This is a genomic window from Rhodoferax saidenbachensis, assembly GCF_001955715.1.
Classification (GTDB): domain Bacteria; phylum Pseudomonadota; class Gammaproteobacteria; order Burkholderiales; family Burkholderiaceae_C; genus Allorhodoferax; species Allorhodoferax saidenbachensis.
Window position 1 is genome coordinate 1,813,371 of record NZ_CP019239.1, and the last position, 113,361, is coordinate 1,926,731.

109 protein-coding genes, 1 tRNA gene and 4 riboswitches (2 of these 114 running past the window's edge) are annotated in these 113,361 nt (G+C 61.1%); of the genes, 68 read left to right on the forward strand and 42 right to left on the reverse strand.

From position 1 onward, the window contains the following. The 5 genes from RS694_RS08655 to moaD all read left to right on the forward strand — a co-directional run. Positions 1-627 carry the 3' portion of a pyridoxal phosphate-dependent aminotransferase gene (locus RS694_RS08655; protein WP_029708825.1) on the forward strand. Its footprint begins 600 nt before the window's first position, so only the last 627 of its 1,227 coding nucleotides appear in the window; its start codon lies off the left edge, out of view; the stop codon is at positions 625-627. Positions 628-698: 71 nt separating this feature from the next. Continuing rightward, positions 699-2,021 (forward strand): homoserine dehydrogenase, encoded by a 1,323-nt coding sequence (locus tag RS694_RS08660; protein ID WP_029708826.1) that lies wholly within the window; start codon positions 699-701, stop codon positions 2,019-2,021. After that, positions 2,021-3,451, forward strand: a complete 1,431-nt coding sequence (thrC, locus tag RS694_RS08665; RefSeq protein ID WP_029708827.1) for a threonine synthase — start codon at positions 2,021-2,023, stop codon at positions 3,449-3,451. Before RS694_RS08660 ends, thrC begins: the two co-directional genes overlap by 1 nt. A gap of 83 nt (positions 3,452-3,534) precedes the next feature. Beyond that, complete coding sequence (locus RS694_RS08670; protein ID WP_029708828.1) at positions 3,535-4,785, forward strand: molybdopterin molybdotransferase MoeA; 1,251 nt, start codon at positions 3,535-3,537, stop codon at positions 4,783-4,785. 22 nt (positions 4,786-4,807) lie between these two features. Further along, a complete protein-coding gene (gene moaD, locus RS694_RS08675) occupies positions 4,808-5,059 on the forward strand; it encodes a molybdopterin converting factor subunit 1 (protein ID WP_029708829.1) in 252 nt (83 codons plus the stop codon). A gap of 97 nt (positions 5,060-5,156) precedes the next feature. On the opposite strand, the gene dapA is transcribed toward moaD, so the two are convergent. After that, positions 5,157-6,038: a 4-hydroxy-tetrahydrodipicolinate synthase gene (dapA, locus tag RS694_RS08680; RefSeq protein WP_029708830.1), complete on the reverse strand. Its 882-nt coding sequence runs from the start codon at positions 6,036-6,038 to the stop codon at positions 5,157-5,159. Between the two features lie 268 nt (positions 6,039-6,306). Here dapA and RS694_RS08685 point away from each other — a divergent pair, with 268 nt between their 5' ends. Next, positions 6,307-6,807 carry a molybdenum cofactor biosynthesis protein MoaE gene (locus tag RS694_RS08685; RefSeq protein WP_029708831.1) on the forward strand — a complete coding sequence of 167 codons (501 nt, stop codon included), beginning with the start codon at positions 6,307-6,309 and terminating at the stop codon, positions 6,805-6,807. Between the two features lie 194 nt (positions 6,808-7,001). Next, positions 7,002-9,602: an ATP-dependent chaperone ClpB gene (gene clpB, locus RS694_RS08690; RefSeq protein ID WP_029708832.1), complete on the forward strand. Its 2,601-nt coding sequence runs from the start codon at positions 7,002-7,004 to the stop codon at positions 9,600-9,602. A gap of 64 nt (positions 9,603-9,666) precedes the next feature. On the opposite strand, the gene RS694_RS08695 is transcribed toward clpB, so the two are convergent. Further along, complete coding sequence (locus RS694_RS08695) at positions 9,667-9,960, reverse strand: DUF1294 domain-containing protein (RefSeq protein WP_029708833.1); 294 nt, start codon at positions 9,958-9,960, stop codon at positions 9,667-9,669. A gap of 11 nt (positions 9,961-9,971) precedes the next feature. Next, positions 9,972-10,274, reverse strand: a complete 303-nt coding sequence (locus RS694_RS08700; RefSeq protein WP_029708834.1) for a hypothetical protein — start codon at positions 10,272-10,274, stop codon at positions 9,972-9,974. 133 nt (positions 10,275-10,407) lie between these two features. Here RS694_RS08700 and RS694_RS08705 point away from each other — a divergent pair, with 133 nt between their 5' ends. Further along, positions 10,408-11,028 carry a flavin reductase family protein gene (locus RS694_RS08705; protein ID WP_029708836.1) on the forward strand — a complete coding sequence of 207 codons (621 nt, stop codon included), beginning with the start codon at positions 10,408-10,410 and terminating at the stop codon, positions 11,026-11,028. 158 nt (positions 11,029-11,186) lie between these two features. Further along, the gene (locus RS694_RS08710) at positions 11,187-11,636 is read left to right on the forward strand and encodes a glycine zipper 2TM domain-containing protein (protein ID WP_037247845.1); all 450 of its coding nucleotides are present in this window, start codon (positions 11,187-11,189) and stop codon (positions 11,634-11,636) included. A 12-nt stretch (positions 11,637-11,648) separates the two neighbouring features. On the opposite strand, the gene RS694_RS08715 is transcribed toward RS694_RS08710, so the two are convergent. Beyond that, positions 11,649-12,575 carry a pyridoxal-phosphate dependent enzyme gene (locus RS694_RS08715; protein WP_029708838.1) on the reverse strand — a complete coding sequence of 309 codons (927 nt, stop codon included), beginning with the start codon at positions 12,573-12,575 and terminating at the stop codon, positions 11,649-11,651. A gap of 140 nt (positions 12,576-12,715) precedes the next feature. Between RS694_RS08715 and RS694_RS08720 the strand changes: the two genes are divergently transcribed. After that, positions 12,716-12,976 (forward strand): hypothetical protein, encoded by a 261-nt coding sequence (locus RS694_RS08720; protein WP_029708839.1) that lies wholly within the window; start codon positions 12,716-12,718, stop codon positions 12,974-12,976. Further along, complete coding sequence (locus RS694_RS08725) at positions 12,966-14,021, forward strand: LPO_1073/Vpar_1526 family protein (RefSeq protein ID WP_029708840.1); 1,056 nt, start codon at positions 12,966-12,968, stop codon at positions 14,019-14,021. Before RS694_RS08720 ends, RS694_RS08725 begins: the two co-directional genes overlap by 11 nt. 80 nt (positions 14,022-14,101) lie before the next feature. Here the strand turns inward: RS694_RS08725 and RS694_RS08730 are convergent, their stop codons facing one another. The 6 genes from RS694_RS08730 to ygiD form a co-directional block, all read right to left on the reverse strand. Next, positions 14,102-15,514: an amidohydrolase family protein gene (locus RS694_RS08730; protein WP_029708841.1), complete on the reverse strand. Its 1,413-nt coding sequence runs from the start codon at positions 15,512-15,514 to the stop codon at positions 14,102-14,104. A gap of 13 nt (positions 15,515-15,527) precedes the next feature. After that, positions 15,528-16,325: an ABC transporter permease gene (locus RS694_RS08735; RefSeq protein WP_037247849.1), complete on the reverse strand. Its 798-nt coding sequence runs from the start codon at positions 16,323-16,325 to the stop codon at positions 15,528-15,530. Between the two features lie 22 nt (positions 16,326-16,347). Continuing rightward, positions 16,348-17,166 carry an ABC transporter ATP-binding protein gene (locus RS694_RS08740; RefSeq protein WP_206538112.1) on the reverse strand — a complete coding sequence of 273 codons (819 nt, stop codon included), beginning with the start codon at positions 17,164-17,166 and terminating at the stop codon, positions 16,348-16,350. 32 nt (positions 17,167-17,198) lie between these two features. After that, a complete protein-coding gene (locus RS694_RS08745) occupies positions 17,199-18,266 on the reverse strand; it encodes an aromatic ring-hydroxylating dioxygenase subunit alpha (RefSeq protein ID WP_029708844.1) in 1,068 nt (355 codons plus the stop codon). Positions 18,267-18,501: 235 nt separating this feature from the next. Beyond that, complete coding sequence (locus RS694_RS08750; RefSeq protein ID WP_051392010.1) at positions 18,502-19,488, reverse strand: ABC transporter substrate-binding protein; 987 nt, start codon at positions 19,486-19,488, stop codon at positions 18,502-18,504. A gap of 265 nt (positions 19,489-19,753) precedes the next feature. Further along, positions 19,754-20,665 (reverse strand): 4,5-DOPA-extradiol-dioxygenase, encoded by a 912-nt coding sequence (gene ygiD, locus RS694_RS08755; protein WP_029708846.1) that lies wholly within the window; start codon positions 20,663-20,665, stop codon positions 19,754-19,756. Positions 20,666-20,762: 97 nt separating this feature from the next. Between ygiD and RS694_RS08760 the strand changes: the two genes are divergently transcribed. The 6 genes from RS694_RS08760 (at position 20,763) to RS694_RS08785 (ending at position 23,712) form a co-directional block, all read left to right on the forward strand. Next, on the forward strand, positions 20,763-21,038 hold the full coding sequence (locus tag RS694_RS08760) for a DUF2277 domain-containing protein (protein ID WP_029708847.1): 276 nt from the start codon (positions 20,763-20,765) through the stop codon (positions 21,036-21,038). 75 nt (positions 21,039-21,113) lie between these two features. Then, the gene (locus RS694_RS08765) at positions 21,114-21,548 is read left to right on the forward strand and encodes a PACE efflux transporter (RefSeq protein ID WP_029708848.1); all 435 of its coding nucleotides are present in this window, start codon (positions 21,114-21,116) and stop codon (positions 21,546-21,548) included. Positions 21,549-21,559: 11 nt separating this feature from the next. Beyond that, positions 21,560-21,928, forward strand: a complete 369-nt coding sequence (locus tag RS694_RS08770; protein WP_029708849.1) for a glyoxalase superfamily protein — start codon at positions 21,560-21,562, stop codon at positions 21,926-21,928. A 25-nt stretch (positions 21,929-21,953) separates the two neighbouring features. After that, a complete protein-coding gene (locus RS694_RS08775; RefSeq protein ID WP_029708850.1) occupies positions 21,954-22,361 on the forward strand; it encodes a hypothetical protein in 408 nt (135 codons plus the stop codon). A gap of 72 nt (positions 22,362-22,433) precedes the next feature. Next, entirely contained in the window at positions 22,434-23,249 is an 816-nt protein-coding gene (locus tag RS694_RS08780; protein WP_037247852.1) for a mechanosensitive ion channel family protein, read from the forward strand. 61 nt (positions 23,250-23,310) lie between these two features. Beyond that, positions 23,311-23,712 carry a hypothetical protein gene (locus RS694_RS08785; RefSeq protein WP_051392011.1) on the forward strand — a complete coding sequence of 134 codons (402 nt, stop codon included), beginning with the start codon at positions 23,311-23,313 and terminating at the stop codon, positions 23,710-23,712. A 261-nt stretch (positions 23,713-23,973) separates the two neighbouring features. On the opposite strand, the gene RS694_RS08790 is transcribed toward RS694_RS08785, so the two are convergent. Then, on the reverse strand, positions 23,974-24,873 hold the full coding sequence (locus RS694_RS08790; RefSeq protein ID WP_029708853.1) for a LysR family transcriptional regulator: 900 nt from the start codon (positions 24,871-24,873) through the stop codon (positions 23,974-23,976). A gap of 110 nt (positions 24,874-24,983) precedes the next feature. On the opposite strand from RS694_RS08790, the gene RS694_RS08795 reads away from it, so the two are divergent. Continuing rightward, a complete protein-coding gene (locus tag RS694_RS08795) occupies positions 24,984-26,141 on the forward strand; it encodes an iron-containing alcohol dehydrogenase (RefSeq protein ID WP_029708854.1) in 1,158 nt (385 codons plus the stop codon). A 102-nt stretch (positions 26,142-26,243) separates the two neighbouring features. Here RS694_RS08795 and RS694_RS08800 read toward each other — a convergent pair whose 3' ends face one another. The 3 genes from RS694_RS08800 to RS694_RS08810 form a co-directional block, all read right to left on the reverse strand. Further along, complete coding sequence (locus RS694_RS08800) at positions 26,244-26,900, reverse strand: LysE family translocator (RefSeq protein WP_029708855.1); 657 nt, start codon at positions 26,898-26,900, stop codon at positions 26,244-26,246. 43 nt (positions 26,901-26,943) lie between these two features. Then, positions 26,944-27,408, reverse strand: a complete 465-nt coding sequence (locus RS694_RS08805; RefSeq protein ID WP_076069522.1) for a 6,7-dimethyl-8-ribityllumazine synthase — start codon at positions 27,406-27,408, stop codon at positions 26,944-26,946. An 86-nt stretch (positions 27,409-27,494) separates the two neighbouring features. Beyond that, a riboswitch (FMN riboswitch) is annotated at positions 27,495-27,652 on the reverse strand. Positions 27,653-27,772: 120 nt separating this feature from the next. After that, complete coding sequence (locus tag RS694_RS08810) at positions 27,773-28,591, reverse strand: AraC family transcriptional regulator (protein ID WP_029709831.1); 819 nt, start codon at positions 28,589-28,591, stop codon at positions 27,773-27,775. Positions 28,592-28,688: 97 nt separating this feature from the next. Between RS694_RS08810 and RS694_RS08815 the strand changes: the two genes are divergently transcribed. After that, the gene (locus RS694_RS08815; RefSeq protein ID WP_029709833.1) at positions 28,689-29,906 is read left to right on the forward strand and encodes an MFS transporter; all 1,218 of its coding nucleotides are present in this window, start codon (positions 28,689-28,691) and stop codon (positions 29,904-29,906) included. 12 nt (positions 29,907-29,918) lie between these two features. Here the strand turns inward: RS694_RS08815 and RS694_RS08820 are convergent, their stop codons facing one another. Both RS694_RS08820 and RS694_RS08825 read right to left on the reverse strand, forming a co-directional pair. Continuing rightward, entirely contained in the window at positions 29,919-31,229 is a 1,311-nt protein-coding gene (locus RS694_RS08820) for a PQQ-dependent sugar dehydrogenase (RefSeq protein WP_076069524.1), read from the reverse strand. A 25-nt stretch (positions 31,230-31,254) separates the two neighbouring features. Next, positions 31,255-31,794, reverse strand: a complete 540-nt coding sequence (locus RS694_RS08825; protein WP_029707705.1) for an Lrp/AsnC family transcriptional regulator — start codon at positions 31,792-31,794, stop codon at positions 31,255-31,257. A gap of 108 nt (positions 31,795-31,902) precedes the next feature. On the opposite strand from RS694_RS08825, the gene hppD reads away from it, so the two are divergent. The 7 genes from hppD (at position 31,903) to RS694_RS08860 (ending at position 39,425) form a co-directional block, all read left to right on the forward strand. Further along, positions 31,903-33,000, forward strand: coding sequence for a 4-hydroxyphenylpyruvate dioxygenase (gene hppD / locus RS694_RS08830; protein ID WP_029707704.1), 1,098 nt, complete (start codon positions 31,903-31,905; stop codon positions 32,998-33,000). Between the two features lie 26 nt (positions 33,001-33,026). Continuing rightward, positions 33,027-33,569, forward strand: coding sequence for a VOC family protein (locus tag RS694_RS08835; RefSeq protein WP_029707703.1), 543 nt, complete (start codon positions 33,027-33,029; stop codon positions 33,567-33,569). Then, positions 33,569-34,828, forward strand: a complete 1,260-nt coding sequence (gene fahA, locus RS694_RS08840; RefSeq protein ID WP_029707702.1) for a fumarylacetoacetase — start codon at positions 33,569-33,571, stop codon at positions 34,826-34,828. Before RS694_RS08835 ends, fahA begins: the two co-directional genes overlap by 1 nt. An 11-nt stretch (positions 34,829-34,839) precedes the next feature. Continuing rightward, on the forward strand, positions 34,840-35,658 hold the full coding sequence (phhA, locus tag RS694_RS08845) for a phenylalanine 4-monooxygenase (RefSeq protein WP_081708621.1): 819 nt from the start codon (positions 34,840-34,842) through the stop codon (positions 35,656-35,658). Continuing rightward, positions 35,636-37,405: a thiamine pyrophosphate-binding protein gene (locus RS694_RS08850; protein ID WP_051391875.1), complete on the forward strand. Its 1,770-nt coding sequence runs from the start codon at positions 35,636-35,638 to the stop codon at positions 37,403-37,405. The genes phhA and RS694_RS08850 overlap by 23 nt, the downstream gene beginning before the upstream one ends. Positions 37,406-37,416: 11 nt before the next feature. After that, positions 37,417-37,923, forward strand: a complete 507-nt coding sequence (locus RS694_RS08855; protein ID WP_029707698.1) for a GNAT family N-acetyltransferase — start codon at positions 37,417-37,419, stop codon at positions 37,921-37,923. Between the two features lie 66 nt (positions 37,924-37,989). Continuing rightward, positions 37,990-38,098, forward strand: a riboswitch (TPP riboswitch). 46 nt (positions 38,099-38,144) lie between these two features. After that, complete coding sequence (locus RS694_RS08860; RefSeq protein ID WP_029707697.1) at positions 38,145-39,425, forward strand: purine-cytosine permease family protein; 1,281 nt, start codon at positions 38,145-38,147, stop codon at positions 39,423-39,425. Between the two features lie 253 nt (positions 39,426-39,678). Here RS694_RS08860 and thiD read toward each other — a convergent pair whose 3' ends face one another. The 9 genes from thiD to RS694_RS08905 all read right to left on the reverse strand — a co-directional run bounded on the left by thiD (position 39,679) and on the right by RS694_RS08905 (position 48,465). Further along, entirely contained in the window at positions 39,679-40,539 is an 861-nt protein-coding gene (thiD, locus tag RS694_RS08865) for a bifunctional hydroxymethylpyrimidine kinase/phosphomethylpyrimidine kinase (protein ID WP_029707696.1), read from the reverse strand. Further along, positions 40,529-41,170 carry a thiamine phosphate synthase gene (thiE, locus tag RS694_RS08870; protein ID WP_029707695.1) on the reverse strand — a complete coding sequence of 214 codons (642 nt, stop codon included), beginning with the start codon at positions 41,168-41,170 and terminating at the stop codon, positions 40,529-40,531. Before thiE ends, thiD begins: the two co-directional genes overlap by 11 nt. Then, a complete protein-coding gene (gene thiM, locus RS694_RS08875) occupies positions 41,167-42,000 on the reverse strand; it encodes a hydroxyethylthiazole kinase (RefSeq protein WP_029707694.1) in 834 nt (277 codons plus the stop codon). The genes thiE and thiM overlap by 4 nt, the downstream gene beginning before the upstream one ends. Positions 42,001-42,047: 47 nt before the next feature. Then, positions 42,048-42,152: riboswitch (TPP riboswitch) on the reverse strand. 158 nt (positions 42,153-42,310) lie between these two features. Then, positions 42,311-43,930 (reverse strand): ABC transporter substrate-binding protein, encoded by a 1,620-nt coding sequence (locus RS694_RS08880; protein ID WP_029707693.1) that lies wholly within the window; start codon positions 43,928-43,930, stop codon positions 42,311-42,313. 60 nt (positions 43,931-43,990) lie between these two features. Then, the gene (locus RS694_RS08885) at positions 43,991-45,007 is read right to left on the reverse strand and encodes a peptide ABC transporter ATP-binding protein (RefSeq protein WP_420805934.1); all 1,017 of its coding nucleotides are present in this window, start codon (positions 45,005-45,007) and stop codon (positions 43,991-43,993) included. Next, positions 45,004-46,002 (reverse strand): ABC transporter ATP-binding protein, encoded by a 999-nt coding sequence (locus RS694_RS08890; protein ID WP_029707691.1) that lies wholly within the window; start codon positions 46,000-46,002, stop codon positions 45,004-45,006. The genes RS694_RS08885 and RS694_RS08890 overlap by 4 nt, the downstream gene beginning before the upstream one ends. Positions 46,003-46,016: 14 nt before the next feature. After that, entirely contained in the window at positions 46,017-46,919 is a 903-nt protein-coding gene (locus tag RS694_RS08895; RefSeq protein WP_051391873.1) for an ABC transporter permease subunit, read from the reverse strand. Next, positions 46,916-47,926, reverse strand: coding sequence for an ABC transporter permease subunit (locus RS694_RS08900; RefSeq protein ID WP_029707689.1), 1,011 nt, complete (start codon positions 47,924-47,926; stop codon positions 46,916-46,918). The genes RS694_RS08895 and RS694_RS08900 overlap by 4 nt, the downstream gene beginning before the upstream one ends. A 92-nt stretch (positions 47,927-48,018) precedes the next feature. Next, on the reverse strand, positions 48,019-48,465 hold the full coding sequence (locus RS694_RS08905) for an SWIB/MDM2 domain-containing protein (protein WP_029707688.1): 447 nt from the start codon (positions 48,463-48,465) through the stop codon (positions 48,019-48,021). Between the two features lie 177 nt (positions 48,466-48,642). Between RS694_RS08905 and rraA the strand changes: the two genes are divergently transcribed. Beyond that, on the forward strand, positions 48,643-49,164 hold the full coding sequence (gene rraA / locus RS694_RS08910) for a ribonuclease E activity regulator RraA (protein ID WP_029707687.1): 522 nt from the start codon (positions 48,643-48,645) through the stop codon (positions 49,162-49,164). 63 nt (positions 49,165-49,227) lie between these two features. Here rraA and RS694_RS08915 read toward each other — a convergent pair whose 3' ends face one another. Further along, positions 49,228-50,199 carry a DMT family transporter gene (locus tag RS694_RS08915; RefSeq protein ID WP_029707685.1) on the reverse strand — a complete coding sequence of 324 codons (972 nt, stop codon included), beginning with the start codon at positions 50,197-50,199 and terminating at the stop codon, positions 49,228-49,230. Positions 50,200-50,320: 121 nt separating this feature from the next. Between RS694_RS08915 and speB the strand changes: the two genes are divergently transcribed. Next, positions 50,321-51,241, forward strand: coding sequence for an agmatinase (speB, locus tag RS694_RS08920; protein WP_029707684.1), 921 nt, complete (start codon positions 50,321-50,323; stop codon positions 51,239-51,241). 12 nt (positions 51,242-51,253) lie between these two features. Continuing rightward, positions 51,254-52,555, forward strand: coding sequence for an NAD(P)/FAD-dependent oxidoreductase (locus tag RS694_RS08925; RefSeq protein ID WP_029707683.1), 1,302 nt, complete (start codon positions 51,254-51,256; stop codon positions 52,553-52,555). Positions 52,556-53,202: 647 nt separating this feature from the next. Here the strand turns inward: RS694_RS08925 and pdxR are convergent. Further along, on the reverse strand, positions 53,203-54,675 hold the full coding sequence (gene pdxR, locus RS694_RS08930) for a MocR-like pyridoxine biosynthesis transcription factor PdxR (protein ID WP_029707681.1): 1,473 nt from the start codon (positions 54,673-54,675) through the stop codon (positions 53,203-53,205). Positions 54,676-54,807: 132 nt separating this feature from the next. Between pdxR and RS694_RS08935 the strand changes: the two genes are divergently transcribed. The 11 genes from RS694_RS08935 (at position 54,808) to aceA (ending at position 68,555) form a co-directional block, all read left to right on the forward strand. Then, positions 54,808-55,590 (forward strand): gamma-glutamyl-gamma-aminobutyrate hydrolase family protein, encoded by a 783-nt coding sequence (locus RS694_RS08935; protein ID WP_029707680.1) that lies wholly within the window; start codon positions 54,808-54,810, stop codon positions 55,588-55,590. 26 nt (positions 55,591-55,616) lie between these two features. Then, on the forward strand, positions 55,617-56,984 hold the full coding sequence (locus RS694_RS08940; protein WP_029707679.1) for a glutamine synthetase family protein: 1,368 nt from the start codon (positions 55,617-55,619) through the stop codon (positions 56,982-56,984). Between the two features lie 31 nt (positions 56,985-57,015). After that, positions 57,016-58,410: an aspartate aminotransferase family protein gene (locus RS694_RS08945; RefSeq protein WP_029707678.1), complete on the forward strand. Its 1,395-nt coding sequence runs from the start codon at positions 57,016-57,018 to the stop codon at positions 58,408-58,410. Positions 58,411-58,501: 91 nt separating this feature from the next. Further along, on the forward strand, positions 58,502-59,656 hold the full coding sequence (locus tag RS694_RS08950; protein ID WP_029707676.1) for an extracellular solute-binding protein: 1,155 nt from the start codon (positions 58,502-58,504) through the stop codon (positions 59,654-59,656). Positions 59,657-59,744: 88 nt separating this feature from the next. Continuing rightward, positions 59,745-60,845 (forward strand): ABC transporter ATP-binding protein, encoded by a 1,101-nt coding sequence (locus tag RS694_RS08955; protein ID WP_029707675.1) that lies wholly within the window; start codon positions 59,745-59,747, stop codon positions 60,843-60,845. Between the two features lie 14 nt (positions 60,846-60,859). Further along, on the forward strand, positions 60,860-61,777 hold the full coding sequence (locus RS694_RS08960) for an ABC transporter permease (RefSeq protein ID WP_029707674.1): 918 nt from the start codon (positions 60,860-60,862) through the stop codon (positions 61,775-61,777). A gap of 9 nt (positions 61,778-61,786) precedes the next feature. Next, entirely contained in the window at positions 61,787-62,647 is an 861-nt protein-coding gene (locus RS694_RS08965) for an ABC transporter permease (RefSeq protein WP_029707673.1), read from the forward strand. 54 nt (positions 62,648-62,701) lie between these two features. Next, positions 62,702-64,171, forward strand: coding sequence for an aldehyde dehydrogenase (locus tag RS694_RS08970; protein WP_029707671.1), 1,470 nt, complete (start codon positions 62,702-62,704; stop codon positions 64,169-64,171). Between the two features lie 75 nt (positions 64,172-64,246). Beyond that, complete coding sequence (gabT, locus tag RS694_RS08975; RefSeq protein WP_051391872.1) at positions 64,247-65,551, forward strand: 4-aminobutyrate--2-oxoglutarate transaminase; 1,305 nt, start codon at positions 64,247-64,249, stop codon at positions 65,549-65,551. Positions 65,552-65,630: 79 nt separating this feature from the next. Further along, positions 65,631-66,962: a type III glutamate--ammonia ligase gene (glnT, locus tag RS694_RS08980; RefSeq protein ID WP_029707669.1), complete on the forward strand. Its 1,332-nt coding sequence runs from the start codon at positions 65,631-65,633 to the stop codon at positions 66,960-66,962. Positions 66,963-67,223: 261 nt separating this feature from the next. Next, entirely contained in the window at positions 67,224-68,555 is a 1,332-nt protein-coding gene (gene aceA / locus RS694_RS08985) for an isocitrate lyase (RefSeq protein WP_029707667.1), read from the forward strand. Between the two features lie 67 nt (positions 68,556-68,622). Here aceA and RS694_RS08990 read toward each other — a convergent pair whose 3' ends face one another. Continuing rightward, the gene (locus RS694_RS08990; RefSeq protein ID WP_211274981.1) at positions 68,623-70,260 is read right to left on the reverse strand and encodes a hypothetical protein; all 1,638 of its coding nucleotides are present in this window, start codon (positions 70,258-70,260) and stop codon (positions 68,623-68,625) included. A 319-nt stretch (positions 70,261-70,579) separates the two neighbouring features. Between RS694_RS08990 and thrS the strand changes: the two genes are divergently transcribed. The 9 genes from thrS (at position 70,580) to RS694_RS09035 (ending at position 78,615) form a co-directional block, all read left to right on the forward strand. After that, the gene (thrS, locus tag RS694_RS08995) at positions 70,580-72,493 is read left to right on the forward strand and encodes a threonine--tRNA ligase (protein ID WP_029707664.1); all 1,914 of its coding nucleotides are present in this window, start codon (positions 70,580-70,582) and stop codon (positions 72,491-72,493) included. Positions 72,494-72,581: 88 nt separating this feature from the next. Then, on the forward strand, positions 72,582-73,175 hold the full coding sequence (infC, locus tag RS694_RS09000; RefSeq protein ID WP_076069530.1) for a translation initiation factor IF-3: 594 nt from the start codon (positions 72,582-72,584) through the stop codon (positions 73,173-73,175). A 195-nt stretch (positions 73,176-73,370) separates the two neighbouring features. Continuing rightward, entirely contained in the window at positions 73,371-73,574 is a 204-nt protein-coding gene (rpmI, locus tag RS694_RS09005; RefSeq protein ID WP_029707661.1) for a 50S ribosomal protein L35, read from the forward strand. A gap of 25 nt (positions 73,575-73,599) precedes the next feature. Further along, positions 73,600-73,959 carry a 50S ribosomal protein L20 gene (gene rplT, locus RS694_RS09010; protein ID WP_029707659.1) on the forward strand — a complete coding sequence of 120 codons (360 nt, stop codon included), beginning with the start codon at positions 73,600-73,602 and terminating at the stop codon, positions 73,957-73,959. A gap of 110 nt (positions 73,960-74,069) precedes the next feature. Continuing rightward, positions 74,070-75,140 (forward strand): phenylalanine--tRNA ligase subunit alpha, encoded by a 1,071-nt coding sequence (gene pheS / locus RS694_RS09015; protein ID WP_029707657.1) that lies wholly within the window; start codon positions 74,070-74,072, stop codon positions 75,138-75,140. A 19-nt stretch (positions 75,141-75,159) separates the two neighbouring features. After that, positions 75,160-77,595 (forward strand): phenylalanine--tRNA ligase subunit beta, encoded by a 2,436-nt coding sequence (gene pheT, locus RS694_RS09020; protein WP_029707655.1) that lies wholly within the window; start codon positions 75,160-75,162, stop codon positions 77,593-77,595. Positions 77,596-77,612: 17 nt separating this feature from the next. Next, on the forward strand, positions 77,613-77,948 hold the full coding sequence (locus tag RS694_RS09025) for an integration host factor subunit alpha (protein ID WP_029707653.1): 336 nt from the start codon (positions 77,613-77,615) through the stop codon (positions 77,946-77,948). A gap of 101 nt (positions 77,949-78,049) precedes the next feature. After that, positions 78,050-78,499, forward strand: a complete 450-nt coding sequence (locus RS694_RS09030) for a MerR family transcriptional regulator (protein ID WP_029707652.1) — start codon at positions 78,050-78,052, stop codon at positions 78,497-78,499. Positions 78,500-78,538: 39 nt separating this feature from the next. Beyond that, a tRNA-Pro gene (locus tag RS694_RS09035) sits at positions 78,539-78,615 on the forward strand. A gap of 77 nt (positions 78,616-78,692) precedes the next feature. On the opposite strand, the gene RS694_RS09040 is transcribed toward RS694_RS09035, so the two are convergent. From RS694_RS09040 to RS694_RS09085, 10 genes are all read right to left on the reverse strand, one after another. Beyond that, on the reverse strand, positions 78,693-80,405 hold the full coding sequence (locus RS694_RS09040; protein WP_152528816.1) for a hypothetical protein: 1,713 nt from the start codon (positions 80,403-80,405) through the stop codon (positions 78,693-78,695). 137 nt (positions 80,406-80,542) lie between these two features. Continuing rightward, positions 80,543-81,418, reverse strand: coding sequence for a phosphatase PAP2 family protein (locus RS694_RS09045; protein WP_076069532.1), 876 nt, complete (start codon positions 81,416-81,418; stop codon positions 80,543-80,545). Positions 81,419-81,493: 75 nt separating this feature from the next. After that, positions 81,494-82,084, reverse strand: a complete 591-nt coding sequence (locus RS694_RS09050) for a hypothetical protein (RefSeq protein WP_029707649.1) — start codon at positions 82,082-82,084, stop codon at positions 81,494-81,496. Positions 82,085-82,087: 3 nt separating this feature from the next. Further along, on the reverse strand, positions 82,088-82,633 hold the full coding sequence (locus RS694_RS09055; RefSeq protein ID WP_174407690.1) for an NUDIX hydrolase: 546 nt from the start codon (positions 82,631-82,633) through the stop codon (positions 82,088-82,090). A gap of 11 nt (positions 82,634-82,644) precedes the next feature. Next, positions 82,645-83,724: a TRAP transporter substrate-binding protein gene (locus RS694_RS09060; protein ID WP_029707647.1), complete on the reverse strand. Its 1,080-nt coding sequence runs from the start codon at positions 83,722-83,724 to the stop codon at positions 82,645-82,647. Positions 83,725-83,852: 128 nt separating this feature from the next. Continuing rightward, entirely contained in the window at positions 83,853-84,458 is a 606-nt protein-coding gene (locus RS694_RS09065; RefSeq protein WP_029707646.1) for an outer membrane protein, read from the reverse strand. Between the two features lie 125 nt (positions 84,459-84,583). Continuing rightward, complete coding sequence (locus RS694_RS09070) at positions 84,584-85,903, reverse strand: TRAP transporter large permease (protein ID WP_029707645.1); 1,320 nt, start codon at positions 85,901-85,903, stop codon at positions 84,584-84,586. After that, entirely contained in the window at positions 85,900-86,373 is a 474-nt protein-coding gene (locus RS694_RS09075) for a TRAP transporter small permease (RefSeq protein ID WP_029707644.1), read from the reverse strand. The genes RS694_RS09070 and RS694_RS09075 overlap by 4 nt, the downstream gene beginning before the upstream one ends. 5 nt (positions 86,374-86,378) lie before the next feature. After that, on the reverse strand, positions 86,379-87,074 hold the full coding sequence (locus RS694_RS09080) for a fumarylacetoacetate hydrolase family protein (protein WP_029707643.1): 696 nt from the start codon (positions 87,072-87,074) through the stop codon (positions 86,379-86,381). 37 nt (positions 87,075-87,111) lie between these two features. Then, positions 87,112-87,414, reverse strand: a complete 303-nt coding sequence (locus tag RS694_RS09085) for an antibiotic biosynthesis monooxygenase family protein (protein ID WP_029707642.1) — start codon at positions 87,412-87,414, stop codon at positions 87,112-87,114. 67 nt (positions 87,415-87,481) lie between these two features. Here RS694_RS09085 and maiA point away from each other — a divergent pair, with 67 nt between their 5' ends. Both maiA and pgeF read left to right on the forward strand, forming a co-directional pair. After that, positions 87,482-88,138 carry a maleylacetoacetate isomerase gene (gene maiA, locus RS694_RS09090; RefSeq protein ID WP_029707640.1) on the forward strand — a complete coding sequence of 219 codons (657 nt, stop codon included), beginning with the start codon at positions 87,482-87,484 and terminating at the stop codon, positions 88,136-88,138. Between the two features lie 2 nt (positions 88,139-88,140). After that, positions 88,141-88,920: a peptidoglycan editing factor PgeF gene (gene pgeF, locus RS694_RS09095; protein WP_029707638.1), complete on the forward strand. Its 780-nt coding sequence runs from the start codon at positions 88,141-88,143 to the stop codon at positions 88,918-88,920. Here pgeF and RS694_RS09100 read toward each other — a convergent pair. Continuing rightward, positions 88,852-89,163, reverse strand: a complete 312-nt coding sequence (locus RS694_RS09100; RefSeq protein ID WP_029707637.1) for a hypothetical protein — start codon at positions 89,161-89,163, stop codon at positions 88,852-88,854. The two genes, pgeF and RS694_RS09100, sit on opposite strands and share 69 nt — an antisense overlap. 173 nt (positions 89,164-89,336) lie before the next feature. Between RS694_RS09100 and RS694_RS09105 the strand changes: the two genes are divergently transcribed. The 5 genes from RS694_RS09105 to RS694_RS09125 all read left to right on the forward strand — a co-directional run bounded on the left by RS694_RS09105 (position 89,337) and on the right by RS694_RS09125 (position 96,811). Next, positions 89,337-91,004: a PHA/PHB synthase family protein gene (locus RS694_RS09105; protein WP_051391870.1), complete on the forward strand. Its 1,668-nt coding sequence runs from the start codon at positions 89,337-89,339 to the stop codon at positions 91,002-91,004. Positions 91,005-91,061: 57 nt separating this feature from the next. Continuing rightward, positions 91,062-92,240, forward strand: coding sequence for an acetyl-CoA C-acetyltransferase (locus tag RS694_RS09110; protein WP_029707634.1), 1,179 nt, complete (start codon positions 91,062-91,064; stop codon positions 92,238-92,240). 92 nt (positions 92,241-92,332) lie between these two features. Next, a complete protein-coding gene (gene phbB, locus RS694_RS09115) occupies positions 92,333-93,070 on the forward strand; it encodes an acetoacetyl-CoA reductase (protein WP_029707633.1) in 738 nt (245 codons plus the stop codon). A gap of 382 nt (positions 93,071-93,452) precedes the next feature. Further along, positions 93,453-94,754, forward strand: coding sequence for a cyclic di-GMP phosphodiesterase (locus tag RS694_RS09120; protein WP_029707632.1), 1,302 nt, complete (start codon positions 93,453-93,455; stop codon positions 94,752-94,754). Then, a complete protein-coding gene (locus tag RS694_RS09125) occupies positions 94,751-96,811 on the forward strand; it encodes a putative bifunctional diguanylate cyclase/phosphodiesterase (RefSeq protein ID WP_029707631.1) in 2,061 nt (686 codons plus the stop codon). Before RS694_RS09120 ends, RS694_RS09125 begins: the two co-directional genes overlap by 4 nt. A 16-nt stretch (positions 96,812-96,827) precedes the next feature. Here the strand turns inward: RS694_RS09125 and RS694_RS09130 are convergent, their stop codons facing one another. The 3 genes from RS694_RS09130 to RS694_RS09140 form a co-directional block, all read right to left on the reverse strand. Next, positions 96,828-97,643 (reverse strand): sulfite exporter TauE/SafE family protein, encoded by an 816-nt coding sequence (locus RS694_RS09130; protein WP_029707630.1) that lies wholly within the window; start codon positions 97,641-97,643, stop codon positions 96,828-96,830. A gap of 316 nt (positions 97,644-97,959) precedes the next feature. Further along, on the reverse strand, positions 97,960-98,316 hold the full coding sequence (locus RS694_RS09135) for a cell division protein ZapA (protein ID WP_029707629.1): 357 nt from the start codon (positions 98,314-98,316) through the stop codon (positions 97,960-97,962). Beyond that, positions 98,313-98,537 (reverse strand): cell division protein ZapB, encoded by a 225-nt coding sequence (locus tag RS694_RS09140; protein ID WP_029707628.1) that lies wholly within the window; start codon positions 98,535-98,537, stop codon positions 98,313-98,315. Before RS694_RS09140 ends, RS694_RS09135 begins: the two co-directional genes overlap by 4 nt. Positions 98,538-98,575: 38 nt before the next feature. Then, positions 98,576-98,807, forward strand: a riboswitch (cobalamin riboswitch). A 120-nt stretch (positions 98,808-98,927) separates the two neighbouring features. Between RS694_RS09140 and RS694_RS09145 the strand changes: the two genes are divergently transcribed. From RS694_RS09145 to cobN, 12 genes are all read left to right on the forward strand, one after another. Beyond that, positions 98,928-100,718 carry a TonB-dependent receptor domain-containing protein gene (locus RS694_RS09145; protein WP_244898414.1) on the forward strand — a complete coding sequence of 597 codons (1,791 nt, stop codon included), beginning with the start codon at positions 98,928-98,930 and terminating at the stop codon, positions 100,716-100,718. A 10-nt stretch (positions 100,719-100,728) separates the two neighbouring features. Then, a complete protein-coding gene (locus RS694_RS09150; protein ID WP_029707626.1) occupies positions 100,729-102,150 on the forward strand; it encodes a cobyrinic acid a,c-diamide synthase CobB in 1,422 nt (473 codons plus the stop codon). Beyond that, the gene (locus RS694_RS09155; RefSeq protein ID WP_029707625.1) at positions 102,147-102,995 is read left to right on the forward strand and encodes an ABC transporter substrate-binding protein; all 849 of its coding nucleotides are present in this window, start codon (positions 102,147-102,149) and stop codon (positions 102,993-102,995) included. Before RS694_RS09150 ends, RS694_RS09155 begins: the two co-directional genes overlap by 4 nt. Beyond that, on the forward strand, positions 102,992-103,576 hold the full coding sequence (locus tag RS694_RS09160) for a bifunctional adenosylcobinamide kinase/adenosylcobinamide-phosphate guanylyltransferase (RefSeq protein ID WP_029707623.1): 585 nt from the start codon (positions 102,992-102,994) through the stop codon (positions 103,574-103,576). The genes RS694_RS09155 and RS694_RS09160 overlap by 4 nt, the downstream gene beginning before the upstream one ends. Continuing rightward, complete coding sequence (locus RS694_RS09165; protein WP_241463995.1) at positions 103,573-104,583, forward strand: ABC transporter substrate-binding protein; 1,011 nt, start codon at positions 103,573-103,575, stop codon at positions 104,581-104,583. Before RS694_RS09160 ends, RS694_RS09165 begins: the two co-directional genes overlap by 4 nt. Beyond that, the gene (locus tag RS694_RS09170; protein WP_029707620.1) at positions 104,580-105,659 is read left to right on the forward strand and encodes a FecCD family ABC transporter permease; all 1,080 of its coding nucleotides are present in this window, start codon (positions 104,580-104,582) and stop codon (positions 105,657-105,659) included. Before RS694_RS09165 ends, RS694_RS09170 begins: the two co-directional genes overlap by 4 nt. After that, on the forward strand, positions 105,656-106,465 hold the full coding sequence (locus RS694_RS09175; protein ID WP_037247234.1) for an ABC transporter ATP-binding protein: 810 nt from the start codon (positions 105,656-105,658) through the stop codon (positions 106,463-106,465). The genes RS694_RS09170 and RS694_RS09175 overlap by 4 nt, the downstream gene beginning before the upstream one ends. 60 nt (positions 106,466-106,525) lie before the next feature. After that, positions 106,526-107,203: an energy-coupling factor ABC transporter permease gene (locus RS694_RS09180; RefSeq protein WP_029707618.1), complete on the forward strand. Its 678-nt coding sequence runs from the start codon at positions 106,526-106,528 to the stop codon at positions 107,201-107,203. Positions 107,204-107,214: 11 nt separating this feature from the next. Continuing rightward, positions 107,215-107,784 (forward strand): cob(I)yrinic acid a,c-diamide adenosyltransferase, encoded by a 570-nt coding sequence (gene cobO, locus RS694_RS09185; RefSeq protein WP_029707617.1) that lies wholly within the window; start codon positions 107,215-107,217, stop codon positions 107,782-107,784. Between the two features lie 10 nt (positions 107,785-107,794). Beyond that, complete coding sequence (locus RS694_RS09190) at positions 107,795-108,658, forward strand: ABC transporter substrate-binding protein (RefSeq protein ID WP_037247231.1); 864 nt, start codon at positions 107,795-107,797, stop codon at positions 108,656-108,658. Positions 108,659-108,680: 22 nt separating this feature from the next. Further along, positions 108,681-109,751, forward strand: coding sequence for a cobalamin biosynthesis protein CobW (cobW, locus tag RS694_RS09195; protein WP_029707615.1), 1,071 nt, complete (start codon positions 108,681-108,683; stop codon positions 109,749-109,751). A 174-nt stretch (positions 109,752-109,925) separates the two neighbouring features. Beyond that, positions 109,926-113,361, forward strand: partial view of a cobaltochelatase subunit CobN gene (cobN, locus tag RS694_RS09200; protein WP_029707614.1) — the 5' portion only. 512 nt of this gene lie beyond the right edge of the window; 3,436 of the gene's 3,948 nt are visible here — the first part of the coding sequence; it begins with the start codon at positions 109,926-109,928; its stop codon lies off the right edge, out of view.

The window sequence follows — 113,361 nt, forward strand, 5'->3', positions numbered from 1 at the left end:
GAACTGGTGATTCTGGCCGACGAGGTGTATGACAAGGTGCTGTACGAAGGCGTGACGCACACCGCGATGGCCAGCCTGTCCACCGATGTTCTTACATTAACTTTCAATTCCCTGTCCAAGGCCTACCGCTCCTGCGGGTACCGCGCTGGCTGGATGATCGTTTCCGGCCCCAAGGAACACGCGAGCGACTTCATCGAAGGCCTGAATATGCTGGCCAACCTGAAGTTGGGCTCCAACGTGCCCGGCCAGTACGCCATCCAGACCGCCTTGGGCGGCTACCAGAGCATTCAGGATTTGGTGAAGGAGGGCGGTCGCCTGCGCCGCCAGCGCGACCTGGCCTATGAGCTGATTACCGCCATCCCCGGTGTGACCTGCGTGAAGCCACAAGCTGCGCTGTACATGTTCCCGCGCCTGGACCCGGTGATGTACCCGATTGCGGACGACCGCCAGTTCTTCCTGGAGTTGCTGCGCGAAACCCGTGTGATGCTGGTGCAGGGCACCGGTTTCAACTGGCGCGCACCGGACCATTTCCGTATTGTGTTTTTGCCCCACGAAGACGACTTGCGTGAGGCGATTGCCCGCATTGCGAAGTTTCTTGCGCACTACCGAACGCGGCACGGCACCTGAAACACTCCTGATTTAATAGCGGCTTGCGCACATTCTGCGCGGGCTGCAGGCACATTTAACCTAGAAACTGTATGAAACCGATTCAAGTAGGCCTGTTGGGCATTGGCGTAGTGGGCACCGGCACATTCAATGTGTTGCAACGCAACCAGGCGGAAATCCAGCGCCGCGCTGGCCGCGGCATCGAGATCACCATGGTGGCCGATCTGGACACCGCACGCGCGCAGGCTGCCGTGGGCCCCAACGTCAAGGTCGTCAACGACGCCCGCGCCGTGATTGCCAACCCCGACATCGACATCGTCATCGAACTGATCGGTGGCTACGGCATTGCCAAACAATTGGTGCTGGAAGCCATTGCGGCCGGCAAGCATGTAGTCACCGCCAACAAGGCGCTGCTGGCCGTGCACGGCACCGAGATTTTTGCGGCTGCATCCGCCAAGGGCGTGATGGTCGCGTTTGAAGCGGCCGTGGCCGGTGGCATACCGATCATCAAGGCACTGCGCGAAGGCCTCACCGCCAACCGCGTGCAATGGATCGCCGGCATCATCAACGGCACCACCAATTTCATCTTGAGCGAGATGCGCGACAAGGGCCTGGACTTTGACGTGGTGTTGAAAGAAGCGCAGCGCCTGGGTTATGCCGAAGCCGACCCGACGTTTGACATCGAAGGCGTGGACGCGGCCCACAAGGCCACCATCATGTCGGCCATTGCATTTGGTATTCCTGTGCAGTTCGACAAGGCCCATGTGGAGGGCATTACCAAGCTGGGTGCTGCGGATATCAAATACGCCGAGCAGTTGGGCTACCGCATCAAGTTGTTGGGTATCACCAAGCGCACTGCCGGTGGCATTGAGTTGCGCGTGCACCCCACGCTGATCCCGGCCAAACGCCTGATCGCCAATGTGGAAGGCGCGATGAACGCCGTGGTGGTGCAGGGCGATGCCGTGGGCACCACGCTGTACTACGGCAAGGGTGCGGGCTCCGAGCCCACCGCCAGCGCCGTGATTGCGGATCTGGTGGACATCACACGCCTGCACACTGCAGACGCGGCGCAACGCGTGCCGCATCTGGCCTTCCAGCCCGACGCGATGAGCGACACCCCCATCCTGCCGATGGACCAGGTGGTCACCAGCTACTACCTGCGCCTGCGCGTGGCCGACGAGGCCGGCGTGCTGGCCAAGGTCACCGGCATCCTGGCCGAAGCCGGTATCAGCATCGACGCGGTGCTGCAGCGCGAAGCCGATGAAGTGAGCGGTGAAGACGGCACGCAGACCGACGTCATCATCCTGACTCACGACTGCGTCGAAGCCAAGATGAATGCCGCCATGGCCCAGATGCAGGCCCTGCCCACGGTGCTGGCGCCGATCACTCGCATCCGCAAGGAAGAGCTCGCCTGATGCGTTACCTGTCTACCCGTGGCCACGCAGACCGCAAACGCTTCTGCGAAATCCTGCTCGAAGGCCTGGCGCCCGATGGCGGGCTGTACCTGCCTGAGTCGTATCCGCAGATCGACGATGCGACGTTGACCCGCCTGCGCAAGGTCTATCACGAACAGGGTTATGCCGATCTCGCGTTTGAGATCCTGTCGCTGTACATCGACGACATTCCTGCCGCCGACCTGCGCGCGCTGTGCGCCAAAACCTACACCGCCGAGGTGTTTGGCACGGGCGAAATCGTGCCTTTGCGCCACCTGGAAGATGGTGTCTGGATCGAAGCCCTGTCCAATGGCCCGACGCTGGCGTTCAAGGACATGGCGATGCAGTTGCTGGGCAACCTGTTCGAGTACGAACTGGGCCGCCGTGGCGAAGAGCTCAACATTCTGGGCGCCACCAGTGGCGACACCGGTAGCGCCGCCGAATACGCGATGCGTGGCAAGAAGGGTGTGCGTGTTTTCATGACCAGCCCGCACGGCCGCATGAGCCCGTTCCAGCAGGCGCAGATGTTCAGCCTGATGGACGCGAACATCTACAACATAGCCGTCAAGGGCGTGTTCGACGATTGCCAGGACATGGTCAAGGCCGTGTCCAACGACCTGGACTTCAAGCGCAAGTACAAGATCGGCACCGTCAATTCCATCAACTGGGCGCGTCTGTTGGCGCAGGTGGTGTACTACTTTGCGGGTTACATCCAGGCCACGACGAAGAATGCCGAACAGGTGAGCTTCGCCGTGCCGTCGGGTAACTTCGGCAACGTCTGCGCCGGCCATGTGGCGCGCATGATGGGCCTGCCCATCGCCAAGCTGGTGGTCGCCACCAACGAAAACGATGTGCTGGACGAGTTCTTCCGCACCGGCGTCTACCGCGTGCGCGGCACGGCCGATACGCATGAAACCTCCAGCCCGTCGATGGACATTTCCAAGGCGTCGAACTTCGAGCGTTTTGTGTTCGACCTGCTAGGCCGCGACGGTGCGCGCACCAAGGCGCTGTTTGCCGACGCGCTCAACCAGGGCGGCCAATTTGATCTGAGCAAAGACCCGGCGTTTGCCGACGCTGCCACACGCTACGGTTTCATCAGCGGCAAGAGCACCCACGCCAACCGCCTGGACACTATCCGCGACACCTGGGCGCGCCACGGCATGATGATCGACACCCACACCGCCGACGGCCTGAAGGTTGCGCTGGAACAGCGCAGCGCCGATGTGCCCATGGTGGTGCTAGAAACCGCGTTGCCCATCAAGTTTGCGCAAACCGTGCAAGAGGCGTTGGGCCGCGAGCCCGATCGCCCCGCCAAGTTCGAAGGCATCGAAGCGCTGCCCAAACGCGTGTTGGTGATGGACGCCGATGTGGCCGCCGTCAAGGCGCTGATCGCGCGTGAATGCGGGTATTGAGAGCCAAATTTCACACGAAATAGGCCTCTAGCCCGCATGGATGTTGCGCGAGCAGCTATATAAACCGTAGCAAAAAGAGAGCAATGAGCGCAACACCCCGTGCCCCCCTCAAACCGCTGAACGAGGCGCTGCAGCAGTTGCTGGCCAGCGCCCAGCCGCTCGGCACCACGGAGTCTGTGCCTACGATGCAGGCCGATGGCCGCGTGTTGGCGGTGGACGTGGTCTCTGCCCTGCACGTGCCGCCGCAGGACAACAGCGCCATGGACGGCTACGCGCTGCGGTTTGAAGACGCTGCGGCAGATGGCGCGGAGTTGCCTGTTTCCCAACGCATTCCCGCGGGCAGCACAGGCACCGTTTTGCAGCCGCACACCGCCGCGCGCATCTTCACTGGCGCCCCGATTCCCGAAGGCGCCGACGCCGTGCTCATGCAGGAAGACTGCACCGTGCTGCGCGAAGCCACCGCCACCGAACCTGCTGTCGTGCGGCTCAACCGCATGCCTTTGCCAGGCCAGAACATTCGCCGTGCGGGCGAGGACGTGGCGCGTGGTGACGTAGTACTGGCACGTGGCCAGCGCCTGGGTCCGGCCGAGCTGGGTCTGGCCGCCAGCATTGGTTTGGACCGCCTGGACGTGGTGCGCCGCCCGCGCGTGGCGCTGTTCTCCACGGGTGACGAACTGGTGATGCCGGGCGAGAAGGCCCCGCAGGACATGCCGCCCGGCGCCATCTACAACTCCAACCGATTTTTCCTGCACAGCCTGCTGCGCCGCTTGGGCTGCGAGGTGACCGACTTCGGCATCGTGCCCGACCAGCGTGCCGCCACCGAAGCCGCGCTGCAACAGGCCGCGCAGGCGCATGACCTCATCCTCACCAGCGGCGGTGTCTCTGTGGGTGAAGAAGACCACATCAAACCCGCCGTGCAGGCGCTGGGCACGCTGGACCTGTGGCAGATCGCCATCAAACCCGGCAAGCCCTTTGCACATGGTCGCGTGGATTCGGCCCACTTCATTGGCCTGCCGGGCAACCCGGTGTCCAGCTTTGTCACCTTCCTCGTGCTGGTGCGGCCGTTCCTATTGAAGCTGCAGGGTATCAACGAAGTTGCGATGAAAACCATTGCTGCTCGCGCAGACTTTGAATGGCCCAAGGCCGATAAACGCCAGGAATTTCTGCGTGTGCGGCGCAACGCCAATGGTGGGCTGGACCTGTTCCCCAACCAGAGCTCGGGCGTGCTGACATCGGCCGTCTGGGGCTATGGTCTGGTCAACAACCCGCCAAACGTTTCCATCGCCTACGGCGACACGGTGCAGTACGCCGCCTTCACCGAGCTGCTGGCCTGAAGGCCTGATGCCGCATCGCCCCATGCAAGTCACCGTCAAATACTTCGCCTCCATCCGCGAGCGACTGGGTACGGGCAGCGAGACACTGGACACCCACGCCACCACGCTGCAGGCCTTGCGCGACGAGCTGCTGGCACGTGGCGGTGCTTATGCCGAGAGCCTGGCGCGTGGAAAATCCGTGCGTTTGGCGCTCAACCAGGTGATGTGCGACGAGTCCGCCGCGCTGGTGGCGGGGGCCGAAGTGGCCTTCTTTCCCCCGGTCACCGGCGGCTAGGGCCGCGCTGATAAGTATCCCCCGCTCGGGCTGAGCTTGTCGAAGCCTGTCCTGCGCTTGTGAGTGCTGCGTTTCGACAAGCTCAACGCGAACGGTTCTATTCCTCAGTGTTTATGGCTGCATGAAAGGCGATCACGTGCTGCGCGTGCGCCGCCGTGGCTGCGGTCATGGGCGCACGCAGTTCGTTGTGAATCTGCCCCAGGTGCGCCAGCACCGCCTTCAGCGGCCCGGGGTTGGGTTCGGCGAATAGCGCAGCTATCAATTGCTGCAAAGGACGCCACAACGCACGCGCCTGCTCCAGATTTCCAGAGCCAATCCATTCCAGCACGCGCACAAACTGCTGTGTATGCAGATGCGCGCAGGCCGCAATGGCCCCCGCGCCGCCCAGCGCCACGGTGCTGAACACCTGCGCATCTTCCCCGGCCAGTACCTGCAGTTGGCCATCTGCAATCAGCGCCTGTGTCTTCGCAGCATCGCCACCGCAGTCCTTGATGGCCGCAATGCGCGGGTGGCGCGCCAGGTCCCTGAAGGTGGCCAGCGTGATGGACACACCGGTGCGGTAGGGAATGTCGTAAACGATCAGCGGCAGCGCGCTGGCATCGGCAATCGTGGTGAACCACTGCAACACACCTTCTTGCGACGGACGGATGTAGTGGGGCGGTGGCACCAGCAGCCCGACCAGCGGCTTCTCTGCCAGCGTTTGCACCCAGGCCACCGTATCGGGCAAGTGGTAGCCCGACAGGCCCATCACCACGGGCAGACCATCCGCCGCCTGCAGCACCGTGTCTAGCACGGCGAGCTGTTCGGTTTTATCCAGCGCTGCCGCCTCGCCGGTGGAGCCGCACACCACGAAGCCGGCAATGCCGGTGGGGCGCAGGTGTTGCACCAGGCGGGTGAGGGCGGCATGGTCTACCGCGCCGTTGGAAAAAGGGGTGATCAGGGGAATCCACAGCCCCGTGAAGTTGCTTGAAGTTGGCACGCGTTTGTCCTTTCGAGAACATGACCGATGAATGAACCATCGTCAGAGGCGCGCGTAACAGCAAAACAGGGGGAGGGGGTTTGGCAGTTCCATCGCTCATCCGAGGACGGAACCGCAGCTCCGGTCAGATGAGCTTGGGTTTTTTGGATTTGCTGGCGTTCAGCGCGCACACCATCGCACCAGAGAGGGCGAGGGTCAAGGCGATGGACGTTGCAGCAAACATGCAGCCATCTTACCGGGCCTACTCCGGGAGTGCCACAATTCCGGCATGAACCGTTCCGCATTTGCCACACCCCGCGTGACCATCCAGACCGCCGACTTTGACCTCAGCGCCGAAGTGGCGGCCCTGCGTGCGGGCCACAAGGGTGTGGGCGCGGTGTGCAGCTTTGTGGGCACCGTGCGTGACCGGACCAAGGGCTCCGCAGACACCATCAGCGCGATGGAGCTGGAGCACTATCCCGGCATGACCGAGAAGGCCATCGAGGCCATGATTGACGAGGCGTACAAGCGGTTTGACATCTTGGGCGCCCGCGTGATCCACCGCGTGGGCCTGTTGCAGCCGCTGGACCAGATCGTGCTGGTAGCGGTGACATCGGCGCACCGGGGTGAGAGTTTTCAGGCTTGCGAGTTTTTGATGGACTATTTGAAGACGCAGGCGCCGTTCTGGAAGAAGGAGCAGACGCCGCAAGGTGCGCAGTGGGTGGACGCGCGGGTGAGTGATGACGCGGCGTTGGCCAAGTGGGGCATTTCGGCTTCGAACGCAGGTTAAAAGCCTTTCGTTCTGACATTGTGCCTGCCGGGGGCCTCATGGTGCCAAATGCGCACAAATCAGCCCCCGGCATTCCCTTCCCCTGCTAACTTGATGTGTGTCAAGGTGGGGGTGAAAACTACCCTTGTGTGTGCTGTGCCACTTGAAAAGTACCGCCATTGCCCCCAAGCTGTGTAGCAATCAAGGAAATAGCCATGCGAATCGAAAAACTCACCACCAAATTCCAGGAAGCCCTGGCCGAGGCCCAAAGCCTGGCGCTGGGCAACGACAACCAATACATCGAGCCCGTGCACGTGCTGGCCGCGATGATCCGTACCGACGACGCACCCAAGGCGCTGATGAACCGCGCCGGTGTCAACGTCGCCGGCCTGTTGGCCTCTGCCGAAGCCGCCGTCAAAAAGTTGCCGCAAGTGCAGGGCCATGAGCAGGTGCAGGTCGGGCGCGACATGGTCACGCTCTTGCAAGCTTCGGAGAAAGAGGCCATCAAACGCGGTGACCAGTTTGTGGCGGGAGAGCTCTTCCTGCTGGCCGTGGCCGACAACAAGGGCGATGTGGGCAACATGGCCCGTGCCAATGGCCTGACCCGCAAGTCGCTGGAGGCCGCGATTGAAGCCGTGCGCGGTGGGCAAAACGTCAACAGTGCCGATGCCGAAGAACAACGCGAGTCGCTGCAAAAGTACTGCATCGATCTGACCGAACGCGCCCGCATGGGCAAGCTGGACCCGGTGATTGGCCGCGACGACGAAATCCGCCGTGCCATCCAGGTGCTGCAACGCCGCACCAAAAACAACCCCGTGCTGATCGGCGAACCCGGTGTCGGTAAGACCGCCATCGTCGAAGGCCTGGCCCAGCGCATCGTCGCTGGTGAAGTGCCTGATTCGCTCAAGGGCAAGCGCGTCTTGTCGCTCGATATGGCCTCGCTGTTGGCCGGTGCCAAGTTCCGCGGCGAGTTTGAAGAGCGCCTGAAAAATGTGCTGAAGGATCTGGCCAAAGACGAAGGCCAGACCATCGTTTTCATTGACGAACTGCACACCATGGTCGGCGCCGGCAAGGCCGAAGGCGCGATGGACGCGGGCAACATGCTCAAGCCCGCGCTGGCGCGTGGCGAGCTGCATTGCGTGGGCGCGACCACGCTGGACGAATACCGCAAGTACATCGAGAAGGACGCCGCGCTGGAGCGCCGCTTCCAGAAAATCCTGGTGGGTGAGCCAACGGTGGAAGCCACCATCGCCATCTTGCGTGGCCTGAAAGAACGCTACGAAGTGCACCACGGCGTGCAGATCACCGACCCCGCCATCGTGGCGGCTGCCGAGTTGAGCCACCGCTACATCACCGACCGCTTCTTGCCTGACAAGGCGATCGACCTGATCGACGAAGCGGCCAGCAAGATCAAGATCGAGCTGGATTCCAAGCCCGAGGTCATGGACAAGAAGGACCGTCGCCTGATCCAACTGCAGATCGAGCGCGAAGCCGTGAAGCGCGAGAAAGACGAAGCCTCGCAAAAGCGCCTGGAGCTGATCAACGAAGAGATCACCGCGCTGCAAAGAGAAATTGCTGATCTGGATGAACTCTGGAAGGCTGAGAAGGCCCAGGCCCAGGGCTCCAAGACCATCATGCAAGAGGTTGAAAAAGTGCGCCAGCAGATCAAGGAGTTGACCGACAAGGGTGACTTCAACAAGGCCGGTGAACTGCAATACGGCAAGCTGCCCGAGCTGGAAAAGCGCCTGACCGATGCGCAGGCCGCAGAAGCGGGCAAGACCAAAGACGCCAAACACGGCGGTCGTGCCCAACTGTTGCGCACCATGGTGGGCGCCGAAGAAATCGCCGAGGTGGTGAGTCGCGCCACCGGCATCCCCGTGTCCAAGATGATGCAGGGCGAAAAAGACAAGCTGCTGCAGATGGAAACCAAGCTGCACGACCGCGTGGTCGGCCAGGACGAAGCCATTGCCGCTGTAGCAAATGCCATCCGCCGCTCACGCTCGGGCCTGAGTGATCCGAACCGTCCCACCGGCTCTTTCCTGTTCCTCGGCCCCACGGGCGTGGGCAAGACCGAGCTGTGCAAGGCGCTGGCCGGCTTTTTGTTTGACAGTGAAGAGCACCTAGTGCGTATCGACATGAGCGAGTTCATGGAGAAACACTCCGTGGCCCGCCTGATCGGCGCGCCTCCGGGTTATGTGGGTTACGAAGAAGGCGGCTACCTGACCGAAGCCGTGCGCCGCAAACCCTACGCCGTGTTGCTGCTCGACGAGATTGAAAAGGCCCACCCCGATGTGTTTAACGTGCTGCTGCAAGTGCTGGACGATGGCCGCCTGACCGACGGCCAGGGCCGCACCGTGGACTTCAAGAACACCGTGATCGTGATGACCAGCAACATCGGCAGCCAGCTCATCCAGAGCATGGTGGGCCAGGACTACGAGGATGTGAAAGACGCGGTGACCGGCGAGCTGAAGAACCACTTCCGTCCCGAGTTCCTGAACCGCATTGACGAGACTGTGGTGTTCCATTCGCTGGACGCTGCCAACATCGCGTCGATTGCCAAGATCCAGTTGGCGACGCTGATGGCCCGCTTGGCCAAGATGGACCTGACGCTGAATGTGAGCGACGCCGCCGTGGCCGAGCTCGCCAAGGTGGGGTTCGATCCGGTGTTTGGCGCGCGCCCCCTGAAGCGCGCCATCCAGCAGCGCATCGAGAACCCGCTGTCCAGGCTGCTGCTGGAAGGCAAGTTCTTGCCCAAAGACACGATCAGTGTGGGCGTGGACCCGATCCGCGCGCCGGGCGAGTTCAGCTTTAGTTGATGGGGTTTACCTGCGGGTTAGTGGTCTTTTAGGCCGCTAGCCCTCGTGGAATATGCGCAAGCAGCTATTGTTTCAGTAGCAATTGACGCAACGGCGTGCACAGCGCCACGAAGCCCAGCACGTTCAGAACGACCGTGGCCCAGAACATGACCTGGAATTTCGCCTTGGAAGACTTGTGGCGCAGAAGCTGCTGCGCGCACAGGGCACCAAGCCAACCGCCCGCCAGCGCCAGCAGATGCAAGGTGCGCTCGGGGGTGCGCCATTGGCCTCTGGTTGCTGCAGACTTGTCCATCGCGTAGACCATGAAGGTGATCAGACTCATTGCTGCGTAGACAGCGGCAATCCAGATCGGCGGCATAGGTATTCCAACTACCCCGGCATCAACAAACCGCAGTTCCAGCACTGCTCGAAACCACCTTCAACCAGCTCGCCGCAAGCACATAACCACCTCCGCTGCGGAATGTGCTGCAGGTGGTGCAGCAGCTCCAGCGCCGCGGCTTCCTGCTCCGGGTGGCGAATCCACACCTCGGGCAGGCATTGGTCGGGCGGCAGTTCACCCACCGCACTGCCCAGGTATTGCCGCTGCACATTGGCATCAATCCCCTCGGCCTGGAGTGCGTCTGCCCACAGCGTTGCGATTTGCAGATTGGGGGCTTGGGTCAGGCGTGGCATGGGGCTATTGTGGCCGCCTGGCGGTGACATGCGGGTGGCCGCGGGTATCCGCAAGCCAGGGCAACACCGCGATTTTTGATACGCTCAACTGGCTGTAGCCTCTTGTTGCCACATTCACGCGAGAAACCTTCCCATGTCTGACACATTCCATTCGTACGAGCCGCGACTGGGCCATGGCTTGAAACACGACCCCTTCAATGCCATCGTGGGGCCGCGCCCTATCGGCTGGATTTCGAGTGCGGATGCACAGGGCCAGGTCAACCTCGCCCCGTATAGCTTTTTCAATGCGTTCAACTACGTGCCTCCCATCATCGGCTTCTCCAGCATTGGCTACAAAGACACGATTCGCAATGTGGAGCAAACCGGTGAATTTGTGTGGAACCTGGCGACCAAGCCCTTGGCCGAAGCGATGAACCAGACCTGCGCGCCGGTGCCGCCCAACGTCAACGAGTTTGAGCTGGCGCAGCTCACGCCGCTCGCCTCCCGCATCGTGAAGCCCCCGCGTGTCGGCGAGAGCCCGGTTTCGTTTGAATGCAAGGTCACCCAAATACTCCAGCTGCAGGGCACCGACGGGCAGAAAGTCTCCACCTGGTTGGTATTGGGCGAGGTTGTTTTTGTCCACATCGAAAAGTCGCACCTAGTGGCGGAGGTCTATGACACGGCCAATGCCCAACACATCCTGCGGGGCGGCGGCCCGGCGGACTACTTCACGGTCGGACCGGAGCAACTCTTCAAAATGACAAGGCCGCAATGAGTCAGAAAAGCATTGCCTTGCCAACTGTCGCCAAGCCGAAGGTGCCGTGCGCGTAGGAATATTCCTACGTCAAATCGGGATTCCGTCTTCTGGTGAAAGCCGCGTGCGTCAGCCAAACTGACGTTGTGGTTTTTTGAACCAACACAGAAGGAAACATCATGAACTCGTACCCCCTCACTACCGACAAATCTAGCGCGTTTCGCCTGCACCCCCTGATTGCAGTCGCTGCAGGCTCCGTGATTTTGGCGAGCCTGCTGGGCGCCGCTGCGATTACGGGAATTCTTCCCACCTCCAACGCCAAAGTCACTGAGAGTGTTGCCGTCACTGCGCCTGCAGCGCAAACCTCGGTGCAGAAGGCTGGAGGCCAGAAACAAGTGACGCAAAAATCCTCCACGCAAGTGGCAAGCAACTCCACTGCTCCTGCACAACCCGCTGCGGCTCCGGCCCAGAAAAACAGCGCAGTTGGTATCGGTGTGGGAGCTCTGGTGGGTGGTGCACTGGGTAGCCAGATTGGCAGTGGTGATGGCAAGACCCTTGCCACCATCGCCGGTGCAGTAGGCGGCGGCTACGTTGGCAATGAAATTGCCAAGAAGAACGCGGCCCCTTAAAGCTAGCCTCCGCTAGGCGGCTTGCCGCCATTGGCGGATTTGCGCCACCGTGGCGGTGGCGCCCCCGCACACGATGAACAACACGTTGCGGTAGGGCGCCAGCGCCGCGTTGGCTTCATAGGCCAGCGCCAGGCTGGCGCCGCAGGCCGGTTCCACCAGCACACGGTGGTCAGTCAAGAATCTCTCACACGCATCCAGCGCACTCGCGTCTGATACCAACACACTCTGCACCGGGCGCTGCTGCGTCCACTGAAAAGCCTGTTCGCACACGCGCTTGGCGCCCAGTGATCCAGCAATGCTGGTGATGGCGTCCAGCGCCACGGTTTGCCCGGCCTGCATGGCCGCGTGCAGCGACGCGGCGCCAGTTGTTTCCACCGCAATGATGGGCACATTGCTCCAGCCATTGCGCGCCATGCCCTCGGCCACGCCCGACAGCAGGCCACCACCACCCACCGACAACACCACCGCATCGGGCACCACGCCTGCGCGGGCCACTTCGTCCACCATGCTGGCGTGACCGGCCCACAGCAGCGGGTCGTCAAACGGGTGCAAAAACGCATCGTCTGGCCCCAAGAGCGATAGCGCCAGCTCATTCGCCTCTTGCCACGACGCGCCGTGCACGATCACGTCGGCATCCTCCAGGCGCAGCAGTTCTTGCGCCCGCGCTGTGGTGGTCTGCGGCACCACCACGGTCACGGGGATATCCAGCACCCGCCCTGCATAGGCCACCGCCATGCCCGCGTTGCCGCCAGACGACGACACAAAACGCTTGGCCCCGCGCTGCGCATGGATCTGGCAGGCATGGCCAATGCCACGGATCTTGAAACTGCCAGGCGGCTGCAGCGCCTCCATCTTGAGCCAGACGGCGCGCTGCGCGGCGAGGCTGAGGGCGCGGGATTCGAGGAGAGGGCTTTCCAGGTGGAGGGGTGTTTGTGACATGGTGAAGAGGTTAACGCACGGTCATATACTTCTGCGAAAGTAAATAGAAACTGTCACTTCGCTGCTGCAAGGGAGGCGCGCTCGATGAATATTCCTTCAGGTTGTTCGAACTTGTTGTGTTCCAAATCAGGTCGCATCGCATGCTGATCATTAAGGTTTTGTCTGGTCTCGCTTTCATGGGTTCAGTTGCTTGGTATGCCGCGCAACCGGGCTATGAGCCTGCCATTGCGATAGTTACTTCGTTATCCGCATTCATTGCGGTTTGGCTGAGTGACAGAAAAATGAAACGCCAAGCGGGGCAAAGTCAGACTGTCGCCGAGAACGGTGTTGGTATTCAAGCGGGTGGCGATGTAAGCGTCGGCAGTATTCATTCCATAGAAAAAACAAAAAATGCTGAATAGAGATCAGAATCAAGAGGTTGGAAATGGTGCTACAGCAATTCAAGCCACTGGCAATGTAACTGTCGTTAATGTCGGAGTGTCCTCCTCGGAGGCTCGGCAAATCGCTTTGGATGTTGCAAAGGCGACGTTCTATGAACTGACTGGCGTAGCAAAAGATATTGCTAGCGTTAGGGCAGAAGAGATTACAGATCAAGTAATAAGAAAACTTGAAAAGGACTTCCCTGCGGGACTTCAAAAAGCAAAGGATCCTGATTTTCAGTTTGCGCTAAATACTGTTCAAAAAGAATACGTCCGCAGCGGTGACAAAGACCTAGGTGATCTATTAGTCGACCTGCTCGTGGATCGAAGCAAGCAGGATCAACGCGATATTCTCCAGATTGTGCTGAACGAGTCGCTTGCTACGGCCCCAAAACTCACAGAGACTCATCTTGCGGCGTTGGCTGTGATATTTCTATTCAAGTACACACAGAACCAAAAAATTGGCAACCATGACATCTTAGGTGCTTACCTTGATGACCATCTGTTGCCATTCGTTTCAAAGATTTCTAAGAATTACGCTGGGTACCAACATTTGGAGTTTTCTGGGTGCGGATCGATAGGGGTGGGTGAACACTCGCTGGAAGCCATTTTCGGGAATATTTACCAAGGGCAATTTTGCAAGGGCTTCGACCAATCTGAGGTTGCAAACCGGGCTATCAGTGTAGGTATTGATCCGCGATTTTTTATTCACTGCATCAACGATAGGACCAAGTTACAGATCAATGCAAATAGCAAGGAAGACCTTGAGAAGCGCCTCGAAGCTCAAGTAGTTTCGGTCGAAGATAGAGCCCATATCTTGGCGCTATTCGATTTCGGAAAGATGAGTCACTTAGAGATCAAGGAAAAATTAGTCTCTATCCGCCCATATATGGCTGATGTCTTTGAAGTGTGGAAAGACTCACCAATGAAGAACTTCAAATTAACAAGTGTTGGCATGGCAATCGGTCATGCGAACATCAAGCGCTTGATCGGAGAGTTTGCAAGTCTTGCGATATGGATCAACTGACAGGAGGAGAAGGCCTTGCGGTCCGATTTATTCAGAGTTGGCAATATTTGGCTTAACTCTCTGAGCTAGAGCAGTGTGTCCTAACCGACCATCAACCTTCGCACCGCCCCCCGCGCCTCGCTCCTCAGCTCTCCCACATCAACCCCCCGTAACACATCGTCCTCAACGACCCGCTGCCCATTCACCCACAGCCCCTTGAGCCCAGGCCGCCCGCCGCTGGCTACCGGCCCTACAGCCACATCGTGCAGGCCAAAGTAGCGCGGGTCGTCCAGCGCGTAGAGGGCGATGTCGGCGGCCATGCTGGGGGCTAGCGTGCCAATGGCGTCCAGACCCAGCACTTTGGCGCCGCCGGATGTGCCCCAGGCCACTACGTCGTCGGCGCTGACTGCGGTGCTTTCACCTTCGCCCTGGCCACCGCGATAAACAGGTTGGTTACGTTCGCCGGCCGCAGCGCGCTGCATGAGCCAGGCGGCGTGCACTTCGGAGATCATGTCGGCGGCCTCATTCGATGCGGCGCCGTCCACGCCCATGGAGATGGGCACACCCGCAGCTTGCAGGGCCAGGATGGGGGCGATGCCGCTGCCCAGGCGACCGTTGCTTTGGGGGCAGTGGGCGATGCCAGTGCCGGTGCTGCCCAGCAGGGCTATTTCTTCCGCATCCAGCTTCACCAGATGCGCAAACCACACGTCGCTGCCCAGCCATTCGTGCTCGGCCACAAAGCGCACCGGGCTCATGCCGTGCATGCTGTGCACGGAGTCCTGGTAGCCCACGGTCTCCGACAAATGCGAGTGCAGGCGCAGCCCTAAGCTGCGCGCGGTGCGGGCGCACTCCACCAGCTCCGCCGGGGCCATGGAGTAGGGTGGTGTGGTGGGCGCCATGACCACGCGGCGCATGGCGTTGGGGGATGCATCGTGGTAAAGCTTGGTGAGGCGCTGCACGTCGCCCAAGAATGCGTCCAGCGATTCAGGGCGCAGGGCCTGGGGCAGTTCGGCTTCCAGTTGGCGCACCTTGGTGGCGCCACCGCGGCACAGCACCATGCGCAGGCCCATGCGTTCGGCCTCTTCAAACAGGATGGCCGAGCTGTCGAACGGCATGCCGGGGTAGTACAGGTAGTTGTGGTCGGCCACGGTGCCGCAGCCCGACAGCGCCAGCTCCAGAAGGCCAATGCGCACGGCAGTGCGGAACAGGCCTTCGTCAAACGCGGCGCGAAAACGGTAGGGCGTGGCGGCCAGCCAGGCGGTGAGCGGCAGGTCCAGCCCATGCGCGTCGCCCTTGATGAGGGACTGGAACAGGTGGTGGTGGGTGTTGACCCAAGCGGGGTAGACCACGCAGTCGGTGGCGTCCACCACGCGTTCGCCGGGCTCGGGTGTGAGCTGGCCTATCGCTTCAATGAAGTTGCCGCGAATGCGGATGTCGGGCCCGGCGCTGCGCGAGGCTGCGCCGCGCTGGCCGGTGACGATGGCGGCGGCGTTGCGGATAAGGGTAGTGGTCATAGAGAAGATTTGGTTATGCGCCTTGCGCGCTGTCGTGCCAGTGGCCCAGGGCTTTTTTGGAGAGCCAGTCCATGCTGACAAACAAAGCGATGCCGGTGAGAGAGATAAGGGCCAGTGCAGCAAACAGGCGTGGGATGTTGATCTGGAAACCGGCTTGCAGGATCTCGTAGGCCAAGCCCGCACCCGTGCCGCCCGTGCCGGCCACAAACTCGGCCACCACGGCGCCAATGAGTGCCAGCCCGCTGGAGATGCGCAGGCCGCCAAAGAAGAAGGGCAGCGCACTGGGTATGCGCAGGCGCACCAGCGTTTGCCAGCGGCTGGCGCGGTTGAGCTTGAACAGGTTGACCAGCCCGGGGTTCACGCTGCGCAGGCCCAGCACGGTGTTGGAGATGATGGGAAACAGCGTGACCAGCGTGGCACAGATGACCAACGCCAGCGTGGGCTGCTTGACCCAGATGATGATGAGCGGCGCCACCGCCACCACGGGCGTGACCTGCAGCAAGATGGCGTAGGGGAAGAGGCTGGCCTCGATCAGACGGCTCTGCACAAACAGAAAGGCGGCGATGACGCCCAACACCGTGGCCAGCACAAAGGCCAGCACGGTGATCTTGAGCGTAGTGCCCAGCGCCAGCAGCAGCGAGGGGCCGTCCGTCACCAGCGTCTGCGCAATGTCTGTGGGCTTGGGCACCAGGTAGACCGGCACCTGCCAGGCAGTGCAGATGCCCTGCCACAGCAGCAGGAAAAAGGCACCCACGACCAGCGGGGCCAGCCATTTGAGGGTGTTAGCATTTTTGAAAAATGAGGTTTGCATAGTGGGTATTCCTTGGTGCAACTCAGTGCAAATCGGCCGGGTCGCTGGCCGCCATCAGCATGGCGGACAGGTCACGGCAATGCTCGGCAAACGGGGGTGAGAGGCGGTAGGCCTCTGACCGGTCGGGCTCATCCAGCGGCACATCAGCCACGATGCGGCCCGGGCGCGCGGCCATCATCACCACGCGGCTGGACAGGAACACCGCCTCGTAAATGCTGTGCGTGACAAACACCACGGTCAGGCCCGTGGCCTGCCAGAGCGCGCGCAGGTCGGTGTCGAGCTTGTTGCGCGTGAACTCGTCCAGCGCGCCAAAGGGTTCGTCCATCAGCAGCACATCGGGCTTGGTCACCAGCGCACGTGCGATAGAGGCGCGCATCTGCATGCCGCCCGACAGCTCGCGCGGGTAGACGTGGCCAAAGGCGCCCAGGCCCACCTGGGCCAGGGCCTCGGCCACGCGGGCATCGGCCTCGGGCCGCGGCACCTTTTGCAGGTCCAGCGGCAGGCGCACATTGGCGGCCACGGTGGCCCAAGGCATGAGTGTCGCCTCCTGGAACACCATGGCCGATGTCAAGCCAGACTTGGCCGGCTGGTCGGCCCCGGCCCAGCGGATGTGGCCGTGGCTGGGGTCTTCCAGCCCGGCAAACATCTTGAGCAGCGTGCTCTTGCCGCAGCCCGAGGGGCCGAGCAAAGAGACAAAGTCCCCGCGCTGGATGCGCAGGCTCATGCGCGCCAGCGCGTGGGTGCCGTTGCCATAGGTCTTCTCCACCTTGTTGGCGTGCAGCACGGTCTGCGCATCGGGGGCATCTGGCAATTGCGAGGCTGGGGCTTCTTCGTCGGCCATGGCGGTGTCGGTGCTGGTTTTCATGAGCATGGTCACTCCTTCACAGATGGTTCGGGATGGATCGGCACCACGGTGCGGCGGTTGCCGGCGTGCATTTCCACTTCGCCGTGTTCGGCCAGCACATCCATCAGCATGCGGCGGATTAGCAGGCCGGGTTTGTCGGACGGCATGTGGAATTCCTGGCGGCGTTTGGTGTCGATGCAGGCATCGGGGTCGGTAGCCTCCAGGATGTCGCGGTCCTCGGCGGTGATGGCCGCGTCCCAGTCGATCAGCTCCTGCGTGCTGCACTGCTCTTCGGTGTCGTTGCGGTACAGCCATTGCACCAGCATGAGGCGGTCGTCGCTGATGGGGGTGGCGCAGTTGTAGATGATGTGGTCTATGCCACTGTCCGGGTAGTGGCAGCCAAAGCGGCGCGAGAAGGGCAGGTAGTACTTGTTGGCCAGGTGGCGCGTGGTGGTGGGCGTGGTGGCGCCGGTCACGCGGTGGCCGGCGGGTGGGTTGTTGATGGGGATGAGGGTTTCGCCCTCAAAACCAAAGTCGGTTTCCACCAACTCGTACTTCTGCGGCACGGGTTGGTTCAGGATGCCGAAGTTGGCCTTGTGCACAAAGCTGAAGTGCGAGTTGTCAAACGAGTTCTCCATCACGCGCACCGGGCTGGTCTTCCACTCCTCATAAAACTGGAAGATGCGGCGGTAGCCCGGTGCACCGTCTTCGGGAAAGTGGGGAATCGGGCGCAGCGGGTCTTCCAGCGCCACCCACACGTAGCCGTATTTCTCCTGGCAGTGGAAGGCGGGCACCTTGGCGCCGGCGGGGATGGCCGCGTCGGGGTTTTGCGGGATGCGCACGCAGCTGCCGCTGCAGTCATACGTCCAGCCGTGGTAGCCACAGACGATGTTGTCGCCCTCGACAAAACCCTTGGACAGCTTGGCGGTGCGGTGGCAGCAGCGGTCGCGCAGGGCGGCGGGTTCGCCATTCGCCTTCTTCCACAGCACCAGGTTTTCACCGAGCAGTGTGAAAGGTTTGGGGCCATCGTCCAACTGGCTGATGGGCAAAAGTGCGTACCAAAAACGGCGCAGCACGGGTTGTTGAGTTACCAGCATGGTTCTCTCTCCAGATTTGCCGCCCCCGTGTGTGTGGTGGGGGCAGCGCTGGCCGGCGCGCCAAGATGGTCGCCTTCGCCAGCGGGGCACAAGTCGCTAGGGGGCGGGCAGGTTCAGTGATTCGCTGAACAAACATTACCGTTCGGGCTGAGCTTGTCGAAGCCTTTAAAAGGTTCGTGATGTGTAGGGGCACGTTTCGACAGGCTCAACGCGAACGGACTAAATTAGCGTTGCCTTAGGGCATGACCTTGAGGTCTTTGACGAACTGCGTGGTGTAGGCTTTTTTCCAGTCGGTCTCTGCCTTGAGCAAACCGGCACCGACCATGAAGTCGTAGGTCTGCTTCCAGCGTGCATCGGTCATCACACCGGCGCCCAGCTTGGCGGCGTCGCCACCGTCAAATACCTTGAGTTCTTTCATGCGCTGGATGGCAAAGGTGATTTGCTCGTCATCCATCTTGGGGTTGTCCTGCTTGATGAGCACGTTGCCCGCCGCAGGGTTGGCCAGGTAGGCTTTCCAGCCCTCGATGCTGGCGCGCACAAAGCGCTGCACCACATCGGGCTTCTCGGCCACCAGCTTGGTGGTGGCGACGATGGTGGTGCCGTAGGGTGGGTAGCCCTCATCGGCAAACAGGAAGAACTTGGTTTTGACGCCGGCTTTGTTGGCCTGGAAGGGCTCGGACGAAGGGTAGGCCTGTTGCACGAGGTTGGTGTCGGCAAAGAAGGGCTGCAGGTTGAAGGTGTAGGGGCGGGCCTGGGCTTCGGTGTAGCCGTATTTGGCCTTGAGCCAGGGCCACCAGGTAGGACGTCCGGAGGTGGAGACCAGGATGGTTTTGGTTTTCAGGTCGGCCAGGCCACTCACGTTTTCGTGCGTCATCATGCCCTGCAGGTCTTTCTGGAAAGACGTGGCCACGGTGGTCACCGGCAAGCCTTGCTCCAGGGACTTGAGCACCTGCAGGTCGTAACCCATGATGAAGTCGGCCTGGCCTGCGGTGAGCAGTTGCATGCCGTTGACCTGCGGGCCGCCCATCTTGATGGTGACGTCCAGGCCGTGTTTTTTGTAGATGCCGCCAGCCAGTGCCTGGTAGAAGCCGCCGTGTTCGGCCTGCGCGTACCAGGAGGTGAGGAAGGTCACCTTGTCTTGGGCCCAGGTGGTGGTGCACATGGCGGCCAGCGCTGCAGCGCAGGCGAGGTGGGCGAAGGGGCGGGTCAGTTTGCGTTGCATTGTCAATCTCTCCAGAAGTTGATTGGAAAGACGACAGTGCCGAGGCTAGGCAGCAGCCCGTGGGCTGCCAGTCTCTGTTGGGTGCGAACCCAAATGCTGAAGGAGAACCCCAGCATGCGACGGCACTACCGTCACCAGAGCAATGACCGATAACTTGGGGCGGGTGCCCGGCGGTTACTGACAGCTTCTACTCTGATCTAGGTCAAGCAAATGGTGTGCCAGATTCAGTGCGCCACATTGGTGCGCACCCGCCGGTACCTTGCGATTAGCCCCAGATCACCGACCGCATGGAGATGGATGCGGACTGGTAGCCCGTGTTGAAAAACCGTGGCATCTCGTCCGCCCGCGCCGCACCTGCGGCGTAGAGCAGGGGCAGATAGTGCTCATGCGTAGGGTGCGCCTGCTGCGCCACGGCGCCCAGGCGCTGGAAGTTTTGCAGCGTGTCCAGTTGCCCCTTCTTGATCTGCTCTTGCACCACGCCATCAAACTCGCCAGCCCAGTCATACGCCTCGTTGGCGGCGGTGCCGCGGCGGCTGGCGCGCAGGTTGTGCACGATGTTGCCGCTGCCCACAATCAGCACGCCGCGCTCGCGCAGCTTTTGCAACTGCTGGCCGAGTGCGTAGTGTTCTGACGGGGCGCGGCTGTAGTCCATGCTGAGTTGCAGCACGGGGATATTCGCCTTGGGGAACATGGGCTTCAGGACCGACCAGGTGCCGTGGTCATAGCCCCATTCCTGCATGTCCAGGCCCAGCGCGGTGCCGGTGGCGGGGGACTTGAGCTCTTGCGCCAGGCTGCGCGCCACGGCGGGTGCGCCGGGGGCTGGGTACTGCTGGTCAAACAGCGCTTGCGGAAAGCCGCCGAAGTCGTGGATGGTCTTGGGGTTGGCCATGCCGGTGAGCTGCCAGCCGCCCTGGGTGAGCCAGTGGGCGGATATACACAGGATGAGCTGTGGCTGCGCGGCGCGTGCCAGCAGTTCCTTGCCCATGGCCTGCCAACTGCGGCGCCAGGCGTTGTCTTCAATCGCGTTCATGGGGCTGCCGTGGCCCAGAAACAGCACGGGCATGCGGGGCGAGGGCTTGAGCGCCTGCAGCGCGGGCAGGCTGGCGGCGCTGCTCAGGGAGGTGACAAAGGGGCTGGAGAGGGAGGCCAGTGCGGCCAGGGTGGTTCTGCGGTGCATTCGGACGGGTATCAATGGAGAGGACGCAGTGGTGGAGCCTACTCACCGCCCGGAAGTTCCCGGCGCAGGGAATAATCTGCTGTCGCAAGGAGCCGCCATGTGCAGAAACATCAAGACCCTGTTCAACTTCGAGCCGCCAGCCACCGAGCTGGAGATCCGCGATGCGTCGCTGCAATTTGTGCGCAAGCTCAGCGGCTTCAGCGTGCCGTCCAAGGCGAACGAAGCCGCGTTTGAGCGCGCGGTGGAAGAGGTGGCCGCCAGCGCCCGGGCCTTGATCGCCTCGCTGGTGACCAACGCAGAGCCGCGCAATCGCGAGGTGGAGGCTGAGCGCCTGCGCGCGCGGTCGGCTTTGCGCTTTGGCACAAGACCGTAAATGTGCCAATCAGTGGGGTCGTCCGTTCGGCAGTAAGCTCCACGGTTGTTTTGTTTTTCTTAGTCTGTTGTCCGCATGTCTCCTTTTGCCCGCCGTATTCTCCAAGCTGTTCTTTATGAAGGTATCGCCATCGCCGTGGTCACACCCACGCTGGTGCTGGCTTTCGACCACCCGCCGGGCTCGGCGTTTGTGCTGTCGGCAGTGATGTCCGGCATTGCGCTGACCTGGAACTACCTGTTCAACCTAGTGTTTGAGCGCTGGGAGTCGCGCCAGACCGTCAAGGGCCGTTCGCTGGCCCGGCGCATTGCGCATGGTGTGGGGTTTGAGGGTGGGCTGGCCATCATCCTCATGCCGGTCATGGCCTATTGGCTGGACATTTCGCTGTGGGCCGCGTTTGTGGCCGACATGGGCTTGCTGGCATTTTTCTTTGTGTACACCATTACCTTTACTTGGGCGTTTGACCGCATTTTTGGTTTGCCGTTGTCTGCTCAGGGTGCCAAAGAAGCCTGAAAGAGAGCCGTATGTCATTTGGACAAACCACACCTATCCTGCGCATCTTTGACGAGGCGAAGGCGCGGGAGTTTTACGTGGACTTCTTGGGCTTCAAGGTGGATTGGGAGCACCGCTTTGAGCCGGGGCTGCCGCTGTACCTGCAGATATCGCTGGACGGCTGTGTGCTGCACCTCTCCGAGCACCATGGCGACTGCAGCCCGGGCGCGGCCATGCGTATTGAGACAAACGAGCTGGACGCGTTTCAGCAGAAGTTGCTGGCCAAGCAGTACAAAAATGCCCGCCCCGCAGTGCAGGAAATGCCCTGGGGCAGCCGCGACATGTCCATCATGGACCCGTTTGGCAACCGCCTGACCTTTACCACCGCCATCAGCAGCTGACACTGCGACGCAACAGGAGCCGCCCATGCACTGGATCACCACCTACATCAAATGGATCATGCTGGCCAGTGGCGTGTTGACCTGCACCATGGTGTATGCCGCGATAGACCCGCAGGGTGCATTGCGCAACACTTTTGGCGCCACGCTGGAAGGGCCGTTGGCCAACATCGTGGTGCGCAACTGGGGCGCGCTGATCACACTGGTGGGGGCGCTGCTGATCTACGGCGCCTACCGGCCCGCCAGCCGCGCGCTGGTGTTGACGATTGCGGTGGTAAGCAAACTCATTTTTATTGTGCTGGTGCTGGTTTACGGCCAGGCGTATCTGGGCAAGGCCGGTGTGGCCGTGGTGTTTGACCTGCTGGTGGTGGCGCTGTTTGTCGTCCACTTAGGGCAACTGCGCAGCGGGCCCATTAGGCATGAAAATGGCCTCTAGCCCTTATGGAATGTGCGCAAGCAGCTATTAAATAAGTAGCAATCAGAGAGTTTTTTACCGACGGAGGACATCATGGACACTGGAAAACTGACGACCTGGGTGGATCAAGTGCAACCGATCTTGCTGGCCTTTGGCCTCAAGGTGCTGGGCGCGATTGTGGTGTTTGTGATTGGCCGCTGGCTGATCAGCATGGTGACCGGGCTGGTGGGCGCCGCCATGACACGCCAGAAGCTGGACCCGACGGTGCAGCGGTACCTGGTGAGCTTTATCACCGTGTCGCTGAACATCATTCTGGTGGTGGCGATCCTCGGCTATTTCGGCGTGGAGACCACCTCGTTTGCGGCCCTGGTGGCGGGCGCCGGTGTGGCGATTGGCGCGGCGTGGAGCGGCTTGCTGGGTAACTTTGCTGCGGGCATTTTCCTGCTGGTGCTGCGGCCCTACCAGGTGGGTGACTACGTGGGTGTGGGTGGTGTCGAGGGCACGGTGCTGGAGCTGGGCCTGTTTGGCACCACGCTGACCACGCCGGACAACGTGAAGACCATTGTCGGCAACGGCAAGATCATGGGCAGCGACATCAAGAACTTCTCGGCCAACCCGCACCGCCGTGTGGAGCTGGTGGCGCAACTGGCGGGTAGCGCCGATGCGCACAAGGCGATTGCCTTGCTCAAGGACGCGGTCTCCAAGGTGCCCAACATCGCCAAGTCACCTGTGGTGGACGTGGAGATTCTGGAGTTCAACGAGTTCGGCCCCAAGCTGGCCGTGCGCCCCTACTGCCACACCGACCACTACTGGCAGGTCTACTTCGACACCAACAAGGCGATTGCCGACACGCTGGGCGCAGCGGGCTTTCCGGTGGCAACCCGTCCGCTGAAGATTTACCCGGTTTAAAAATAAGTCACAGCAAGCACTCAACAGCTACAGAGGAGGCGCGCTTGATGAGCATTCAGCCATGTTGTTCCGGGCTTTTTCGGTCTATATCGAGTTAGTTATATCTATGTCGCGGTTCGAGATTTATGCAGATGGCCTGCACATTGGGTGGAGTGATTTCGAGCACGGAGATCCTCCAATGGGTGTAGCTTATGGGCGCTTTTTTCCAGTTGTTGGATACAGCGCAATTCAGATGAAAGTTATTGCTGAAACAGGGAGCGGAAAAACCAGCTATTACTTTCAAGTTAAAACGCCGAATCAATTGTGGATTGAAGCGATTGGCGTATCAATTAGTGACTATTCACAAGAGGTTGGTGCTGAAGGTATTGAAATATCTGTTGTCGGTATATCTAATCCACCGTACGACCTCTTGTTTCAAGGCCACGTGGAGGCGTATGAGCGTTCATTCCAACAAGGAGGCTAAAAATTGCATATGGACTCCCCCATAAGTGCAAAAGATAGTTTTGCTTTGTAGAACGCGCCTGCAGTTCCATATCCGGGATTTGTGGCGGATCATGTCTGTCCCGTGACGGCATAGCATCTACGTCACCGCTGCTTCTTGCAGGTAAATTTATTGTCAAAAGTGCCTCCAGCCCTTTCTCTAAAAACGCAACAAGCTCCTGTTTCAATAACCTTTGACCACCATCGCGTAGCGCATTTGGTAGCCGGCATCACGCCACTGTAATCAGCCGGCGCCCCGATATCGGATTGCATCGACAAACGCGATGAAGGCCGGTGAGGCCTGCCGCCGGTTGGGGTAATACAGGTGGTAGCCCTGGAAGTAGGGGCACCAGTCCGCCAGGACCTCCTTGAGTCGGCCGTCGGCTAGGTAGGGGGCTGCCAGGGCTTGCGGGACATAGGCTAGGCCAATGCCGTCCACGGCGGCATTGAGCACATGAACAATGCTGTTGAAGACGAGTTGCCCCTCACCCTTGACGGTGAAGGCCTTGCCATCCTTGGCAAACTCCCAGGCGTAGACGGCGCCTGACGGGTTGGGCCGGATGTTGACGCAGGCGTGTTGGGCCAGGGCATGCGGCGTCTCGGGCGGCGGGTTGCGTGCAAAGTAGTCCGGCGAGCCCACGACCGCCAAACGCCAGTCCGGGCTGATACGTACGGCGACCATGTCTTTGCTGATAGCTTCTCCCAGGCGTATGCCGGCGTCAAACCGCTCCTCCACCACATTGGTGAATCCGTAATCCACGCAGAGTTCCAGCGTGATGTCGGGGTAGCTGCGCAAAAAACCGGCTAGCACGGGCCGCAGGTACAACTCGATGGTGTCGTCTGTGCAGGTAATGCGGATGGTCCCCGCCGGCTTGTCCCGCAGCTCCCCCAATGCTTCCAGTTCCGCGCTGATTTGCGCGAACAAGGGGGCAATGGAGCGCATCAACCGTTCCCCGGCTTCCGTGGGGGCCACATTGCGCGTGGTGCGCGCCAGCAGGCGCACCCCCAGCCGTTCCTCCAGCGCCCGGATCGTGTGGCTCAGTGCGGAGGGCGAAACGCCCAGTTTGGCAGCTGCCCTAGTAAAGCTCTGGTCGCGTGCCACGGCCAGGAAGGCTTGCAGATCATTGACCTTGGTTTGCATCATTGCTGAGATTTTTTCATAACTACATCAAGATTATGGTGACTTATCAAGGAAAAACCTATCCGCAACAATGCCCGCACGCCAACACAACGCACCCACACCTAGGACACACCGTGAAGAATTTCAGCTACCGCAACGCCACCCAGATCCACTTCGGCCAAGGGCAGATTGCCAAACTCAGGGACGAGATTCCTGCCGATGCGCGCGTGCTGATTGCCTATGGGGGTGGCAGCATCAAGCGCAATGGGGTGCTGGCGCAGGTGCATGCCGCGCTGGAGGGCATTACCTCTTTTGAATTCGCTGGCATTGAGCCCAACCCCCACTTCGAAACCCTGATGGATGCCGTGGCGCTGACCCGCCGTGAAAAAATCACCTTCATCCTGGCGGTGGGCGGTGGCTCGGTCATCGACGGCGCCAAGTTCATTGCCGCTGCGGCGGTCTATCGCAATGACCCCTGGGAAATCATCCAGACCTATGGCGCCAAAGTGACGCAGGCACTGCCGCTGGGCAGCGTGTTGACCCTGGCTGCCACCGGCTCCGAGATGAACAACGGCTCCGTGATCACCCGCGCGGCCACGCAGGACAAGCTGTTTTTCCATTCGGACCACGTGTACCCGAAGTTCTCCATCCTGGACCCCAGCACCACCTATTCGCTGCCCGCGCGCCAGACCGGCAACGGCGTGGTGGACAGTTTTGTGCATGTGGTCGAGCAGTACGTGACCTACCCGGTCAACGCCAAGGTACAGGACCGTTTTGCCGAAGGCCTGCTGCTGAACCTGCTGGAAGACGGCCCCAAGGCGCTGGCCAAGCCAGAGGACTACGCGGTGCGCGCCAATCTCATGTGGACCGCCACCATGGCACTCAACGGCCTGCTTTCCACCGGCGTGCCGGCAGACTGGGCGACGCACATGATCGGCCAGGAGATCACTGGCCTGTACGGCCTGGATCACGCGCAAACCCTGGCCATCGTTCAGCCCGCCGTCTGGATGCACACGCGCGAAGCGAAAAAGGCCAAGCTGCTGCAGTACGCCGAGCGCGTGTGGGACCTGGTGGACGGCGACGACGACACCCGCATCACCACCGCGATTGAAAAGACGCGCCAGTTCTTCGAGGCCATGGGCGTGAAAACCCGGCTGAGCGACTACGGGCTGGACGCTGCTGTCATCCCCGCGGTGGTTGCCAAGCTGGAGCAGCACGGCCATGTGCGCCTGGGAGAGCACGCCAACATCACCCCTGCGGACGCTGCTTCCATCCTGGCATTGGCGCTCTGAGACACGTCAGTCTGCGGCGCGGCGCGGGTCTCTCATTTATATGCAAAAAGTGCCTGTAGCCCCCATGCATATTGCGCAAGCAGCTCCTGTTTTAATAGCAATTTAGACGGAGGCCTTGTTCTTCAGGCGCAGCAGGCTCAAACCCAGCAGCACGAACAGGCCACCCGAGATGCGGTTGAACAACCGTTGTTTCTGCGGGTTGGCCAGTTGGCCTTTGAACAGGCGCGCCACCAGCACATAAGATAGGTGCGAGAGCAGTGACATGGCCACAAAGGTGGATGTCAGCACGGCCACCTGTTCCAGCACCGGCGCATCGGCTGTGATGAACTGGGGAAACAGGGCAGAGAAGAACAGGATGGCCTTGGGGTTGGTGAGCGCCACGCCCATGCCTTGCCCGTAGAGCCGGCGGGTGATGGCCTTGTCCGCTTGGGCGTCCACCACCTGCGTGGCGGACTCTGCCGCGGCGAACGACACCGCCTGACTGCGCCACTGCCGGATACCCAGATAAATCAGGTACAGCGCACCGGCCACTTTGAGCACGGTGAACGCCAGGGCCGACACCGCCAGGATGGCGCCCATACCGGCCATGGCCACGCCCGAGATGATGAACAGGCCCGTGGCATTGCCCAGCGAACTCGCCACCCAGTCCCGTTTGCCATGCGCCATGGCGTTGGAGATCGCCAGCAGCACACCGGGGCCGGGGCTGAAGCACACCAGAAAGGCGACGCCACAGAAAACAAGCCAGTTGGAGAGGTGCATGGTGGATGTTCGGGTGGGGAGGGCGGGCGGGAAGGCTTCCAGTTTAGGCGATGGCCGGTAAAGCCTGCAGTGCGCGCAAGGTCTCCAGACAGGCGCGGGCGACCTCGGTGCCTTTTTTCACAAAGTGCTCGCGGAAGAAGTTTAGATGCTCTTCATGCTCATGAAAATCGCGCGGTGTGAGCACGGCGCTGAAGACCGGCACATCGGTGTCCAACTGCACACGCATGAGCCCGTCGATGACGGCGGTGGTCACGAATTCGTGGCGGTAGATGCCGCCGTTGACGATGAGGCCACAGGCAATGATGGCGTCGTAGCGGCCGCTGCGTGCCAGGCGCTGGGCATGCAGCGGGATTTCAAAGGCGCCGGGCACTTCGAAGTGGTCGATCTGTTCGGGGGGAATGTTTTGCCGTTGCAGCTCGGCCTGGGTGGCCTCGGTGCTGCTGGTAACGATGTCGCGGTGCCACGAGGAACTGATGATGGCAATGCGCGGCGAGGAGGTCTGATTCATGGTGGTCTCAAAAGAGGGTTAACAAGAATCAGGGCGCACGCAAACGCAGAAACAGGCCAGCGCAAAGGCGTGCCTGTTTCAGGTGTGCGCGATCTCTTTCATCCGGACTGTGACCGTCGGCTCTGGCATCTCACCAGATCTGCTGACCCCACGCCAACAAAGGCTGGCGTGGGCGCTCGCGGGCTGCTGTGGTCAAGCCACAGATACCGCCGGTGGGGAATTTCGCCCCGCCCTGAGAACGCGGCAACCCTTGCGGGTCGCGGGCCGGATTCTAGCCGCAGTGCCAAAACCCTGTGCCAAACTGGCCTGTAGCCCCCGTGTTATTTGCGCAAGCAGCTATTGTTTTGATAGCTATGCGCGCAGCTCAGGCGCTGTTTCTGGCCAAAAAGTGGCTGGGCGCCTTGCCCATGGCTTGCTTGAACATGGCGGAAAACGCGCTGTCGCTGGCGTAACCGGCGGCGGCGGCCACCTGGGCAATGGGTACGCCGCGCGCCAACTGCGGCAGCGCGTGGGCCAGTACGGCCTGGGTGCGCCACTGCTGGTAGCTCGTGCCTAGCTCGTCGCGGAACAGGCGCGCCACGGTGCGCTCGCTGGCGCCGACTTTGGCTACCCATTCCTTCAACTGCGATTTTTCGGCCGGGTCGCGCAGCACGGCTTCGCACAGCGCGCGCAGCCGTTTGTCGCCGTGCTCGGGGTGGGGCATGGGTACGCCCAGTGCCTGCGTATCGGAGCGGATGACTTCGTCCACCGTGAGCGCCATGAGCGCGTCTTCGCGGGGGCTGACCTGCGAGCCTTCCAGTGCGTGGATCAGTTCGCGCAGCAGTTTGCTGACAACCAGCACGCGGCATTCGGTCCAGTCGGCGGGTAGCACGCTAGGTGCGATGTCCACAGTGCGCAACTCGGCGGCTTCGAGCACCACCACGGTGTGTTGCACCTGCGCCGGTATCCAGACGGCGCGCGTGGAGGGCACGATAAAGGTGGTCTGCACGCCACCCTGTGTCACCGTGACCTGCATCAGTCCGCTGGCGCAGTAGGTGAATTGGGACCACGGGTGCTGGTGCGGTTCGATGTGCGTGTCCATGGCCAAAGAACGGGCGCGGCTGCGCACCGGACGTTCCCGCGTGGGCAGGCGCAGGCTGGAGTCATCAAAGCGCACGGGGCGCAGGGGGCTTTTGCGTTGCATGGGTGGCGTGTGTGCAGTGAGGTGTTTTGGCAGGATTTCGACAATTATTGTCTTTCTGTCGTATTCCCGCATGGCGGGTTACGCCTACTATTGGTGCATGACCAGTACCACCCTCGACTCACCAGCCACCCTTGTCCCCTTGAAGCAGGACGCCGCCGTCATCGGCCTGGTGGGCCTGGCGCATGCCAGCTCGCACTTTGGCCATCTGCTGCTGCCCTTGCTGTTCCCGGTGTTCATGACCGAGTTTGGTCTGAGTTATTCGCAACTTGGCTTGCTGATGTCGGTGTTTTTTGTGGTGTCGGGCGTGGGCCAGGCCTGTGCTGGCTTTGTGGTGGACCGCCTGGGTGCGCGGCCTTTGATGTTTGTGGCGCTGGCCATCTTTGCGGCAGCCTGTGTATTCGCTTCCCTGGTGACGGGTTATGTGGGCCTGATGCTGGTGGCCGCATTGGCCGGTCTGGGCAACGCCACGTTTCACCCGGTGGACTTCACCATCCTGAACCAGCGCGTGTCAGCGCCACGTCTGGGGTATGCCTTTAGCGCGCATGGCTTGACCGGCAATCTGGGCTGGGCGGTGGCGCCGGTGTTCTTTGCCTCCCTGGGCGTCTCCATTGGCTGGCGCAATGCCTACCTGGCGGCGGCGGCGATGTATGTGGTGATCTTTGCCTTGTTGTTTGTGCAGCGCGACCTGCTGAGCACCAAGGTGGTTCGCCATGACCCCACCGTGCACAAAGAGCACGACCTGGCGTTCATGAAGCTGCCGGTGGTGTGGTGGTGTTTTGGTTTCTTTTTGCTGTCCACCATGACGCTGGCCGTAGTGCAGAGCTTCTCGGTGTCCATCCTGAAGGCCATGCGCGGCATCAGTTTTGAAGCGGCCACGCTGACATTGACTGGCTACATGCTGGCGGGTGCGTTTGGCATGTTCATTGGTGGTTTTATCGCCGCGAAAAGCGCCAACAGCGACCGCGTGGTGGCCATGGCCATGGCGGCCGGCGCCTTGCTGCTGGCGCTGTGCGGCACCGGCCTGCTGGGCGCCACAGCCACCATGGTGGTGCTGGCCAGCACCGGTTTTGCGGTAGGCATCGGTGGCCCCTCGCGCGACATGATGATCAAGAAGGCCACGCCCAAGGGCGCGACGGGCCGCGTCTATGGTCTGGTGTATTCGGGGCTGGACACGGGCTTTGCCATCTCGCCCATCGTCTTCGGCGTGTTCATGGACCGCGGCTGGTACGGCGCCACGCTGTTGGGCGCCGCCGTGGTGCTGGCACTCAGCGTGGTGGCTGCACTGGGTGTGGGGCAGCGTACGGTCGCGCGCTAAGCCCCGAGCCGATCAGGGCTTGCTGCTGACGCGCCAGATCAGGTTGCCCACATCGTCAGCCACCAGCAGCGCGCCTTGTTTGTCCAGTGCCACTCCCACCGGGCGGCCATAGGCGGTGCCCTCGGCGGATAGAAAACCGGTCAGCACATCCAGCGGCGCACCGGCAGGTTTGCCGCCTTCAAACGGCACAAAAATCACCTTGTAGCCACTGTGTGGCTTGCGGTTCCATGAACCGTGTTGCCCGATGAACATGCCATTGGCATAGGCTGCGGGCAGGCTGGTGCCTTTGGAAAACGCCAGGCCCAGCGAGGCGGTGTGCGGGCCCAGCGCGTAGTCGGGCGCGATGGCCTTGGCCACGAGGTCGGGGCGCTGCGGTTTCACGCGGGTGTCCACATGGTCGCCGAAGTAGCTGTAGGGCCAGCCGTAAAAGCCACCGTCGCGCAGCGAGGTCATGTAGTCGGGCACCAGATCGCTGCCCAGCTCGTCACGTTCGTTCACCACGGTCCATAAGGCGCCGCTTTGCGGTTCCCAGGCCAGGCCCACGGGGTTGCGCAGGCCCGAGGCGAAGAGGCGTTTCTGGCCGCTGGCCGTGTCGATCTCCCAGACCGCGGCACGGCCTTCTTCGGCCTCCAGGCCATTTTCAGCGACGTTGCTGTTGGAGCCCACGGTGGCGTACAGGCGTTTGCCATCGGGACTTGCAATGATGCTCTTGGTCCAGTGGTGGTTGCGCGGGCCGCCGGGCAGGGATGTGACCTGTACGCCCGGTGCGGTGATGCGCAGGTCGCCCGTGGTGTACGGGAAGCGCACCACGGCATCGGCGTTGGCCACATACAGCGTATTGCCCACCAGCGCCATGCCAAAGGGGGAGTTCAGGCCTTCGAGCAGCACCGAGCGCACATCGGCCACGCCGTCGCCATTGGTGTCTCGCAGGAGCGTGATGCGGTTGGCGCTGGGCACACCGGCGCCGGCTTTTTTCATGACGTAGCCGGCGATCCAGTCCATGGGGTTCCAACTGGTCGGTTTGGCGGGCGCATTGCTCTCGGCCACCAACACGTCACCATTGGGCAGCACGTGTATCCAGCGCGGGTGGTCCAGCCCGCTGGCAAAGGCGACCACGCGGGTGCCGCTTGCCGCCTGCGGCATGGTGCCTGCGGGCCAGCCCACGGCGGGTGCGATATTCACCGTGGGGATGAAGCCTGTGTTGGGGGCGGGCAGGGTGGGCGTGGGGCCGGTGCCCGCAGACACCGGCAGTTGCGCGACTTCGGCGCAGGCAGTCAGCGCGACAGTCACGGTGCTGAGCAGCAGGAGGGTGGGCAGGTTCATGGACGTTCTCGGTGGGGTAAAAGGATCAGGTGTTGCCAGTCAGTCGGATGCGCCGGGTGGTGCCACCGGCCTGGCCGATGTGGTTGAGTGGCAGTTCGGTGCTGGACTTGATGCAGTGCAGGACGATGTTGGAGCGGATGCTGCTCACACCCTTGATGCGTGTGAGCCGGCGCAGCACCGAGTCGGACAGTGCGTTGAGGTCGGCTGCGACGATCTGCAGGATGTAGTCGGACTCGCCGGCCACAGCGTAGCAGTCCATCACCTCGGGCAGGTTCTCGATCTCCCGCTCGAAGGCCATGCCTTCCTCCCCGCTGTGGTGGGTTAGCGTGACATAGGCCATGGCGCGCACGCCCAGCCCTAAGCGGGCCGGGTCCATCAGCGCCACATAACGGCGGATGATGCCCGTGCTCTCCAGCCGCTGGATGCGACGGCTGACCTGCGAGGCCGAGAGGTGGATTTGTTCGCCGATCTGCTGGTTGGTGGCATGTGCGTCTTTTTGCAGTGCAGCAAGCAAGCTGATATCGAAGCGATCAAGCAAAAAATCTTCGGTTGTTTCTTGATTCATGCACAAATTATGCATTGATTGGCCATTATTCGGGAAAAATTGCGCACACCATGCGCGTCGCTTTCATGACAATCAAAGCTTCAAGAACAGCGTTTGAGGAGCACAGCCATGGCCACTGCAACAGGTGATTTGTTTGACAACCCGATGGGCCTGATGGGCTTTGAGTTTGTGGAGTTTGCGTCGCCCATCGCTGGTGTGATCGAACCGATCTTTGAACGCATGGGCTTCACGCTGGTGGCAAAGCACCGCTCCAAGGACGTGGTGCTGTACCGCCAGGGCGATATCAATTTCATCGTCAACCGTGAACCCAAAAGCGTGGCCGGTTACCTCGCCGCCGAGCACGGCCCCAGCGCCTGCGGCATGGCGTTTCGTGTGAAGGATTCGCACCTCGCCTACAAGCGCGCATTGGAATTGGGCGCCCAACCCGTGGAGCTGCGCCCCGGTCCGATGGAGCTGAACCTGCCCGCGATCAAAGGTATTGGCGGTGCGCCGCTGTACCTGATTGACCGTTATGAAGACGGCAAGTCGATCTACGACATCGACTTTGAATTCATAGCGGGCGTGGACCGTCGCCCAGTGGGCCATGGCTTCAGCGTGGTCGATCACCTGACGCACAACGTGTACCGCGGCCGCATGGCGTACTGGGCGGACTTCTACGGCAAGCTGTTCAATTTCAAGGAAATCCGCTACTTCGATATCCAGGGGGAATACACCGGCCTTACCTCCAAGGCCATGACAGCGCCGGATGGGCTGATCCGCATTCCGCTCAACGAAGAAGCGCGCCAGGGTGGGGGGCAAATCGAGGAATTCCTCATGCAATTCAACGGCGAGGGCATTCAGCACATTGCCCTGCTGTGCGAGGACCTGCCCAGCGCCATCGACCGGTTGCAGATGGCGGGCATTCCGCTACTAACTGCGCCCAATGACGTGTACTACGAGAATCTGGCTCAACGCCTGCCTGGTCACGGCCAGCCGGTGGGTGATTTGCAGGCGCGTGGCATCCTGCTTGACGGCACGACCGAAGGCGGCCAGCCGCGCCTGTTGCTGCAGATCTTCTCGCAACCGCTGCTGGGCCCGGTGTTCTTCGAGTTCATCGAGCGCAAGGGCAACTACCGTGAGGGCTTTGGCGAAGGCAATTTCAAGGCCCTGTTTGAGTCGTTGGAGCGTGACCAGATTAACCGTGGCGTGCTCGAAGCCGCCAAGTGAACCCAGGCGAACCCAGGAGACACACCATGAAAATCGACCGCATCCACCACGTGGCCTACCGTTGCAAGGACGCCAAGGAAACCGTGCTGTGGTACCAGAAGATGCTGCACATGGACTTTGTGCTGGCCATTGCCGAAGACCTGGTGCCCAGTACCAAGGCGCCCGACCCGTACATGCACATCTTTCTGGATGCGGGCATGGGCAATGTGCTGGCCTTCTTTGAGCTGCCCACGCAGCCGCCCATGGGCCGCGACCCGAACACACCCGAGTGGGTGCAGCACATTGCGTTCCGCGTGAAAGACCGTGCTGAGCTGCTGGCGTTCAAGGCGCATCTGGAAGCCAATGGCGTGGATGTACTGGGTGTGACCGACCACGGTATGTTCCACAGCATTTACTTCTTCGACCCCAATGGTCACCGCCTGGAACTGGCCTGCCCGGACCCTGAAGAGATCGCCAAGATTGCCCAGGCCGATGCGGTGAAGTGGGCCATGCTGGAGGAATGGAGCGTCACCAAACGCGCGCCCAAACACGCGGCGTTTTTGCACGCCAAGGAACTGGGCGCAGCGTGATGGATGTGACCCACGACCCCGCCACCCTCAGCTGGGTGGAGTCTGCTAACGACCCGGCGACAGATTTCTCCATCCAGAACCTGCCGTTCGGGCGTTTCCGCCGCAACGCGCTGGAGCCCTGGCAGATCGGTGTGGCGATTGGTGACCAGGTGCTGGACCTGCATGCGGTGGGCCTGATCGATCATCTGGACATGCAACGCCTGATGGCTGCGCCTGTCACTGAGCGCCGCGCCTTGCGTTTGTCCCTTTGGGAAGGACTGCGTGCAGGCTCGGCTTTGCAAAAAGTCTGGAGTCAGGCGCTGCTGCGACAGAGCGAAGTGGAAATGGGCCTGCCCTGTGAGGTCGGCGACTACACCGACTTCTACACCGGCATCCACCACGCCACCACGGTGGGCAAGCTGTTTCGCCCCGACAACCCGCTCTTGCCCAACTACAAGTGGGTGCCCATTGGCTACCACGGTCGCGCCAGCAGCATTGGCGCCAGTGGTCAACAGTTCCACCGCCCGCAAGGACAAACGCTCAAGCCCGGTGCGGCAGTGCCCGACTTTGGCCCGAGTGCGCGCATCGACTATGAACTGGAGATAGGTGCTTGGGTGGCCGGTGGCAATGGGCTGGGCGAGCCCGTGGCTATGGCGCAGGCCGAGGACTATATCTTTGGCCTCACGCTGCTCAACGACTGGAGCGCACGCGATGTGCAGGCCTGGGAGTACCAGCCGCTGGGGCCGTTTCTGGCGAAGAACTTTGCCACCACGGTGTCACCCTGGATGGTGACGCTGGACGCGCTGGCGCCGTTCCGTGCGGACTTTGAGCGGCCTGCGCATGACCCGCAGCCCATGGCGTATCTGGACTCGGCCCACAACCGCGCTGCCGGTGCGCTGGATGTGCAGCTTGAAGTGTGGCTGCAGACACCTGCGATGCTGGCCGCCGGTAATCCGGGGCAGCGCCTGTCCACCTCCAACATGCGCGACGCCTACTGGACGCTGGCGCAACTGCTGACGCACCACACGGTCAACGGCTGCAATCTGCGCAGCGGCGACATATTGGGCACGGGCACGCTGTCCGGGCCTGCACCCGAACAAGGTGGCTCTCTGCTGGAACTGACACAGGGCGGCAAAATGCCGCTCACGCTGGCCAACGGCGAAACCCGCACTTTCCTGCAGGATGGTGACACCGTCATCCTGCGTGGTTACTGCACGCGCGCAGGCGTGCGGCGCATTGGTTTTGGCGAGTGCCGCGGTACGCTGCTGGCGGCACGCTGAGTGGGGTAGGCATGGCGGACGACTACACCATTCCCCAGCACTGGGATCACTACACCGCGCAAGACCACGCGGTATGGAAGACGCTGTTTGAGCGACAAACCGCGCTCTTGCCGGGTCTGGCCTGCGCGGAGTTTGTAGAAGGCATGCGGCAATTGCCCATGGCTGCGGACCGGATTCCCAACTTCGATGAACTCAATGCCACGCTGAAGCCCACGACTGGCTGGCAGGTGGTGGCGGTGCCGGGGTTGGTGCCCGACGAGGTGTTTTTCGAACATCTGGCGAACCGCCGCTTCCCCTCCGGCAACTTCATCCGGGGCGCCCACCAGTTGGACTACCTGGAAGAGCCCGATGTTTTCCACGATGTGTTTGGTCATGTGCCGATGCTGATGCACCCGGTGATGGCGGACTTTATCCAGTTGTATGGCGAGGCGGGTTTGCGTGCGCAGCGTATCGGCAAGCTTACCGAACTGGCGCGTGTGTACTGGTACACCGTGGAGTTCGGCTTGCTGCAGGAAGCACAGGGCATGCGCCTCTACGGTGCGGGCATTGCGTCGTCGTTTACCGAGAGTGTGTTTTCCGTGCAGAGCCCGTCACCGAACCGCATCGCGTTTGATCTGGAGCGTGTCATGCGCACCAACTACCGTATTGATGACTTTCAGGAAAGTTACTTTGTGTTGAACAGTCTGGATGATTTGCTGGAGTTGGCGCGCATCGACTTTGACCCTATTTACGCCCGGCTGAATGACGGTGTGAGTCACCCGCCGAGGCGCATTCTGGAAGGCGATGTGGTGCTGCACAATGGCACCCATGCCTACAGTCAGCAACCCTAAAACCACTGCATCCCTTCCTCCCACCCTGGCCGGCCACCTGCTGGTGCAGTGCCTGGTAGCGCAGGGCGTCACGCACGCTTTTGGCGTTCCCGGCGAAAGTTATCTGGCCGTGCTGGATGGCTTTCATCTGTACCAAGAGCACATCCAGTTTGTCGTGAACCGGCAGGAGGGCGGCGCCGCCTTCATGGCCGAAGCCCACGGCAAATTGACGGGCCGCCCTGGCGTGTGTTTTGTGACGCGCGGACCGGGCGCAACCAACGCCAGCATCGGTGTGCACACCGCATTCCAGGACTCCACACCCATGGTGCTGCTGGTGGGCGATGTGGCCAGCGACCAGCGCGACCGCGAAGCCTTTCAGGAGATGGACTACCGCGTCATGTTTGGGCCCAGCGCTTTGGGCATGGCCAAGCGCGTGGAGCGCATTGACGATGCGGCGCGTATCCCCGAGTACATCGCCCGGGCCTTTGCCACGGCCATGAACGGCCGCCCGGGGCCGGTGGTACTGGTGCTACCAGAAGACATGCTTTCGCAAAAGCTGGTGGCCGGTGCCAGCGGCGCGATACCACAGCCTTTGGCACGGGTAGAGCCCGTTGAGGCCTGGAGTGACCCCGGGGCCCTGCGGGACCTGCGCCAGCTGCTATTGAAATCAGAGCGTCCGTTTGTCATCGCCGGTGGTGGTGGCTGGACGCCGCAAGCCGCGCAGGCGTTGCAGCGCTTTGCCGAAAACTGGCGCCTGCCGGTGGGCAATGCCTTCCGTTTTCAGGACACCTTTGACAACCACCATCCGCAGTACGCGGGTGATGTGGGCATTGGTATCAACCCCGCACTGGCCAAACGCATCCGCGAGAGCGACCTCATCATTGCCATTGGCCCACGCCTGGGCGAGATGACGACTGGCGGCTACACGCTGCTGAAGGCGCCCAAGGCGGCGCAGACGCTGGTGCACATCCACGCCAGCGCCGAAGAGCTCAACCGTGTCTACCAGGCCGACCTGGCGATCCACGCCAGCATGCGTGCTGCGGCCCGTTCGCTGGAGGTGCTGACGGCGCCCGTGAACGTGGCTTGGGAAGCCTGGACGCAGGGCTGCAACGCCGACTACCAAGCCAATCTGGTACCGAGTGTGATCAAGGACTTGCCCGCCGACAACGCACGCGGTCTGGTGGACATGCCCAGTGTGATTGCCACGCTGCAAAAGCACTTGCCCAAAGACGCGGTGCTGACCAATGGCGCAGGCAACTTTGCGAGCTGGTTACACCGCTTCTACCGCTACACCGGACTGGCCGCAGGCCACAAGACGCAACTGGCACCGACCAATGGCGCCATGGGTTATGGCGTGCCAGCCGGCATTGCAGCGGCGATTACCACCGGGCGCACGGCATTCACTATTGCCGGCGATGGGGACTTCCTCATGAACGGCCAGGAGCTGGCCACTGCTGTGCAGCATGGCGCCAAGAGCATCATCCTGCTGCTCAACAACGGCATGTACGGCACCATTCGTATGCACCAGGAGCGTGAGTACCCGCAGCGTGTGGCGGGCACGGCGCTCAACAACCCCGACTTTGCAGCGCTGGCGCGCGCCTACGGTTATGCCGGTATCACGATCCGCAAGAGTGCGGACTTTGAAGCAGAGTTGCTGGCTGCGCTGGCACGGCCCAACGGCACGGTGATCGAGGTGGTGCTGGAGCCCGAACTCATCAGCACACGCGGCACATTGGCGGCGATGACGCAGGCCGCCTTGAAGCGCTGAAAGAGCCGTTGATGAACATCCACATCCGTCCCGAAACTGCGGCAGACGCCAAGACCATTGAATTGCTCACGACCGCAGCATTTCTGAACGCGCCCCACACCGACCACACGGAGCAGTTCGTCGTAAATGCCTTGCGCGCAGCAGGCGTGTTGACCGTGTCATTGGTCGCGATGTCGGGCGAGACCATGGTGGGCCATGTGGCGCTGTCTCCGGTGGCGTTATCCGATGGTTCTTCGGGTTGGTATGGGTTGGGCCCTATTTCCGTATGGCCTGAACACCAGGGGCAGGGCATTGGCAGTGACTTGATGCACGAGGCGCTGCAGGCCTTGCGTGCACGGGCAGCGGCCGGCTGTGTGTTGCTGGGGGACCCGGCGTACTACGGTCGTTTCGGTTTCAAAGCCGATCCGGCATTGGTGCTGGCCGGTGTGCCACCCGAATACTTTCAGGCGCTGCGATTTGGAAGCGCAGTACCGACAGCCGTGGTTACCTACCACGCGGCGTTTAACGCGCAGGCTTAAGCGACCGCTGTACGCAATTAACCACAGTGCGAAGCACCACGTAGAATCGCCAGGCGCTCGCAAGAGTGCATTCGCTAGGGGTGTTGCCCTGTATTGAAAAGTGCAGGCCGACTGAGAGAGTCCCTTTGAACCTGATTGAGGTAATCCTCGCGCAGGGAAGCAAGTCCGGCCTTGGGGCTGGGCTACGCCTACCTGCCAACTTTTTTGCATGGAGCAAATGGATGGCAAATACACATTCTTCCCAAACCCTGAACCAGGCGCTGACGCCCGTGGCCGACACCGAGCGGGTGTTTGGCTGGCACGCGCACGCGTCGCTGTGGTTCAGTCTGGGCGTTGGCCTACTGGTGATGCAGATTGGCGCCTACCTGGTGCCTGCCGTGGGCAGCCGCGACGCCGTGGTCGCCATTGTGTTGGGCTCGCTGGTCGGCTCCGGTCTGCTGGCGTGGACCGCCAAAGTGGGCTGCGACACGGGCCTGACCAGTGCAGGCCTGATGCACGCCACTTATGGCAGCCTGTTTGCCCGATTGCCAGTTCTGTTGAACATCGCTCAATTAATTGGTTGGACCACGTTTGAACTGGTGGTTATGCGCGATGGCACCGCCGCCATCGGCAAACAGTCCACGGGGTTGTCGCTGGACGGCTTCTCCGGCACGCTGGTCACCACCTTGCTGTGGGGCTCAGTGCTGGTTCTGCTGTTGTCAGGCTCCATGACCACGCTGGTGCGCAAGCTGATAGGGCGCTTTGGCCTGCCGCTGGTCGTGGCATCGCTGGTGTGGCTGAGTTGGCAGTTTGGTACGCAGTTGCAGGCGCAAGGCTGGGAAGCATTCTGGTCCCGCACGGGCGATGGCAGCATGGGCATGCCCGCGGCCATGGACCTGGTGATGGCGATGCCGGTGTCGTGGTTGCCATTGGTGGCCGACTATGCGCGCCACGGGCGAACCGGGCGCAGCGCGATGAGCGGCACCTGGTTGGGTTACGCCATTGCCAACATCTGGTGTTACGCGCTGGGTGTGGTGGTGGTCAGCGTGGCGCAGCCGGGCGTGGAGTTGGTCGGTGCTTTGCTCTTGGCGCAGGGTGGCCTGATTGCGCTGAGCCTGATTCTGGTGGACGAAATCGACAACGCTTATGGAGATGTGTACTCGGGCGCTGTATCGGCACACAGCATCAAACCGAAGTGGTCCATTCGTCGCTGGGGTGTGGGTCTGGCCGTTTTGTGCACGGGATTGGCACTGGTGTTGCCCATGCACAGTCTGGAGCCTTTCCTGCTGCTTCTGAGTTCTGTGTTCGTACCCTTGTACGGCGTGATTCTGGGGCGGCTGGGGTTGGGGCAGGCTGCATCTGTATCAGCCCGCAAGGTCGACTACGGTGCTGCTGCTATCTGGATACTGGGTATTGCGATGTACCACGCGCTGGCGGCCTGGGCACCACAGTGGGGGTCTACGTTGCCTACTCTGGTTGTGACGTTTGTACTGGCGTTTTTGAGTCGCAGCAAGTCTGCTTAGCTCTCCCGCAGGAGGCATGGGGTAAGCGCCACCGCTCGTGTCCCCCGCAGAGGACTGCGTCCTCTGCTCCTCCTTTACCTCGCTGTGACGCTCACCCCATACCTCCTGCTCCAGGTGGTTTGAGCGCGAGCATCTCAACACACCGGATCAGGTGGGGCGGGTGTTCTGCGTAGGTAAAGGGGGAGGCCGAAGGCCGGAGGACACGAAGCAGAACATCTGCCTCATCTGATCCAGCGCCGGAGAAAATCTTCTGCTAATCACGCAAGCCGATACGCCGCATCACCAACGGCGCAAACCCATGGTTCAGCGGCCCGCTGCCCTGGCCGGTATGCACCTCTGCGCCTGCTTGCAATGCACCACGGATGAAGCTGCGCGCAGACTCCACCGCTTGCACAAGAGGTTCACCCAAAGCCAGATGCGCCGCGATGGCTGAGGATAGGGTGCAGCCAGTGCCATGGGTGTTGGGGCTGGCAATGCGTGGCGCGCGCATCCATATTTTTTCGCCACCACGTTGCAGCAACAGATCCGACACGGTATCGCCGGGCAAGTGACCGCCTTTGAGTAGGACCGCATTTGCCCCCTGGTCCAACAACTCGGCTGCCGCAGCTTCCATGTCTTGTTCCGAATGCAGTGCGCGGCCGACCAGCAACGCAGCTTCGTCCAGATTCGGCGTGATCAGTGTCACACGGGGGAACAGTTCGCGCACCAGCACCGCCACGGCAGTCTTGTCGATCAGCACGGCGCCGCTGGTGGCCACCATCACCGGGTCAAACACCACCTGGTGCAGAGCGTGGCGGTCCAGCGCCTGGGCTACGGTGTGCACGATGTCCGGTGCATGCAGCATGCCGATCTTGACGGCGTCCACACCAATGTCTTCGATCACCGCATCGATCTGGCCGCGCAGCATCTCGGGTGGCACACCATGGATGGCGCGCACGCCGCAGGTGTTTTGTGCCGTCAGGGCGGTGATGGCGGTCATGCCAAAACAGCCCAGCGCGGCGAAAGTTTTCAGATCCGCCTGGATGCCAGCACCACCACCGCTGTCGGAGCCGGCAATGGACAGTACGCGCGGGTAGCGGTATTGGAAAGCGTGGGAAGGTGTTTCATATGCCATCACACAGCGTCCTTAAAGTTTGCGCGGCCAGACGCGGATCGGGTGCAGAGCAGATGGCGCTGACCATGGCCAGACCATCGGCGCCCGCGCGTAGTACGTCAAGCGCATTGCCACTATGGATACCGCCAATAGCCACCAGGGGCAGGGCGGTAATAGCACGCACGCGGCGTAATCCGTCCAGACCCCAGGGCGTGTGGGTGTCCGTCTTGGTGGGGGTGGCAAACACCGGGCTCACACCCAGGTAGTCCACGGGCAGGCTGGCGCTGCGGGTGACATCGTCCATGGTCTCCACCGACCAGCCGATGAAAACCTCGGGTGGCAACAGGCTGCGAGCCAGCTCCACCGGCATGTCGCTTTGCCCCAGATGCACACCCTGCGCGTTGCAGGCCAGCGCCACATCGATGCGGTCGTTGATGACCAGTGGAATATGCAACGGGCGCAGCAGCGCGCTCAATGCCATGGCCTGGGCCACAAAGTCGCGCGTGGTGAGTTGCTTTTCACGCAACTGCACGCAGGTGACACCGCCCTGCACAGCCGCCATCATCACGTCGGTGAGCGTGTGGCCCAGCAGGCTGACTTGGTCCGTGACCAGGTACAGGCGCAGAGCGGATGCAAGCGCGCTGTGGGTCACGCAGCGACTTCCAGCTTCAGGCGGTGCCGGAAGGTGTCCTGGTCCAGCAACTGCAGCGTATCCAGCATGGCGGTCTGCATGCTGCCCACGCCTTGATGCTTGGCTATTACGGCTTCGGCGGCCACTTCACCGACCACGCCCATCAGTGCCATGGCGGATACGGTGGCCCGCCATGCGTCCTGCTGCACTGCGCAGAAGGCGCCGATCAACGCCGTGGCCGAGCAGCCCACGCCGGTGATCTTGGTCATCCATACGTGGCCGTTGGACAGGCGCGCCCAGCGCTGGCTGGCGTCCAGAATGTGGTCGGTCTCGCCGCTGACACATACCACGCCCTGGGTGCGCTCTGCAAGTGCGCGGGCTGCGCCCAGGGCATCGTTGGCAGCGGCACTGCTGTCCACGCCGCGGGTTTTGACGCTGGAGCCAGCGACGCTCATGATCTCCGAGCCATTGCCGCGGATGACGGTGGGGTGGGCGGTGTCCAGCAGCAGCTCCAGGCTGGCATTGCGGTACGGCGTGGCGCCGGCACCCACCGGGTCCAGCACCACGGGAATTCCGCGCTTGGCGGCGGCGGTGAAGGCCAGACGCATGCTTTCTATCCAGTACGGGTCCAGCGTGCCGATGTTGAGCACCAGCGATTGCGCGATGCCCACCATGGCTTCGACTTCCTCGTGGGCGTGTGCCATGACCGGCGATGCGCCCGCGGCCAGCAGCACATTGGCGTTGAGGTTCATGACCACCAGGTTGGTGATGCTGTGCACCAGCGGCCCGTTGTTACGCACCGCTAGGATGTCGGACCAGATGTCGGAGGGGGAGAGTTGTTGTTCAGCCATGCAATTCCTAAAAAGGTTTTGACATGGGGCAGACAGGCGGAGGCGGACCGATGGGTATCAGGCTTCCCTACGCTGGCATGACCCAGATCAGGTTCGAAGAGTATTTCTCAGCCACCTGGAATAATTTCTGGGCGGCACCTCTAGCAGGCTGGATTATGGCCGATCTGCAAGCGTGCCTTGAAATCAAGAAAGAACACCGAAATTGCTATCAAAGTAGGAGCTGCTTGCGCAATAACTACGTGGGCTACAGGCCGATTTGGCATAAAAAAAGGCCGGTTTGCACCGGCCTTTCAATATCAGCAGATGCTGATTACTTCATGTCCACACCGTAGAAAGTGTGGCGACCAAAGGGGCTCAGCTTGAAGTCGATGACTTCTTTGCGCACGGGCTTGAGTTGCACGGCGTGGGCGATGGTGAACCAAGGCGCTTGTTCCTTGAAGATCACCTGGGCCTTTTCGTACAGCTTGGTGCGTTCAGCCACGTTGGAGGTGACCTTGGCTTTCAGAACCAAGTCTTCAAAGGGCTTGTAGCAGAACTTGGCCACATTGGAGCCGTTGCTCTTAGCAGAGCTGCAGCCCAGCAAGGTGTTCAGGAAGTTGTCTGGATCTCCGTTGTCACCGGTCCAACCCAGCATGCCCATCTGGTGTTCGCCAGACTGCATGCGCTTGCGGTACTCGCCCCACTCAAAGCTCTTGATTTCAGCCTTGACGCCCACTTTGGCCAGGTCGGCTTGCATCAACTCGGCAATGCGCTTGGCATTGGGGTTGTAAGGACGCTGTACAGGCATGGCCCACAGGTCGGTGGTGAAACCGTTGGGGTAACCAGCAGCTGCCAGCAACTTCTTGGCTTCTGTGGGGTTGAACGCGTCGTCCTTGATGGCCTTGTTGTAAGACCATTGGCCTGGAGGAATCGGGTTGGTAGCGGGAATGCCGGTGCTCAGGTACACGGCAGACACGATGGCCTTCTTGTCGATAGACATGTTGATGGCCTTGCGCACGCGCACGTCATCAAAAGGTTTCTTGGTCGTGTTGTAAGCGAGGTAGCCGATGTTCAGGCCGGGCTGCTCCATCACAGTGACGTTGGCGTCCTTGCGGATGGCGTCCAGGTCAGCAGGGTTGGGGTAGGGCATGACATGGCATTCACCCTTTTGCAGCTTGGCCCAGCGCACGGATGCATCAGGGGTGATGGCGAAGATCAGGTCGTCGATCTTGGCTTTGCCGGCGTAGTGCTGGGGGAATGCCTTGAAGCGCACGATGGCGTCTTTTTGGTACTGCACCAGTTGGAAGGGGCCGGTACCCAGTGGGTCCTGGTCGATTTTTTCAGGGGAGCCAGCCTTGAGCATGGCAATCGCGTATTCCTTGGACTGCACGCCGGCCCATTGCATGGCCAGGTTGGCCAGGAAAGGCGCTTCGGGCTGGTTCAGTGTGAACTTGACGGTGTATTCATCGACCTTGTCGACCGACTTGAGCAGGGCAGGCATGCCCATGTCGCCAAAGTAAGCGTGGTTGGGGCTGGTGACGCGGAAGAAGGGATCGTTTTCTTTCCATTGACGCTCAATCATGAACAGCACGTCGTCGGCGTTGAAATCGCGCGATGGGGTGAAGTTCTTGTTGGACTGCCACTTCACGCCTTTGCGCAGCTTGAAGGTGTATTCCGTGCCGTCTTTGGAAATGGTCCAGCTTTCTGCCAGGCCGGGCACAACCTTGGTGCCGCCGCGTTCGAAATCAACGAGGTTGTCGTAGATCTGTTCGGTGACGTCAAACGAGGTACCGGTGGTGTTGACGCCGGGGTAGAAGTTCTCAGGGCTGCCTTCAGAGCAGTACACCAGAGTTTTGGCCGATGCAGGGGCCAGCGCCAACAGCGCAGGCAATGCAATGGCGCACAGCAGAGCGACCTTGCTGGGTCGAGTGCGGACGGAAAGTCGATTCATGGATTACTCCTACAAAAAATGGATGTTACGCGAAGGAATGCAGGTTTCATGCCGGGGTTACTACTGGGTCGCCAAACGTTCGGCCTCAAAACAAGCCACTTGGCGGCCGCGCAGTGTCTGCAACGTCGGGCGTTCGACATGGCAGCGCTCGACGGCATGCGGGCAGCGGGTGGAAAACACACAGCCTTTGGGTGGATTCAAGGGGGAGGGGAGTTCGCCCTTGAGCACGATGCGCTGCTGCGCAGGCCCGCTGCCAGCCAGTCCTGGTGTGGACGCCAGCAGGGCCTGGGTATACGGATGCAGCGGCTGGCTGAAGATGGCATTCTTCTCGCCATGTTCCACGGTGTGGCCCAGGTACATCACCAGTACGTCGTGCGCAATGTGGCGCACCACGCCCAAGTCGTGGGAGATGAACAGGTATGCCAGACCCAGGTCTTTTTGCAGATCGGCCAGCAGGTTTAGCACTTGCGCCTGGATGGAGACATCCAGTGCCGAAACAGGCTCGTCGGCCACTACCAAAGAAGGGTTGAGCATCAACGCGCGCGCAATGGCAATGCGCTGGCGCTGGCCGCCCGAGAACATGTGGGGATAACGGTCGTAGTGTTCAGGCCGCAGGCCGACCAGGGCCAGCATGGCGCGCGCTTTTTCTTCACGCTGTGCGGCGGTCAGGTCGGTGTTGATTTCCAGCGGCGCTTCCAGAATCTGGCCAATACGCTTGCGCGGATTGAGCGAGCCATAGGGGTTCTGAAACACCAACTGCACCTTTTGGCGCAATACGCGTTTCTGGTCTGCGCTGGCGCCCACCACATTGGTTTCGCCCAAGTGCAATGCACCATCGGTGGGCGATTCAATCAGTGACACCATGCGTGCCAGGGTGGACTTGCCACATCCCGACTCGCCGACGATAGCCAGCGTCTTGCCTGCCTGAACGGAAAACGAAACGCCACTGACGGCCTGCAACAGATCGGGCTTGCGCAACATGCCCTTGCTGATGGGGTAAACCTGACGCAGGTTGTCTGCACGGACAACAGTCACGCCTTCCGTGGCTGGTGGTGTCATGGTGGTTGCGTGGCTCATACGGACACCTCCTGGGCAGAGGCGTGTTTCTGGGTATCACCCAAAGGGAAATGGCAGCGCACCGCGCCGTCCTGCCAGGGGCGCAGGGCGGGCCGGGTCTGGCACTGGCTGTCGTTGACGTAGCTGCAGCGTGGTGCAAACAGACAACCTTTGGGGCGGTCAAACAGGCCAGGCACCATGCCGGGAATGGTGGCCAGGCGGCTCAGGCCGTTGCTGCGTTCGGGCATAGCGGCCATCAGCGCTTCGGTGTAGGGGTGCTGGGGCGCGTTGAACAAGCTCTTGGCCTGCTGCTGCTCCATGATCTGGCCCGCGTACATCACGGCCACGCGTTGGGCCATCTCGTTCACGACGCCCATGTTGTGGGTGATCAGCACCAGTGCCATGCCGCGGTCTTTTTGCAGGCTGCGCAACAAATCCAGAATTTGCGCCTGGATAGTGACGTCCAGCGCGGTGGTGGGCTCGTCGGCAATCAGCAGTTTGGGATTGCAGGCAATCGCCATGGCAATCATCACGCGCTGGCTCATGCCGCCTGAGAGCTGATGGGGATAAACACCGAGGCGACTTTCGGGTGCAGGGATGCCGACCTGCTCAAGCAGTTCGATAGAGCGTTTGCGCGCGGCGGCCTTGTCCAGACCCATGTGCAGCTTGAGTGTTTCAGCCAACTGGAAGCCTACGGTAAAACACGGGTTCAGGCTGGTGGTGGGGTCCTGAAAAATCATGGACAGGTCCTTGCCCGTGAGGCGGCGGCGTTCGCGTTCCGAGAGTTTGAGCAAGTCGTGGCCGTCAAAACGCAGCTTGTCCGCCTTGACGCGCCCGGGGTAGGCGACCAGGCCCATCAGCGCCATCATGGTGACGCTTTTTCCCGAGCCGGACTCACCGACGATGCCCAGCACTTCGCCGGTGTCGACGGACAGGCTGACGCCGTCGACGGCGTGCATCACGCCGTTGTGCGATGGGAACTCCACCGACAGGTTTTCAATTTCTAGCAGTGCCATATACGGTCTTGTTTTTAGCGCTTGAGCTTGGGGTCCAGCGCATCGCGCAGCCCGTCGCCAAGCAGGTTGAATGCCAACACGGTGATCAGGATGGCCAGACCGGGGAAGGTCACCACCCACCAGGCGCGCAGCACGAACTCGCGTGCATCGGCCAGCATGGTGCCCCACTCGGGTGAGGGCGGCTGTGCGCCCAAACCCAGAAAGCCCAGGGCCGCGGCGTCCAGAATCGCGGTGGAAATGCCCAACGATGCCTGCACGATGAGCGGCGCCGTGCAGTTGGGCAGCACTTCGCTGAACATCAGGCGCAAGTGGCTGGCGCCGCCCATGCGGGCTGCGGTCACGTAGTCGCGTGAGGTTTCGGAAATCACCGCAGCGCGGGTAATACGCACATAGTGCGGCAGTACCACGATGGCCACCGCCAGCATGGCGTTCATCAGGCCAGGGCCGAGGATAGCCACGATCACGATAGCCAACAGCAGGCTGGGCAGGGTGAGGATGATGTCCATCAGTCGCATGATGGTGATCTCGAAGATGCCGCGGAAATAGCCCGCCAGCAGCCCCAGCACGGTGCCGACGACTACGGAAATCGTCACCACGGCAATACCGATCAGCAGCGACAGGCGGGCGCCGTGGATCAGGCGCGAGAGGATGTCGCGGCCAATCGCGTCGGTGCCCAGAATGTGGGCCCACGAACCGCCGGTTTGCCAGGCGGGCGGTACCAGGAACACGCTGTTGTCTGTGAGGTCGGGCGCATACGGCGCGATCACGTTGGCAAACGCAGCCATCAGCAGGACGACGACCACGATGACCATACCGGCCACCGCGCCCTTGTTGCCACTGAAGTAGCGCCAGAAATCACGCAGCGGGTGCACGTGGGGTGCGACCGGGGTGGTGTCTATAGAGTGTGTAGCGCTCATTTTTGGTGCCGAATACGGGGATTGATGATGCCGTAGGCCAGGTCGACCAGCAGGTTGACGGCCATGACCATGACGCCCAGCAGCAGCATGCCGCCTTGCAGCACAGGATAGTCGCGTCGGGCGATGGCTTCAATCAGCCATTTGCCGACACCGGGCCAGGAAAAAATGGTTTCGGTCAGGATGGCGCCGGTGAACAACACACCGACCTGCAGGCCGATCACGGTGATCACGGGAATGAGTGCGTTGCGCAAGGCATGTAATGCCACGATGCGCATGGTGGACAGGCCCTTGGCGCGCGCCGTGCGGATGTAGTCTTCGCCCAGTACTTCGAGCATGGCCGAACGTGTCATGCGTGCAATCACGGCCAGCGGATTGGTACCCAGCACGATGGTGGGCAGTATCAGGTGTGAGGCGGCCGACATGAAGGCCCCCTTGTCGCCTGCCAGCAAGGTATCAATCAGCAAAAAGCCGGTGACGGGTTCTATGAAGTACTGCACTGCAATACGCCCGGAAACCGGAGTCAGGTCCAGTTGCACCGAGAACAGCAGGATCAGCAACAACCCCCACCAGAAGATCGGCATCGAATAGCCGGTCAGCGACACGCCCATGACGCCATGGTCCAGGAACGAGTTGCGTTTGACCGCCGCGATGATGCCCGCCGGAATACCAATGATCAGTGCGAACAGAATGGCGCACACGGCCAGCTCGATCGTGGCCGGAAACAAGGCCATGAATTCGCTGAGCACCGGTGCCTGGGTGATGATGGATTTACCCAAGTCGCCCTGTAACACCTTGCCGATGTAGATGCCGTACTGCACCATGACCGGGCGGTCCAGTCCGTACTCCTTGAGCAGGACAGCATGGCGCGTGGCATCAATGCCCCGTTCACCTGCCAGGGTTTCGATGGGGTCGCCAGGGACCATGCGAATCAGGAAGAACGCCAGCAGGGTCATGCCGAAGAAAGTCGGAATGATCAGGCTAAGACGCGTAAAGACAAAGCGCAGCATGGGTGGGAAGGTAGGGCAAAAAAGTCGTGGATGTTACCAACAAAAAAAGGCCGGGTTGATCCGGCCTTTTTTGTTCGCAACGCTGTTGGCGATTACTTGAGGTGCTTGCCAATCAGGCCAGCCATCTCAAACATCGACACTTGCATCTTGCCGAAGATTTCCTTCAGCTTGGCATCGGCGTTGATCATGCGCTTGTTGACTGCGTCTTGCAGCTTGTTCTTCTTGATGTAAGCCCACAGCTTGCTGACCACTTCAGTACGTGGCAGAGGCGTGGAGCCCACGATCGCAGCCAGAGCGGCGCTGGGAGTCAAAGCCTTCATGAATGCGGCGTTCACAGTGCGCTTCTTGGCAGGAGCCTTCTTGGCGGCTACCTTCTTCGCGGGAGCCTTCTTGGCCACTACCTTTTTAGCGGGAGCGGCTTTCTTGGCGGGAGCAGCTTTCTTCGCTACTACTTTTTTAGCTGGTGCAGCTTTCTTCGCTGGTGCAGCCTTCTTTGCGGGAGCGGCTTTTTTTGCAGCCGGTTTTTTTGCAGTTGCCATGATTGATTGTCCTTCTAGAAGTTGATTAATCACCAGCAGAAAAACTGCTTCTTCGCTGGTAAGGCGCATGCTACTGGAGAAAAAGCGCCTTTCCAAGCGGGAAATTGCTTTTTTCACTCGGAGATGTTGTTTTTTTCATTGGAGAATAGGTCTATTGAACGAAAAGGAGCCCCCGAGATGTCCAGTCCCTTCGCCACCTGTGACCTGTGTGATGCCCACAAGAACGACACTTCGGGCGATTTTCGGGTGCTGCCACCCGTGTTCAAGGACTATGGGCAGGTGCGCAAATTCAGCGGCCCGGTGGTGACGGTGAAGTGTTTTGAGGACAACACGCTGGTCAAGGCGGCGGTGGATTCCCCCGGCACGCTGGACATGCCGCAAGGGCCTGTGGGCAAAGTACTGGTGGTGGACGGCGGTGCTTCATTGCGCCGTGCGCTGCTGGGCGGCAACCTGGGCGCTGCGGCCGCACGCAACGGCTGGGCCGGCGTGGTGATCGATGGTTGTGTGCGCGATACCGCCGAGTTGGCGGGCCACGCCGTGGGTGTCCGTGCCTTGGCTGCCATGCCACTGCCCACCGAGAAGCGCAACGAGGGTCAGTCCGAGGTGGCTGTGCAGATCCAGGGCGTGTGGGTCCGCCCCGGCGATTGGCTGTATGCCGATGAAGACGGCATCGTGGTCAGCGCTAAGCCGCTGGTGTAGTGATGTGAAAGTTGCCGCGGGCCGCCCCAAGGCAAATTGGCCCCCTCGGGGAGGGGGCAGCGACTACACGGAGTGAGGGAGCGTGGGGGCTGCTCTATTGGGCAGAGTGGCCAGCACCACACCCAAGAGGGCGATGGCGAAGGCCAGCAACTGCATGCCACCCAAAGGTTCGCCCAGCACCAACACGCCGACCAGCGCGGCCGAGATGGGCAACATCACGGTGAACACACCGGCACGCGCAGCAGGTACGGTTTTCAGGCCGGTCATCCACAACCAGACCGTCCAGACGCTGGCCGCCAGTGCGTAGAACACCAGCAGCACCCAGGAGCCCACGTGCACTGCGGCAAAGTCAAAACGCCAAGCCACCCACAGCCCCATGGGGGTCATGAGTGCAAAGCCCCACAGGTTGATCAGCGCAGTGATGCGTTTGGGTGACAGGGCGCCGGTGAGCTTCTTGCCGATCACGGCGTAGGCCGCCTCACACAGTACAGCGCCGAACACCAGCAGATTACCCAGCAGCGCCTTGTTATGTGCCAAATCGGCCTCCAGCCCTTGTCCGGATTGCGCAGGCAGCTCTTGTTTTGATAGCGCCAGCAGGCCAATACCCAGCGCACTACAGGCCACCGCCGCCCAAATGCGCAGGCCAATGCGTTCGCGCAGAAAGGCCCAGCTCATCAACGCCACGACGGCAGGAATGCTCGCCATGATCACTCCGGCTGACACCGCGCTGGTCATGCTCACGCCAAACAGCATGCAGATGGAGAACAGGAAGTTGCCCAACAGCGACTCCAGAAACACCCAGCCTTTGGTCGCCCGTGTCATGGGGACTTCCTCTTCCGGACGCTTGAGCCAGTGCAGCATGGCCAGACCGCCTATGCCAAAACGCAGCCAGGCCAGAAGAAACACCGGTAGCGCCGCGACCAGCGGTTTGGACAGGGCGACGTAGCTGCCCACCAGGGACATGCTCAGAGCCAGAAAGAAGTAGGCGATCCAGCGCGGAGGATGGACGGAGGCAGCAGCGTGCGATGGGAGCATGAAGGACGGGGCGGGTTGCGAAAACAAAAGAAGCGAGCCTACACCATGCTTTTGCAGCCAAGTGGCCCCAGCCGCGGCGGGAGAATGCGGTACCGTCCCGGATTCCTATTGAAAGAGTGCCATGGCCATCGGTGAATTTGCATACGCGAACAACAGCAACCGCTTCCTTGCATGCCCTGCGCTGCAGGACCAGCCCTACGCCCTGATGGGTGTCCCGTTTGACGGCGCGGTGACCAACCGGCCCGGCGCACGTTTTGGTCCGCAGGAAATCCGTCGCGCCTCGCTGATGCTGTGCGACGGCCTGCACCCGGTGTTCCAGGTCACGCCGCTCGGTAGTTTGGGCGACGCGGCCGACATGCGCCTGCCCAACGCGTCGCCGTTGACCACCGTGCGCGCCGAGATTGAGCGCCAGGCAACGGCCCTGATGGCGGCGCACCACTGCGTCTTCATCGGTGGCGACCATTCGGTAACGCTGCCTTTGTTGCGCGCTGCCAAGGCCCGCTATGGTGAACTCGCGCTGATTCACTTTGACGCGCACTGCGATACCTGGGGAGACCATTTCGGCGAGCCCTCGGGCCACGGCACCTGGACGTATGAGGCGATTCAGGAGGGCCTGGTGAGCCGCCAGCACACGGTGCAGATCGGCTTGCGCTCCAGCGGTACGCGCGAAGCCCGCGAGTATGTGAAAGACCAGGGCGGCCTGATCTACACCGCACGTGATTTGCGTGGCAAGGATGGTGCCGGGCTGTACGCCATGGTGACGGAGATCAAGGCACGTCTGGGCAACCGGCCCTGTTACCTCACGCTGGATATTGACTGCCTGGACCCGGCCTTTGCACCTGGCACCGGAACGCCTGAGCCCGGTGGCATGAGCAGCTCTCAGGTGCTGACCTTCCTCGAAGAGCTCGCACCGCTGAACTTCATCGGCATGGACTGTGTGGAAGTGGCGCCCGCCTACGACCACGCCGAACTGACCAGTAACGCCGCAGCCACCTTCGTCTGGACCTACCTGTGCGGCCAGATCGCCAAGGCTGCTGCTTGAACGGGGCACACCATGTTGCTTGACTCCGATACCCAGCTCAACCAGAAGAGTTATTACGAAGCCAGCGTAGAGCGCGAACCCGCCTTGCCGCCTTTGCAAGGCGAGGTAAGTGCGGACGTGCTGGTGGTGGGTGCAGGCTTTGCCGGTCTGTCTTCCGCGATCGAGCTAGCGCAGCGCGGCTACAAGGTGGTGGTGCTGGAGGCCGACCGCATCTGCAGCGGCGCCTCGGGGCGCAACGGCGGCCAGGCCATCGTGGGGTACGCCAGCGGGCAGGAACCGTTCGAACAGCAACTGGGCGCAGCGCGTGCACGCCAGGCCTGGGACATGTCGATCGAGGCGCTGGACCTGATTGACGAACGCATTGCGAAATTCGGAATTGAGTGCGACCAGGTCAAGGGCTACCTGTATGTGGCTGACTCAGCACGCAAGGCGCGAGCGCTGGAGGCCGACATGCGTGCCACCGAACGCGACTATGGTTTTGCCACCGAGTTCGCCACCGGTGCGGACGTGCAGCGCCATATCCAAAGTCCGATGTACTGCGCGTCTGCCTACGAGAATCGCTCCGGCCATCTGCATCCGCTGAAGTACGGCCTGGGTCTGGCGCGTGCGGCGCGCAGTCTGGGTGTGCAGATTTTTGAGCGTTCACCTGTGGTGGATTTACGCAGAGGCACGCGGCTGACTGCGGTCACTGGCAAGGGCTCTATCACGGCACAGTTTGGTGTGCTGGCGGGCAATTGCACGTTGGGCGAATATGGCCCTCGCGTGGCGCCTGACATTGCGCCGCGCATCATGCCAGTGGGGACCTACATCATTGGCACAGCCCCCATCGCACCTGAGTTGCAGGCAAGGTTGATCCCCAGCAATGCCGCGGTGTGCGACAACAATTTCATCCTCGACTATTTCCGCTTCAGTGCTGATCACCGCATGCTGTTTGGTGGACGGGTGAGCTACTCCACACGCACTCCCGCCCAGTTGCAAGCGATCATGGCCAAGCGCATGGCGCAGGTGTTTCCGGCCTTGAAGGATGTGCCTATCGATTTCGTCTGGGGCGGTTTTGTGGATATCAGCATGAACCGGGCGCCGGACTTTGGGCGGCTGGGGGACAACCTGTATTACTTGCAGGGGTTCAGTGGTCATGGACTGGCGCTGACAGGGCTTGCGGGGCAGATGGTGGCGCAGGCGGTGGCTGGGCAGGCGGAACGGTTTGATGTGTTTGCTCAATTGAAACACCGCAAGTTTCCGGGAGGTGCGTTGTTGCGTACGCCCAGTCTGGTCTTGGGAATGGTTTATCACGCATTGCGAGATAGGTTGTAAGTCTCTCGGGCTCTGTTTCTTCCTGGTGATGCTGTTGGTTTTTTTTGCGTGTCGGGATGTGCGCCCGACAGCGCAGTAACTTTCTTTTGCTTCGCCAAAAGAAAGTCACCAAAGAAAAGGCGACCCTACTGTCTGCGACCCCTGCGCTTCGCTCCGGGGCAACCTGCGGTGCTCGGGTTCAGTGGGGTCTGGCTCGAACTCGGCTATCGCCTCAAACAATCGCCAGCCCTGATCCACTGAACCCTGCGCTCCTCGGCGCAGCCAGAAGGGATTGGGGGAATACAGGCCATCGCTGCGCTCGGCTAAGAGAGATGAATACCCGTCCGCGCGCAGCGCGGACGAAGTTCGGTATTTGGTACCCGGGTGTTTGGTCTTCGGCTACTTGGTTTGCGCCGTAATGAGGAGGCGAGTAGCGCAGGTTTGGGCGGATCAGGGCTGGCGATTGTTTGAGCCGAAGGCGAGTTCGAGCCAGACCCCGCCCAAACCGAGCAACGCAGCGTGCCCGTAGCGAAGCGAAGGGCCGACGAATCCGGCTCGCCTTCTTTTGCTTACTTTTCTTGGCGAAGCAAGAAAAGTGAGGCGGCCGCCGGGCCGAAACCCGGCCTGCCAAAAAGACAAATCATCTAGCCGGAGCAAAACAAAAAAACTTACCGCCCCTTCCGCAACTCCGCCCTCAACATCTTCGCCAACACCGGCCCATGCCGCTTGATCTCTTCCAGCGGCGCATACCCATAACCAATCACCAGCCCTTTGGCATCACGCCGGTGCAAGCAATACGCGGACAGCGCTCGCACCACCAATCCCGCCGTTCCCAGGCGCTGCGCTAGCGCCTTGTCGTCAAACGTGTTGGGCAAGCGCAAACACAAATGCAGGCCCTGTTCCGCTCCGGTGATCTGCGCCTGTTCACCGAGGCACGGTTGCAGCGCCTCCAGCAGACAGCGCCTGCGCTCGGCATAACTCTGCCGGGCCCGGCGCAAAGCGCTCGCGAAATGTCCCAGTTCAATAAACTCCGCCAGCGCCGCCTGCAGGGGCATTTGGCCAGGGCGGTTCAGGTCGTAATGCGCTTGTTTGAACGCCGCGACCAGACGCTTGGGCACCACCAGATAACCCAGCTTCAGGCCGGGGTACAAGACCTTGGAAAACGAGCCCATGTAGAGCACCCGTTCGTCCTGGTCCAGACCGGCGAGTGAAGAGATCGGTGGGCCGCTGAAGCGGAATTCGCTGTCGTAGTCGTCCTCCAGTACCCAAGCCTTGTGCGTGCGTGCGATGGACAGTATTTGTTGTCGCCGTGCCAGCGACATGACGGCACCTGTGGGGTACTGGTGTGAGGGGGTGGTGTAGATCACCCTAGGTGGTTTTTTCTCGTCCGCCGGCGTGGGGGCAATGCCGTGTTGGTCTACGCTTACCGGGTGCAGCTGCAGGCCCGTCGCCATGAAGGCCTTGACTGCGCCCCAGTAGGCCGGGTCTTCCAGCCACACGGTATCGCCATGGTCGGCTAGCAACTGGGTGCAGAGCTCCAGTGACTGCTGGGTGCCGCTGGTGATGATGACCTGGTCCACCTCCACCGGCACGCTGCGGAACACACGCAGGTAGTCCGCCACGGCGCGGCGCAAGGGCGTGTGGCCGCCGGACGAGCTGTAGTCCAGCATCTCGGGGTAGGTCATGCGCCAGTGTTTGTTTTGCAGGCGCTGCCACAGGGCCACGGGAAAGGCGCTGAAGTCCGCAATGCCGGGGGTGAATGGCTGTATCTCCAGTTCGGTGGCGCAAAAGGTGCTCGACAGTGCGGTGCCCCGTTTCGACAAGCCGGTGAGCTGGCGTGGCGTGTGGTGGGTGCGTACGCGTGGGCGGGCTTTGGGCACGTTGTCATTGACATAGGTGCCACTGCCCACGCGGCTGCTCATGTAACCCTCCACACACAGCTGGTTCAGTGCGGCCACCACGGTGTTGCGTGACAGGTTCAGGTCCTGGGTCAATTCGCGGCTGGAGGGAAGGCGGTCGCCTGCTGCCAGCTTGCCATCCAGAATGGCGCGGCGCAGGGCTTCGTATAACTGCCGATGCAGCGGCATGTTGTCTTGCTGGTGCAGACGCACCATCTCGGTCAGCAGAAGTTCTGAAAGCATAAATGTCCGGAATTTCAGAGGGGTGATGCACGAATACAAGCGAGGTGCAACTGGCACCATACACTTGGAACAAATGGCTCCTCTGTCAATCCAATTCTGCCTGACAATGCTTCAAAGAATACGGAGATTCCCATGAAAAAGCCGCCATCACTGGTCTGGCTGCCTGCCGATCACCGCCTGCTCGGGCGTGACGACCACACCATGCCCTTTCTGGTTCTGGGCGACAAATACGCCAGGGCTGTGAAAGAGAATGCAGGGGCACAACCCGTCATGTTTCCACTGGCCCAGGCCAGCCAGATTGCAGAGCTGCTGGAGCTGGTCGACGGTGTCATGCTGACGGGCTCTCCTTCCAATGTGCACCCTTCGCATTTCAATGAAGCCGTTGCCAACGCGAGTCTGCCGCTGGACCCGCAACGCGATGCGCTGACCCTGGACCTGGTCAAGGCCTGTTTGGAACAGGCCGTGCCATTGCTGGGCGTGTGCCGCGGCTTTCAGGAAATCAATGTTGCCCTCGGAGGCTCGCTGTTACAGGCGGTGCAGGATGTACCGGGCATGATGGACCACCGCGAGCCCAAAGACGCACCGTATTCCGAACAATATGCACCGCGCCATACCGTAAGCCTGGTGGCCGGTTCGGCACTGGCGCAATGGGCCGGTGCAGAAACCGCGCAGGTTAATTCATTGCATGGTCAGGGCATTGGCCGTTTGGCACAGGGCTTGCGTGCTCTGGCGCATGCGCCGGATGGATTGGTGGAAGCTTTTGAAGTGCAGGGCGCTAGGGCATTTGCCTATGCGGTGCAGTGGCATCCCGAGTGGCGCACGGCTGAAAATCCTTTCTATACGGCTCTGTTTCAGGCCTTTGGAGACGCCTGCCGCGCACGCAACGAACACCGAAATCAGCAAAGTAGACAGTAGGCTGCCACGCGCAGCAGGAGTGCCTTATGAGCGAAAACAAAACCATGAATTTCAACGACCTGGAGCAATGGCTTAACGAGCGCCGCGTGACCGAGGTGGAGTGCCTGGTCCCCGACTTGACCGGTGTGGCCCGCGGGAAAATTTTGCCCCGTGCCAAGTTCACTGAAGACCGTGGCATGCGTTTGCCCCAGGCCATTGTGGCCATGGGAGTGACGGGTGAGTTTCCTGAAAGCGGTCCGTACTACGACGTCATCGACCCGACCGACAAGGATATGCAACTGCGCCCCGATCCCTCCTCGGTACGTATCGTGCCGTGGGCGACCGACCCGACGGCGCAGGTGATCCATGACTGTTTTGACCATGATGGAAAGCTCGTGCCTTTTGCTCCGCGCAGCGTGTTGCGCAAGGTGTGTGAGCTGTTTGCCGCAGAAGGTCTGCAACCCATCGTGGCCCCTGAGCTGGAGTTTTACCTCACGGCCCGAAACACCGATCCCAACACCTTGTTGCGCCCACCGGTGGGCCGCAGTGGCCGTGCCGAAACTTCGCGCCAAGCCTACAGTATTGATGCGGTGAACGAATTCGATCCCTTGTTCGAAGAAATCTACGATTACAGCGACAAGATGGAGCTCAATGTCGACACCTTGATTCACGAAGTGGGTGCGGGCCAGATGGAAATCAACTTCTTCCACGCCCAGCCACTGGGCCTGGCCGATGAAGTGTTCTTCTTCAAGCGAACTGTGCGTGAAGCAGCCTTGCGCCATGACATGTATGCGACCTTCATGGCCAAGCCGATTGCCGGTGAACCTGGCAGCGCCATGCATGTGCACCAGAGTTTGCTGGATGTGGCGACCGGTAAGAACGTGTTCAGTAACGAAGATGGCACGCCGTCTGAAATGTTCATGCACTACATCGGTGGATTGCAGCGCTACATTCCTGCGGCCATGGTGCTGGTGGCGCCGTATGTGAACAGCTACCGCCGCCTGTCGCGCAACACGGCGGCCCCCATCAACATCGAATGGGGTTATGACAACCGCACGGTGGGTATTCGTTCACCGATTTCGTCTCCTGCCGCACGCCGTGTGGAGAACCGCGTGATTGGTGCAGATGCCAACCCCTATGTGGCAATGGCCATGACGCTGGCTTGCGGCTACCTGGGCATCAAGAACAAGATCAAGCCCAAGCCCGAGATGAAAGGCGATGCCTACCTGACGGCCTACTCATTGCCCCGCAGCCTGGGCGAGGCGCTGGACTGGCTGCGCAAGGAGTCGGACCTGCACGAAGTGCTGGGCAAGGAATTCATCACTGTCTACTCCGAGATCAAGGAGCTGGAGTTCGACGAGTTCATGAAAGTGATTTCTCCGTGGGAGCGCGAGCACCTGCTGCTCCACGTCTAAACATGCATCTCAAGTTACAAGGCCATTCAACATGAACACCGTCGTCGATACCAAGCTGATCCAGGCACTGGACAGCGCCCATTTTCTGCACCCCTTTACCGATTTCAAGGATCTGAACGACCGCGGCGCGCGCGTGATTACCAAGGCCGAAGGCGTTTACGTCTGGGACTCCGAAGGCAAACGCATGCTGGACGCCATGAGCGGCCTGTGGTGCGTGAATGTGGGTTACGGGCGCAAGGAACTCGCTGACGCGGCCTACCAGCAGATGATGGCGCTGCCGTACTACAACAGCTTCTTCCAGACCACCAACGTGCCTGCAGTGCAACTGGCGGCCAAGCTGGCCAGCCTGGCCCCCAAGGTTGGGGACCGCAGCTTCAAACACGTTTTCTATTCCTCCAGCGGAAGTGAGAGCAATGACTCCAATGTGCGCATGGTGCGTCGCTATTGGGACTTGCTGGGTCAGCCCGAGCGCAAGGTCATCATCAGCCGCAACAACGCCTACCACGGCAGCACCATGGCCGGTGCGTCATTGGGCGGTATGAGTGGCATGCACGCGCAGGGCGACCTGCCCATCCCAAATATCACCCACATCGAGCAGCCGTATTACTTTGAAAACGGCAAGCCTGGTGAAACGGCAGAAGAGTTTGGCGTGCGTGCGGCAGGTTGGCTGGAAGAAAAAATCCTGGCGGTTGGCGTGGACAAGGTTGCGGCATTTATTGCCGAGCCGGTGCAGGGTGCCGGTGGCGTGATCATTCCGCCCTCGACCTACTGGCCCGAGATCCAGCGCATTGTGGATAAATACGGCATCCTGCTGATCAGCGACGAGGTGATCTGCGCCTTTGGCCGCCTGGGCCACTGGTTTGGCTACGAGAAATTTGGCTACAAGCCCGACCTAGTGACCTTTGCCAAGGGCATTACCAGCGGGTACATCCCGCTGGGCGGCGTCATGGTCGGCAACCGTGTGGCCGAAGTGCTGATAGAGAAGGGCGGAGAGTTCAACCACGGCTACACCTACAGCGGCCACCCGGTGGCCTGCGCGGTGGCACTGGCCAATATCGAAATCATGGAGCGCGAGCACCTGGTGGAAGGTGTGCGGGGCGAGCTGGGTGCCTACTTTGCCAAGCGTTATGCAGAGCTCAATGCCCATCCCCTGGTGGGGGCTGCTGAAACCTGCGGTTTTGTCGGCGGACTGGTGCTGGTTAAAAACAAACAAACCAAAGAGCGGTTCAAGGAAGAAGACGCGGTGGGTATGGTCTGCCGTGCGCACTGCTTCAACAACGGGCTGATCATGCGTGCGGTGGGCGACCGCATGATCATTGCGCCCCCCCTGGTGATGACCCATGCGGACATTGATGCGTTGATGGATTTGATCCACATGGCGTTGGACAAGACGCTGGTGGAACTGAAGGCCAAAGGGCTGGTTTAAGCGCTTCTATAATCATTTTTGGTCCATTTATTGCTAGCAATAATCTGGTCTGGTCTCACTTTCAAACCGTCTTTTTGGAGTAATTTGCATCATGAATAAGCACCTTTGGACGTTTGCCTTGTCGGCAATCGTTTTGGCTGGTTGTGGCAAGAAAGAAGAAGCGCCTGCGGCAGCGCCAGCAGCCGCCCCTGTGGCCGCTGCGCCTGCAGCACCGGCCGAAGAGAAGGTTCTCAATATCTACAACTGGCCCGACTACGTGCCAGAGGGCATGATTGCAGCCTTCGAGAAAGAGTCCGGCATCAAGGTCAACTACGACACCTTTGAGACCAACGAAGCATTGAACGCCAAGCTGGTGGCGGGCAACACGGGTTACGACATCGTGGTTCCTGGCACCTCGTTCAGCCCTGCACAAACCGAAGCAGGTTTCTTCCAGCCGCTGGACAAAGCCAAGATCAAGACCTATGGCAATCTGGACCCCGCCATCATGGCTGCCCTGACCAAGGCTGACCCTGGCAACAAACACCTGATTCCGTGGGCTTGGGGCTTCACCACCGTGGGTATCAACCGCACCAAGGTTGAGAAGGCCCTGGGCAAGATGCCCCTGCCTGAAAACGCGTGGGACTTGGTCTTCAAACCGGAATACACCAGCAAGCTGAAGTCCTGCGGTATTGCGTACCTGGATTCCCCGACAGAAATCCTGCCTGCCGCATTGCACTATGTGGGCAAGGACGCGTACTCCAATGATCCTGCTGACTACAAGGCTGCAACTGACATGCTGGCCAAAGTGCGCAAGGACATTCGCCTGTTCAGTTCCACCATGATTGACGACATTGCTGGCGGCAAGGCTTGCGCAGTGGTTGGCTGGTCTGGTGACATCAATATCGCTGCGGGTCGTGCCAAGGAAAACGGCTCCAAGGACGTGATCGAAGCCCTGTTGCCTACCACCGGCGGCCTGATTTTCTTTGACACCATGGCCATCACCAAGGATGCCAAGCACCCCAACAATGCGCATGCGTTCCTGGAGTTCTACCTGCGCGCCGAAAACGGTGCCCAGATGTCCAACGAAATGAACTACCCCACCGGCAACAAGGCCGCGCTGGAAAAGATCAAGCCTGAAATTTCCGGCAACAAGACGATCTTTGTGGATGCCGAGTTCGCTGCCAAGATGATTCAACCTGGCAAGTTCACCAACGAAGGACGCGAAGCCATCGCCAATGCCTACAACGCCTTCAAAAAAGGCAAGTAAGCGCACTGCCTAGTGCTACCGGGGCTGTTTGTACACGCCGTATGAACAGCCCTTTTTGTTATCTGAATATCGCATCGGAGCGTTCTGCATGACCTCACAGTCAGACAAATCGGGTTACTTGGTGACAGAGAAACTGGTCAAACGTTTTGACGAGGCCGTAGCCGTGGACGAGGTGTCTCTGTCCATTGCGCAGGGCGAAATTTTTGCACTGCTGGGTAGTTCGGGCTGTGGCAAATCCACGCTGCTGCGCATGTTGGCGGGTTTTGAGTCACCCACCTCGGGCCGCATTTTGCTGGGTGGCCAGGACGTCGCCAAGCTGCCGCCGTATGAGCGTCCGATCAACATGATGTTCCAGTCCTATGCGCTGTTTCCCCACCTCGATATCTGGGAGAACGTGGCTTTTGGGCTCAAGCGCGAAGGCCTGCCACGTGAGCAGATCAAGCAACGTGTAAACGAAATGCTGGACCTGGTGCAACTGGGTGCCTATGCCAAGCGCAAGCCCCACCAGCTGTCGGGCGGCCAACAGCAGCGTGTGGCGTTGGCCCGTAGCCTGGCCAAGAAACCCAAGCTTTTGTTGCTGGATGAACCGCTGGGTGCACTGGACAAGAAGCTGCGCGAGCAAACCCAGTTTGAGCTGGTCAACATCATTGAGCAGGTCGGCGTGACCTGTGTCATGGTGACCCATGACCAGGAAGAAGCCATGACCATGGCCAATCGCATTGCAGTGATGAGCAAGGGGCGCGTCCTGCAGGTGGGCACGCCCGAAGATGTGTATGAACACCCCAAGAACCGCTTCGTGGCAGACTTCATTGGCAACGTCAATTTGTTCAACGGCCACCTGAGTGTGGACGAGCCAGACCGCTGCGCGGCGACCACAGGCATCGGTGAAATCCAGGTGGGCCACGGTGTCAGTGGTTCGCTCAACATGCCGTTGGCGATTGCCGTACGACCCGAAAAAATGGAGATCAGCAAGACCCGACCTGCGGTGGATTTCAATGTCTTCACCGGCAAGGTCAAGGAAATTGCCTATTTCGGCTCTTACAACACCTATATCGTGGCCGCCACCGATGGCACCAAGGTGAAAATTACCGAAGCGAACACGTCGCGACGTGACCTGAGTGACATCACCTGGGAAGACGATGTGTTTTTCTGGTGGGGTGACCACTCCGGCATCGTGCTGCGGGATTGATCCAGGGAGCCACCATGTTCCGTACCTCTCCCTTCACCCCTGGCCGGCGCTTTGTCATAGGTGTTCCCTATGTCTGGCTGTTTTTCTTTTTCTTTCTGCCGTTTCTGATCCTGCTCTACATCAGCTTTGTAGACATGGGCAGTGACATCTCACCGTTCAAACCGCTGTGGGATAGCACCACCGGTGTGGTGCACCTCAAGTACGAAAACTACTGGTCCATTGTGCGCACGGGTGAGGATGGTGTGTTGTTTCGCACCCTGTATATCGAGGCCTACCTGCGTTCACTGTGGTACGCCTTCTGTACGGCCGTGCTGTGCCTGGCGATTGGTTATCCGTTCGCCTATTTCATTGCACGCTCCAAACCCAGTGTGCGCCCCGCGTTGTTGATGATGGTGATGTTGCCGTTCTGGACATCGTTCCTGTTGCGGGTCTATGCCTGGAAGGGCATCCTCGCGGACCAGGGCGTCATCAACCAGTTGCTGATGGCGCTGGGCATCACCAGCGAGCCCATACAGATGCTCTACACCAATGTGTCCATGTTGGTGGGCATGACCTATGTGTACCTGCCGTTCATGGTGCTGCCGCTGTACGCCAACCTGGTGAAGATGGATTTCCGCCTGCTGGAAGCGGCCTACGACCTGGGCACCTCACCGTTCAAGGCGTTCTGGCTGGTCACTGTGCCGCTGTCCAAAGCCGGCATTGTGGCGGGCTTCATGCTGGTGTTTATTCCGGCGCTGGGTGAGTTCGTGATCCCCTCTCTGCTGGGCGGGCCAGAGAACGTGATGATTGGCCGCGTAGTCTGGGACGAAATGTTCACCAGCAACAACTGGCCCCGTGCCACGGCGCTGGCCGTCATCATGATCGGTCTGATCATTGTTCCGCTAGCCATTTACTACCACTACACCGGCGACCCTGCGGACGCCAAGAAGTAAGAGCACGCCATGAAACAACTGCTTGAAAAACACTTTGGCAAGGCATGGATGGTGCTGGTGTTTGCCTTCCTCTACACGCCGCTGCTGTTCATGATGCTGTTCTCGTTCAACAGCACGCGCCAGGACGCCAATTTCACAGGCTTCTCCCTGCGCTGGTACGACGCGCTGACCCGCGACACCAAAATTGTGGAGGGCTTCTGGCTATCTCTGAAGGTGGCCGCTGTGACCGGTGTGTTGTCTGCGGTGCTGGGCACCTTTGCCGCCTTTGTGCTGGTGCGTTACCGGCGCTTTCTGGGGCGTACCATCTTTTCAGGCATGGTCAACGCGCCGTTGGTGATGCCGGAGGTGGTGATCGGGTTGTCTTTGCTGCTGCTCATGGTGGGCGTGCAAAACCTGTTTGGCTGGCCGGAGCGCGGCATGCTCACCATCATCCTGGGGCACACGCTGTTGGGCATGGCCTATGGCATGGTGGTGATCCAGTCGCGCCTGCTGGAAATGAACCGCTCTATTGAAGAAGCCGCAATGGACCTGGGCGCACGGCCCATGCAGGTGTTCTTTCTGGTGACGCTGCCGAATATTGCGCAGGCCATTCTGGCGGCTTTCCTGCTGTCGTTCACGCTGTCGTTTGATGATGTGGTGATCTCCGAATTTCTCTCGGGTCCGGGTGTCAGCACCTTGCCCCAGGTGATTTTTGGGTACGCGCGCCGCGGTATCAACCCGACCATTTACGCCGCGGCAACCCTGCTGATCGTCACGGTGACTATCGTGATCGTGGGCTACAGCATCTGGGTGGCGCGCCAGACACGCAAGCGGGAACGCGAAATAGCCGCCGCCACCCGTGCAGAGCTGGTGGCGCTGAGCGCACGCTAAGACCATTCAGGAAGGGGCGCTACGGCGGCTCCCGGGCATCGACAAAGGACCGATATGACAGATTTGAAATTTGACGGCCGTGCGCTGGTCAATGGCAAGCGCATTGGTGCGCGTGATGGCCAGACGTTTGATTGCATCTCCCCCGTGGACGGGCGTGTGCTGACGCAGGTCGCGCGTTGTGGCCAGGCCGATGTGGACGCGGCCGTGGCGGCAGCCCGCGCTGCGTTTGAAGACAAGCGCTGGAGCGGCATGGCGCCCGCCGCGCGCAAACGCATCATGATCCGTTTTGCCGATCTGCTGTTGGAGCATGGCGACGAACTGGCACTCACCGAAACCCTGGACATGGGCAAGCCCGTGAAATACGCGCGTGGGGTGGATGTGAACAGCGCATCCAACTGCATTCGCTGGTATGGCGAGGCGGTGGACAAGGTCTACGACGAAATCGCGCCGACGGCCAGTACCGCGCTTGCGCTAATTACCCGCGAGCCGGTGGGGGTGGTGGGTGTGATCGTGCCGTGGAACTATCCGATGATCATGGCGTCGTGGAAGATTGCCCCTGCCCTGGCGGCCGGTAATTCCGTAGTGCTCAAGCCCAGCGAAAAATCACCGCTGACCGCTTTGCGCATGGCCGATTTGGCGCTGGAAGCCGGTATCCCCGAGGGCGTATTCAACGTGGTAACAGGCTATGGCCCCGAGGCCGGTTCGCCGCTGGCGCTGCACATGGATGTGGATTGCATCGCCTTCACGGGTTCCACCCGCGTGGGCAAACAGATCCATGTGATGGCCGGGCAAAGCAACCTCAAACGTGCCTGGACCGAGCTGGGCGGCAAGTCGCCCAACATCGTGTTTGCCGATTGCCCAAACCTGGACAAGGCCGTGGAAGCCGCCGTGGGTAGCATCTTCTTCAACCAGGGCGAGAGCTGCAATGCACCGTCGCGCCTGTTTGTGGAAGCCAGCATCAAGGAAAAATTCCTGGAGAAGGCGCTGAAGCTGGTGCCCGGCTACATGCCCGCCAACCCCACCTTGCCCGACACCGTGATGGGCGCGGTGGTGGACCAGATCCAGATGAATACCGTGCTGCGTTACATCGAGAGTGGCAAGAGCGAAGGCGCCAAGCTGATTGCCGGTGGTGAACAGGCGCTGGCGGAGACTGGCGGTTGCTACGTACAACCCACGATCTTCGACGGTGTGACGCCCGAGATGACGATTGCCCGTGAAGAGATTTTTGGCCCGGTGCTGTCGGTGCTGTCGTTCACCGATGCTGCCGACGTAGTGCGCCAGGCCAATGCCAGCGTCTACGGTTTGCAGGCCGGTGTCTGGACCAGTGATTTGAACAAGGCCCACGGCGTGGCGCGTGCGCTGCGCGCCGGTACCGTGCATGTGAACCAGTACGACGAAGACGACATCACCGTGCCGTTTGGTGGCTTCAAACAAAGCGGGGTGGGGCGCGACAAGTCCCTGCACGCCTTTGACAAGTACACCGAAACGAAAACCACCTGGATACGTATCGACAGCCCGGTGTAACCGGTGAATACAGGCAGCGGCCCGTTTGCCTTTTGCTGTGCGATTGCATAAAACAACTAGACCGAGGAGACCGCCATGAACGCCATTTTGAAACCCGCCGCCCAGGCCGCAGGTACGAGTTCTGGGACCAATGCCGAATGGCATGCCCGCCGCTTGGCTGCCACACCCCGCGGTGTCGCCGTGATGGGCGATTTTTTCATCGACCACGCCAAGAACGCCGAGTTCTGGGACATTGAAGGCCGCCGCTTCATCGACTTTGCAGGTGGCATTGCCGTGCTCAACACCGGCCACGTGCACCCCAAGGTGCAGGCCGCCATCGCTGCGCAGTTGCAGCGCTTCACACACAGCTGCTACCAGGTCGTGCCGTATGCCGAATACGTGTCGCTGGCCGAACGCATCAACGCCATCGTGCCTATCGCCGGTCCGGTGAAATCTGCTTTCTTCTCCACCGGCGCCGAGGCCGTGGAAAACGCCATCAAGATCGCCCGTGCCCATACCAAGCGTGGTGGCGTGATCGCCTTTGGCGGCGCCTTCCATGGCCGCAGCCTGTTTGCTGTGGGCCTGACCGGCAAGGTCCAGCCCTACAAGGCGGGCTTTGGCCCGTTTGCGCCCGAGACCTACCATGCACCATTCCCCATGGATGCCGAGAGCTTTGCCGCCAGCAAGGCTGGCATTGAGCAATTGTTCAAATGCGACATTGAGCCGAGTCGTGTGGCGGCCATCATTTTTGAGCCGGTGCAAGGCGAGGGCGGTTTCAACCCCATCACGAAAGAAGCCACGCATTGGCTGCGCGCGCTGTGCGACGAGCACGGCATTGTCATGATTGCCGATGAAGTGCAAACCGGCTTTGCGCGCACCGGCAAGATGTTTGCGATGGAGCACTTTGGCGTGTCGCCCGACATCATGACCATGGCCAAGAGCATGGCCGGTGGCACCACTCTGTCGGCCGTGGTGGGCCGTGCCGACGTCATGGACGCACCCAACCCCGGCGGATTGGGCGGTACTTACGCAGGCAACCCGCTGGCCGTAGCCGCTGCCCATGCGGTGCTGGATGTGATGGCCGAGGAAAAACTGGTAGAGCGCGCCAACGTGCTGGGCCAGCGCCTGATCGTGAGGCTGGAAGCGGCCAAGGCGAAGAACAAGACCATGGGCGACATCCGCGCTCTGGGCGCCATGGTGGCCTGTGATTTCATCAATCCCGCCACCGGTGCGCCGGACGCCGACAAAACCAAACAAGTGCAACAGGCCGCGCTCAAGAAGGGGCTGCTGTTGCTGACCTGTGGCGTGTACGGTAACGTGGTGCGCTTCCTGTTTCCCCTCACGGTGGAAGACAGCGTGTTCGAAGAGGCCATGGGTATTCTCGACAGCGTGCTGGCCTGACCTCTCTCTGTCTCCAGTTTGCTCCTTTATTGATAGCTGCTTGCGCAATGTCCGCAAGGGCTAGAGCACTATTTTTCATATGAAAACCATTCCCCAAACGATTGATGCCCTGAAATCGCAGGGCATCCACTCCATCCTGACCCAGTTCTGCGACATCCATGGCGTGGCCAAAGGCAAGCTGGTGCCACTGGAGCATCTGCAGGAGTGGGTGGAGCAGGGCGCCGGGTTTGCCGGCCCCAGCATCTGGGGAACGGGTTTGCCGCGTTATGGTGCCCGCAGCGAGTACTACGGCCGTGTGCAACTGCACTCGCTCAAAGCCTTGCCCTTCATGCCCGGCGTGGCCCATGCCGTGTGCGACGGTTATGCAGGTGGCCAGCCGCTGGACACGTGTTCGCGCCAGCTCCTGCGCAAACAGGTCGAGCGCTTGCAGGCCCGCGGCTGGACGCTGTGGGTCGGCATAGAACCTGAATTTTTCTTGCTGGAAAAGGATGCGCAAGGGCAATGGCAAGTGGCGGACCGTGAAGACGGTCTGGACAAACCCTCTTACGACCTGAAGGCCATTCACCGCAACGCAGGTTTTCTGGAAGACATGCGCGCTGCTCTGGTTGCGTTGGGCTTCGAGTTGCAACAGATCGACCACGAAGACGCATGCGGCCAGTACGAGATCAACTACCGCTTTGACGATGCGCTGGCTGCAGCAGACCGCTACATGCTGTTCAAGATGACGGCGCATGCAGTGGCCCATAAACACGGCATGGTCTTCAGCGGCATGCCCAAACCATTGGCCGGGGCGCCGGGCAGTGGCCTGCACTTTCATCTGAGCATTGCTGATGCGCAAGGCAAAGCCATCTTTTCAGACGCTGCAGGGCCTCTGGGCTTGAGCGCGCAGGGCCATGCGTTTGTGGCCGGATTGCTGCACCACGGCGATGCCTTGAGCGCTCTGTGTGCGCCCACGGTCAATAGTTACAAGCGCCTGGCCACCAGCCACAGCGCGTCGGGCACCACCTGGTCGCCGGTGTGGAAGAGTTATGGCGACAACAACCGCACCTGCCTGGTACGTACGGTGGCGGGCCGCATCGAATGGCGCCTGCCAGACCCTTCGTGCAACGTCTACGCGGCCATTGCGGGCACGCTGGCGGCCGGTCTGGATGGCGTGGACCGTGCGATGGTGCCACCCGCGCCCTATGACGAAGACCTGTATGAGCGGCGCGCGCAGGGCGGTGACATGCCGGCGCGTTTGCCACGCACACTGGATGACGCGGTGACGGCGCTGGAGCAGGACCAGGTGCTGGTGGACGCCGTGGGCACTGCGTTTTGCGCGCAGTTTGTGAAGCTCAAGCGCCTGGAGTGGGATGCCTACAGCCAGCATGTCAGCGACTGGGAACTGAAGGCTTACGCGGACGCTTTTTAGCCCTTTTTGGTATACGTCTTACCGTTTCGTATTGTGGGATTCATTTGAAGGACTTCTCGGATTGGTTTTTCATTTAACAGATGAGTGATTTCACATAACAAGATCAATGCGCTAAGTTATTGATTTTGCTATGAAAAATATATGTCTTATATAAGATATAAGATTTAAATACTGTCTTATATAAGACTTAGAATTCACCCATGGGCACCGGACTTGCATGCCCGTAGTCGCCAACTGTTTTACCAACCTAGGAGTGATCTCATGCCGCAATCGATTACCGAACAACTGAGCCGCGAACAACAAATCGCCGCCCTCGAAAAAGACTGGGCCACCAACCCCCGCTGGAAGGGTGTCAAGCGCGGTTACTCCGCTGCGGACGTGGTGCGCTTGCGCGGTAGCCTGCCGATTGAGCACACTCTCGCCAAGCGCGGTGCTGAAACCCTGTGGGCCAAGATCAACGGCGGCTCCAAGAAGGGTTACGTCAATGCTTTCGGCGCCATCTCCGCCGGTCAAGCCATGCAACAGGCCAAGGCTGGCCTGGAAGCTGTGTACCTGTCGGGCTGGCAAGTTGCTGCCGACGGCAACACGTCTGAGACCATGTACCCCGACCAGTCGCTGTACGCCTACGACTCGGTGCCCACCATGGTGCGCCGCATCAACAACACCTTCAAGCGCGCGGACGAAATCCAGTGGGGCCGTGGCATCAACCCCGGTGACAAGGAATTCATCGACTACTTCCTGCCTATCGTGGCCGATGCAGAAGCCGGTTTCGGCGGCGTGCTGAATGCGTTCGAACTGATGAAGAACATGATCCAGTCGGGTGCTGCTGGCGTTCACTTTGAAGACCAACTGGCTGCCGTGAAGAAGTGCGGTCACATGGGCGGCAAGGTGCTCGTGCCGACCACCGAAGCCTGCGAAAAGCTGATCTCCGCACGTTTTGCGGCCGACGTGATGGGTGTGTCCACCATCGTTCTGGCCCGTACCGATGCAGAGGCTGCCAACCTGATCACGTCGGACCACGATGCCAACGACAAGCCTTTCCTGACCGGCGAGCGCACCCAAGAAGGCTTCTACCGCGTCAAGAACGGTCTGGAACAAGCCATCAGCCGTGGTGTTGCTTACGCTCCCTACGCCGATCTGGTGTGGTGCGAAACTGGCGTGCCAGACATTGGCTTTGCCCGCGAATTCGCACAAGCCGTGCACGCTGCCTGCCCTGGCAAGTTGCTGTCGTACAACTGCTCGCCTTCCTTCAACTGGAAGAAGAACCTCAACGACACACAGATCGCTTCCTTCCAGGAAGACCTGTCCGCGCTGGGCTACAAGTACCAGTTCATTACACTGGCCGGTATCCACATCAATTGGTTCAACACATTCCAGTTCGCCCACGCTTACGCCAACGGCGAAGGCATGAAGCACTACGTCAACATGGTGCAAGAGCCTGAGTTCGCAGCACGTGACAAGGGTTACACCTTCGTGTCGCACCAGCAGGAAGTCGGCGCTGGTTACTTCGACGACGTGACCACCGTGATCCAGGGCGGCTCTTCCTCCGTGAAGGCGCTGACCGGTTCCACCGAAGAAGAACAGTTCCACTAAGAACAAGAAGAGAACGGCCCCAGGAGGCATTCACCGCAAAAGCCCGGCACGCAAGTGCCGGGCTTTTTTACGTGGAGGATGTCGCGAAGACCCTATCGTTCCAGGTGGCCAGCAACTGCCGCTTTTCCTCCGCGGTGATCTCGTTGCGGTCTTCCCGGTCCTTGAGTTGCTTGAGCAGGGGCAGCAGGTCGGTCACGCTGGGCTTCTGGCTGGAGACCGTGTTGTCTTCCAGCAGCTTGTTGTGCTCGAACTTCTGCGCGCGCAGGGATTGCTCCACCAACTGGGTCAGGCTGGCGGCAACCAGTGCATGTTTGTCGTACTGCAGCCGCACTTGGGTCGTCGTACTGTCTTCCACCTGCTTGTAATAGTAGTTTTGCGATGCGGTGGTGCTGTCCAGCTTCGGTGCAGCAGACGAGAACAAGGACTGGTGGTAGGCCGCACTGAGGCGCGCATTTTGTGCCTGGTCCACGGTGCGTGCCGTTGCGGCCGACCCCGTGGCGCGCGTGGTTTGGTCCACGGTGTACTGGAAGCGGTCCACCTCCTGGCGTTTGCGTGGGTTGCTGATCCGGGGTGTGGCCGTCAGTTGGGCCTTGAAGTCGGCAAGCCCGGTCAGCCAACTGGCGTCGTCCTCGCTCAGGGCACCTTCGCGTGTGGCCAGGCTGTTGCTTTCCTGTGCGCCGTAAGAGGCGGTGAGCGACGCAAATGTGGACTTGAACATCTGCACCAGGTCGCGGTCCGCGCGCCCGCGCGTGGCCGCCTGGTCCATGCGGGCCAGGTACTTGTCCACGGCCTTTGCTTTTTGCGCGGCGCTGCCCCAAAAGGCCGGCTGCCGCAGGTCGATGGACATGGCGACTTCGCCATCGGGCCGCGCGATCTTGATTTCCCGTGTGCTGGTGTCGGCCCGAAAACTGACGCCCAGCTTTTGATAACGCACACCGTAGTCGTCACGGCCATACACCTTGGCCTGAAGGTCCAGGCGCGTGATCAACGTACTGTCGAACTGGGTCAGTTTTGCCAGGCCCACCTGGGTTTCGTCGCCCACCAGACTCTGGACGGCCCGCTCGAAGCCGCCAGCCAGGGCCTGGACGGCCTTTTGCTCGGCGGCGCTTAATGTGCCATCCACCTGTATCTCGGCCGAGATGCCGGTGGCCCCCGTTCTGGCGTCTTGCTGGTCCACGATACGCAAGGTGACTGTGGCGCCCGATTGGGTCTTGATGCGCAGTTCCAAGCTCGCACTAGGCTGGCTTTGGAGTTCGTTGAGGGCTTTGGCCGCCTGGGTCTGGATCTGGCTGCGGGAGGAAGGGGCCGTCGTGTTCGCGACGGTTTGCCGGTAGTGGGGCGCGCCGCTGCTCAGCTGTTCCAGTAGCGCGCTGCCCACGCCGGATACCCGCTGCGCGATGTTGTGGCTACTGGTGTTGCGAGCCAGCACCTCGCTGACGGCGTCGTTCGGCGTTTGCTCCCAGACCTGCAACTGGCCGGCATTCAGGCGAATACGGCCCAGTATTTCGTAGGTCAAGTCATCGCTGCCAAGCTCCGCGGGCATTTGCGTGACGTGGATCGAAGACGTGTCCGCGGCAGCAGACAGGCTCAGTGTGGTCGATGCTTGCGGGAGTGCCGAAGCTGTGGCGGGCAAAGTGGAGCCTGCCGCAAGCGTGCTGTTTGCGAGCCAGGAGGTGGGCAGGGTAGGGGGACTGGAGATGCGCATCGATATGGAAGATTGATCTATACATATCGGCACTGGCGGGCCAGACCTGATGCCTCTGCATGGATTCGCCGATTCCGTTGCGTGGGCGCCGCGCGCTGTTTGGCCCTGGCCGCTGGCTCGGGGTAAAATCGCGCAATCCATTTTTATGTAAGAGCGAGAAAGGCAACTGGTTATGACACCGCGAACTACACCGGCGACATTCACAAGCGAATAAGGCCGTAGTCCGCGCGCCTTGTGCGCAGCCAGCTACCAAATTCATAGCAAAAGCGCGGACTCTCCCGCGCTTTTGCTTTTTCTCCTCTTACTTCTCAAGCACACCATGATCAACATCACGCTCCCCGACGGCTCCAAACGCGAATTTCCTGGTCCGGTCACTGTGGCCGAAGTCGCCGCCTCGATTGGCGCTGGCTTGGCCAAGGCGGCCCTGGCTGGCAAGGTCGACGGCAAAGTCGTGGATACCAGCTTCCAGATGCAAGCCGACAGCGCGCTGTCCATCATTACCGCCAAGGACGCCGATGGCCTGGAGGTTATTCGCCACTCTACAGCCCACTTGCTAGCGTACGCGGTCAAGGAACTGTTCCCTGATGCGCAGGTGACGATCGGCCCGGTCATTGAGCATGGTTTCTTCTACGACTTCTCCTACAAGCGCCCATTTACGCCCGAAGACTTGACCGCTATCGAAAAGAAGATGACGCAATTGGCGGCTCTGGATGAGCCCGTCTCCCGCCGCGTGTTGCCACGTGACGAAGCCGTTGCCTATTTCAAGAGCCTGGGTGAGCACTACAAGGCTGAAATCATTGAGAGCATCCCGGCGGATCAAGACGTCTCGCTGTACCGCGAAGGCAAATTCGAAGACCTGTGCCGCGGCCCGCACGTGCCCAGCACTGGCAAGCTCAAGCATTTCAAGTTGATGAAGGTGGCCGGCGCCTACTGGCGCGGCGACCACAAGAACGAAATGCTGCAACGCATTTACGGTACAGCCTGGGCGACCAAGGATGAGCTGCAACAGCATTTGACAATGCTCGAAGAAGCCGAAAAGCGCGACCACCGCAAGCTGGGCCGTGAGCTGGACCTGTTTCATATCGACGAACACTCCCCCGGTACCGTGTTCTGGCACCCCAAGGGCTGGACGCTGTGGCAGGGCGTGGAGCAGTACATGCGCAAGGTCTACCAGGACAACGGTTACCAAGAGGTCAAAGGCCCGCAGATCATTGACAAGAGCCTGTGGGAAAAGACCGGCCACTGGGACAAGTACCGCGAAAACATGTTCACCACCGAGAGCGAAAAGCGCGACTACGCCTTGAAGCCCATGAACTGCCCCGGCCACATCCTGATCTACAAACAGGGACTGAAGAGCTACCGCGACCTGCCGCTGCGTTTTGGTGAGTTTGGCGCCTGTCACCGCAATGAACCTTCAGGTGGCCTGCACGGCATCATGCGCGTGCGTGCCTTCACGCAGGACGATGGCCACATCTTCTGTACCGAAGACCAGATCCAGGGTGAGGTGATTGCTTTCACAACCTTGCTGCAAAAGGTCTACAAGGATTTTGGCTTCACCAACATCATCTACAAGCTGTCCACACGCCCTGAAAAGCGCATCGGCACGGAAGAGAGCTGGGACCGTGCCGAAGCCGCTTTGGCCGAGGGCCTGCGTGCTTCCGGCTGCGACTTTGAGTATTTACCGGGCGAGGGTGCGTTTTACGGTCCCAAGATCGAATACACGCTCAAAGACGCGCTGGGTCGCCCTTGGCAGTGCGGCACGATCCAGGTCGACCCGAACATGCCGGAGCGTCTGGATGCCGATTTTGTAGGCGAGGACGGTGCCCGCCATCGCCCGATCATGCTGCACCGTGCCATCGTTGGCAGTCTGGAGCGTTTCATCGGTATCCTGATCGAAGAGAGTGCCGGAGCCCTGCCAGCCTGGCTGGCGCCGGTGCAGGTGGCGGTGCTCAATATCACCGATGCGCAGGCCGATTACTGTCGTTCCGTGGCCAAAACGCTGCAAAATCAAGGGCTTAGGGTCAATTTAGACCTGCGCAACGAGAAGATTACGTATAAAATACGGGAGCATTCGATGCAAAAGCTGCCCTATTTGATCGTCATAGGCGACAAAGAGATGGCAGCCGGCGCTGTTGCAGTGCGCGCCCGGGGTGGTCAAGACCTCGGTGCAATGCCTCTGGAGGCCTTTATTCAAAGGATCACCAGCGACATTGCCAACAAATCAGCGGCTTGAGGTTGTACCCAAGAAAACCCGGTTTGACGGCGTGCATTGTGCGGCAACCGCTACAGTTTTTGTAGCAGATATTGTGAAGGATTGAGCCATCGCTACTGAATTTCGTGACCGCCGTCAGCGCGAAGAACGCAAACACCGTTTGAACCGTGAAATCATGGCCCCTGAGGTCCGCCTCTCGGGTCCAGAAAACGAGCCTCTTGGTGTCGTCAGCCTGATGGAAGCCCTGCGCATGGCAGGCGAGCTGGATGTGGATCTGGTTGAAATTGCTGCTACGGCGAATCCGCCGGTCTGTCGTTTGATGGATTACGGCAAGTTCAAGTACCAGGAACAGAAGAAAGCCGCGGAAGCGAAAGCCAAGCAGACGGTGATCGAAATCAAGGAAATCAAGTTCCGCCCGGGTACGGATGACGGCGACTACAACATCAAGATGCGCAATATCAAGCGTTTCTTGGCCGAAGGCGACAAGTGCAAGATCACTTTGCGTTTCCGGGGTCGCGAAATCACCCATCAGGAAATTGGTCTGGCGATGTTGCAGCGTATGCGCGACGAGTTGGGTGACACGATCATTGTTGAGCAGTTCCCCAAGTTGGAAGGCCGCCAGATGATCATGATGATTGCCCCAGGCCGCAAGAAGCCAGGTGCAGTTGCCAAGCCGGCAGCGGAAACGCAGTCGGCAACGTAAGAAATTCTTTCTGCCAGTACGGTCACTGGCAGGAATGAAGTGGCAGATCGAAAGGTCTGCTGCAAGTGGAGAGCCTTAAAACTCTTCACACAAGTGGAATGCTGAAAGGCGCCACTTAAAAAGTGGCTCGGGGCCAACAAGGCTGGGAGTAGTTTCCCAGACGCCTCACGAGCACAAAGTAGAAGGAGCATTACTATGCCCAAAATGAAGACCAAGAGCGCGGCGAAGAAACGCTTCCGCGTCCGTCCAGGTGGAACCGTCAAGCGCGGCCAAGCCTTCAAACGTCACATCTTGACCAAGAAGACCACCAAAAATAAACGCCATCTGCGTGGTGCAGTAACTGTCCATCCGACCAATATGGGTCATATGGCACAGATGCTCCCAGGCCGTGGTATTTAATTAACGACGAACAAGGAGTAATTCAATGCCTCGCGTCAAACGTGGTGTAACGGCTCGCGCCCGCCACAAAAAAGTTCTGGCCCTTGCAAAAGGTTTTCGCGGTCGCCGCGGTAATGTCTTCCGCGTCGCTAAAGAAGCGGTAATGAAGGCTGGGCAATATGCCTACCGTGACCGTCGTACGAAGAAACGTGTGTTCCGCCAATTGTGGATCGCCCGTATCAATGCTGCTGCACGTCAGTGCGGCATGACGTATAGCCAGTTTGCCAATGGCATCAAGAAGGCTGGTATCGAGATCGACCGTAAGGTTCTGTCCGATATCGCTATTCATGACATGGCAGCTTTTGCTGGCATCGTGGAGCAAGTCAAGGCCAAGCTGGCTGCTTGATTCGCGATCGATAGCTATCTTTTTGATAGCTGTCTACGCACCAAGAACAAGGGCTAGGGCTTGAAAGAGCACTAGCCCTTTTTCATTTACAGAATATCTCTCCTACATTCATGAACGACCTCCAGCCCATCGTCGACGCCGCCCAGGCCGCATTTGCACAGGCCACAACGCCTGCAGACCTGGAAAACGCCAAGGCCCAGTTTCTGGGCAAGTCCGGGCGCATGACCGAGCTGATGAAGGGCATGGCCGCCCTGAGTGTGGAAGAAAAGAAGACCCGCGGCGCCGCGATCAACCTCGCCAAACAGGCGATTGAAGCGGCCCTGAATGGCGCGCGCCAGGGGCTCGCCGATGCCGAACTCGCTGCCCAACTCCAGGCCGAGGCGCTGGACGTGACATTGCCTGGCCGCCAGCGCGGGCAGGGCGGTTTGCACCCTGTATCCCTCGCACAGGAGCGAATCGAAGCCATCTTTGGATCGATGGGCTTTGATGTGGCCCAAGGCCCCGAGATCGAAGCCGACTGGTTCAACTTCACCGCGCTCAACACGCCGGAAGACCACCCCGCACGTTCGATGCACGACACCTTCTATGTCGAAGGCGGCTCGGCCACAGCGCCCAATCTGCTGCGCACGCACACCAGCCCAATGCAGATCCGCTACGCCGTGCAGCACGTCAAGAAACATCGCGCTGCCGCTGGCGACACCGGCACCGGCCCGTTCAGCGGTGCGATGCCCGAGATTCGCGTGATCGCGCCAGGCCGTACCTACCGCGTGGACAGCGATGCGACGCACTCACCGATGTTCCACCAGGTCGAAGGCCTGTGGGTTGGCGAGAACATCAGCTTCAAGGATTTGAAGTCGGTTTACCTGAACTTCATCACCACGTTCTTTGAAACGGACGAATTGCAATTGCGTTTCCGTCCCAGCTACTTTCCGTTCACGGAGCCCAGTGCCGAGATCGACATCATGTTCGAAACAGGCCCTCTCAAAGGCCGCTGGCTGGAAGTCTCCGGCTCTGGCCAGGTGCACCCGCAAGTGATCCGCAATATGGGCTTGGACCCCGAGCGCTACATCGGCTTTGCCTTTGGCTCCGGCATCGATCGCCTGGCCATGCTGCGCTATGGCGTGAACGATCTGCGCCTGTTCTTTGATGGCGACATTCGCTTCTTGTCGCAATTCCAATGAACATCTGAATTAGAAGAACATGCAATTCCCTGAATCCTGGCTCCGTGCCTTCTGCAATCCCCCAATCTCGACCACGGTGTTGGCCGAGACCCTCACCATGGCTGGTCTGGAAGTGGAGGAGCTCAAGCCTGTAGCACCCCCGTTCACCCAGATCGTGGTCGGCGAAATCAAGACCGCCGAGCAACACCCCAATGCCGACCGCCTGCGCGTCTGCACGGTCGATGTCGGCCAGCCTGAACTGCTGAACATCGTCTGCGGCGCACCCAATGCCCGCATTGGCATTCGTGTTCCTTGCGCGCTGGTAGGCGCCGAGTTGCCTCCGGGCGAAGACGGCAAGCCTTTTCTGATCAAGGTTGGCAAGCTGCGCGGCGTGGAAAGCCAGGGCATGTTGTGTTCGGCGAAGGAACTGCAACTGGCAGATGACCACGGAGGCCTGCTGGAGTTGGCTGCGGATGCGCCTTTGGGCCAAAACATCCGCGAACACCTGAACCTGGACGACACGCTCATCACGCTCAAGCTCACGCCCAATCTGGCGCATTGCCTGAGCGTCTATGGCGTGGCCCGTGAAGTGTCTGCGTTGACCGGCGCGCCGCTGATCACGCCAGCCATCACGCCAGTTGCGGTGACCAATCAGGACAAAGTGCCAGTGCAGATCAGCGCGCCCGATCTGTGTGGCCGTTTCTCCGGCCGCGTGGTGCGCAACGTCAACACCAAGGCCAAGACACCGCAGTGGATGGTGGATCGCCTGGCGCGCTGCGGGCAGCGCAGTGTGACAGCGTTGGTGGACATCTCCAACTACGTGATGTTTGAGCTGGGCCGCCCAAGCCACATCTTCGATCTGGACAAAATCCACGGCACGCTGGACGTGCGCTGGGGCAAGGCAGGCGAAGAACTCAAACTGCTCAATGGCAATACCGTCACGGTGGACGACAAGGTTGGCGTGATCGCTGACGACGTGCAAGTCGAATCGCTCGCAGGCATCATGGGCGGCGACGCCACGGCTGTCTCCGATGACACGAAACACGTGTACGTCGAAGCCGCGTTCTGGTGGCCTAAGTCCATCGCGGGCCGTTCGCGCCGCTACAACTTCTCTACCGATGCTGGCCACCGCTTCGAGCGCGGTGTGGACCCGAGCCTGACGGTCGAGCACATTGAACGCATCACTCAGTTGATTCTGGAGATCTGCGGAACGCCCGAGTCCACCTGCGGCGCTATCGACGACCTGCAACCCAATGTACCGAACCCCGCTCCCGTGAGCCTGCGCGTGGCCCGCGCTGCCAAGGTGATCGGCATGCCAGTCACGCAAGCGCAGTGCGTGGACGTATTGCAACGCCTCGGCTTGCCTTTGACGCAAACCGATGGTGTCATCACCGTCACGCCGCCCGCCTACCGTTTTGACATCCAGATCGAAGAAGACCTGATTGAAGAGGTAGTGCGCATCGTCGGCTACAACAACCTGCCGAACACACCGCCGCTGGCGCCCATTTCGGCCAAGGTGCGTACCGAGTCGCAACGCAGCCCGTTTGCCGTGCGCCGTGCGCTGGCCGCGCTGGGTTACCAGGAAACCATCAACTACAGCTTTGTCGAAGACCGCTGGGAGCATGAGCTGGCGGGCAATCCCAATCCGATCAAGCTGATGAACCCGATTGCAAGTCAGATGAACGTGATGCGCACGTCGTTGCTGGGTTCCTTGCTACAAGTTTTGAAGTTCAACCAAGCCCGCAAGGCACCGCGCGTGCGCGTGTTCGAGATCGGCCGCGTGTTCCTGCGTGATGCTTCAGTACCGGAATCTGACAGCACCGTGCAGGGGTTCGATCAGCCGATGCGTATCGCTGCGCTGTCCAGCGGCAGCGCGAATGCGCAGCAGTGGGGCCACAAGGAGCAGGGCGTTGATTTCTTTGACGCCAAGGGCGATGTTGAAGCGCTGCTGGCCCCGTTGAAGGCAGAGTTCAGGCCCGGCAAGCACCCTGCGATGCATCCTGGCCGTTGCGCCCAGGTGCTGCTGGGCGGCAAGGTGATTGGCCATGTCGGCGAACTGCACCCCAAATGGCGCCAAGGCTACGAGTTGCCGCAAGCGCCCATGTTGTTTGAGCTAGAGCTGGAGCCTGTACTGGCCCGCCAGTTGCCCGAGTTTGCGCCGGTGGCCAAGTTCCAGGCGGTACAGCGCGACATTGCTGTCGTGGTGGCCGATGACGTGACCTATGCCGGTCTGATGGCTGCCGTGTGGGCTGCGCCTACCGCTGGCTTGTTGCGCGATGCCCAGTTGTTTGACGTCTACCGTCCCAAGCTGGCCAAGGATGCCGTGGCGGAAGCTGGCGCGACCGACCGCAGCTTGGCAGTGCGCCTGACGCTCAATAGCGAAGACGGTACGCTCAATGATGAGCAGATTGAAGCGGCGGTGAAAGCCGTGGTGGACCAGTTGCAGTCGGCTGTTGGCGCGCGCCAGCGGGTTTGAGGTTCTTGGGAGGAACTATGGATTTTTCTGTTGAAAGCCTGGAAACCCCGGCGTTGACTAAAGCACAACTGGCGGATCTGCTGTTTGAGCAAATCGGCTTGAACAAGCGCGAGTCCAAGGACATGATCGACGCCTTTTTTGACCTTATCGCCGCCAGCCTGGTGGACGGTACCGACGTCAAGATTTCCGGCTTTGGCAACTTCCAGATCCGCACCAAGGCCCCCCGCCCGGGCCGTAATCCCCGCACGGGTGAGGCGATTCCGATCCAGGCGCGCCGGGTGGTGACCTTCCACGCCAGCCATAAGCTCAAAGAGCAAATCCAGGACGAAGGCAAAACGCCTAGCGCGGTTTAGCAACATCTTGCAACATTTGGCGTTTCACCGCCAAATGGTCTTTGCACACGGGCGAAACTTAGAGTAACCTCTACGCTTTCCCCTGTACAGCATTGATTTCAATGGAGAAAACTCTCCCCCCCATTCCAGCCAAACGCTACTTCACCATCGGTGAGGTCGGTGATTTATGTGGTGTCAAACCCCACGTGCTACGGTATTGGGAGCAGGAATTCACGCAACTGCGCCCTATGAAGCGGCGTGGCAATCGGCGCTACTATCAGCACCATGAAGTACTGATGATCCGCAGAATCCGCGATTTGCTCTACGACCAGGGTTTCACCATCAGCGGCGCGCGTAACAAGATGCAGGAACTGCTGCAAAGCGAACGTGACAAGAAGCGCAACGGCGAGGTCATGCTCGATGGCGTCGAAGTGCTGGAAGTCGACGACGTGGACCTGGAAGACTTCGAAGACAGCGAGCCGGTGGATGCCGGTGATACCGCTTCTGCACAACTATTGCTACTGCGTCGCGAACTATTTGAAATTCGCGAATTGTTGACAGCAGCCTACTGAAAATCAGCTTGCGTATCGCGTTATAATAGCCGGCTAGATCGGTGTGTGGCGCAGCCTGGTAGCGCACTTGCATGGGGTGCAAGGGGTCGAAGGTTCGAATCCTTTCACACCGACCAGATCAAACGACAAAAGCCTTCAGGTAGTGATGCCTGAAGGCTTTTTTCATGGCTGCTTCGTTGCAGGTAGCACAAGCTTAGATATCGAGATCCACATGCTGGCTGTCCTCTGCACTGCAGGTTGCCTCGCTCTCCTGGCCCTGTGCGCGGGCGACACCATGGAGCGTCACCAGGTCTTTGAAAGCGGCCAGATCAAACCGTTCGGCGTTCTTTTCAAAGGGGTCGCGCAGCACACAGGACTCGATCACATCCAATACCTTGGATGAGGGCCACAGCGCGGTGATGTGGTTCAGCAGGGAAGGGTAGCTTTCCAGGCTGCGGCCCTCGCTGCGGAACAATGCAAATTCGGGAATGGCAACATTGAACACTTGTTGACATTCATCGCGGAACTGGCGGAAGTCGGTTTTAAGGCTGTGCACATTGGCAATGCGCAGCAGCTCCAGGAAAACCAGTGGGCAATCTTTGCTGTTCTGCCGGATGCGCTGTTCCAGGGCTTCAATCGCCTCGTCCGTCTTGCCCAGCTTCACAAAAAAATCGGCCTGTTGCCTCAGGTCAAACATGCTCTCGGCGTTGAAGTCCGGGTGGATGACGCTGGCCTCAGCCTGAACCTGTGGCACAGGTTCGGCCACGGCCAATGGTGCGGGTTGGGTGGGCTGGGGTTTGAGTAGCTTGCCAAAGGACTCTTCGTCCATGTCCATCAAATTCACGTCCACATCCATCGCGGGGTTAGGCTCCCGGGCCTGGAAGGCACTGACGTTCTGCGCAGGATACTGTCGCTTCGGGGGCTGTGGCGGATCCGGCTCCATGTCTTTGAGTAGCGTTGAAACCATGGGCTCCTGAATGGTTTCTTGTGCTGCAGTGTGGGCCAGACTATTGCGCCAGTTGGATTGGTCAGTACGCCGGTTCCAGAGAGCCGCGATCGCCGCCAGGCACAAAAGCACCAACGCACCAAGCCCGTACACTAGTGCAACAGGGATGCGTTCGGCCTCTGCCTGCTCCATGCGGATGCGCATGGCCAGCAAATTGGCTTCATTCTTGGCGGCCTGGTCCAGCAGGGCTTTCACATCGTTTTGCAACTGCTGTATGCGCTGCGAGTCCTTCACCATTTCTTCCAGCGGGACTGCCGTGGTGGTGGTCGACTCCAGCGTTTTGATGCGTTCGGCCAGACTTTCCAGCGGATCGAGCTTGAGGCGGGCGCGGCCCGGTGTGGCCGCTTTGGGCGGGACCGCAGGTGCCGTGTTTGCCACTGCAGGCCGCTCAGCCGCAGCTTGCGAAGTGGGTCGTGGCGTTGGGGACTTTCTGGCAGGCGGGGCATTTGGCGCCACTTTGGCGGGCGACTGCGCTGGAGACGATGTGGGGGCGGCAGCGCTGGAGGCCAGCTCTTGCGGGACAACGGGCAGTGGCCGTGGCACTGGCTCTGTGGCGGCACGTGGAGCCGGTGCCGCGGTTTCACTCGGGAAGTCTGCCAGCAGTACGTAGCGGCGTGTGGACTTCTGGTTGCAGCCCGCACGCAGGTAAATGGTGACTACGGGTTCGTCAATCAGGGAGGAGGATTGCACCCGCAGATTGACGGTGTCTGGCTGGGCAGTTGTCTCCACCAGAACATGGACGCGGGAGGCATCCACACGGCTGTCGGCGTGAAACACATCAGCCTCTGCACACAGCGCATCTGCAGTCTGCCCGGCATCGAGTTGTACCGACACGACCAAGTCCAGCGACTGGCCGATCCAGGCGGCTCCGCGGGCACGTCCTAACGTCAGCGCAGCACTGCCCAAGGCGGTGCTTGCCAAAAGGATCCCCAAGGTCAGCGCTTTGAGTCTCATGACGTTTTTAACAATTTGAAACATTTTCGCATGCGGGGCGCGCAAGCAGAAAGGGTTCCTTGGCGACCACAGCCCGAAATGGGTGTGATTGCAACACCTGGACCTTAGTGGGGCCGGGCAGGTGCGAGCCGGATGCGGACCATGAGCCAGGGGATCAGAAGAGACACCACGGTTCCGCTGATCAGCCCTTTCACCAGCGACCAAACCATGGGATCCCACGCCCAATGTGTACCAGCCACCTTGAGCAGTCGCTGCTCACCGACGAAAATCAATGCACCCAGGACGCCGACGGCAACCCGCCGACCCATGGCGGTGGGGGCTCTAAAACCGATGTGCCGTTCTTCCCACTGCAGACTCCAGATGGCTGCAGCCAGCCAGCCGCCCAGCATGGGGATGTAGTCCGGCGGTGTACCGGGCCAGGTGAGCAGGGACAAGGCGCAGATGGCCACCGTGAGTCCCACGCTCCAGCGCCAGTCGGTTTGCCAGCGCCACTGGCGATGGCGTACGTATTCAAACACCACCAGCGTGGCGCCGCCCAACAGCGCGCCGATCAGCACGTCTTCAATATCGTGCACGCCCAGCAGCAGGCGGCTGAACATGACACCGATGGCAATGGCCGAGCACCCCACCCAGACCCAGGCGCGGCGCACTTCCCAGGCCAGCCACATCCACATCACCACGGCCAACTGTGCGTGCCCGCTGGGCAGGCCGTAGCTGGCGCCCACCAGATCGTCCAGGCGGATGTCCAGCGGCGGGCGCGGGTCCTGAAACACATCCTTGGCGTAGGCGTTGAGCAACGCATTGGCGGCCACCAAAATCAGCAGGCGGTAGAACATCGCCTTGTTCCAGGCCCAGTAGCCAATCGACATGAAAAACATGATGAAAGTGGCGTAGCCGAGCCAGGACAGGCCCATCGCGAATTGCACCGAGAACGGGGTACGCAGCGGCAAGACCCAGTCCAGGTTGTGCAGAAAATCCATTTTTTGCTCCTATTTCTATAGCTGCTTGCGCAGTATTTATAAGGGCTAGGGCCCTGTTTTATGTGTAAGACAAGCTTACTTTTCGACTTCGATGACGATTTCCCGCTCAAACAGCTCCACCGCAGTTTTGGCCACCTGCAAGGTGTCGAAGTACGCATAGGCCCCCACGCCCACGGCACCCAGCAGGGGTACAAAACGTGCGGCACTTTTGCGAATCACCGTCTGTGTCACCTGGGCGCCCAGTTGTTTGACCAGCGCCTGGAGCAGCTTGAGCGAGGTTTGCCGCACCAGAGCGCGCTCGCCCACCCGCACGATGACGTCACGAAACAGCTGGGCGGACATATGTTTGAACAGGCAGTACAGCATTTGCTCGCGCCCCAGCGTCTTGTGTTTGCCATACACCGCGGCAATGTCTGAGACCATTTGCGCCTGCAGTCGCCAGACACCCAGCAGCTCCGGTAACACCGTGAGCCAGCCCAGAAAACCGGGCGGGAGTGAGAGGGAACTGGCAATCAGGCTGGCGTTGCGGGCCGCTTTGCGGGCGACGACATGGGCCCGCAAAGCGGGCTGGGCGACCGCTTGTTCCTGGCTGCCGGGCACCTGCAGCACCAGCGCCAGCACCGCATCGGTGAGCTGGTTGTTGGCGAGTGTGTCGGGTTCGGCCACGGGCTAAACAATGTCGACGCAATGGATGGAGAATACTCCGCTGCGCCGGTCGGCAAAGTAGCGCTCCAGCGTTTCCTTGACCGTGCGAAAAGCGATCTCGTCCCAGGGAATTTCGTCTTCTGCAAACAGGCGGGCTTCTATGGTTTCGGTGCCAGGATTGAACTGGTCGCTGAGCAGGCGTGCGCGGTAAAACAGATGGACTTGGCCTACGCGCGCCACATTGAGCAGCGTGAACAGGCCCAGCATTTCAAACTCGGCACCGGCCTCTTCCACGGTCTCACGCGCCGCACCTTCGGCGGTGGTCTCATCCAGCTCCATGAAGCCCGCGGGCAGCGTCCATTTGCCAAAGCGTGGTTCGATATTGCGTTTGCACAGCAGGATTTTGTCGCCAAAGTAGGGCACCGTGCCCACCACATTCAGTGGGTTTTCGTAATGCACCGTGTTGCAGGCCGGGCAGACCGCACGCTCCTTGGTGTCACCGTCATCGGGCAGGCGGTAGACCACCTTGGTGCCGCATTGTTTGCAGTGTTGTATGGGCGTGCGCAGCATGGTGGTGGTGATCAGGCTTTGCCAGGTTTGGCGGGCTTGGTGGCAGGCGTTGGTTTGCCGTGTTTTTCAATCAGGGCACGGGCAGTGTCGCGCAGTTGTTGGCCGTTCAGCCCGCGTTTGTCCATGTCGGCTATCCATTCCACTTCCACGAGCGCCGCCTTGCGTTTGAACTCCTGTGCGTCGGTGGCGGGCACGGTGTACACCGTGTTGCCGCGGTCGGTAGCGGTCTTGCGGCCGGCGGGGTCATTGCCTTGTTGCGTCTTACCGAGCCAGCCCGAGGTGGCCAGACCGGAGTTGGCGTCCAGCACCTTGCGCAGGTCGGGAGGCAGCGACTCATAGCGTTTCTTGTTCATCGCCATGACAAAGGTGGCCGTGTAGAGGGCGCCCATGGCGGGGTCGAATTCCGTGTGAAAGCGGGTGAGTTCTTGTACCTTGATGGAAGGCACCACTTCCCAGGGCAACACGCAGCCTTCAATCGTGCCTTTGGATAACGCATCGGGAATGGCCGGCAGTGGCATACCCACGGGGATGGCACCCAGGTAACCCAGCATCTTGGTCGTCTGGCGCGAAGGGCCGCGCACCTTCATACCGCGCAGGTCGGCCACGGTCTTGACGGGTTTGTCTTTGGTGTGCAGCGCGCCCGGGCCGTGCACGTTGACGGCCAGCACATGGACGTCCTTGAAATCCTCCGCGCCCACTGTGCTCACGTATTCCCAATAGGCTTTGGAGGTGGCCTCAGCGTTGTTCATCATGAAGGGCAGCTCAAACACCTCGGTGCGCGGAAAGCGCCCGGCGTTGTAGCCCGGCAGCGTCCACACAATGTCCACCACACCGTCCTTGGCCTGGTCGTAAAGCTGCGCCGCTGTGCCGCCCAACTGCATCGCTGGATAAGCCTCAAACTTGATGCGCCCGCCGGACTCTTTTTCCACCTTGTCCATCCAGGGCTTGTGCATGGTGCGCCACACATCCGACATCGGCGCCATGAAGGTATGGAATTTGAGGGTCACGCTTTGCTGCGCAAAGCCGACCAGGGCCGGTGCGCTCAGCGCCACAGCGGCGCCGGACTGGAGAAGGCTGCGTCTTTGGATCATGGGATTCGTTGGGGGACGCGTAACTGTACTGCAATGCTATGGGCGAGGACGCCAGCTGTCCCCCTAAACACGCAGACATGAAAAAGCCCACCGAAGCGTGGGCTCCTAGAATGGGCTTTCGGCTCAGTTCAGAATTTGTAGCCGACACCTACCAGCAAAGCATTGGTGGTGTAAGTGTCCACGAAGTTGTATCCGACGTAGCTGTGTGCCTTTTCTTCGTACTTGTTCTGTAGAAACTCTACTTGGTAGAACACATTCTGGTTTGCAAAGTACTGGATGCCAACGCCATAACCCGTGCCACTGATATTCGAGCCTTCAGCAAAAGTGGTCTTTGCCGATACTGCGGCGAGCTTCGCATACAACAAAGTGGAGTCACCGATCGCGACACCTGGAGCTAGGTAAATCGAATAGGTATCTTTGAGTTTGATGGCTTCACCGGTAGGAATAAATGTTGCGACCAACAGCATTCCGTGTCCCATGGAGGCGCCCGTTCCAAGAACGAATTTATCGCCTATGGAAAAGTTGTATTGCAACTGAGAGCTCAGGATGTTGGAGTGTGTAGTGAGGTCATCGTTGCCAGAGAAGCCGCCTGCAGAATAATTGGTGTCGATTTTGTTGCCCGTGGCATTGACACTGAAAGCCAAGCTGAGACCTTCAAAATTCTTCGCCTGTGCAAAAGCTTGGGGCGCCACAAAAGCCATTGCCGCTGCAGCGGCCAAAAATACCTTCTTCAAAAGAACCTCCGGTGGGTATGTGCAAATTGTCCGTCTGATTCTGTCGTGCATGCCTGTACCTGCCCATCCCTCAAACGGGTGATTCTTTCAATAGTGATGTGCAAAACCGACAGTCTTACCGAGTGTCAGCCCACAAACTTCACGAGCCACAGTGATATGCCCGGGAAAAACAGCAACAGCAAGGTGCGCAGGGTGTCGCTGATCAGGAAGGGCATCACGCCGCGGTAGCTCTCGGCGATGGGCACGTCTTTGGCCATGCTGTTGACCACGTAGACATTCAGCCCCACGGGGGGCGCCAGCATGCCGAAGCCCACGGTCATCAGCACCATGATGCCGAACCAGATGGCGACCGATTCCTGGAGCAGGCCGAAGTCCAGCCCGATCACGATGGGGAAGAAGATCGGGATGGTCAGTAGCAGCATGGACAGCTCGTCCATCACCGCACCCAGCACCATATAAAACAGAAGAATGGCCGAGACCACCATCAACGGCGCCAGCCCCCAGCCGCGCACCACGCTGGCGAGCTGGTTGGGGATCTGCGTGAGGGCCAGCGACGCATTCATGAGGTCTGCGCCAATAAAGATCAGGAAGATCATGGCCGAGTTTTCAGCCGTGGCGTAAAAGCACTGCGCCAGCTTGGCCCACGTGAGTTCGCGTTTGAACAGCGCCGCCACCAGGGTGGATGCCGCGCCCACGGCCGCGCCTTCGGTGGGGGTAAAAATCCCGCCATAGATGCCACCAAACACGATGGCAAATACCGTGGCGATCGGCAGAATGCCCCAGAGCGACTGCAGCGTGAAGGCTGGCGCTGCCTGCTCCTTTGCGGGTGCATGGCCCGGCACCAGGCGCACATACACGGCAATCGCCAGCATGTAGCCCAGCATGGCAATGATGCCGGGCACCATGGCGGCGGCAAACAGCTTGGCGATGTTTTGCTCGGCCAGGATGGCATAGATCACCAGCGGCACTGAAGGGGGGATCAGGATACCCAGCGTGCCGCCCGCGGCCAGCGTGCCCGTGGCCAGGCGGCCTGAATAGCCGTGGCGGCGCATCTCGGGCAGAGCGACGGAGGTGATGGTGGCTGCCGTTGCCACGGAGGATCCGCAGATCGCACCAAAGGCGGCACTGGCCAGCACCGCGGCCATGGCCAACCCGCCCTGGAAGCGTGACATCAACGCGCTGGCAAACCCAAACAGTGCACGCGAAATGCCGCCCTGGGTGGCAAAGTGGCCCATCAATATGAACAGCGGAATCACCGACAGGTCGTAGCTGGCAAAACGCGCAAAAGCCTGATTGTTCAAAAAATTGGCCAGCGGCAGCCAGCCCGCTTGCAACCCGTAGCCCACGGCGCCGGCGCCAGCCATGGCGATGGCGATGGGCGCGCGCAGTGCCATCAGGCCCAGCATCAGGCCAAAGATCAGCAGTGCCAGCGTGATGGGTGTCATGGCCTGGCGCTTTCACCGGAGCTGATGCTCTGGTATAGCGCGATGACGGCGGTCAGCACCAGCGGCGGCACCATGCCCGCGTAGACGAGCCAGTCGGGAAAACCCAGCAGCATGCTGCTGGACTGGTTCTCCCAGGCGTTGGCGCCACCCAGGGCTGTGCGCCAGGCCAGCAGTGCCATGAAGGCGGCCAGCAGCAGGGCGCCACTACGGTCCAACCAGGCGGTGGTGCGTGCAGAGGCCTTGGCGGTGAAGAAGTCCACCAGGATGTTGCCGCGGCGCAGTTGGCACCAGGGCATGAACAGGGCCACGGCTAGGCCGGTGGCCACACCGGTCAGCTCAAAGTCACCGGCCAAAGTGGCGCCCAGAAAGTTGCGGCCCAGCACGCTGGCGCAGGTCATCAGGGTGATCAAGGTCAGCAGACAGCCCGCCAGCACCGCGCAGGCGCGGGCCAGCACATCCAGGATGCGCAAGAGGATTACTCCACGCGCACACTGATCGGCGTGAGCCCGGCCACACCGCCTTCCAGTGTGTCGCCGCGCACTACTGCGCCCACGCCTTCGGGCGTTCCCGTGAAGATCAGGTCGCCCGGTTGCAGGGTCCAGGCGGCCGAGAGTTGTTCTATGGTTTCGGCAATGTTCCAGATCAGTTTGGAGACCACGCTACGTTGGCGGTCCTGGCCGTTGACCTGCAGGTAAATCTCGGCCTGTTCTACGCCAGGCGCTTGGGCTGCGGGCGTGACGGGGCCTATGGGCGCCGAGTTCTCGAAGCCTTTGCCGATGCACCAGGGGCGGCCCTGCTTTTTCATCTCGTTTTGCAGATCGCGCCGGGTCATGTCCAGGCCTACTGCGTAGCCGTAGATGTGTTTGTGCGCATCTGCGGCCTTGATGTTGGCACCGCCCACGCCGATGGCGACCACCAGCTCAATCTCATGGTGCAGATTGGCGGTGAGTGTGGGGTAGGGCATGGCCACCGTCTGGCCTGCAGGCGCCACCAACACCGCGTCGGCGGGCTTCATGAAAAAGAACGGCGCCTCGCGGCCGGTGTGGCCCATTTCCTTGGCGTGGTCTTCGTAGTTGCGGCCTACGCAGTAGATGCGGTGCACTGCGAACTGGGCGGTCTGGCCAACGACGGGAATGGCCACGGGGGCTGGGGGTGGGAAAACATAGGACATGGCGGCGCGTCTTTGATGGGTGTTTCAGGCAGGTGTCTTAGGCGGATTTGGTCACCAGGTCGAAATGCTCGACCACCGGGGGTACTGCGAAGAAGGGGCCTACGATGGCGCGCCACTGGGCGAAGGCATCACTCTCGCGAAAACCCACGGTGTGGTCTTCCAGCGTGTCCCAGAAGATTTGCAGGATGTAGCGCTCTGGGCTCTCGATGCCCTTGTTCACCTTGAAGCCCTGGCAGCCCTTGGTGTGGACGATGACGGTGTTCAGGCCGCGCGTGATGGCTTCGTCAAAAGCGGCGTTCTGGCCGGGGTGGATGCGGATGTCGGCGAGTTCGAGGATCATGGTGTTTTCCTGGGTGCGTCTATGGGAGCGTGGCAAATTATCGCCGCACGGCGGTATCCTCGGGGGCATGAAGCTCTACAACTACTGCCGGTCTTCTGCCTCGTTTCGGGTGCGCATTGCGCTGGAACTCAAGGGGCTGGCGTACGAGTATGCGCCGGTGAACCTGGCACGGGGCAGCCACCATCTGGATGTTTACCAGGCCATCTCCACCGACGGGCTGGTTCCGGTGCTGGAAATCGATGGACTGCGCCTCTCACAGTCCATGGCCATCATCGAATACCTGGATGAGCGACACCCCAAACCTGCGCTGTTGCCGGCCGACCCCGTGGCGCGCGCGCAGGTGCGGGCGCTGGCCCAGTCCATCGCTTGCGAAATCCATCCGATCAATAACCTGCGGGTTCTCAAGTACCTGATAGGGCCGATGGAGCAGAGCGAAGAGACCAAAACCACCTGGTACCGCCACTGGGTGCGCGAAGGGCTGATGGCATTTGAGCGCCAGTTGCTGGCTACTGACGCGGCGCAGGGCGGGCGCGTGTCCACCTACTGTTTTGGCAAGTCCCCCACACTGGCGGACTGCCTGCTGGTGCCGCAAATCTTCAACGGCCAGCGTTTCAACGTGGATTTCAGCGGCCTGCCACGTACCATGGCGGCTTTTGACGCCTGCATGCAACTGCCAGCCTTTCAGAAAGCCCAGCCCTCCCGATGCCCGGACTTCGAGGGATGAACATGCTGCCTGACTGGTTGGTGCCGCAGTGGCCTGCACCCGCCCACGTACGTGCACTGTGTACCACGCGCAGCGGTGGCATGTCCGCACCGCCCTACAATAGCCTGAACCTGGGTACCCATGTGGGCGACGAGGCTGCGCATGTCTTGCACAACCGCGCGGTGTTGCAAGGCGCGCTGGGCGTGCGGCCGATTTTCCTGAACCAGGTACATGGCTACCAGATGCTGGTGTTGGAGGCTGATACGCCCGACGGGCTGGAGGCCGACGGCTGCTGGACCACCGGGCGCGATGTGGCCTGTACCGTGATGGTGGCGGACTGTCTGCCCATCCTGCTGTGCGACCGCGCAGGCACCCAGGTGGCCGCGGTGCACGCGGGTTGGCGTGGGCTGGTGGGCGAGGCTGGGGTTGGTGTGGTAGAGCAGGTTTACAAGCATTTTAGTGCTCTAGCCCCCGTGGAACCTGCGCAAGCAGCTCCTGAAATCATAGCGTGGCTGGGGCCTTGTATTGGTCCGCAGACGTTTGAAGTGGGGCCTGAGGTGCGTGCCGCGTTCGTCGCTGCGGCGCCCGAGGCGGCGCTGGCCTTTGTGGCGCAGCCCGGTGGCAAATGGCTGGCCAACCTGCCCATGCTGGCACGCCAGCGCCTGCAAGCGCTGGGGATTTCCGTTGTTTATGGCAATGACGGCAGCCCTGACTGGTGCACCGTCAGCAACCCCTCAAGGTTCTTTTCCCACCGGCGGGACCGCGTCAGCGGGCGCTTCGCTGCCTGTATCTGGTTGGCCTGAAACGTTAGCGGCCGCTGCCGCAGCGTGGGCTGCAATGGCGGCTTCACGCTCTGCCATCTCCCGCGCCCGGATTTTCCGTTTGCGCCCGGGCGTGCCCATGAAATACCAGACCAGCGCCACCGGCAACAGGCCGTACAGCACAAAGGTCACCACGGCGCCCAGCACGGTGCCATTGGTATTGGTGGCTTCGGCCACGCTCATCATCAGGGCCACGTAGAGCCAGCCTATGGGAATCAGGTACATAGAGGTTGTTACTGAGGGTAATTACTGCGCAGATACAGGCGGTATGTCAGGCCCATGAAGGCGATACCCTGACATACTACGTGCTTGGATGCGATTAGACACAACGAGGTGACGGCGTGACACAGAACTCCCCTGAATTCTGGACCCAGGCGGCCCGGCAATTCCAGCAATCCATGTCTGAGGGCTGGACCAAAGCCTTGCAATCCTTCCAGGGAATGGATCTGGCCTCAGCAGGTGCCGGCTTCCCGGCGATGCCCAAGGAAGCCCCCCAAATCCAGTTTGCTCCCGAGAAGCTGCAGGCCCTGCAGCAACAGTACCTTAAAGAAGCCTCTGATTTGTTCACGCACGGGTTTTCCGCCCCCACCACCGCCAAAGACAAGCGTTTTGCCAACGCGGCCTGGGGCGACAACCCGGTGGCGGCGTATTCGGCTGCGGTGTATCTGCTCAACGCCCGCACCATGATGGGCCTGGCCGACGCGGTGCAGGCCGACACCAAGACGCGCAGCCGCATCCGTTTTGCGGTGGAGCAGTGGATGGCGGCTTCTGCGCCCAGCAACTTCATGGCCTTCAACGCCGAAGCCCAGAAGATGGCGATTGATAGCAAGGGCGAAAGCATTGCCAAGGGCATGAAGAACCTGATGCACGACTTGCAGCAAGGCCATGTGTCGATGACCGATGAAAGCCTGTTCGAGGTCGGAAAAAACGTCGCCACGTCCGAAGGCGCGGTGGTGTTTGAGAACGAGCTGTTCCAGCTCATCGAATACAAACCGCTCACCGCCAAGGTGTTCGAGAAGCCGTTTCTGCTGGTGCCCCCGTGCATCAACAAGTTCTACATCCTTGACCTGCAGCCCGACAACTCGTTGGTGCGCTACGCGGTGGCGCAAGGCCACCGCACGTTTGTGGTGAGCTGGCGCAACCCCGATGATTCGCTGTCGCACAAGACCTGGGACAACTACATCGAAGATGCAGTGATCAAGGCGATTGGTGTGGTGCAGGAGATCAGCGGCGCCAAGACCATCAACGCGCTGGGTTTCTGCGTGGGTGGCACCATGCTGGGTACAGCGCTGGCCGTATTGGCGGCGCGGGGCGAGAAACCCGTGGCCAGTGCCACGCTGCTGACCACCTTTCTGGACTTCAGCGACACCGGCATTCTGGATGTGTTCATCGACGAAGCCTTTGTCAAATACCGCGAGCAGGAACTGGGCAAAGGCGGCCTCATGAAGGGCCAGGACCTGGCCAGCACCTTCAGCTTCCTGCGCCCCAACGATCTGGTGTGGAACTACGTGGTTGGCAATTACCTGAAGGGCGAGACGCCGCCACCGTTTGACCTGCTGTACTGGAACAGTGACAGCACCAATCTACCCGGCCCGTACTACGCCTGGTACCTGCGCAACACCTATTTTGAAAACAACCTGGTCAAGCCCGGCAAGGTCACCGTCTGTGGCCAAAAGGTCGATCTGGGTCAGGTCGACATCCCGGTCTATATCTACGGTTCACGCGAAGACCATATCGTGCCGATCGGCGGGGCCTATGCGTCCACGCAGGCGCTGCCTGGCAAAAAGCGTTTTGTCCAGGGCGCATCGGGCCACATTGCTGGCGTGATCAACCCGCCCGCGAAGAACAAACGCAGCCACTGGATTCGTGCCGATGGCAAACTGCCCAAGACGCATGCCGCCTGGCTGGAAGGCGCTGTGGAGCATCCGGGCAGTTGGTGGACCGACTGGTCCACTTGGCTCAAGAGCCACGCGGGCAAACAGATTGCTGCACCCAAAACCTATGGCAAGGGCAAGTTCAAGGCGACCGAACCCGCACCGGGCCGTTTCGTCAAGGTCAAAGCCTGACCGCCCCCATTTCCCAATATTCACCCCCCCCCCATTTCGTTACCCGAGGAGAGAGACATGGAAGACATCGTTATCGTTGCAGCCACCCGCACCGCCGTTGGCAAGTTTGGTGGTTCACTCGCCAAGACACCCGCGACCGAACTGGGCGCGCACGTCATCCAAGCCTTGCTTGCGCGCACCAAGTTTGGCGCCGACCAGATCGGTGAAATCATCATGGGCCAGGTGCTGGCCGCAGGCGCTGGGCAGAACCCGGCGCGCCAGGCGCTGATCAAAAGCGGTGTGGCCAAGGAAACCCCCGCACTGACCATCAACGCGGTGTGCGGCTCCGGCCTGAAGGCCGTGATGTTGGCCGCGCAGGCCGTGGCCTACGGCGACAGCGAGATCGTGATTGCCGGTGGCCAGGAAAACATGAGCGCATCGCCCCACGTGCTGCTGGGCAGCCGTGACGGCCAGCGCATGGGCGACTGGAAGATGGTGGACAGCATGATCGTGGACGGCCTGTGGGACGTCTACAACCAGTACCACATGGGCATCACCGCCGAGAACGTGGCCAAGCAGTACGGCATCACCCGCGACATGCAGGATGCACTGGCGCTGGCCAGTCAGCAAAAGGCGGCTGCGGCGCAAGACGCCGGCAAGTTTGTCGATGAAATCACGCCGTTCAGCATCGCGCAGAAGAAGGGTGACCCGATTGTTTTCTCTGCAGACGAGTTCATCAACCGCAAATCCAACGCGGAAGCACTGGCGGGCTTGAAGCCCGCGTTTGACAAGGCCGGTGGCGTAACCGCCGGCAATGCGTCGGGCATCAATGACGGTGCCGCCGCAGTGATGGTAATGACCGCCAAGAAGGCTGCGGCCCTGGGCCTCACGCCGTTGGGCCGTATTGCCAGCTTTGCCACCAGTGGCCTGGACCCGGCCATCATGGGCATGGGCCCTGTCAGTGCGTCGCAAAAAGCCCTGGCCCGCGCCGGCTGGAAAGCCGCCGATCTGGACCTGCTGGAAATCAACGAAGCCTTCGCCGCGCAGGCCTGCGCGGTCAACCAGCAAATGGGCTGGGACACGTCCAAGGTAAATGTGAATGGCGGCGCCATCGCCATCGGGCACCCGATTGGCGCGTCTGGCTGCCGCATTCTGGTGACGCTGCTGCACGAGATGGGCCGCCGCAATGCCAAGAAGGGCATTGCCTCCCTGTGCATCGGGGGTGGCATGGGAGTTGCTCTGACTATTGAGCGTTAGGAGAATTTGAATGAAATTGGCTGTCAGCCCTTTCTGGGCGTGCGCTGGCAGCTCCTGTTTTTGTAGCAATTAAAACCAAAGAGGAGTCAAGAATGAACCAAAAAGTAGCGTACGTCACCGGTGGCATGGGCGGCATTGGTACCGCCATTTGCCAGCGTTTGCACAAAGAAGGTTTCAAGGTGATTGCCGGTTGCGGCCCTACGCGGGACCACGCCAAGTGGATTGCCGAGCAGGCTGCGCTGGGTTACACCTTTTATGCGTCCGTGGGCAATGTGGGCGCCTGGGACTCCACGGTAGAAGCCTTCAGCAAGACCAAGGCGGAACACGGCAGCATTGATGTGCTGGTCAACAACGCCGGCATCACCAAGGACCGCATGTTCTTGAAGATGACGCGTGAAGATTGGGATTCGGTCATAGAGACCAACCTGAACTCCATGTTCAACGTCACCAAACAGGTCGTAGCCGACATGGTTGAAAAGGGCTGGGGCCGCATCATCAACATCTCTTCGGTCAATGGCGAAAAGGGCCAGGCCGGGCAGACCAATTACTCGGCGGCCAAGGCAGGTATGCATGGCTTCTCGATGGCGCTGGCGCAGGAGTTGGCGACCAAGGGTGTGACAGTTAACACCGTGAGCCCGGGCTACATCGGCACCGACATGGTCAAGGCCATCCGCGAAGACGTGCTGGCCAAGATCGTGGCCACAGTGCCCGTCAAACGCCTGGGTGAACCCAGCGAAATTGCGTCCATCATTGCCTGGCTGGCGTCCGATGAAGGTGGCTACGCCACGGGTGCAGACTTCTCCGTGAACGGTGGACTGCACATGGGTTGAGTGTGCCCTGCGACCATGTGTCGCAAAACCGCCCCACACCCCGCAAATCAGTCATGGTTTTGCGGGGTTTTGTGTTTTTGGCGTGATACGCTCAACGCCGATGCGAGAAATTCTTACCGTCACCATCTACTCCCTGTCCGGTGTGTTGTTACGCACCGGCTTCAGCCGTACCAGCAGCACCGTGTGTTGTCCGTCAAGCCAGTGCCTGCAGGAGATCCCGGCAAGTGCAAATTGACCGTGACAAATGTCACGCAAGTGGCGCTCCATCTCACTTTGAACCCATCTGCAGCGTTGTAGGTCTGGGAGCCGACGCCCATAATTGTTCCGACAAGACGGGTGGCCAGGGGGAGACCGGGGTGTTTGTTTCGGTAATACATGGCATATGAGAAAAGACGAATCCGACTTTGTTGACGTGGGGCAACTGCGCATTGGCATGTACGTTGAGTTGGACGTGGGCTGGATGGCGCATCCCTTTCCCACGGGCAGTTTCAAGATTTCCTCGCAAAAACAGATTGAGACCATCCGTGGTCTGGGCTTGGCCCGTGTGCGCTACGTACCGGCTAAAAGTGACCCCGACTTGCCCCATGATGACGCCACCCACAGCCTGGGCTACAACGCGCAGGCCAGTGTCGCCGACGCACAGCGCCAGCAGGAGCAGCACCACGAGCAACAGCTGCGTCGCCAGCGTGCAGAGCTCCTGGGCGCCCAGCAGCGCAGTTTGGTGGTGTGCGAAAAGCGCTTCGGTGAAGCCACCCGCAACTACCGTAAGACCGTAGAGCAATTGCACTCCCACCCCCAGGAGGCGGCGCAGCAGTGCCAAAGCATGGTGCAGAACTTTGTGTGTGAAATGCTGGCCGATGGCGATTCCGCCATCCGTTTGCTGTCAGAGGCCGCGGGCGACAAATCCTCCATGCATCCGGTCAATGTCACCATTGTTTCCCTGTTGCTGGGCAAGGCCATGGGGCTGCAGGAGACCGATTTGGTCGACCTTGGAATGGCGGCTTTCCTGCACGACATTGGCAAGCTGAACATGCCTGATCGGGTGCGCTGGCTGGAAGACAACTTTTCCGGCGCCGAGTACAAGCTTTACCAGGAGCACGTGGCGCAAAGCGTGCTGGTCGGCAAAAGCATGGCCCTCTCCAGAGGGGCTTTGCTGGCGATTGCCCAGCACCATGAGCTGATCGATGGCAGTGGTTTTCCGGCCCACATCAAGGGCGAGCAAATGAGTATGGCGGCCCGCATTCTGGCGTTGGTCAATCGCTACGACAACCTGTGCAACCCCGCCCGCCCGGCTGCTGCGATGACGCCGCATGAGGCGCTGGCCCTGATCTTTGCGCAACTCAAGACCCGTTTTGATACCGTGGCGCTTAGCGCGTTCATCCGCATGATGGGTGTCTATCCACCCGGCTCGGTGGTGCAACTGGTGGATGAGCGGTATGCAATGGTGGTGTCGGTCAACTCATCACGCCCGCTGCGCCCCCGCATCATCGTGCACGAGAGTGGTGTGTCCAAGGACGAGGCGCTGATCCTGGATCTGGAACATGTGCCCAACATTGGCATCCGCCGAAGCCTCAAACCGGCCAATCTGCCCAGTGCGGCCATGGACTATCTCTCCCCGCGCCAGCGGGTGTGTTATTTCTTCGAAAAAGCAGCCGATGCGCCCGTGCACGAGGCTGTGGCATGACGCCAGCGCCGTGGGGTGGCCTACTCGATGGGTTGCTCGAAGCGGTATGGTTGGTAGACCCCAGGAGCCTGCGTATCCTGGCGGTGAACCAAGTGGCCTGCACGCTCGTGGGCATGGCCGCACAGGACATCATCGGCAAGCCCGCGATTGAATTCACGGCCACCCCGGAAGACATGTTTTTCTGGGAAGACGTGGCTGCTGGCGTAGCGGACAACATCCACTCCAGCACTTTGCTGCGCTGCGCGGATGGCATCGCCATTCCCGTGGAACGCCGCGTCAGTCGCGTGCGCCTGGACGCGGATGAGCCCGTGTTTCTGGTTGGCTTGCACGATCTGCGCCCACAGCAGCAGGTCGAACAGGAGCTGGAGAACCGCCTGGCCGAACTGCGTGCTACGCTGGAGTCCACTGGCGACGGTATTCTTGTCACAGACCTGTATGGCCGCGTGCGCAACTACAACCACAGTTTTGTCACGCTGTGGGGCGTGCCCGAGGCCGTGCTGGAAGCCCCGGGGGACCAGCCCCTGTTCGCCCATCTGGCTGGCAGCATGCAGGACCCTAAGGGTTATTTTCAGCGTCTGCAGCAGATCCATGCCGACCCGACACTGGAAGTGCGCGATGTGCTGGTACTGCAGTCGGGCCGCCTGATAGAACGCTTTACCCGACCCCAGACCAGCCACGGCCGCACGCTCGGGCGGGTGTTTGCGTTCAGTGACATTACCGAGCGGCACGAGGCCCAAAAACGCATTGAAACGCTGGCCTATACCGACGTTCTGACCGGCCTGCCCAACCGACTGTTGCTGGGCCAGCGCGCCGATCTGGCCCTGCGCATGGCACAGCGCCATGGGGGAACCTTCGCCATCCTGTTTGTCGATCTGGACCGCTTCAAGAACATCAACGACTCACTGGGCCATGGGTTTGGCGACCGCGTGCTGATCGAGGTGGCGGCGCGCATTCAACAAGGTCTGCGGGAGGTGGACACCCTGTGCCGACCTGGTGGGGATGAATTCCTGGTGTTCTTGCAGGAGGCCGACGCCCTGGGTGCAGAAATCGGGGCCCGCCGCATTCTGCAAGCACTGTCCCAGCCCTTTGACATGGACGGCATGAACTTCACCATGGGCTGCAGCATCGGTGTTGCCATGTACCCGGAAGACGGCAAGACGCTGGACACCTTGATCCAGTGCGCCGATACCGCCATGTACCGCGTGAAAGAGCGGGGCCGCGGCAACTTCCGCTTCTACCAGCCACAGATGAATGTAGACCTGCTCTCGCGCATGAAGATGGACCATGCCATGCGCCTGGGGCTGGAGCAAGGCCTGTTCAGCCTGCACTACCAGCCACAGGTCTCCCTGGTGGATGGTGGCCTGCTGGGCGCCGAAGCGCTGGTGCGCTGGACCGATGCCGATTTGGGCCAGGTGCCGCCTGCCACCTTTATTCCGCTGGCCGAAGAAACCGGTTTCATCATCGCCATTGGCAACTGGGTGCTGGCAGAAGCGGTGCGCCAGGCGGTTGCCTGGCAGACCAGCGGCAAACCCGTGGTGGTGTCGGTGAATGTGTCGGCACTGCAGTTCCAGCAGCCCGATTTTGTGGATCGGGTGGCTGACACCATCCGCCAGGCAGGGCTGGAGCCTGCGCTGCTGGAGCTGGAACTCACCGAATCCATCCTGATCCGTGATGCCAATGAAACCTTGGCACGCCTGCATGCACTGGCCGATCTGGGTCTGAGCCTGGCCATTGATGACTTTGGCACGGGTTACTCCAGCCTGGCCTACCTGAAGAAGTTTCCGATTTCCAAACTCAAGATTGACCGCGCCTTTGTCATGGGCTTGCCCCAGGACGAGAGTGACCGTGCAATTGTGAGCGCCACCATTGGCATGGCGCGTGCGCTCAAAATGACGGTGGTGGCCGAGGGTGTGGAAACCGAAGCCCAGCGGGACTACCTGCGTGGGCTGGACTGCGAGTCCTTTCAGGGCTTCCTGTGTGCGCCGGGCTTGCCGGCCGCAGAGTTTGAGGTGCTGGCTGCCAGCCTGCCGCGTGGCACGGTGGGGCCGCTGCTGTAAGCCTGCTAGTCCGGCTTCAGCCGTGCAGGCCTTTCCACAACATGTAGGCGGCCAGTGCATACAGCACTCCGGCAAACACCCGTTTGAGTTTGGCCACAGGCAGGCTGTGCGCCAGTTTGGCGCCCAGCGGCGCGGTGAGCACACTGCAACTGGCGATGACTAACAACGCAGGCAGCCAGATAAAGCCCAATGACCACGCGGGCAAGCCCGGTGTGCCCTGGCCACTGATGGAGTAACCCACGGCATTCGCCAGCGCAATCGGAAAGCCCAGCGCCGCACTGGTGGCCACCGCATTGATGATGGCCACGTTGTGTGCCACCATGAATGGCACGCTGATAAAGCCGCCGCCCGCGCCCACCAGACCGGAGATCAGCCCAATCACGCCGCCCGCGCCCACCATACCGACGGTGCCCGGCATGGCGTTGCCCGGCTTGGGCTTCTTGTCCAGAAACATTTGCGTGGCCGAGAAACCAATGAAAGTGGCAAAAATCAGCGCCAGTGTTGTGCCCTTGAGCAAGGCAAAAATTCCCATGCTGCCGATGGCGCCGCCGATCACGATGCCTGGCGCCAGGCCCTTGACGATGTCCCAGCGTACTGCGCCACGTTTGTGGTGGGCCCGCACGCTGGAGATGGAGGTGAACATGATGGTGGCCATGGAGGTGGCAATCGCCATCTTCACTGCCAGATCGGCCGGCACGCCCTGGCCCGACATGATCAGCGTCATGAACGGGCCGATCAGCATGCCACCGCCAATGCCCAGCAGACCGGCCATGAAACCGGTGGCCAGGCCCAGTGCGGCCAGTTCAAGAATCAGCACAGGATCGAAATGCATGGGTGGCTAGGCAGAGGGGAGGAAGGAATAGGTGTCTGCGGTGTGATCCACCAGACCGTCACCCTAAACCGAAGTTTAGGTGGGCGAGGTCAGCACAAGCTTTGGGTTCATCTAACGCGAGATGATCACGCTAGCCTGGCAATGTTCCAAGCCCGGGCTCAATGAGCATTGGTTCAGGAAATATAAAGCCCGGTAGCACCGCAGACAAAAGCATTGTAGCCCCCACGCTCCACCGCTGCGCGGGTCGCTGCCCCCTCAGGGGGCTCATTTTGCTTGGGGCGGCCCGGCGCAAAATTGTCCGTTGCTGTGGTTAGATTTAAAGTAAACGGCCGTCTTCACCCAGCGCTTCGTCCAGGCGTTCCAGCAGCGAGGTCAACAGCAGGTCAGGGTCTCCGGCATGTTCCGTCGAGCGGGCCACGGCTGGCGCCGTTTCACTGGCCAGTACATCGCTTGTGCCTGCCGCAGCGGCGGGTGCACGTTCTGGCAGGTCAAAGGCCAGGTTCAGGGCAGCCAGCACCGCAATGCGGTCACGTGCACGCACCTTGCCGGCGTCGCGGATCTTGCACATGGCGGAGTCCACACGCTCCACGGCTTCGAGCAGTTTGGTTTCGCCACCTTCGGGGCAGCCCAGCAGGTAGCTTTGCCCCATGATTTGAACTTCGAGCTGTTTCATGATGGGTCTTTTTGTGCCGTAGTGGCTTCAGGGAGCCGCTCCAGCAGGGCATCGACGCGCGCCCGCGCAGCACCCAAGCGGGATTTCAGCGAATCACGTTCCTGTGCCAGCGCGTCCACCTGGTCGGAGAGCAGTGCATTGGTGCGCTGCAACTCTTCGTAGCGCACCAGCAGGCGTTCCACGCGGTCGGCAATTTGGTCGATTTGGGTCTGGTTCGACATAAGTGGAGCATTGTAGGGTTTGCGACAGGCTGCGCCGCGTAAAATACGCGGGTTGGTGCTCGCGGTGTGGTTCACACGCAGCAGTTCAACGGGAAGCAGGAGGGAGACGCTGACAACAGCCAACCTAACCTGCGCTGCCCCCGCAACGGTAAGTGGACGAATCTCCCGATTCCGCTTCCATCACGGCCACTGAGCGTTCTGAACAAACGCTTGGGAAGGCGATGGAGGTTGTTCCACCAGCCCGGATACCGGCCAACAAGGTGGTTGCACGCGTGCGTGCTGCCTTGACGCTCATGCCCAGGCGGGGAAGCCCGGGAGAGTTTCTATCGGGTTTTTTATTTCATGCAAAGTGGTATTTTTCGGACACGCTTGGCGTTGCTTCCGTGTGCCTTGTTGTTGGCATTCTCTGCGCTCGCGCAAAGTGAAAGCGTAGCGGTGCTCAAAGACGTGGTCGTTACGGCCACGCGTTCTGAAACCTTGGCCAATGCCGTCATCAGCGACGTGACCGTGGTCACGCGTGATGATATTGAAAAGGGCAGCGGCCGCTCGGTCAGTGAACTGCTGGCCCGCATGGCGGGTGTGCAGATGGCTTCCAACGGGGGCTTGGGCAAAAATTCCAGCATCTTCATTCGCGGCACGGAAACCCGCCATGTGCTGCTGCTGGTGGACGGCGTGCGTTATGGCTCTGCCACATCCGGTACGCCCAACTTTGACACCATCCCTCTGGAGATGATCGAACGCATTGAAGTGCTCAAGGGACCCGCCTCAGCCCTGTATGGCAGTGACGCCGTGGGCGGTGTGATCCAGATCTTCACGCGCAAGGGCGGCACAGGATTCCACCCCTATGCCAGCGTGACAGCGGGGGAGGCAGACCGTGCAGAACTGTCTACCGGTTTCACTGGCGGTGAGGAGCAATTTTCCTATTCGTTGGGCGTGCAGACGCTGGAAGAGAATGGTTTTTCCTCCACCAATCGGCGTATCGGCGGCACGGCCACCACCGGGTTCAACGCAGACCGCGACGGGTTTTCACAAAAAGCCGTCAACGCGTCCATGGGCTGGAAGCTCACCAAGGACTGGAAAATTGACGCGACCGGTTTGCAGACCGAAGGTGTGAACCATTACGATGGCGGCACCAACCCTTTTGATGTGCGCACAGAATTTGTCACCTCGGTGAAAAAACTGGGTCTGCAGGGCCAACTGACCTCCGCGTGGAAATCCCGGGTGGAAGGTGCGGTCAGTACCGACAAAGCCACCTCCCTGACCAGTACCTCCACCAGCCAGTTCGACACCGAGCAGGAGCAATGGAGTTGGCAAAACGAGGTGGCTACACCACTGGGCCTGGTGTTTGCCGGACTGGACTCTCTTCGCGAGAAGGTCAGCGGCACACAGGCCTATGCCGTATCGAATCGCACCACGGACTCTGCCTTTGTGGGTGTCAGCGGTGATGCCGGCGCACACAGCTGGCAGGCCAATACCCGGCAGGACCGCAACTCCCAGTTTGGCAATGCAAACACCGGGCTGCTGGCCTACGGCTACCGCGTGACCCCTGATCTGCGCTTGCGCGGCTCTTACGGCACCAGCTTCAAGGTACCGAGCTTCAACAGCCTGTACTGGGTCAGTAGCGGTTTCAATGGCAACCCGACGACACAACCCGAAACAGGCGAGAACGCAGAACTGGGCGCCACCCTGGCGCTGGGCGACCAACTGTTGAGCTTGACGCACTACCAAAATCGCATCAAAGGCTTCATCACCACCCAGCCTGCGGTGAGCAATATTCCCTATGTGCGTATCGACGGCTGGACGCTGGCGCTGGAAGGCGCCGTGGGAGCCTGGGATTACCGGACGTCGCTGGACATGCTCGACGCGCGCAACGAAGCCAATGGCCTGAAACTCATACGCCGCCCGGACGCACAGGTCACTGCTTCTGCCAGTTACGCTGTCGGCGAGTGGCGTCTGGGCGCGTCCTGGCTGGTGGCGTCAGAGGCGTTTGACGATGCTGCCAACACCAAGCCCCTGGGTGGTTATGGCACGGTGGATGTGCATGCCCGCAAGGCCGTTGGCAAAGACTGGTTTGTGGAGGGCAATGTGGTCAACTTGGGCGACAAGTTTTACCAAACGGCCTTGGGGTACAACCAGCCAGGACGCAGTGCATACATCACCTTGCGTTACCAACCCAAGTAAAGGGAGTCCTTTGTCAAACGTGTCGTGTCCCGCCATCCTCGTCGCGGCCCCGGCTTCCGGCCAGGGCAAGACGACCATCACGTCCGCTTTGGCGCGTCTGCACACGCGCCAGGGGCGGCGGGTGCGGGTGTTCAAGTGCGGGCCCGATTTTCTGGACCCGTACTGGCACACCCTGGCCAGCGGCGCGCCGGTGCACCAACTTGACCTGTGGATGACGGGTGAAGTCGATTGCCGCGCGCGCCTGCATGCGGCGGCGCAGGGGGCGGACCTGATCCTTGTGGAAGGCGTGATGGGCCTGTTTGACGGCGAGCCCAGTGCGGCGGATCTCGCGCAGCGCTTTGGCCTGCCGGTGCTGGCAGTGGTGGATGCCTCAGCCATGGCTGGCACCTTTGGCGCGCTGGCGTTTGGGCTGCAGCACTACCGGTCCAACATGCCCTGGGCCGGTGTGTTGGCCAACCGCGTGGCCAGCGCGCGCCACGCAGAGATGCTGCAGGGCAGTGTGGCTGCCGAGCAGTGGATGGGTGCGGTCATGCGCAATGCCGCGATGAGTCTGCCCGAGCGCCATTTGGGTCTGACGGTCGCGAGTGAGGTGGTAGATGCGATGGAACGGCTGGATGCCGCTGCGGATGCATTGGCGGAAACCCCATTGGGTCAGATGACTCTGGACGATTTGCAGCGCTGGTCTGTGGACTTCGCCGCTTTGGAGGTTGCGCCAGGAGCCCGGGCGACAGAGCGTTCTGCTTCGTGTCCCCCGCCTGCTGTGCAGGCTCCTCCTTTACCTGCGCAGAACGCCCTGCCGCCCGGACTCCTTCCTTTGCGTGGTACGACGATTGCTATCGCTCGCGACGCTGCGTTTTGCTTTATTTACGCTGCGAATCTGGATACGCTGCGTGCGCTGGGTGCCGAGCTGGTGTTCTTTTCACCACTGGTGGACACGGCGCTGCCTGTGTGTGATGCGCTGTGGATTCCCGGCGGCTATCCTGAGCTGCATGCCCAGACGATTTCCGCCAACACCGCGCTGCGGGACAGCCTGGCCGCGCACATCGCCGCGGGTAAACCAGTGTGGGCAGAGTGCGGCGGCATGATGGCTTTGTTTGACACACTGGTCACCGCCGATGGCCAGCGTTATGCGCAGTGGGGCCTGCTGCCCGGCGAAGTGACCATGCACAAGCGGCTGGCCGCGCTGGGCCCTCAGCAGTTGGCCCTGGACAGCGGCACGTTGCGTGGCCATACCTTCCATTACTCGACCACGGCGACACCGCTGCAAGCTGTCACGCGAACCTCTCGCCCCAATGCCGTCCCGACCCCAGACGTGGGTGAAGCCCTGTGGCAGCAAGGCGCCGTGCGCGCCAGCTACTTCCACGCCTGGTTCCCATCCTGCCCTGGCGCAGTGGTGGCGCTGTTTACCGCGTCGGTGGAGGTCACTGCATGACGGACCTGTTGCACTTCAGCCCCGGCCCGCAGCGCATCGTCTGTCTGACGGAAGAGACCACCGAGTGGTTGTACCTGCTGGGCCAGGAGCACCGCATCGTGGGTATCTCCGGCTACACCGTGCGGCCCAAGCGTGCGCGCGATGAGAAGCCGCGGGTCAGCGCTTTCCTGAGTGCCAAGATCGAGAAGATCATGGAACTGCAGCCCGACTGCGTGCTAGGTTTTTCCGACCTGCAGGCCGACATTGCGGCAGAGCTGGTCAAGCGCGGCGTGCAAGTCACTATCTTCAACCAGCGCAGCGTGGCCGAGATTTTTTCCATGCTGTTCCAGCTCGCCGCCATGGTGGGTGAGGCAGAGCAGGGCGCGCAGCGCATCACGCAGATGCAGGCTGATCTGCGCACCATGCAGGCGGCGGTGGCGGCCAAAGTAACCGCCGGTGCGCGCCGCCCCAAGGTGTTTTTTGAAGAGTGGGACACGCCACACATCAGCGCGATCCGCTGGGTGTCGGAACTAGTTGGCATTGCAGGCGGGGACGATTGCTTCCCCGAGCTGGCGACGCAGTCTCTGGGCAAAAATCGCATCATTGCCGATGGCGCCGAGATCGTGCTCCGCAACCCCGACATCATTCTGGGGTCCTGGTGCGGCAAGAAATTTCGGCCAGAGAACGTGGCGGCGCGGGAAGGTTGGGGCGTGGTGAACGCCGTGCGCCACAAGCAGTTGTTTGAAATCAAGTCGCCCGACATCCTGCAGCCCGGCCCGGCGGCTCTGACCGATGGTGTGCAAAAAATGCACCAGATCATCCTGCAGTGGATGGATGCAGACCAGTCGGGAGCCTTCCAGCCATGAGCACGATAACGATTGCCAAAAGCGAACTGATCCTGGGTGGCCAGAAAAGCGGCAAGTCGCGCCGCGCCGAACTGCTGGCGCGCGAATGGCTGACGCAGTCCAGCACCCACCGCGCCGTATTGATCGCCACCGCCCAGCCCTGGGACGACGAAATGCGCCAGCGCATTGCGCGCCACCAGGCAGACCGCGCGGAGCGCGTGCCGGGCATGACTACCGTGGAAGAGCCGCTGGCGCTGGCCGAGGCCATCCAAACGCATGGCAGTGCTAACACGCTGGTGGTGGTGGACTGTCTGACACTGTGGCTCACCAATCTGCGCATGCCTGCGGAATATGAGCCAAAAATGCCTCCGGCCCCCGTGGATATTGCGCAAGCAGCTTCTCTTTTGATAGCAATTTCCCAAGCCCCTGGCCCCGTGGTGCTGGTGGGTAACGAGATTGGGCTGGGCGTGATTCCCATGGGGCGCGAGGTGCGAGCCTTTGTGGACGCGCTGGGTAAACTGAACCAGGATGTGGCCGCCACCTGCCAGCGCGTGACGCTGATGGCAGCCGGTCTGCCGCTGACTTTGAAAGACGCCGCATGACCAGGACCTGCGCCGGATTGCTCCGACAGTTGTGGCATTGGCTGGAAGGCGGGGTGCCAGAGCGCTTTGCTCCGTGTCCCCCGCCCGCGTTGCGGGCTCCTCCTTTACCTGCGCAAAACACTCTGGCACCCCGCCTTCTGGCGGCGCTTGTATTCGCGGCCACGTTCGCGGGTGCAGCACAGGCCTTGCAGGTCACCGATGACCGCGGTGTCACCGTCACGCTGCCTGGGGCGCCGCAACGCATCGTGAGCTTGTTGCCGTCCCTGACCGAAACCGTATGCGAACTCGGCCGCTGCGCGAACTTGGTGGGTGTAGACCGTTATTCCAACTTTCCGGCCAACGTGCAAAAGCTGCCCCAGGTGGGCGGCGGCCTGGATCCGAATATCGAAATGATCGTCTCCCTCAAACCCGACGTGGTGCTCATGGCCACCTCCTCGCGCGCGGGTGACCGGTTGCAGGCGCTGGGCATCCAGGTGGTGGCACTGGAGCCCAAAACACACGCCGACGTGCAGCGCGTGATGCTCAAGCTGGGGCAGTTGCTGGAGGTGCCTGACGCGGCGCGCATCTGGCGTGCGATTGACGCAGGGGTATCCGCTGCGGCCCAGTCGCTACCCGCTAGCGTGCGCGGCACGCGGGTCTACTTTGAAGTGAATCAGGGCCCGTATGCGGCGGGGGAGTCGTCCTTTATTGGCGAGACACTCACGCGCCTGGGTGCCAAAAACATCGTGCCTGCCAAGCTGGGCCCGTTTCCCAAATTGAATCCCGAGTACATCGTGCGTGCCAACCCCGACCTCATCATGATTGGCCAGCGCAGCGCCGATGGCCTGACGGCGCGCCCGGGCTGGCAAGCCATCCGCGCGCTGCGCGAGCAACGGATTTGCATCTTTCCATCCGGTGAGGCTGACATGCTGGTGCGCCCCGGCCCGCGCATGGCCGAAGGTGCGCGCCTGATGGCCAAGTGTTTGGTCGACAAGGCTCCTAAGCCCTCTCCCGGAGCCAAACCATGATGCCCAAGCGCGTTTTTTGGCTGGTCTGGGCCGGTGTACTGGGCGCGCTAGCGCTCACGGCACTGGGTATTTGCGTGGGCAGCGCCGGGCTGGAGAACCTGCTCGGGCCGTTGCTCAACCCTGCACAAGACCCGCAGCAGACTGCCATGGCACAGCAAATCGTCTGGCAGATCCGCCTGCCGCGTACGCTGGGCGCCTGGGCCGCCGGTGCCTTGCTGGGGCTGGCCGGTGCGGTGGCGCAGGGCCTGTTTCGCAATCCGTTGGCCGATCCGTATCTGCTGGGCAGCGCCTCCGGCGCGTCGCTGGGCGTTGCGCTCGCCTTGGCCGCTCTGGGTGGTGGTGCCGGCATGCTGGGCGGCAGCATGATGAGTGGTGGCGTGGCGGTCAGCGTGTTCTCCAGCAGCCTGTGGGTGCGCCTGGGTCTGACCGGTGCAGCGTTTCTGGGCGCGGTGTTTGCCGTGATGCTCACGCTGGTGCTGTCGCGCGGCGTGGGCCACACGCTGCGCCTGCTGCTGGCCGGTGTGGTGGTGGGCGTGGTGCTGGGTGCCATGACGCACCTGGTGCTGCTGTTCTCGCCCGAGTCGCTGCAGGCCATGCAGGCGTTTATGTTGGGTTCCACCGCCTTTGTCGGTTGGACCTCGTGCGCGCTGATGGCCAGCGTCTGGGGCCTCTGTGTGCTGGCGGCCTGGCTGCTGGCGCGTGTGCTCGATGGGCTGAGCCTGGGCGACGCCACGGCCGTCAGTCTGGGCTTGCCCGTGGCGCCGATGCGCGCGGCACTGGTGGCGGTGCTGGCGCTGGCCACGGGTACAGCGGTGGCACAAACCGGTTTGATTGCTTTTGTGGGCTTGGCCGCACCGCACCTGGTGCGCTCGGTGGTCAAAACCACACACGCACACCTGATGCTGCTTTCCAGCCTGATGGGCGGTGTGCTGCTGATGGCGGCCGACACGCTGGCGCGCGGCTTGATTGCTCCGCAGGAGTTGCCGGTGGGCATGCTCACCGCGGTGCTGGGCGGCGGCTACCTGCTGTGGCTGATGCACCGCAGCAGCAGTCTGGGCGGAGGGCGTGTGGCATGACAGGTGCTACCAAAATCATAGCTATCTGCGCACAATCCATAGGGGCTAGCCTGGGAAATGGCTTGCAAAAACAACCTATCCTGCACAACATCAGCCTGGACATTGCAGCTGGAAAATGGACCAGCATCGTGGGCCCGAACGGCGCCGGCAAGTCCACTTTGTTGAAATGCTTGGCCGGCGTGTTGCCGCACAGTGGCAGCGTGGCGCTGCTGGGCCAGCCGCTGCAAAGCCTGCCGCACCGCGAGCGTGCGCGGCAACTGGCCTGGTTGGGCCAGAACGAAACCTCGGCCGACGATCTAACCGTGTGGGACGTGGCCATGCTGGGCCGCTTGCCGCACCAGGCCTGGCTGGCACCGCCCAGTGCCGCCGACCATGCGGCCGTAGAACAAGCCCTTCGCGCCACGCGCGCCTGGGATTGGCGCGAACGCGCGCTGGGCCAACTCTCCGGTGGTGAGCGCCAGCGCGTGCTGCTGGCGCGTGCGCTGGCCGTGCAGGCCCAGGTGCTGTTGATGGACGAACCGCTGGCCAATCTGGACCCCCCGCACCAGGCCGACTGGCTGGATGTGGTGCGCGCGCTGGTCGCCCAGGGCAAGACCGTGGTCAGCGTGTTGCACGAGATCACCATGGCGCTTCAGGCTGACCGCTTGGTGGTCATGCGGCAGGGCCGGGTAACGCACCACGGTGCGAGCAGTGATGCCAGCACACACGAAGCGCTGATGGATGTGTTTGACCGCCGCATTGCCGTGCACACCATCGATGGCCAGTGGGTGGCACTGCCCCAGCTGCGAAGGGAGATGCCGAACTGAAAACACCTCGCCGCACTCGTTTTTTTGTTAGTTTTCAAATTTTTACCAAGGAGTTAGACCATGCATATCGAACCTGGACTGGTGGATGGAACCAAAATTTTCCTGAGCTATGCCACTGGCACTGCTGCCGCTGTTTACGCCACCAAACTGGCGGTTGATGCGGTCAAAAAAGACGGCTTCGTGTCTCTGTTGTTGCGCAGCCTGCTGTGCATCGGTTTGGTGTTTTCTTTCTTCGAACTGTTACCACACCATCCGGTGGGCGTGTCGGAAGTGCACTTGATTCTGGGTACCACCTTGTTGCTGGTCTTTGGTGTGGCGCCTGCCGCGCTGGGGTTGGCGGGCGGTTTGGCGATTCAGAGTCTGTTTTTTGCGCTGCAGGATTTGTCGCAATACGGTATGAATGTCACCACTTTGCTGGTGCCTTTGTTTGCTACGTATGCACTGGCGCGTCGCATTGTTCCCCAGAGCATGGCCTACGTGGATATCAGCTACCAGCAAGCATTCAAACTGTCGGTGGCGTACCAGGGGGGCATCGTGGTGTGGGTCGGTTTCTGGGCTTTGTATGGCCATGGTTTCAATGCAGCAAACTTTGCCCAGATCGGTAGTTTTGGTGCCGCCTACATGACCGTGGTGTTGCTGGAGCCGTTGGTGGACCTGGGTGTCTTGGCCGCAGCCAAAGCATTGCATCGCCTCAACGGCAGTGCGTTGGTTGAGCAGCGCCTGTACAACGCCGCCTGATAGGACCAGTTGTGGAAATTGAAGCCCCACCCGTCGATTACCAGCGTGTCGTTCCCACGGCAGAGCGCCGCGGCCTGATCCTGGTGCACACCGGCACCGGCAAGGGCAAGAGCACGGCCGCCTTTGGCCTGGCCCTGCGCGCGCACGGCCGCGGCAAGGCCGTCAAGGTCTACCAGTTCATGAAAGTGCCGACCGCGCGTTTTGGCGAGCACCGCCTGTTTGAGCAGTTGGGCATTCCGATCGAAGGCCTGGGCGACGGCTTTAGCTGGAAGAGCCGCGATCTGGACCATTCGGCGCAACTGGCGCTGGACGGCTGGGCCAAGGCGGAGGCCACGATTCGCGCGGGCGGACACTTCATGGTGGTGCTGGACGAAATCATGTACCCGCTGCGCTACGGCTGGATTCCGCTGGAGACCATCCTCACCTGCCTGCGCGAGCGCCCGCCGCATGTGCATGTGGTGTTGACCGGGCGTAACGCCCCAGCCGAGATGGTGGAACTGGCCGATACGGTGACCGAGATGACGCTCATCAAGCACCATTTCAAAGCGGGTGTTCCGGCCCAACGTGGTATTGAGGACTGAGGTTTTGCTTTTGCGTTCTTCCGCTCCCCCATCCGCGTTGCGCCTGCTGCCTTCGGTGTCTGCGTTCGCGGTCTTGGGGCTGTTCTCCAGCTTCGCCATGGCGCAGGCGGTGCAACCGGTGTCGCGTATCGTCACACTTTCGCCTTCGCTGACTGAAGCCGTTTGCGCGCTGGGGCGTTGTGCGCAGTTGGTCGGCACAGACCGTTATTCCACCTGGCCCAACTCCGTGCAGGTGCTGCCCAAGGTCGGCGGCCTGGAAGACGCACAGATTGAGCGCATCGTGACGCTGCGACCCAACCTGGTTTTGCTGGGGCCGCGCAGCCGTGCCGGTGAGCGCCTGCAGTCGCTGGGCGTGCCGGTGATGACATTCGATGCCCGCACCCACGCTGATCTGAAGCGCATGTTGCTCAAGCTGGGCGATGCGCTGGGGGAGCCCACGCGCGCCGCCGAGCTGGTGGCACGTATCGATGCGGAAATGGACGCCGCAGCAGGCCGCCTGCCCGCGGCCTTGCGCGGGCGCACTGTGTATGTGGAAGTGGGTCCCGCCCCCACAGCGGCGAGTGACAAGAGTTTTATTGGCGAGACCGTGGCCCGGCTGGGCCTGGTCAATGTGGTGGGGGGTGAGTTAGGCTTGTTCCCCAAGATCAACCCCGAGCTGCTGCTGCGCCGCCCACCGGATTTGATCATCGGCCCGCGCGCCACGCTGGCCAATCTGGCAGACCGCCCCGGCTGGAGCACGCTGCCCGCGGTGCGCCAGCAGCAGCTGTGCCTGCTGGACACTGAACGTATGGACCTGCTGTCACGCCCCGGCCCGCGCCTGGGCGAGGCCGCGCAAATGCTGGTGGAGTGCCTGAAGGCTCTGCCGCCCCGTTGATTTTTTCTTCAAGGACTTCCTGATGCAAACCCGAAAAATCCCCGCCACCATCATCACTGGCTTCCTGGGCAGCGGCAAGACCACGCTGTTGCGCCACCTGCTGGCCAACGCGCAAGGCCGCCGCATTGCCGTCATCGTCAACGAGTTTGGCGAACTGGGCATCGACGGCGAACTGCTGCGCGGCTGCGGCATTGGCTGCGACGAGAACGGCGAAGAAAACGGACAGTTGTACGAACTGGCCAACGGCTGCCTGTGCTGCACCGTGCAAGAGGAATTTGCGCCTGTGATGGAGCAGTTGGCCAAGCGTCGCGACCAGATCGACCACCTGATCATTGAAACCTCGGGCCTGGCGCTGCCGAAGCCACTGGTGCAGGCTTTTCAGTGGCCCGCGCTGCGCAACACCTTTACCGTGGACGCCGTGGTGACCGTGGTGGATGCGCCCGCGGTGGCGGCCGGTGACTTTGCCGACGACCCGGTGGCCGTGGACGCCCAGCGCCGAGCCGACGACAACCTGGACCATGACTCCCCGTTGCACGAGCTGTTTGAAGACCAGTTGGCCACGGCCGACCTGGTGATCGTGCACAAGACCGATGGCGTGACGCCTGCCCAGCTTGTGGAGGTGGAAGCCGCTATCCGTGCCGAGACGCTGCCTGGCGTGAAGCTGGTGCATGCGCAGCATGGCCGCATCGACATGGGTGTGCTGCTGGGCCTGGAGCGCGCAGTGGAAGACCAGATCGACCAGCGCAAGACCCACCACGACGAGGAAGAAGACCACGACCACGACGCCTTTGACTCGGTGCAGGTAGCGCTGGATGTGACCAACCGAGAAGGCCTGCTGGCCGCCCTGCAGGGCGTGGTGGCGCGCCACGAGATTTACCGCGCCAAGGGCTTTGTGGCCTTGCCCGGTGTGGCCATGCGCCTGGTGGTGCAGGGCGTGGGCACCCGTTTTGACAGTTACTTTGATCGTCCGTGGCGCGCCGATGAAGTGCGCCAATCGCGCCTGGTGTTGATCGGCTCGGAACTGAATGCGGCTGTGTTGCAGGCTGAGCTGAGCGCGGCACTGGCCGCATCTACAACGCCCGTCGCGGCTTGATTTCAAATGCACGCTGATGGTTTAGGCCCGTGGCGGGCACAGGCCGACGGGGCACTCTGCTCCGCGGCTGTCCTCCGCCCTGCGGGCTCCCCCTTTATGCCGCTGCGCAGAGCGCCCCGCCGACCTGCGCGAGATAAGTGGTTGGCTGTTCAACCTTACCTTGTGAAGTAAAAAATGCATTTGCTCTCTACCCGCCCCGGCGGCCACGTTGAAGACGGAGGCCAGGGCGTGGTGCGCGTGGAGCAGACGCCGGGCGACATCGTGGTGCTGAGCGCGGCGGACACCACGCTGTCTTTGTTGGCCGATGCTGCGGGTGCATTGTCCGATGGCTTCCCCACGGTGCGTTTGGCCAACCTGATGTGGCTGCGCCAGCCTGCGTCGGCCGACATGTACGTGGACGAGGTGCTGCAGCATGCGCGCGTGATCGTCATCGACCACCTGGGCGCGGCGAGTGACTGGGCCTATGTGGTGGAGCGGGTGCGTGAACTGGCACGCGAACGCGGCCAGTGGCTGGCCCTGTTTTCGGGCGACGCCAGCGAAGACCTGCAGCTGCTGCTGCGCAGCACCGCCGCGCACGAAGACTGCCGCCAGCTTTGGCGCAGCCTGCGTGAAGGCGGCCGCGACAATGCGCGCGGCTTTTTTGAACTCATAGGCCACGCCGCCTTTGGCCTGGGCGCACGCCCCGCGCCGCCGGCCGTGCTGCCACCGGCCATGGTTTACACGCCGCTGGCCGCCCCCGCGTGGCAGGCCGGTGCGCCCGTGGCGCTGCTGGTGTTCTACCGCGCCCACGTTCAGGCTGGCAACACGGCGGTGTTTGACGCCATGCTGGCCGCTCTCAGCGCCGAAGGCCTCAATACCGTGGCTGTTGCGGTGGACTCGCTGAAGAACCCGGCCAGCCTTGCGCTGTTGCAGTCATTAGCCGTGCAGCGCAGCGTGGGCGTGGTGCTCAACGCCACGAGTTTTGCGATCACTGCGCTGGACGGTGACGACGTCGACAGCGTGGACGGTGCGCAGATGGCGCCGCTGGCGGGTGATGCACCGGTACTGCAGCTCATCACCGCCGGTTGCGCGCAAGAGCAGTGGCAGGCCGACCCGCACGGCCTGGCGCCGCGCGACCTGGCCATGCAGGTGGTGCTGCCCGAGGTGGACGGCCGCATCGGCACGCGCGCCATCAGCTTCAAGGGCCTGGCCTGGCGCTGCGAGCGCACCGAGGTGGACGTGGTGCGTTACCAGCCCGAGCCTGAACGCATGGCCTTTGTGGCCGAACTGGCGCGCCGCTGGTGTGTGTTGCGTGACAAGCCCAATGCCGACAAACGCGTGGCGTTGATCCTCGCCAACTACCCCAACGATGACTCCCGCCTGGCCAACGGCGTGGGCCTGGACACACCCGCTTCCACCGTGGCCCTGCTGCAGGCTATGCAGGGCGCCGGTTACACCACCGGCGCCTTGCCCGAGGACAGTGATGCGTTGATGGCCGCGCTGATAGCCGGTGTCACCAACAACCTGGACGCCAACGACATGCGTCCTGCCGGCCAGAGCCTGGCCATGGCCGACTACCTAGCGGACTTCAACCGCCTGGACGCCGCCAGCCGCGACGCGGTGAATACGCTGTGGGGCTTGCCTGAGCAAGACCCCATGGTGCGCAGCGGACGCTTCATGGTGTCGGGCCAGCGCTATGGCAACCTGTTCGTCGGCAACCAGCCCGCGCGCGGGCGCGACCTGGATTTGGTCGCCACGTACCACGATGCCGATCTGGTGCCCACGCACAACTACCTTGCGTTTTACTTCTGGCTGCGCCGCCAGTTTGCGGTGGACGCCGTGGTGCACGTGGGCAAACACGGCAACCTGGAGTGGCTGCCCGGCAAAAGCGTGGCGCTGGGCGCCCACTGCTGGCCCGACGCCATCCTGGGCCCGTTGCCGCACCTTTACCCGTTTATCGTCAACGACCCCGGCGAGGGCAGCCAGGCCAAGCGCCGCACGCAGGCCGTCATCATCGACCACTTGATGCCAGCTCTGACGCGCGCCGAGACCTACGGCCCGCTGCAAAAGCTGGAGCGGCGGATGGACGAGTACTACGAGGCCATCTCCCTGGACCCGCGCCGCGCCCAGCGCCTGCGCGTAGATATTCTGGACCGGGTGTTGACCGAGAACCTGCACACCGACCTGGGCTTTGCCAAACCCGCAGACGATGCCGGCCGCGAGGCGCTGCTGCAGCGGCTGGACGCCTACCTGTGCGAGATCAAGGAATCCCAAATCCGCGATGGTCTGCACATCCTGGGTACATCCCCGCAGGGCCGCCAGCAAATCGATACGCTGGTGGCGCTGGCGCGGTTTCCCGGTGGCACGGCTGCCGGGCAGCGCAGCCTGCTGGAGGCACTGGCAAAAGACTTGCAACTGGATGGTGTAGATGGATTTAGCGCACTGAGCCCGGAGTGGGCGGCGCCCTGGAATGGTCCGTTCCCTGCGGTGTTGCAGGGTGTTAGCACCGAGGCTTGGCGCCATGCGGGGCATACGCGGGAGCGACTTGAGTTGCTGGCGCGGCAACTGGTGCAGGACTATGTCATTGCGTCTGAAATGATTCCCCCTGTTCCCTTCAATACTGTTCGCGTTGAGCCCACCTCCGTTCGGGCTGAGCCTGTCGAAGCCCTTCGACAAGCTCAGGGCGAACGGGGGTTTTATCAGCCCGAACGGGGTATTTTTCCGCTCGATAACCCGGAGCTGTGGCCGCACACCGCCCCCGTATTGGACCGCATGCGCACCGTGCTGCGCCCGCGCCTGGACGCCTGTGGCCCGCAAGAAATTTTGCAGTGCCTGCGTGGCCTCTCAGGAAAATTTGTCCCCGCCGGCCCCAGCGGCGCACCGTCGCGCGGCCGCCCCGATGTACTGCCCACCGGCCGCAACTTCTATTCCGTGGACACGCGCGCCGTGCCCACGCAAACCGCCTACGCCATGGGCGCCGCGGCGGCCGAGCGTGTGATCGAGCGACACCTGCAAGACCATGGCAGCATGCCGGGCCAGGTGGGCCTGTCGGTCTGGGGCACCAGCACCATGCGCACCGGCGGCGAGGACATTGCCCAGGCGTTTGCGCTCTTGGGCGTGCGGCCCAAGTGGGCCGATGGCAGCAGCCGGGTGGTGGACATCGAGGTGCTGCCCATGAGTCTGAAGGGCCGGCCGCGCGTGGATGTGACGCTGCGCGTCTCAGGCTTCTTCCGCGATGCCTTCCCGAATGTGATCGACCTGTTTGATACGGCCGTGCGCACCGTGGCCGCGATCAGCGAAGAGGACGAGCCTGACGAGGTGAACCCGATCCGCGCCCGTGTGCGGCGTGAGGCGGCCGATGCACAGGCCAAGGGCCTGAGCGCCGAGGCGGCGGAACGCGAAGCCACTTGGCGCGTGTTTGGCCCACGGCCCGGCGGTTACGGCGCCGGCCTGCAGGAGCTGATGGCCAGCGGCCGCTGGACGGATGGCAACGATCTGGCACAGGCCTATCTGCGTGCGGGGGCCTTTGCCTACGGGCAGGGCGAACACGGTGTGGCAGCGCGTGGCAGCTTTGAGCAGCGTATCGCTGGGCTGGACGCGGTGCTGCACAACCAGGACAACCGCGAGCACG

What these genes read in the sequence shown, in the direction of transcription:
- RS694_RS08955 (WP_029707675.1), top strand. Translation starts at nt 59,745, where the DNA reads ATGACCTCACAGTCAGACAAATCGGGTTACTTGGTGACAGAGAAACTG.
- RS694_RS08735 (WP_037247849.1), bottom strand. Translation starts at nt 16,325, where the DNA reads ATGCAAACCTCATTTTTCAAAAATGCTAACACCCTCAAATGGCTGGCC.
- cobW (WP_029707615.1), top strand. Translation starts at nt 108,681, where the DNA reads ATGCAAACCCGAAAAATCCCCGCCACCATCATCACTGGCTTCCTGGGC.
- RS694_RS08835 (WP_029707703.1), top strand. Translation starts at nt 33,027, where the DNA reads ATGAAAATCGACCGCATCCACCACGTGGCCTACCGTTGCAAGGACGCC.
- RS694_RS09110 (WP_029707634.1), top strand. Translation starts at nt 91,062, where the DNA reads ATGGAAGACATCGTTATCGTTGCAGCCACCCGCACCGCCGTTGGCAAG.
- maiA (WP_029707640.1), top strand. Translation starts at nt 87,482, where the DNA reads ATGAAGCTCTACAACTACTGCCGGTCTTCTGCCTCGTTTCGGGTGCGC.
- RS694_RS08810 (WP_029709831.1), bottom strand. Translation starts at nt 28,591, where the DNA reads ATGCAACGCAAAAGCCCCCTGCGCCCCGTGCGCTTTGATGACTCCAGC.
- RS694_RS08745 (WP_029708844.1), bottom strand. Translation starts at nt 18,266, where the DNA reads ATGCTGGTAACTCAACAACCCGTGCTGCGCCGTTTTTGGTACGCACTT.
- RS694_RS08820 (WP_076069524.1), bottom strand. Translation starts at nt 31,229, where the DNA reads ATGAACCTGCCCACCCTCCTGCTGCTCAGCACCGTGACTGTCGCGCTG.
- RS694_RS09080 (WP_029707643.1), bottom strand. Translation starts at nt 87,074, where the DNA reads ATGTCCTATGTTTTCCCACCCCCAGCCCCCGTGGCCATTCCCGTCGTT.
- RS694_RS09140 (WP_029707628.1), bottom strand. Translation starts at nt 98,537, where the DNA reads ATGTCGAACCAGACCCAAATCGACCAAATTGCCGACCGCGTGGAACGC.
- RS694_RS09180 (WP_029707618.1), top strand. Translation starts at nt 106,526, where the DNA reads ATGCATATCGAACCTGGACTGGTGGATGGAACCAAAATTTTCCTGAGC.
- clpB (WP_029708832.1), top strand. Translation starts at nt 7,002, where the DNA reads ATGCGAATCGAAAAACTCACCACCAAATTCCAGGAAGCCCTGGCCGAG.
- RS694_RS08895 (WP_051391873.1), bottom strand. Translation starts at nt 46,919, where the DNA reads ATGAGCGCTACACACTCTATAGACACCACCCCGGTCGCACCCCACGTG.
- RS694_RS09100 (WP_029707637.1), bottom strand. Translation starts at nt 89,163, where the DNA reads ATGTACCTGATTCCCATAGGCTGGCTCTACGTGGCCCTGATGATGAGC.
- thrC (WP_029708827.1), top strand. Translation starts at nt 2,021, where the DNA reads ATGCGTTACCTGTCTACCCGTGGCCACGCAGACCGCAAACGCTTCTGC.
- pheS (WP_029707657.1), top strand. Translation starts at nt 74,070, where the DNA reads ATGAACGACCTCCAGCCCATCGTCGACGCCGCCCAGGCCGCATTTGCA.
- RS694_RS08850 (WP_051391875.1), top strand. Translation starts at nt 35,636, where the DNA reads ATGCCTACAGTCAGCAACCCTAAAACCACTGCATCCCTTCCTCCCACC.
- aceA (WP_029707667.1), top strand. Translation starts at nt 67,224, where the DNA reads ATGCCGCAATCGATTACCGAACAACTGAGCCGCGAACAACAAATCGCC.
- RS694_RS09135 (WP_029707629.1), bottom strand. Translation starts at nt 98,316, where the DNA reads ATGAAACAGCTCGAAGTTCAAATCATGGGGCAAAGCTACCTGCTGGGC.
- RS694_RS08720 (WP_029708839.1), top strand. Translation starts at nt 12,716, where the DNA reads ATGCTGATCATTAAGGTTTTGTCTGGTCTCGCTTTCATGGGTTCAGTT.
- RS694_RS08765 (WP_029708848.1), top strand. Translation starts at nt 21,114, where the DNA reads ATGTCTCCTTTTGCCCGCCGTATTCTCCAAGCTGTTCTTTATGAAGGT.
- RS694_RS09130 (WP_029707630.1), bottom strand. Translation starts at nt 97,643, where the DNA reads ATGCATTTCGATCCTGTGCTGATTCTTGAACTGGCCGCACTGGGCCTG.
- rplT (WP_029707659.1), top strand. Translation starts at nt 73,600, where the DNA reads ATGCCTCGCGTCAAACGTGGTGTAACGGCTCGCGCCCGCCACAAAAAA.
- RS694_RS08710 (WP_037247845.1), top strand. Translation starts at nt 11,187, where the DNA reads ATGAACTCGTACCCCCTCACTACCGACAAATCTAGCGCGTTTCGCCTG.
- RS694_RS08880 (WP_029707693.1), bottom strand. Translation starts at nt 43,930, where the DNA reads ATGAATCGACTTTCCGTCCGCACTCGACCCAGCAAGGTCGCTCTGCTG.
- RS694_RS09120 (WP_029707632.1), top strand. Translation starts at nt 93,453, where the DNA reads ATGAGAAAAGACGAATCCGACTTTGTTGACGTGGGGCAACTGCGCATT.
- RS694_RS08760 (WP_029708847.1), top strand. Translation starts at nt 20,763, where the DNA reads ATGTGCAGAAACATCAAGACCCTGTTCAACTTCGAGCCGCCAGCCACC.
- RS694_RS08900 (WP_029707689.1), bottom strand. Translation starts at nt 47,926, where the DNA reads ATGCTGCGCTTTGTCTTTACGCGTCTTAGCCTGATCATTCCGACTTTC.
- RS694_RS08790 (WP_029708853.1), bottom strand. Translation starts at nt 24,873, where the DNA reads ATGATGCAAACCAAGGTCAATGATCTGCAAGCCTTCCTGGCCGTGGCA.
- RS694_RS08935 (WP_029707680.1), top strand. Translation starts at nt 54,808, where the DNA reads ATGAAAAAGCCGCCATCACTGGTCTGGCTGCCTGCCGATCACCGCCTG.
- RS694_RS08740 (WP_206538112.1), bottom strand. Translation starts at nt 17,166, where the DNA reads ATGGCCGACGAAGAAGCCCCAGCCTCGCAATTGCCAGATGCCCCCGAT.
- RS694_RS08855 (WP_029707698.1), top strand. Translation starts at nt 37,417, where the DNA reads ATGAACATCCACATCCGTCCCGAAACTGCGGCAGACGCCAAGACCATT.
- RS694_RS08915 (WP_029707685.1), bottom strand. Translation starts at nt 50,199, where the DNA reads ATGCTCCCATCGCACGCTGCTGCCTCCGTCCATCCTCCGCGCTGGATC.
- thiD (WP_029707696.1), bottom strand. Translation starts at nt 40,539, where the DNA reads ATGGCATATGAAACACCTTCCCACGCTTTCCAATACCGCTACCCGCGC.
- pdxR (WP_029707681.1), bottom strand. Translation starts at nt 54,675, where the DNA reads ATGCTTTCAGAACTTCTGCTGACCGAGATGGTGCGTCTGCACCAGCAA.
- RS694_RS09160 (WP_029707623.1), top strand. Translation starts at nt 102,992, where the DNA reads ATGAGCACGATAACGATTGCCAAAAGCGAACTGATCCTGGGTGGCCAG.
- phbB (WP_029707633.1), top strand. Translation starts at nt 92,333, where the DNA reads ATGAACCAAAAAGTAGCGTACGTCACCGGTGGCATGGGCGGCATTGGT.
- rpmI (WP_029707661.1), top strand. Translation starts at nt 73,371, where the DNA reads ATGCCCAAAATGAAGACCAAGAGCGCGGCGAAGAAACGCTTCCGCGTC.
- RS694_RS09085 (WP_029707642.1), bottom strand. Translation starts at nt 87,414, where the DNA reads ATGATCCTCGAACTCGCCGACATCCGCATCCACCCCGGCCAGAACGCC.
- RS694_RS09070 (WP_029707645.1), bottom strand. Translation starts at nt 85,903, where the DNA reads ATGACACCCATCACGCTGGCACTGCTGATCTTTGGCCTGATGCTGGGC.
- phhA (WP_081708621.1), top strand. Translation starts at nt 34,840, where the DNA reads ATGGCGGACGACTACACCATTCCCCAGCACTGGGATCACTACACCGCG.
- RS694_RS08925 (WP_029707683.1), top strand. Translation starts at nt 51,254, where the DNA reads ATGTTGCTTGACTCCGATACCCAGCTCAACCAGAAGAGTTATTACGAA.
- RS694_RS08905 (WP_029707688.1), bottom strand. Translation starts at nt 48,465, where the DNA reads ATGGCAACTGCAAAAAAACCGGCTGCAAAAAAAGCCGCTCCCGCAAAG.
- RS694_RS08705 (WP_029708836.1), top strand. Translation starts at nt 10,408, where the DNA reads ATGTCTGACACATTCCATTCGTACGAGCCGCGACTGGGCCATGGCTTG.
- RS694_RS08750 (WP_051392010.1), bottom strand. Translation starts at nt 19,488, where the DNA reads ATGCAACGCAAACTGACCCGCCCCTTCGCCCACCTCGCCTGCGCTGCA.
- pheT (WP_029707655.1), top strand. Translation starts at nt 75,160, where the DNA reads ATGCAATTCCCTGAATCCTGGCTCCGTGCCTTCTGCAATCCCCCAATC.
- RS694_RS09170 (WP_029707620.1), top strand. Translation starts at nt 104,580, where the DNA reads ATGATGCCCAAGCGCGTTTTTTGGCTGGTCTGGGCCGGTGTACTGGGC.
- RS694_RS08775 (WP_029708850.1), top strand. Translation starts at nt 21,954, where the DNA reads ATGCACTGGATCACCACCTACATCAAATGGATCATGCTGGCCAGTGGC.
- RS694_RS08940 (WP_029707679.1), top strand. Translation starts at nt 55,617, where the DNA reads ATGAGCGAAAACAAAACCATGAATTTCAACGACCTGGAGCAATGGCTT.
- RS694_RS09025 (WP_029707653.1), top strand. Translation starts at nt 77,613, where the DNA reads ATGGATTTTTCTGTTGAAAGCCTGGAAACCCCGGCGTTGACTAAAGCA.
- RS694_RS08730 (WP_029708841.1), bottom strand. Translation starts at nt 15,514, where the DNA reads ATGACCACTACCCTTATCCGCAACGCCGCCGCCATCGTCACCGGCCAG.
- RS694_RS08965 (WP_029707673.1), top strand. Translation starts at nt 61,787, where the DNA reads ATGAAACAACTGCTTGAAAAACACTTTGGCAAGGCATGGATGGTGCTG.
- RS694_RS09165 (WP_241463995.1), top strand. Translation starts at nt 103,573, where the DNA reads ATGACCAGGACCTGCGCCGGATTGCTCCGACAGTTGTGGCATTGGCTG.
- RS694_RS08800 (WP_029708855.1), bottom strand. Translation starts at nt 26,900, where the DNA reads ATGCACCTCTCCAACTGGCTTGTTTTCTGTGGCGTCGCCTTTCTGGTG.
- pgeF (WP_029707638.1), top strand. Translation starts at nt 88,141, where the DNA reads ATGCTGCCTGACTGGTTGGTGCCGCAGTGGCCTGCACCCGCCCACGTA.
- moaD (WP_029708829.1), top strand. Translation starts at nt 4,808, where the DNA reads ATGCAAGTCACCGTCAAATACTTCGCCTCCATCCGCGAGCGACTGGGT.
- RS694_RS08725 (WP_029708840.1), top strand. Translation starts at nt 12,966, where the DNA reads ATGCTGAATAGAGATCAGAATCAAGAGGTTGGAAATGGTGCTACAGCA.
- RS694_RS08885 (WP_420805934.1), bottom strand. Translation starts at nt 45,007, where the DNA reads ATGAGCCACGCAACCACCATGACACCACCAGCCACGGAAGGCGTGACT.
- RS694_RS08715 (WP_029708838.1), bottom strand. Translation starts at nt 12,575, where the DNA reads ATGTCACAAACACCCCTCCACCTGGAAAGCCCTCTCCTCGAATCCCGC.
- RS694_RS08815 (WP_029709833.1), top strand. Translation starts at nt 28,689, where the DNA reads ATGACCAGTACCACCCTCGACTCACCAGCCACCCTTGTCCCCTTGAAG.
- thrS (WP_029707664.1), top strand. Translation starts at nt 70,580, where the DNA reads ATGATCAACATCACGCTCCCCGACGGCTCCAAACGCGAATTTCCTGGT.
- hppD (WP_029707704.1), top strand. Translation starts at nt 31,903, where the DNA reads ATGGCCACTGCAACAGGTGATTTGTTTGACAACCCGATGGGCCTGATG.
- RS694_RS08780 (WP_037247852.1), top strand. Translation starts at nt 22,434, where the DNA reads ATGGACACTGGAAAACTGACGACCTGGGTGGATCAAGTGCAACCGATC.
- speB (WP_029707684.1), top strand. Translation starts at nt 50,321, where the DNA reads ATGGCCATCGGTGAATTTGCATACGCGAACAACAGCAACCGCTTCCTT.
- RS694_RS08685 (WP_029708831.1), top strand. Translation starts at nt 6,307, where the DNA reads ATGAACCGTTCCGCATTTGCCACACCCCGCGTGACCATCCAGACCGCC.
- RS694_RS08960 (WP_029707674.1), top strand. Translation starts at nt 60,860, where the DNA reads ATGTTCCGTACCTCTCCCTTCACCCCTGGCCGGCGCTTTGTCATAGGT.
- glnT (WP_029707669.1), top strand. Translation starts at nt 65,631, where the DNA reads ATGAAAACCATTCCCCAAACGATTGATGCCCTGAAATCGCAGGGCATC.
- RS694_RS08770 (WP_029708849.1), top strand. Translation starts at nt 21,560, where the DNA reads ATGTCATTTGGACAAACCACACCTATCCTGCGCATCTTTGACGAGGCG.
- RS694_RS09105 (WP_051391870.1), top strand. Translation starts at nt 89,337, where the DNA reads ATGTCTGAGGGCTGGACCAAAGCCTTGCAATCCTTCCAGGGAATGGAT.
- RS694_RS08785 (WP_051392011.1), top strand. Translation starts at nt 23,311, where the DNA reads ATGTTGTTCCGGGCTTTTTCGGTCTATATCGAGTTAGTTATATCTATG.
- RS694_RS09155 (WP_029707625.1), top strand. Translation starts at nt 102,147, where the DNA reads ATGACGGACCTGTTGCACTTCAGCCCCGGCCCGCAGCGCATCGTCTGT.
- RS694_RS08700 (WP_029708834.1), bottom strand. Translation starts at nt 10,274, where the DNA reads ATGCCACGCCTGACCCAAGCCCCCAATCTGCAAATCGCAACGCTGTGG.
- RS694_RS09055 (WP_174407690.1), bottom strand. Translation starts at nt 82,633, where the DNA reads ATGCTGCGCACGCCCATACAACACTGCAAACAATGCGGCACCAAGGTG.
- RS694_RS09125 (WP_029707631.1), top strand. Translation starts at nt 94,751, where the DNA reads ATGACGCCAGCGCCGTGGGGTGGCCTACTCGATGGGTTGCTCGAAGCG.
- gabT (WP_051391872.1), top strand. Translation starts at nt 64,247, where the DNA reads ATGAACGCCATTTTGAAACCCGCCGCCCAGGCCGCAGGTACGAGTTCT.
- RS694_RS09175 (WP_037247234.1), top strand. Translation starts at nt 105,656, where the DNA reads ATGACAGGTGCTACCAAAATCATAGCTATCTGCGCACAATCCATAGGG.
- ygiD (WP_029708846.1), bottom strand. Translation starts at nt 20,665, where the DNA reads ATGCACCGCAGAACCACCCTGGCCGCACTGGCCTCCCTCTCCAGCCCC.
- RS694_RS08945 (WP_029707678.1), top strand. Translation starts at nt 57,016, where the DNA reads ATGAACACCGTCGTCGATACCAAGCTGATCCAGGCACTGGACAGCGCC.
- RS694_RS08990 (WP_211274981.1), bottom strand. Translation starts at nt 70,260, where the DNA reads ATGCGCATCTCCAGTCCCCCTACCCTGCCCACCTCCTGGCTCGCAAAC.
- RS694_RS09030 (WP_029707652.1), top strand. Translation starts at nt 78,050, where the DNA reads ATGGAGAAAACTCTCCCCCCCATTCCAGCCAAACGCTACTTCACCATC.
- RS694_RS09045 (WP_076069532.1), bottom strand. Translation starts at nt 81,418, where the DNA reads ATGGATTTTCTGCACAACCTGGACTGGGTCTTGCCGCTGCGTACCCCG.
- RS694_RS08660 (WP_029708826.1), top strand. Translation starts at nt 699, where the DNA reads ATGAAACCGATTCAAGTAGGCCTGTTGGGCATTGGCGTAGTGGGCACC.
- RS694_RS08890 (WP_029707691.1), bottom strand. Translation starts at nt 46,002, where the DNA reads ATGGCACTGCTAGAAATTGAAAACCTGTCGGTGGAGTTCCCATCGCAC.
- RS694_RS08695 (WP_029708833.1), bottom strand. Translation starts at nt 9,960, where the DNA reads ATGCCGCCGATCTGGATTGCCGCTGTCTACGCAGCAATGAGTCTGATC.
- RS694_RS08860 (WP_029707697.1), top strand. Translation starts at nt 38,145, where the DNA reads ATGGCAAATACACATTCTTCCCAAACCCTGAACCAGGCGCTGACGCCC.
- RS694_RS08950 (WP_029707676.1), top strand. Translation starts at nt 58,502, where the DNA reads ATGAATAAGCACCTTTGGACGTTTGCCTTGTCGGCAATCGTTTTGGCT.
- RS694_RS09060 (WP_029707647.1), bottom strand. Translation starts at nt 83,724, where the DNA reads ATGATCCAAAGACGCAGCCTTCTCCAGTCCGGCGCCGCTGTGGCGCTG.
- RS694_RS08970 (WP_029707671.1), top strand. Translation starts at nt 62,702, where the DNA reads ATGACAGATTTGAAATTTGACGGCCGTGCGCTGGTCAATGGCAAGCGC.
- RS694_RS08825 (WP_029707705.1), bottom strand. Translation starts at nt 31,794, where the DNA reads ATGAATCAAGAAACAACCGAAGATTTTTTGCTTGATCGCTTCGATATC.
- RS694_RS08805 (WP_076069522.1), bottom strand. Translation starts at nt 27,408, where the DNA reads ATGAATCAGACCTCCTCGCCGCGCATTGCCATCATCAGTTCCTCGTGG.
- fahA (WP_029707702.1), top strand. Translation starts at nt 33,569, where the DNA reads ATGGATGTGACCCACGACCCCGCCACCCTCAGCTGGGTGGAGTCTGCT.
- rraA (WP_029707687.1), top strand. Translation starts at nt 48,643, where the DNA reads ATGTCCAGTCCCTTCGCCACCTGTGACCTGTGTGATGCCCACAAGAAC.
- RS694_RS08670 (WP_029708828.1), top strand. Translation starts at nt 3,535, where the DNA reads ATGAGCGCAACACCCCGTGCCCCCCTCAAACCGCTGAACGAGGCGCTG.
- thiM (WP_029707694.1), bottom strand. Translation starts at nt 42,000, where the DNA reads ATGGCTGAACAACAACTCTCCCCCTCCGACATCTGGTCCGACATCCTA.